Origin of the sequence: Micropruina sp. (genome assembly GCF_047602085.1) — a bacterium.
In the GTDB taxonomy this organism is placed as follows: Bacteria; Actinomycetota; Actinomycetes; order Propionibacteriales; family Propionibacteriaceae; genus Micropruina.
In genome coordinates, this window is record NZ_JASGID010000004.1 from 173,015 (window position 1) to 288,357 (window position 115,343).

At 66.6% G+C, this 115,343-nt stretch carries 108 protein-coding genes, 1 tRNA gene and 1 pseudogene (2 of these 110 running past the window's edge); 56 read left to right on the forward strand and 54 right to left on the reverse strand.

The features are described from left to right. The 3 genes in view from QM721_RS07175 to QM721_RS07185 are tightly spaced (at most 60 nt apart) and all read right to left on the reverse strand, a layout consistent with a single transcriptional unit that may run on beyond the window. Positions 1–367, reverse strand: the start of a protein-coding gene (locus QM721_RS07175) for an ABC transporter substrate-binding protein (RefSeq protein ID WP_415120440.1). The gene continues 998 nt to the left of window position 1, outside the view; the window shows 367 of its 1,365 coding nt (coding positions 1–367); it begins with the start codon at positions 365–367; the stop codon falls past the left edge of the window. 60 nt (positions 368–427) lie between these two features. After that, a complete protein-coding gene (locus QM721_RS07180; protein ID WP_415120442.1) occupies positions 428–1,333 on the reverse strand; it encodes a carbohydrate ABC transporter permease in 906 nt (301 codons plus the stop codon). After that, positions 1,320–2,222 (reverse strand): carbohydrate ABC transporter permease, encoded by a 903-nt coding sequence (locus tag QM721_RS07185; RefSeq protein WP_415120444.1) that lies wholly within the window; start codon positions 2,220–2,222, stop codon positions 1,320–1,322. The genes QM721_RS07180 and QM721_RS07185 overlap by 14 nt, the downstream gene beginning before the upstream one ends. 161 nt (positions 2,223–2,383) lie before the next feature. Between QM721_RS07185 and QM721_RS07190 the strand changes: the two genes are divergently transcribed. The 3 genes from QM721_RS07190 to QM721_RS07200 all read left to right on the forward strand — a co-directional run bounded on the left by QM721_RS07190 (position 2,384) and on the right by QM721_RS07200 (position 4,518). Then, on the forward strand, positions 2,384–2,785 hold the full coding sequence (locus QM721_RS07190) for a cytochrome b5 domain-containing protein (protein WP_415120446.1): 402 nt from the start codon (positions 2,384–2,386) through the stop codon (positions 2,783–2,785). Between the two features lie 379 nt (positions 2,786–3,164). Then, complete coding sequence (locus tag QM721_RS07195) at positions 3,165–3,698, forward strand: rhomboid family intramembrane serine protease (protein WP_415121033.1); 534 nt, start codon at positions 3,165–3,167, stop codon at positions 3,696–3,698. 82 nt (positions 3,699–3,780) lie between these two features. Beyond that, on the forward strand, positions 3,781–4,518 hold the full coding sequence (locus QM721_RS07200; protein WP_415120448.1) for a cytochrome b5 domain-containing protein: 738 nt from the start codon (positions 3,781–3,783) through the stop codon (positions 4,516–4,518). Between the two features lie 85 nt (positions 4,519–4,603). Here the strand turns inward: QM721_RS07200 and lepA are convergent, their stop codons facing one another. Next, a complete protein-coding gene (gene lepA, locus QM721_RS07205) occupies positions 4,604–6,436 on the reverse strand; it encodes a translation elongation factor 4 (protein WP_415120450.1) in 1,833 nt (610 codons plus the stop codon). Between the two features lie 226 nt (positions 6,437–6,662). On the opposite strand from lepA, the gene rpsT reads away from it, so the two are divergent. From rpsT to QM721_RS07225, 4 genes are all read left to right on the forward strand, one after another. After that, positions 6,663–6,923, forward strand: coding sequence for a 30S ribosomal protein S20 (gene rpsT, locus QM721_RS07210; protein WP_415120452.1), 261 nt, complete (start codon positions 6,663–6,665; stop codon positions 6,921–6,923). A 426-nt stretch (positions 6,924–7,349) separates the two neighbouring features. Further along, the gene (locus tag QM721_RS07215) at positions 7,350–7,640 is read left to right on the forward strand and encodes a helix-turn-helix domain-containing protein (protein ID WP_415117914.1); all 291 of its coding nucleotides are present in this window, start codon (positions 7,350–7,352) and stop codon (positions 7,638–7,640) included. Between the two features lie 41 nt (positions 7,641–7,681). Next, positions 7,682–8,311 carry an IS630 family transposase gene (locus tag QM721_RS07220; RefSeq protein WP_415117916.1) on the forward strand — a complete coding sequence of 210 codons (630 nt, stop codon included), beginning with the start codon at positions 7,682–7,684 and terminating at the stop codon, positions 8,309–8,311. A 312-nt stretch (positions 8,312–8,623) separates the two neighbouring features. Next, on the forward strand, positions 8,624–9,247 hold the full coding sequence (locus tag QM721_RS07225) for a hypothetical protein (RefSeq protein ID WP_415120454.1): 624 nt from the start codon (positions 8,624–8,626) through the stop codon (positions 9,245–9,247). Positions 9,248–9,359: 112 nt separating this feature from the next. Here QM721_RS07225 and holA read toward each other — a convergent pair whose 3' ends face one another. From holA to QM721_RS07240, 3 genes are all read right to left on the reverse strand, one after another. Further along, entirely contained in the window at positions 9,360–10,352 is a 993-nt protein-coding gene (gene holA / locus QM721_RS07230) for a DNA polymerase III subunit delta (RefSeq protein ID WP_415120456.1), read from the reverse strand. Between the two features lie 100 nt (positions 10,353–10,452). After that, on the reverse strand, positions 10,453–12,906 hold the full coding sequence (locus tag QM721_RS07235) for a ComEC/Rec2 family competence protein (protein ID WP_415120458.1): 2,454 nt from the start codon (positions 12,904–12,906) through the stop codon (positions 10,453–10,455). Beyond that, the gene (locus tag QM721_RS07240; RefSeq protein ID WP_415120460.1) at positions 12,893–13,906 is read right to left on the reverse strand and encodes a helix-hairpin-helix domain-containing protein; all 1,014 of its coding nucleotides are present in this window, start codon (positions 13,904–13,906) and stop codon (positions 12,893–12,895) included. The genes QM721_RS07235 and QM721_RS07240 overlap by 14 nt, the downstream gene beginning before the upstream one ends. 268 nt (positions 13,907–14,174) lie before the next feature. Between QM721_RS07240 and QM721_RS07245 the strand changes: the two genes are divergently transcribed. Beyond that, positions 14,175–14,720, forward strand: coding sequence for a VIT1/CCC1 transporter family protein (locus QM721_RS07245; protein WP_415120462.1), 546 nt, complete (start codon positions 14,175–14,177; stop codon positions 14,718–14,720). On the opposite strand, the gene QM721_RS07250 is transcribed toward QM721_RS07245, so the two are convergent. Continuing rightward, the gene (locus tag QM721_RS07250) at positions 14,640–15,680 is read right to left on the reverse strand and encodes a DUF4192 domain-containing protein (protein WP_415120464.1); all 1,041 of its coding nucleotides are present in this window, start codon (positions 15,678–15,680) and stop codon (positions 14,640–14,642) included. The genes QM721_RS07245 and QM721_RS07250 overlap by 81 nt on opposite strands. Positions 15,681–15,918: 238 nt before the next feature. Between QM721_RS07250 and QM721_RS07255 the strand changes: the two genes are divergently transcribed. Then, positions 15,919–16,638 (forward strand): hypothetical protein, encoded by a 720-nt coding sequence (locus QM721_RS07255; protein ID WP_415120466.1) that lies wholly within the window; start codon positions 15,919–15,921, stop codon positions 16,636–16,638. Between the two features lie 117 nt (positions 16,639–16,755). Here QM721_RS07255 and QM721_RS07260 read toward each other — a convergent pair whose 3' ends face one another. Both QM721_RS07260 and QM721_RS07265 read right to left on the reverse strand, forming a co-directional pair. Beyond that, positions 16,756–17,712, reverse strand: a complete 957-nt coding sequence (locus QM721_RS07260; RefSeq protein WP_415120468.1) for a hypothetical protein — start codon at positions 17,710–17,712, stop codon at positions 16,756–16,758. Between the two features lie 471 nt (positions 17,713–18,183). Further along, positions 18,184–18,636 (reverse strand): DUF1707 SHOCT-like domain-containing protein, encoded by a 453-nt coding sequence (locus QM721_RS07265; RefSeq protein ID WP_415120470.1) that lies wholly within the window; start codon positions 18,634–18,636, stop codon positions 18,184–18,186. 146 nt (positions 18,637–18,782) lie between these two features. Between QM721_RS07265 and QM721_RS07270 the strand changes: the two genes are divergently transcribed. Then, positions 18,783–19,328 (forward strand): hypothetical protein, encoded by a 546-nt coding sequence (locus tag QM721_RS07270; RefSeq protein ID WP_415120472.1) that lies wholly within the window; start codon positions 18,783–18,785, stop codon positions 19,326–19,328. Positions 19,329–19,556: 228 nt separating this feature from the next. Here the strand turns inward: QM721_RS07270 and QM721_RS07275 are convergent, their stop codons facing one another. Beyond that, entirely contained in the window at positions 19,557–20,522 is a 966-nt protein-coding gene (locus QM721_RS07275; protein ID WP_415120474.1) for an L-lactate dehydrogenase, read from the reverse strand. Positions 20,523–21,119: 597 nt separating this feature from the next. Here QM721_RS07275 and QM721_RS07280 point away from each other — a divergent pair. The 5 genes from QM721_RS07280 to QM721_RS07300 all read left to right on the forward strand — a co-directional run bounded on the left by QM721_RS07280 (position 21,120) and on the right by QM721_RS07300 (position 28,195). Continuing rightward, positions 21,120–21,914: an IclR family transcriptional regulator gene (locus tag QM721_RS07280; RefSeq protein WP_415120476.1), complete on the forward strand. Its 795-nt coding sequence runs from the start codon at positions 21,120–21,122 to the stop codon at positions 21,912–21,914. 378 nt (positions 21,915–22,292) lie between these two features. After that, positions 22,293–23,663, forward strand: coding sequence for an MFS transporter (locus tag QM721_RS07285; protein ID WP_415120478.1), 1,371 nt, complete (start codon positions 22,293–22,295; stop codon positions 23,661–23,663). Continuing rightward, entirely contained in the window at positions 23,656–24,714 is a 1,059-nt protein-coding gene (locus QM721_RS07290) for a D-2-hydroxyacid dehydrogenase (RefSeq protein ID WP_415120480.1), read from the forward strand. Before QM721_RS07285 ends, QM721_RS07290 begins: the two co-directional genes overlap by 8 nt. Before the next feature lies 1 nt (position 24,715). Continuing rightward, complete coding sequence (locus tag QM721_RS07295) at positions 24,716–25,810, forward strand: hypothetical protein (protein WP_415120482.1); 1,095 nt, start codon at positions 24,716–24,718, stop codon at positions 25,808–25,810. Positions 25,811–26,164: 354 nt separating this feature from the next. Continuing rightward, entirely contained in the window at positions 26,165–28,195 is a 2,031-nt protein-coding gene (locus QM721_RS07300; RefSeq protein ID WP_415120484.1) for a glucose PTS transporter subunit IIA, read from the forward strand. A gap of 149 nt (positions 28,196–28,344) precedes the next feature. Here QM721_RS07300 and QM721_RS07305 read toward each other — a convergent pair. The 3 genes from QM721_RS07305 to QM721_RS07315 form a co-directional block, all read right to left on the reverse strand. Then, positions 28,345–29,558, reverse strand: a protein-coding gene (locus tag QM721_RS07305; RefSeq protein ID WP_415119878.1) for an IS3 family transposase whose coding sequence is annotated in 2 segments (ribosomal slippage) — positions 28,345–29,283 and positions 29,286–29,558 — 1,212 coding nt in all. Because the reading frame shifts where the segments join, the coding sequence is not laid out codon by codon here. 723 nt (positions 29,559–30,281) lie between these two features. Continuing rightward, positions 30,282–31,355, reverse strand: coding sequence for an adenosine deaminase (locus tag QM721_RS07310; RefSeq protein ID WP_415120486.1), 1,074 nt, complete (start codon positions 31,353–31,355; stop codon positions 30,282–30,284). A gap of 332 nt (positions 31,356–31,687) precedes the next feature. After that, complete coding sequence (locus QM721_RS07315; RefSeq protein ID WP_415120488.1) at positions 31,688–32,206, reverse strand: VOC family protein; 519 nt, start codon at positions 32,204–32,206, stop codon at positions 31,688–31,690. Positions 32,207–32,439: 233 nt separating this feature from the next. Between QM721_RS07315 and QM721_RS07320 the strand changes: the two genes are divergently transcribed. Both QM721_RS07320 and QM721_RS07325 read left to right on the forward strand, forming a co-directional pair. Further along, positions 32,440–32,847: a hypothetical protein gene (locus QM721_RS07320; RefSeq protein ID WP_415120490.1), complete on the forward strand. Its 408-nt coding sequence runs from the start codon at positions 32,440–32,442 to the stop codon at positions 32,845–32,847. A gap of 699 nt (positions 32,848–33,546) precedes the next feature. After that, positions 33,547–34,614, forward strand: a complete 1,068-nt coding sequence (locus QM721_RS07325) for a DUF4241 domain-containing protein (protein ID WP_415120492.1) — start codon at positions 33,547–33,549, stop codon at positions 34,612–34,614. Positions 34,615–34,792: 178 nt separating this feature from the next. Here QM721_RS07325 and QM721_RS07330 read toward each other — a convergent pair. Further along, a protein-coding gene (locus tag QM721_RS07330; RefSeq protein ID WP_415119878.1) for an IS3 family transposase occupies positions 34,793–36,006 on the reverse strand; the annotation gives its coding sequence in 2 pieces (ribosomal slippage) (positions 34,793–35,731 and positions 35,734–36,006; 1,212 coding nt in all). A gap of 78 nt (positions 36,007–36,084) precedes the next feature. Between QM721_RS07330 and QM721_RS07335 the strand changes: the two genes are divergently transcribed. Together QM721_RS07335 and QM721_RS07340 are read left to right on the forward strand one after the other, a co-directional pair. Continuing rightward, positions 36,085–37,281, forward strand: a complete 1,197-nt coding sequence (locus QM721_RS07335) for an ATP-binding protein (protein ID WP_415120494.1) — start codon at positions 36,085–36,087, stop codon at positions 37,279–37,281. Continuing rightward, a complete protein-coding gene (locus QM721_RS07340; RefSeq protein WP_415120496.1) occupies positions 37,278–38,552 on the forward strand; it encodes a tetratricopeptide repeat protein in 1,275 nt (424 codons plus the stop codon). The genes QM721_RS07335 and QM721_RS07340 overlap by 4 nt, the downstream gene beginning before the upstream one ends. A gap of 398 nt (positions 38,553–38,950) precedes the next feature. Here the strand turns inward: QM721_RS07340 and QM721_RS07345 are convergent, their stop codons facing one another. Further along, the gene (locus tag QM721_RS07345) at positions 38,951–40,162 is read right to left on the reverse strand and encodes an MFS transporter (RefSeq protein ID WP_415120498.1); all 1,212 of its coding nucleotides are present in this window, start codon (positions 40,160–40,162) and stop codon (positions 38,951–38,953) included. A 116-nt stretch (positions 40,163–40,278) separates the two neighbouring features. Here QM721_RS07345 and QM721_RS07350 point away from each other — a divergent pair, with 116 nt between their 5' ends. Further along, positions 40,279–41,151 (forward strand): helix-turn-helix domain-containing protein, encoded by an 873-nt coding sequence (locus QM721_RS07350; protein WP_415120500.1) that lies wholly within the window; start codon positions 40,279–40,281, stop codon positions 41,149–41,151. A gap of 283 nt (positions 41,152–41,434) precedes the next feature. Here the strand turns inward: QM721_RS07350 and QM721_RS07355 are convergent, their stop codons facing one another. The 3 genes from QM721_RS07355 to QM721_RS07365 form a co-directional block, all read right to left on the reverse strand. Further along, a complete protein-coding gene (locus tag QM721_RS07355) occupies positions 41,435–42,982 on the reverse strand; it encodes a hypothetical protein (protein WP_415120502.1) in 1,548 nt (515 codons plus the stop codon). Continuing rightward, positions 42,969–43,835 (reverse strand): hypothetical protein, encoded by an 867-nt coding sequence (locus QM721_RS07360; protein ID WP_415120503.1) that lies wholly within the window; start codon positions 43,833–43,835, stop codon positions 42,969–42,971. Before QM721_RS07360 ends, QM721_RS07355 begins: the two co-directional genes overlap by 14 nt. 99 nt (positions 43,836–43,934) lie before the next feature. Then, positions 43,935–44,930, reverse strand: a complete 996-nt coding sequence (locus tag QM721_RS07365; protein WP_415120505.1) for an NADP-dependent oxidoreductase — start codon at positions 44,928–44,930, stop codon at positions 43,935–43,937. A 154-nt stretch (positions 44,931–45,084) separates the two neighbouring features. Between QM721_RS07365 and QM721_RS07370 the strand changes: the two genes are divergently transcribed. After that, positions 45,085–45,528: a MarR family winged helix-turn-helix transcriptional regulator gene (locus QM721_RS07370; protein ID WP_415120507.1), complete on the forward strand. Its 444-nt coding sequence runs from the start codon at positions 45,085–45,087 to the stop codon at positions 45,526–45,528. Further along, a complete protein-coding gene (locus QM721_RS07375; protein ID WP_415120509.1) occupies positions 45,525–46,160 on the forward strand; it encodes an NAD(P)-dependent oxidoreductase in 636 nt (211 codons plus the stop codon). Before QM721_RS07370 ends, QM721_RS07375 begins: the two co-directional genes overlap by 4 nt. A gap of 619 nt (positions 46,161–46,779) precedes the next feature. Here the strand turns inward: QM721_RS07375 and QM721_RS07380 are convergent. Then, entirely contained in the window at positions 46,780–48,129 is a 1,350-nt protein-coding gene (locus QM721_RS07380; RefSeq protein ID WP_415120511.1) for an MFS transporter, read from the reverse strand. A gap of 248 nt (positions 48,130–48,377) precedes the next feature. Here QM721_RS07380 and QM721_RS07385 point away from each other — a divergent pair, with 248 nt between their 5' ends. From QM721_RS07385 to QM721_RS07415, 7 genes and pseudogenes are all read left to right on the forward strand, one after another. Further along, positions 48,378–48,911, forward strand: a complete 534-nt coding sequence (locus QM721_RS07385; RefSeq protein ID WP_415120513.1) for a TetR/AcrR family transcriptional regulator — start codon at positions 48,378–48,380, stop codon at positions 48,909–48,911. Between the two features lie 168 nt (positions 48,912–49,079). Continuing rightward, on the forward strand, positions 49,080–49,544 hold the full coding sequence (locus tag QM721_RS07390; protein WP_415120515.1) for a bifunctional DNA primase/polymerase: 465 nt from the start codon (positions 49,080–49,082) through the stop codon (positions 49,542–49,544). Then, positions 49,541–50,030: pseudogene (locus tag QM721_RS07395) on the forward strand (ISL3 family transposase); the annotation flags it as partial. The gene QM721_RS07390 and the pseudogene QM721_RS07395, both read left to right, overlap by 4 nt. Positions 50,031–50,733: 703 nt before the next feature. After that, positions 50,734–51,153 (forward strand): type IV toxin-antitoxin system AbiEi family antitoxin domain-containing protein, encoded by a 420-nt coding sequence (locus QM721_RS07400; protein ID WP_415120517.1) that lies wholly within the window; start codon positions 50,734–50,736, stop codon positions 51,151–51,153. A gap of 134 nt (positions 51,154–51,287) precedes the next feature. Further along, a complete protein-coding gene (locus QM721_RS07405) occupies positions 51,288–51,863 on the forward strand; it encodes a nucleotidyl transferase AbiEii/AbiGii toxin family protein (protein WP_415120519.1) in 576 nt (191 codons plus the stop codon). A gap of 150 nt (positions 51,864–52,013) precedes the next feature. Continuing rightward, entirely contained in the window at positions 52,014–52,466 is a 453-nt protein-coding gene (locus QM721_RS07410; RefSeq protein ID WP_415120521.1) for a GNAT family N-acetyltransferase, read from the forward strand. Positions 52,467–52,483: 17 nt separating this feature from the next. Beyond that, on the forward strand, positions 52,484–52,804 hold the full coding sequence (locus tag QM721_RS07415; protein WP_415120523.1) for a dienelactone hydrolase family protein: 321 nt from the start codon (positions 52,484–52,486) through the stop codon (positions 52,802–52,804). Positions 52,805–52,831: 27 nt separating this feature from the next. Here QM721_RS07415 and QM721_RS07420 read toward each other — a convergent pair whose 3' ends face one another. From QM721_RS07420 to QM721_RS07435, 4 genes are all read right to left on the reverse strand, one after another. Then, on the reverse strand, positions 52,832–53,377 hold the full coding sequence (locus tag QM721_RS07420; protein ID WP_415120525.1) for a hypothetical protein: 546 nt from the start codon (positions 53,375–53,377) through the stop codon (positions 52,832–52,834). A gap of 557 nt (positions 53,378–53,934) precedes the next feature. Further along, the gene (locus tag QM721_RS07425) at positions 53,935–54,309 is read right to left on the reverse strand and encodes a hypothetical protein (protein WP_415120527.1); all 375 of its coding nucleotides are present in this window, start codon (positions 54,307–54,309) and stop codon (positions 53,935–53,937) included. Continuing rightward, complete coding sequence (locus tag QM721_RS07430) at positions 54,309–54,500, reverse strand: hypothetical protein (protein ID WP_415120529.1); 192 nt, start codon at positions 54,498–54,500, stop codon at positions 54,309–54,311. Before QM721_RS07430 ends, QM721_RS07425 begins: the two co-directional genes overlap by 1 nt. Continuing rightward, positions 54,500–54,940 (reverse strand): helix-turn-helix domain-containing protein, encoded by a 441-nt coding sequence (locus QM721_RS07435; protein ID WP_415120531.1) that lies wholly within the window; start codon positions 54,938–54,940, stop codon positions 54,500–54,502. Before QM721_RS07435 ends, QM721_RS07430 begins: the two co-directional genes overlap by 1 nt. Before the next feature lie 302 nt (positions 54,941–55,242). On the opposite strand from QM721_RS07435, the gene QM721_RS07440 reads away from it, so the two are divergent. After that, positions 55,243–55,902, forward strand: coding sequence for a hypothetical protein (locus tag QM721_RS07440; RefSeq protein ID WP_415120533.1), 660 nt, complete (start codon positions 55,243–55,245; stop codon positions 55,900–55,902). 101 nt (positions 55,903–56,003) lie between these two features. Here QM721_RS07440 and QM721_RS07445 read toward each other — a convergent pair whose 3' ends face one another. Then, positions 56,004–56,465 (reverse strand): helix-turn-helix domain-containing protein, encoded by a 462-nt coding sequence (locus QM721_RS07445; RefSeq protein ID WP_415120535.1) that lies wholly within the window; start codon positions 56,463–56,465, stop codon positions 56,004–56,006. Next, positions 56,432–56,827 (reverse strand): hypothetical protein, encoded by a 396-nt coding sequence (locus QM721_RS07450; protein ID WP_415120537.1) that lies wholly within the window; start codon positions 56,825–56,827, stop codon positions 56,432–56,434. The genes QM721_RS07445 and QM721_RS07450 overlap by 34 nt, the downstream gene beginning before the upstream one ends. 384 nt (positions 56,828–57,211) lie before the next feature. Between QM721_RS07450 and QM721_RS07455 the strand changes: the two genes are divergently transcribed. The 4 genes from QM721_RS07455 to QM721_RS07470 are packed head-to-tail and all read left to right on the forward strand — an operon-like array spanning position 57,212 to position 60,546. After that, complete coding sequence (locus tag QM721_RS07455; RefSeq protein ID WP_415120539.1) at positions 57,212–57,928, forward strand: chromosome partitioning protein ParB; 717 nt, start codon at positions 57,212–57,214, stop codon at positions 57,926–57,928. 33 nt (positions 57,929–57,961) lie between these two features. Continuing rightward, positions 57,962–58,654 carry a hypothetical protein gene (locus tag QM721_RS07460; protein WP_415120541.1) on the forward strand — a complete coding sequence of 231 codons (693 nt, stop codon included), beginning with the start codon at positions 57,962–57,964 and terminating at the stop codon, positions 58,652–58,654. Between the two features lie 9 nt (positions 58,655–58,663). Further along, entirely contained in the window at positions 58,664–60,280 is a 1,617-nt protein-coding gene (locus tag QM721_RS07465; RefSeq protein ID WP_415120543.1) for a M23 family metallopeptidase, read from the forward strand. Next, positions 60,280–60,546 carry a DUF6112 family protein gene (locus QM721_RS07470; protein WP_415120545.1) on the forward strand — a complete coding sequence of 89 codons (267 nt, stop codon included), beginning with the start codon at positions 60,280–60,282 and terminating at the stop codon, positions 60,544–60,546. The genes QM721_RS07465 and QM721_RS07470 overlap by 1 nt, the downstream gene beginning before the upstream one ends. Before the next feature lie 55 nt (positions 60,547–60,601). Here QM721_RS07470 and QM721_RS07475 read toward each other — a convergent pair whose 3' ends face one another. Then, positions 60,602–61,681, reverse strand: a complete 1,080-nt coding sequence (locus QM721_RS07475) for a PDDEXK nuclease domain-containing protein (RefSeq protein WP_415120547.1) — start codon at positions 61,679–61,681, stop codon at positions 60,602–60,604. 126 nt (positions 61,682–61,807) lie between these two features. Here QM721_RS07475 and QM721_RS07480 point away from each other — a divergent pair, with 126 nt between their 5' ends. The 12 genes from QM721_RS07480 to QM721_RS07535 all read left to right on the forward strand — a co-directional run bounded on the left by QM721_RS07480 (position 61,808) and on the right by QM721_RS07535 (position 73,462). Then, the gene (locus tag QM721_RS07480) at positions 61,808–62,131 is read left to right on the forward strand and encodes a DUF6112 family protein (protein WP_128773218.1); all 324 of its coding nucleotides are present in this window, start codon (positions 61,808–61,810) and stop codon (positions 62,129–62,131) included. Positions 62,132–62,165: 34 nt separating this feature from the next. Next, entirely contained in the window at positions 62,166–63,581 is a 1,416-nt protein-coding gene (locus QM721_RS07485; RefSeq protein WP_415120549.1) for a conjugal transfer protein TrbL, read from the forward strand. A gap of 6 nt (positions 63,582–63,587) precedes the next feature. Beyond that, positions 63,588–65,000 carry an SCO6880 family protein gene (locus QM721_RS07490; RefSeq protein ID WP_415120551.1) on the forward strand — a complete coding sequence of 471 codons (1,413 nt, stop codon included), beginning with the start codon at positions 63,588–63,590 and terminating at the stop codon, positions 64,998–65,000. Between the two features lie 370 nt (positions 65,001–65,370). Further along, positions 65,371–65,715, forward strand: coding sequence for a hypothetical protein (locus QM721_RS07495; protein ID WP_415120553.1), 345 nt, complete (start codon positions 65,371–65,373; stop codon positions 65,713–65,715). Positions 65,716–65,901: 186 nt separating this feature from the next. After that, positions 65,902–66,627, forward strand: coding sequence for a hypothetical protein (locus QM721_RS07500; RefSeq protein WP_415121035.1), 726 nt, complete (start codon positions 65,902–65,904; stop codon positions 66,625–66,627). 29 nt (positions 66,628–66,656) lie between these two features. Further along, positions 66,657–68,108 (forward strand): ATP-binding protein, encoded by a 1,452-nt coding sequence (locus QM721_RS07505; protein ID WP_415120555.1) that lies wholly within the window; start codon positions 66,657–66,659, stop codon positions 68,106–68,108. A 62-nt stretch (positions 68,109–68,170) separates the two neighbouring features. Further along, positions 68,171–68,659, forward strand: coding sequence for a hypothetical protein (locus QM721_RS07510; protein ID WP_415120557.1), 489 nt, complete (start codon positions 68,171–68,173; stop codon positions 68,657–68,659). Continuing rightward, positions 68,656–70,431 carry a type IV secretory system conjugative DNA transfer family protein gene (locus tag QM721_RS07515; RefSeq protein WP_415120559.1) on the forward strand — a complete coding sequence of 592 codons (1,776 nt, stop codon included), beginning with the start codon at positions 68,656–68,658 and terminating at the stop codon, positions 70,429–70,431. Before QM721_RS07510 ends, QM721_RS07515 begins: the two co-directional genes overlap by 4 nt. An 88-nt stretch (positions 70,432–70,519) precedes the next feature. Then, entirely contained in the window at positions 70,520–70,963 is a 444-nt protein-coding gene (locus tag QM721_RS07520) for a single-stranded DNA-binding protein (RefSeq protein WP_415120561.1), read from the forward strand. A gap of 10 nt (positions 70,964–70,973) precedes the next feature. After that, positions 70,974–71,561: a hypothetical protein gene (locus QM721_RS07525; RefSeq protein ID WP_415120563.1), complete on the forward strand. Its 588-nt coding sequence runs from the start codon at positions 70,974–70,976 to the stop codon at positions 71,559–71,561. Between the two features lie 4 nt (positions 71,562–71,565). After that, complete coding sequence (locus QM721_RS07530; RefSeq protein WP_415120565.1) at positions 71,566–71,790, forward strand: hypothetical protein; 225 nt, start codon at positions 71,566–71,568, stop codon at positions 71,788–71,790. Positions 71,791–71,974: 184 nt separating this feature from the next. Then, on the forward strand, positions 71,975–73,462 hold the full coding sequence (locus tag QM721_RS07535; protein WP_415120567.1) for a recombinase family protein: 1,488 nt from the start codon (positions 71,975–71,977) through the stop codon (positions 73,460–73,462). Positions 73,463–73,625: 163 nt separating this feature from the next. Here the strand turns inward: QM721_RS07535 and QM721_RS07540 are convergent. The 13 genes from QM721_RS07540 to eda all read right to left on the reverse strand — a co-directional run bounded on the left by QM721_RS07540 (position 73,626) and on the right by eda (position 84,809). After that, positions 73,626–73,698 (reverse strand) — tRNA-Ala (locus QM721_RS07540). Positions 73,699–73,763: 65 nt separating this feature from the next. Then, positions 73,764–74,120, reverse strand: a complete 357-nt coding sequence (locus QM721_RS07545) for a hypothetical protein (protein WP_415120569.1) — start codon at positions 74,118–74,120, stop codon at positions 73,764–73,766. A 166-nt stretch (positions 74,121–74,286) separates the two neighbouring features. After that, positions 74,287–74,904, reverse strand: a complete 618-nt coding sequence (locus tag QM721_RS07550; RefSeq protein ID WP_415120571.1) for a histidine phosphatase family protein — start codon at positions 74,902–74,904, stop codon at positions 74,287–74,289. Next, positions 74,901–75,296: a ribosome silencing factor gene (gene rsfS, locus QM721_RS07555; RefSeq protein WP_415120573.1), complete on the reverse strand. Its 396-nt coding sequence runs from the start codon at positions 75,294–75,296 to the stop codon at positions 74,901–74,903. Before rsfS ends, QM721_RS07550 begins: the two co-directional genes overlap by 4 nt. A 14-nt stretch (positions 75,297–75,310) precedes the next feature. Continuing rightward, complete coding sequence (gene nadD / locus QM721_RS07560) at positions 75,311–75,943, reverse strand: nicotinate-nucleotide adenylyltransferase (protein WP_415120575.1); 633 nt, start codon at positions 75,941–75,943, stop codon at positions 75,311–75,313. Further along, positions 75,943–76,077 (reverse strand): hypothetical protein, encoded by a 135-nt coding sequence (locus QM721_RS07565; RefSeq protein ID WP_415120577.1) that lies wholly within the window; start codon positions 76,075–76,077, stop codon positions 75,943–75,945. Before QM721_RS07565 ends, nadD begins: the two co-directional genes overlap by 1 nt. Positions 76,078–76,261: 184 nt before the next feature. After that, positions 76,262–77,503 (reverse strand): glutamate-5-semialdehyde dehydrogenase, encoded by a 1,242-nt coding sequence (locus QM721_RS07570; protein WP_415120579.1) that lies wholly within the window; start codon positions 77,501–77,503, stop codon positions 76,262–76,264. Between the two features lie 231 nt (positions 77,504–77,734). Next, on the reverse strand, positions 77,735–79,210 hold the full coding sequence (locus tag QM721_RS07575) for an MFS transporter (protein WP_415120581.1): 1,476 nt from the start codon (positions 79,208–79,210) through the stop codon (positions 77,735–77,737). Between the two features lie 36 nt (positions 79,211–79,246). Then, the gene (locus QM721_RS07580) at positions 79,247–80,269 is read right to left on the reverse strand and encodes an L-idonate 5-dehydrogenase (RefSeq protein ID WP_415120583.1); all 1,023 of its coding nucleotides are present in this window, start codon (positions 80,267–80,269) and stop codon (positions 79,247–79,249) included. An 89-nt stretch (positions 80,270–80,358) separates the two neighbouring features. Then, entirely contained in the window at positions 80,359–81,831 is a 1,473-nt protein-coding gene (locus QM721_RS07585) for a mannitol dehydrogenase family protein (RefSeq protein ID WP_415120585.1), read from the reverse strand. Between the two features lie 6 nt (positions 81,832–81,837). Beyond that, the gene (manD, locus tag QM721_RS07590) at positions 81,838–83,049 is read right to left on the reverse strand and encodes a D-mannonate dehydratase ManD (protein WP_415120587.1); all 1,212 of its coding nucleotides are present in this window, start codon (positions 83,047–83,049) and stop codon (positions 81,838–81,840) included. 8 nt (positions 83,050–83,057) lie between these two features. Continuing rightward, entirely contained in the window at positions 83,058–84,164 is a 1,107-nt protein-coding gene (locus QM721_RS07595) for a sugar kinase (RefSeq protein WP_415120589.1), read from the reverse strand. Between the two features lie 18 nt (positions 84,165–84,182). Next, entirely contained in the window at positions 84,183–84,809 is a 627-nt protein-coding gene (eda, locus tag QM721_RS07600; protein WP_415120591.1) for a bifunctional 4-hydroxy-2-oxoglutarate aldolase/2-dehydro-3-deoxy-phosphogluconate aldolase, read from the reverse strand. A 143-nt stretch (positions 84,810–84,952) separates the two neighbouring features. Between eda and QM721_RS07605 the strand changes: the two genes are divergently transcribed. Then, positions 84,953–85,702: an IclR family transcriptional regulator gene (locus tag QM721_RS07605; RefSeq protein WP_415120593.1), complete on the forward strand. Its 750-nt coding sequence runs from the start codon at positions 84,953–84,955 to the stop codon at positions 85,700–85,702. Positions 85,703–85,933: 231 nt separating this feature from the next. On the opposite strand, the gene proB is transcribed toward QM721_RS07605, so the two are convergent. The 6 genes from proB to QM721_RS07635 form a co-directional block, all read right to left on the reverse strand. After that, on the reverse strand, positions 85,934–87,055 hold the full coding sequence (gene proB / locus QM721_RS07610) for a glutamate 5-kinase (RefSeq protein WP_415120595.1): 1,122 nt from the start codon (positions 87,053–87,055) through the stop codon (positions 85,934–85,936). Then, on the reverse strand, positions 87,048–88,577 hold the full coding sequence (gene obgE, locus QM721_RS07615) for a GTPase ObgE (protein WP_415120597.1): 1,530 nt from the start codon (positions 88,575–88,577) through the stop codon (positions 87,048–87,050). The genes proB and obgE overlap by 8 nt, the downstream gene beginning before the upstream one ends. Before the next feature lie 271 nt (positions 88,578–88,848). Further along, positions 88,849–89,121, reverse strand: a complete 273-nt coding sequence (rpmA, locus tag QM721_RS07620; protein ID WP_415120599.1) for a 50S ribosomal protein L27 — start codon at positions 89,119–89,121, stop codon at positions 88,849–88,851. A 9-nt stretch (positions 89,122–89,130) separates the two neighbouring features. Beyond that, on the reverse strand, positions 89,131–89,442 hold the full coding sequence (gene rplU / locus QM721_RS07625) for a 50S ribosomal protein L21 (protein ID WP_415121037.1): 312 nt from the start codon (positions 89,440–89,442) through the stop codon (positions 89,131–89,133). A gap of 146 nt (positions 89,443–89,588) precedes the next feature. Then, positions 89,589–89,774, reverse strand: a complete 186-nt coding sequence (locus QM721_RS07630; protein WP_415120601.1) for a YegP family protein — start codon at positions 89,772–89,774, stop codon at positions 89,589–89,591. Between the two features lie 215 nt (positions 89,775–89,989). Beyond that, positions 89,990–90,118 (reverse strand): hypothetical protein, encoded by a 129-nt coding sequence (locus QM721_RS07635; protein ID WP_415120603.1) that lies wholly within the window; start codon positions 90,116–90,118, stop codon positions 89,990–89,992. Between the two features lie 141 nt (positions 90,119–90,259). On the opposite strand from QM721_RS07635, the gene QM721_RS07640 reads away from it, so the two are divergent. The 4 genes from QM721_RS07640 (at position 90,260) to QM721_RS07655 (ending at position 95,465) form a co-directional block, all read left to right on the forward strand. Further along, positions 90,260–90,859, forward strand: a complete 600-nt coding sequence (locus QM721_RS07640) for an RNA polymerase sigma factor (protein WP_415120605.1) — start codon at positions 90,260–90,262, stop codon at positions 90,857–90,859. Next, a complete protein-coding gene (locus QM721_RS07645) occupies positions 90,856–91,335 on the forward strand; it encodes a hypothetical protein (protein WP_415120607.1) in 480 nt (159 codons plus the stop codon). The genes QM721_RS07640 and QM721_RS07645 overlap by 4 nt, the downstream gene beginning before the upstream one ends. A 180-nt stretch (positions 91,336–91,515) precedes the next feature. Continuing rightward, positions 91,516–93,009, forward strand: coding sequence for a S8 family peptidase (locus QM721_RS07650; protein ID WP_415120609.1), 1,494 nt, complete (start codon positions 91,516–91,518; stop codon positions 93,007–93,009). Between the two features lie 272 nt (positions 93,010–93,281). Then, positions 93,282–95,465, forward strand: coding sequence for a CHAT domain-containing protein (locus tag QM721_RS07655; protein WP_415120611.1), 2,184 nt, complete (start codon positions 93,282–93,284; stop codon positions 95,463–95,465). A gap of 213 nt (positions 95,466–95,678) precedes the next feature. Here the strand turns inward: QM721_RS07655 and QM721_RS07660 are convergent, their stop codons facing one another. Continuing rightward, complete coding sequence (locus QM721_RS07660) at positions 95,679–96,302, reverse strand: alpha/beta family hydrolase (RefSeq protein ID WP_415120613.1); 624 nt, start codon at positions 96,300–96,302, stop codon at positions 95,679–95,681. 52 nt (positions 96,303–96,354) lie between these two features. Between QM721_RS07660 and QM721_RS07665 the strand changes: the two genes are divergently transcribed. Next, positions 96,355–97,629: a DUF2207 domain-containing protein gene (locus tag QM721_RS07665; RefSeq protein WP_415120615.1), complete on the forward strand. Its 1,275-nt coding sequence runs from the start codon at positions 96,355–96,357 to the stop codon at positions 97,627–97,629. Between the two features lie 177 nt (positions 97,630–97,806). After that, the gene (locus QM721_RS07670; protein ID WP_415120618.1) at positions 97,807–99,843 is read left to right on the forward strand and encodes an NAD(+) synthase; all 2,037 of its coding nucleotides are present in this window, start codon (positions 97,807–97,809) and stop codon (positions 99,841–99,843) included. A gap of 362 nt (positions 99,844–100,205) precedes the next feature. Here the strand turns inward: QM721_RS07670 and QM721_RS07675 are convergent, their stop codons facing one another. After that, positions 100,206–100,691, reverse strand: a complete 486-nt coding sequence (locus QM721_RS07675; protein ID WP_415120620.1) for a TM2 domain-containing protein — start codon at positions 100,689–100,691, stop codon at positions 100,206–100,208. A 158-nt stretch (positions 100,692–100,849) separates the two neighbouring features. Between QM721_RS07675 and QM721_RS07680 the strand changes: the two genes are divergently transcribed. Beyond that, positions 100,850–102,106 carry a DUF445 domain-containing protein gene (locus QM721_RS07680; RefSeq protein ID WP_415120622.1) on the forward strand — a complete coding sequence of 419 codons (1,257 nt, stop codon included), beginning with the start codon at positions 100,850–100,852 and terminating at the stop codon, positions 102,104–102,106. Between the two features lie 196 nt (positions 102,107–102,302). On the opposite strand, the gene QM721_RS07685 is transcribed toward QM721_RS07680, so the two are convergent. After that, complete coding sequence (locus QM721_RS07685; protein WP_415120624.1) at positions 102,303–103,718, reverse strand: MFS transporter; 1,416 nt, start codon at positions 103,716–103,718, stop codon at positions 102,303–102,305. A gap of 419 nt (positions 103,719–104,137) precedes the next feature. Further along, positions 104,138–106,801 (reverse strand): Rne/Rng family ribonuclease, encoded by a 2,664-nt coding sequence (locus tag QM721_RS07690; RefSeq protein ID WP_415120626.1) that lies wholly within the window; start codon positions 106,799–106,801, stop codon positions 104,138–104,140. 743 nt (positions 106,802–107,544) lie between these two features. Here QM721_RS07690 and QM721_RS07695 point away from each other — a divergent pair. Beyond that, entirely contained in the window at positions 107,545–108,000 is a 456-nt protein-coding gene (locus QM721_RS07695) for an NINE protein (protein ID WP_415120628.1), read from the forward strand. 317 nt (positions 108,001–108,317) lie between these two features. Here QM721_RS07695 and trpS read toward each other — a convergent pair whose 3' ends face one another. Further along, positions 108,318–109,433 (reverse strand): tryptophan--tRNA ligase, encoded by a 1,116-nt coding sequence (trpS, locus tag QM721_RS07700; protein WP_415120630.1) that lies wholly within the window; start codon positions 109,431–109,433, stop codon positions 108,318–108,320. Positions 109,434–109,755: 322 nt separating this feature from the next. Between trpS and QM721_RS07705 the strand changes: the two genes are divergently transcribed. Continuing rightward, a complete protein-coding gene (locus QM721_RS07705; protein WP_415120632.1) occupies positions 109,756–110,088 on the forward strand; it encodes an excalibur calcium-binding domain-containing protein in 333 nt (110 codons plus the stop codon). Positions 110,089–110,182: 94 nt separating this feature from the next. On the opposite strand, the gene QM721_RS07710 is transcribed toward QM721_RS07705, so the two are convergent. From QM721_RS07710 to QM721_RS07720, 3 genes are all read right to left on the reverse strand, one after another. Next, positions 110,183–111,034 carry a PHP domain-containing protein gene (locus QM721_RS07710; protein WP_415121039.1) on the reverse strand — a complete coding sequence of 284 codons (852 nt, stop codon included), beginning with the start codon at positions 111,032–111,034 and terminating at the stop codon, positions 110,183–110,185. Between the two features lie 196 nt (positions 111,035–111,230). Further along, a protein-coding gene (locus QM721_RS07715) for an IS3 family transposase (RefSeq protein ID WP_415120634.1) occupies positions 111,231–112,444 on the reverse strand; the annotation gives its coding sequence in 2 pieces (ribosomal slippage) (positions 111,231–112,169 and positions 112,172–112,444; 1,212 coding nt in all). Between the two features lie 316 nt (positions 112,445–112,760). Further along, positions 112,761–115,343, reverse strand: the 3' portion of a protein-coding gene (locus QM721_RS07720) for an NAD-glutamate dehydrogenase (protein ID WP_415120636.1). The gene runs 2,184 nt beyond the window's last position; 2,583 of the gene's 4,767 nt are visible here — the last part of the coding sequence; its start codon lies beyond the right edge, outside the window — the gene reads right to left on this strand; it ends in the stop codon at positions 112,761–112,763.

Genomic DNA, 115,343 nt, shown 5'->3' on the forward strand with positions numbered 1-115,343 from the left:
TCTCGATGACCGAGCCCGAGGTGTAGGGCTGAAGGTAGGAACCGTTCATCATGAAGATGTCGTCGGCGGTGTCTCCACCCACATCGGTGCGCAGCTTGGTGAAGTAGTCGGCCCACGGCACCAGCGACGTCTTCACGGTGATGCCGGGGTTCGCCTTGCTGAACTCGGCGAATGACGCGTCGTAGGCCTTCTGCACCTGCTCGTCCCACAACCGGACGGTGATGGTTGCGGTGATTGCCGATGCCGACGCGGTGGCGCTCTGCTGAGACTGCTGCTGCGCCGGTGAACAGCCGGCCGCGCCGATCAAGGCAGCTCCGGCCAGGCCGGTCATCAAGGTGCGCCGGCTCAGGGTGTTGACCGTTGTCACTGTTCTCCTCCTCGAATTCTGGGTTGCACAAATCATCACACCATTGACGCCTGCCGTGGCTCACTTGAAGCCAGTGAGTGAGATCGAGCTCACGATCGAACGCTGGAAGATGGCGAACAGTGCCAGCAACGGCGCCATCGCAACCGTGGTGGCGGCCATCACCAGGGTCCAGTTGCCGTTGTACTGGCTCTGCAGGTTGGCCGTCGCGACGGTGATCACCTGCCAGTCGCGGCCGGTGGTGATGATCAACGGCCACATGAAGTTATTCCAGTGGCTGACCACGGTGATGATCGCGAGCGTCGAGATGATGCCGCGCGAGAGCGGCGCCACGATCTGCCACAGAATGCGCCAGTCACCGGCGCCATCGATGCGGGCGGCGTCGATCAGATCGTCGGGAATGCCCCGAAAGTGCTCGCGCAGCAAGAACACCGCGTAGGGCGACCCGAACATGAACGGCAGCACCAGCGACCAGAAGGTGTTACGCAACCCCATCTGGGTCATCATCACGAACAGCGGAATGACGATCACCACCTGCGGAATCATCAGCGTGGCCAGGTACACCCAGAACAAGGTGTCGCGGCCACGGAAGCGCAACTTGGCGAAGGCGTAGGCGGCCATGATCGAGAACGCCAACTGCCCGACCAGAATCACCCCCACTACCTGGGCCGTCACCACGATCGGGCTGACGAAGCCGTAGTCACCCCCGAACAAGCGGCTGAAGTTCTCAGTCGTCCATGGGTTCGGCAGGTTGAGCGCAGGATCGGACGCGAACTGCTGTGGCGACTTGAACGCCGTCATGAAGCTGAGCGCGAACGGCGCCAGGGTGAGCACGGCCGCTGCGAGCAAGACCAGATAGGTGAGCACGTCGGCGGTCAGGTTGCGGCGCAGGTGCTGCGGTTTGTTCCGGGCGCCCGGAGCGTCGCGCGCCACGATCGTTGCTGGCTCGGAGTGGTCAACTGAGGTCATAGGTGATCCTCTCGGCGAAGAATCGCTGCTGAACCACGGTGACGACCACCAGGATCACGAACAACACCAGAGCCATCACCGAGGCTTGGCCCAGGTTGAACCCGCCTTTGAAGGCCTCGAAGTAGATCCGGCCGGCGATCACGTCGGTGGTGCCCTGGGGGCCGCCGTTGGGAGTCAGCGCATAGATCTGGTCGAATGCTTGAAAGGCTGAGATCACACCGGTGACCAGCACGAAGAACATTGTCGGGCCGAGCAGCGGCAGCTTGATCTGCCAGAAGACCTGCCAGCCGTCGGCACCGTCGAGTTGGGCCGCCTCGACAACCGGTTCGGGTATCGCACCCAAACCGGCCATGAAGAACAACGTGGTGTAGCCCACCTGTGACCAGATGGTCACACCGGCCACCGCGGGCATCGCCCAGGCAGGGTCAGACAGCCATTCGACGCTCAGGCCGAGGAGATTGTTCAGGGCGCCGTCGTAGGGAGCCAGAATCCACTTCCACACCACGCCGAGCGCCAGCGGTGCACAGATCCACGGAATCACGTAGATCACCCGGAACAGTCCCGAGCCGGGCAGGCCACGCGTGAGCAGTACGGCCAGAAACAGCCCGAGGGCGGTCTGCAACGGAATCACCGACAGCACGAACAGCACCGTGCGCCACATCGAATTGCCGAAGGTCGGGTCGGTCAGCACGTCGGCGTAGTTGGCCAGCCCAACGAACCGCATCGGTGTCAGCAGGTCCCACCGGTTCAGCGAGAGCCAGATCACCACCAGGATCGGGAAGAGCAGAAAGGCCGTGAGCCCGAACAAGCTGGGTGCCAGCAGAAATGCCGCCAGGCGTCCATGACGCAGGCGGCCGGATGAGCGCTGGCGCGCGCGAACCTTCGGCACCTCAGCGAGCCTAGCGCTGCATGAGCCTGATTGAGGGTTCAACAGCAGGCGCGGACGCAGCGCGGGGCGATGCCGTCCGACGGTAGCGGTCCCCGGTGGGGTGCTCGATCGTGCCGCCCGGGCCCCTTGGATGATTGGTGACACATCATTACTCTCGGCCCATGACGTTGCGCACCGGAATCGTTGTGGCCACCCTGGCGCTCGCGCCTCTCACCGCCTGCGCGGCAGGTGGAACTGCCTCCACGACACCATCGCCTGCGTCCAGCGCCGTGTCGCCGGCCACGAGCGCCTCGGGATCATCTGCCGCCTCGGCGAGCGCTGGCGCCGCGACCTACACCCTGGCCGAGGTGGCCAGGCACAACAGCCAGAGCGACTGCTGGGCAGTGATCGACAAGGGCGTGTACAACCTCACCGAGTGGATCAACCAGCATCCGGGCGGCCCTGACAAGATCATTCCGCTGTGCGGCACCGACGCCACGGACGCCTTTCACAACAAGCACGACGACGAGTCAAAACCGAACGAACAACTGGCCACCCTCAAGGTAGGTGATCTGGCCGGCTGAACAAGCGCCGACCCTCGCTGGTCGAGCCTGTCGAGACCCCGGTCACCAGACTGCGGTAAGGGGTTTCGACAAGCTCAACCAACACACGACCCTCGCTGGTCGAGCCTGTCGAGACCCCGGTCACCAGACTGCGGTAAGCGGTTTCGACAAGCTCAACCAACACACGACCCTCGCTGGTCGAGCCTGTCGAGACCCTCCGCAATACCGCCGTGCCCAGGCGTTTCGACGAGCTCAGCCGATAGTGGTTGCGTTGCTCGGCGCTCCCCTGGCACTTTCTGCCCAACGACTCGTTTGTCGCATCCGGCAGACTGGTGGCATGACCAGCCAGACGGTGTCGCGGCGTCACGCGCCGGTGCCGGCCCGAACCGCCGGCATCGTGATCGGCGCGTGGACGGCCATGCTGTGGCTGATCGAGATGATCGACCAGCTCACTCGCAGTGCACTGGAGAGCTTCGGCATTCATGCCTGGAATACCTCATCGCTGCCCGCGGTGTTCGTCGCGCCGCTGCTGCACGACGACTGGGCGCACCTGGCCGCCAACACGCTGCCCTTCGCGGTGCTCGGTTTTCTAGTGCTGCTGGGCGGTTACGCCGCGGCCTTCTGGGCCACCCTGGTGTCGGTGGTGGTCAGCGGTCTGTTCGCCTGGCTGCTCAGCCCTCCCGGCACCGTCACGATCGGCGCCAGCGGTCTGATTTTCGGCTGGCTCACGTACCTGTTGCTCCGCGGGGCGTTCACCCGCAACGGGGCGCAGATCGCGATCGCCGCCGGCGTGCTCCTGGTCTACGGCGGGGTGCTGTGGGGCGTCCTGCCGACCCAGCCGGGGGTTTCGTGGCAGGCCCATCTGGGCGGTGCCGTGGGCGGCGGACTGGCCGCCTGGCTGCTGCACGGACGCAGCCGATCAACCCGATCCTGACGTTGACCCGAACGTTTGCCCGGTGGGTATTGTTGACGTATCAACGACCCAGCCGGAATCGCCCATCGAGGAGCCCCCGCCCATGTTCGATGTCTTTGGTCTACCGCTGCACCCGCTTGTGGTGCACGCCGTCGTCGTACTGCTGCCGCTGTCGGCCATCGGCCTGATCGCCTGCGTGTTCGTCGCCCGCTGGCGGCGCAGCTTCGCCGGGCTGAGCGTGCTCGGCCTGGTGGCCGGTGCAATCTCGGCCTTCGTGGCGGCAGCCTCAGGCAATGCGCTGGCCGAACAGGTTGGCGTTCCCGCCACCCATCAGGCACTCGGGCAGGTGCTGCCCTGGCTGGCCGCAGCCACCGTGGTGCTGGCGGCGGTGTGGTACTTCATGCAGCGTGGTCAGCAGCAGCAGGCGCCGCTCACCCGCGGTATCGGGGTGCTGGCCGCGGTGGTGGCAGCGGCGTCCGTCACGCTCACGGTGCTGGTCGGTCACAGCGGCGCGAGCGCGGTCTGGGGCGGGACGTCCGCGGCGGCGACGACACCAGCGGCGGCGACGACATCGGCGACAGCATCCGGCAGCACCAGTGCCGAGGCGAGCTACACCCTCGATCAGGTCAAGCAGCACAACCAGGCGACCGACTGTTGGGCGGCCATCGACGACAGCGTCTACAACCTCACCGACTGGGTGAATCAGCACCCGGGCGGCGCCGATCACATCGTCGCGATCTGCGGCACCGACGCCACACAGGCTTTCGAAGCCCAGCATTCGGGCGATCAGCGGCCACAGACCCTGCTCGCCGGGTTCCGCATTGGCGAGTTGGCGAGCTGAGCAGAAGCCACGTCGGTGGCCCGAGTGTTGCGGGGGCCGAAGCGGTATCGACGCGCTGGGGAGCGCTGACCAACGTGTCCGGAGCCTACTTCTTCGAGCTCGTCTCGCCGGTGGAGAGCGCGGCCACGAACGCCTCCTGCGGCACTTCGACGCGGCCGACCATCTTCATTCGCTTCTTGCCCTCTTTCTGCTTCTCGAGCAGCTTGCGCTTGCGGGTGATGTCGCCGCCGTAGCATTTGGCCAGCACGTCCTTGCGCATGGCCCGGACGGTCTCGCGCGCGATCACCCGCGACCCGATCGCGGCCTGGATCGGCACCTCGAACTGCTGCCGCGGGATGAGTTCCTTCAACTTCTTCGCCATCGCCACGCCGTAGGCGTAGGCGGCATCGGTGTGCACGATCGCGCTGAACGCGTCCACCGGCTCGCCGTGCAGCAGAATGTCGACCTTGACCAGCTTGGCCTGTTGCTCGCCGGCCTCGTCGTAGTCGAGCGAGGCATAACCCTTGGTGCGCGACTTCAGCGCGTCGAAGAAGTCGAAGACGATCTCTGCCAGGGGCAACTGGTAGCGAATCTCGACCCTGTCCTCGCTGAGGTAGTCCATGCCGGTCTGAGTGCCGCGGCGGGCCTGGCACAGCTCCAGAATGGTGCCGATGTAGTCGGTCGGGGTCAGGATCGTGGCCTTCACCACCGGCTCCCACACCTCGGCCACCTTGCCCTCGGGGTATTCCGACGGGTTGGTCACCAGATGCTCGCTGCGGTCCTCCATCACCACCCGGTAAACCACGTTGGGCGCGGTCGAGATCAGGTCGAGGCCGAACTCGCGCTCCAGTCGCTCTCGCACGATCTCCATGTGCAGCAGGCCGAGAAAACCGACCCGGAAGCCGAAGCCCAGCGCCCCTGACGTCTCGGGCTCATAAGTGAGCGCGGCGTCGTTGAGCTGTAGCTTGTCCAGAGCCTCGCGCAGTTCGGGAAAGTCGGCCCCGTCGATCGGGTAAAGACCGGCGTACACCATCGGGTTGGGCTGCCGGTAGCCGCCCAGGTTCTCCGCTGCCGGGCGCGATGTCAGGGTGACGGTGTCGCCGACCCGGGACTGCCGCACGTCCTTCACCCCGGTGATCAGGTAGCCCACCTCACCGACGCCCAGCCCCTTGGACGGCAGCGGCTCGGGGCTGATCACGCCCACCTCGAGCACCTCGTGGGTAGCCTTGGTCGACATCATCAGAATGCGGTCGCGGTGTGCCAGCGCCCCATCGACCACGCGCACGTAGGTGACCACGCCGCGGTAGGTGTCGTAGACCGAGTCGAAGATCAACGCCCGGGCGGGGGCGTCGGCGATACCGACCGGGGCGGGAATCTGCTCCACGATGGCGTCCAGCAGTTCGGTCACCCCCGCACCGGTCTTGGCCGACACCCGGAACACCTCATCGGGGTCGCAGCCGACCAGGTGGGCGATTTCGGCGGCGAATTTGTCGGGCTGCGCACTGGGCAGGTCGATCTTGTTCAGCACCGGAATGATGTGCAGGTCGGCGTCCAAGGCCAGGTAGAGGTTGGCCAGCGTCTGCGCCTCGATGCCCTGGGCGGCGTCGATCAGCAAAATCGCACCCTCGCAGGCGGCGAGCGATCGCGAGACCTCATAGGTGAAGTCGACATGGCCAGGGGTGTCGATCATGTTCAGCACATGGTCGCGGCCCGCGCTGCGCCAAGGCATACGCACTGCCTGGCTCTTGATCGTGATGCCGCGTTCGCGCTCGATGTCCATCCGGTCGAGATACTGCGCCCGCATCGACCGCGCATCGACGACGCCGGTCGACTGCAGCATGCGATCGGCCAGGGTGGACTTGCCATGGTCGATGTGGGCGATGATGCAGAAGTTGCGGAGCAGCTCCGGTGGCGTGGCGCCGGGACGTGGTGCAGACATGCAGCTTCCTGATTGACGGACGGCCCCTCACGATACCGTGCCACCTCGACGGCTCCGCACACCCGGCGCCGTCCGGCGTAGGAGGAGGTTGTGGCCTCGCGGGCGTGGCCGTCGCCTGGGTGGCAACGGCAGCGTTTTGGTTCCCGGTGGCGGCCTTTGGTAGGGTTAGTGGTCGCGTCCGCGTCTGGACGCTCACTCAGCATCAAACATCGAAGAGGCAAGCCCTGTGGCGAACATCAAGTCCCAGATGAAGCGCATCAAGACGAACGAGAAGGCTCGTCAGCGCAACAAGGCCGTGAAGTCTGCGCTGCGCACCCACGTGCGCCGCTTCCGTGAAGCTGCCGCCGCCGGCGAGGCCGAGAAGGCGCAGACCCTGGCCCAGACCGCGTGCCGGGCGCTCGACAAGGCCGCGTCCAAGGGCGTCATTCACAGCAATCAGGCCGCCAACCGCAAGTCGGCGATCGCGGCCAAGGCCGCCGCGCTCTGAACTGAGCACCCTCAGCGCCGTCCGACCGGGTCGGACGGCGTTTTGGCGTCCCCAGTCTCACGATCAGGTGCCCGGACGGGCAACGTTTCGCCTGATCAGGCCTATGGAACTACTGGTCAAAGCGCCCACCGTTGGTTAAACCTGTCTAAACCTGTCTAAACCTCTAGTGGAGTGTCGCTCCTAATAGTTTGGTAATGGGTGGGATTGGCTTGTCCTGATTGATGCTTGATCGGGAGGAGTCGTATCGTGCCCAGGCTGAAGGATCATGTCGTCGCGTTGACGGCTGAGGATCGTGTGAAGCTGACGAGGGTCGTGTCGCGGGGGACGCATCCGGCGCGGATGATTGCGCGGGCGAGGGTTCTGCTTGAGCTGGATGAGAACGCGAGGGTCGTGCCGGGTCGGCGGGTTGTCGCGGAGCGTGTCGGGGTGTCCGAACAGACGGTGTATCTGATCGCGAAGCGGTTCGTCGAGTCCGGTGGGGATGCCGATGAGGTGATTCGCCGCCGCAAACGGGTCACGCCGCCGGTGCCACCGAAGGTGACCGGGGATGTCGAGGCGCGGGTGATCGCGCTGGCGTGCACGAGACCGCCGGAGGGGTTCGACCGGTGGTCGTTGCGGCTGCTGGAGAAACACGTGGCCCTTACCGACGGGCTGCCGCCTCTGGATCACTCCACGATTGGGCGGGCCCTGAAAAAGGGGGGCTTCGTCCTCACTTAAAGAAGTGCTGGACGATCCCGCCGAAAGCCAACGCCGAGTTCGTGGCGCGGATGGAGGATGTTCTGGAGGTCTACCACCGGCCCTTCGACCCGGCAGTGCCGGTGGTGTGCATGGACGAGAAGCCGTACCAGCTGCTCGGCCACGCTCGTGACCCGATCCCGGCGCGCCCCGGCCACGATCTCAAAGAGGACTCGGAGTACGTCCGTCACGGCACCTGCTCGATCTTCGTCTGGGTCGAGCCGCTCGCCGGACACCGCCACGTCGACGCGAAGCCGCGGCGGACCCGGATCGACTGGGCCGCGGGCGTGGACCGGCTACTGACCATGGACTACCCCGACGCCAAACGCGTCGTCCTCGTCATGGACAACCTCAACACCCATACCCTCGGCTCGCTCTACGAGGCGTTCGAGCCCGCGAAGGCCCGCGCTCTCGCCGAACGGCTCGAGATCCACTACACACCCAAGCACGGCTCCTGGCTCAACATCGCCGAGATCGAGCTGTCCGCCCTCAGCCGGCAATGCCTCACCCGCCGCATCGACGACCTCGACGTCCTCAACGCCGAACTCGCCGCCTGGCAGAAAGCGACCAACGACGACCAACGGCAAGTCGACTGGCAGTTCACGACAAACGACGCCCGCATCAAACTCCGACACCTATACCCAAATATTTAGACACGACACACTACTAGTGAGAGCGCCCCGTTTGAAGTCTCGACAAGCTCGACCAGCGAAAATCGATGTTTCACTGGCTGTGGGACGACAGTCGTCCGGGGCTGGCTGGAGACCCCCGAAGACTCGAATCTACTGCGGGTCGCCAGCCGCAACCCGGCACAGGCGCCGGCGAACACTTCCTTGGGGAAAGCTGAGCACATTGCGCCATTCCTCAGACTGTGGTTAGGTTTCTCAGCAGCTTGTGATCGGGCGACGGCGCCAGAGTTCAAGCGGATCGCGGGTGTTCCGCGGCAGACAGCAACGGGGCCTTTGATGACTATTTCCACGCGGTTGGGCGTTATCGCCGTCTCGACGGCCGTCGCTCTGGCGCTCGGAATCGGGGCTTTCGCCGTGGCCACGCCAGCGAACGCCGACCCGGTGAGCGCCGAACCGACTCCCTCGGTCAGCACCTCCATCGAGCCGACCGTCGCCGCAACGGCTGAGCCGAGCACCACGACCACCGCCTCGCCCACCCCGACAGCCTCGCCGACCACGGCTGCCCCCAAGCCTGCCAAGAAAGCGAAGAAGAAGGGCAAGGCGAAGATCTCGAACGCCAAGCGGCTGACCAAGCGGGCCCAGAAGGTCGCTTTCAAAGTGCGCCGCGACTGGTACCAGATCAAGCGCATCGGTGGTTGGCGGGCAGGCAGCCGCTACTCCGGTGACCACCCGGCCGGGCGCGCCATCGACGTAATGATTCCCTCGTGGAAGAAGAACGCGACGCTCGGCAGGTCGATCGCGAAGTACTTCACCAAGCATGCCAAGAAGTACACGATTCACTACGTGATCTTCCGCCAGAAGATCTGGACGGTACAGAACCCGCACTGGCGCACAATGGCGAGCCGTGGTGGCGCCACTGCAAACCACTTCGACCACGTGCACATCTCGGTCAAGCGCTGAATTGCCAGACCGGGGTGCCAACCCCCCACGCGAAACCCGCCCCGCGGCATTCCCCCCGCCGCAGGGGCGGGTTTCGCCTTGCTGCGCTGGTTTCGGCCGAGTGACCAAGGGCTCAGTATCTGCCGGCTCCGGCGTGCCGGTCACGGTTGCGACAATCGATCACCGATAAGACCAGCGACTCCAGGGCGTAGTCGGCGCCGCCCGAAGCGCCTTTGACGGCCGCATCAGCCGTTGCCGCATGCTGAACGGCCCGGGCGACACCCGGGTTCGACCAGCCGCGGGACTGGCGTGCGAGGTCCTTGAGCTTCCACGGTGGCACGCCGACCCTCCGGGCAAGGTCGACATCGCGCAGTCGCTCGTCACGAGCACCCAGATATTTGCCCAGGTTTCGCAGGGCGGACGCGACCGCGCTGGTCAGCAGCACCGGAGCCACCCCGGTCTCAAGCGCCCAGCGCAGGCTGCTGAGTGCCGCCTCACGGTTGCCGTCCAGGCAGTGATCGGCGATGGCGAAACCGCTTACCTCGGCCCGTCCGGCAAAATAGCGGCGCACGTCGTCGGTGGTGATCACCGGCTGTTCGCTGTCGGCCAGCAACTGGGTGACGGCAGCCGCGACGCTACGCAGATCGCTGCCGACGGCACCCACCAGCGCCTCGGCCGACTGCCGATCAATGCGAGCGCCGCGCTTGCGCGCCTCGGCCACCACGAACTGCGGCAGTTCCCAAACCTTGACCGCGGGAGCCTCGACCGATTCGACGCCCGCCTTGCGTAGTCGATCGACCAGCGCCCTGCCTTTGGCTCCCCCCTCGTGCACCAGCAGCAACACCAGGTCGTCGCCGGGCTGCTGGGCCAGCGCCACCACCTCGTCGGCAAGTTCGGCGGGCAACTCCGCCAACTGCTCGATCACGGCCACCGTGGCAGCGCTGAACAGTGACCCCGCGGTGGCCTCTGCCAACGAGCCGCGATCGAGCTGAGCCGCCCGCAGCCGGTTCACCGCGGCGTCCGGACGCTGTTCCAGAGCACTGCCGATCAGGCCCTGCACGGCACGCTCGGCCAGCAGGCTCTCGGGGCCCTGCACGAGGGTGGCGGTTCCAAACGGCGCGGTCACAGGGTCAGCATGCCAGGCTGCGCCGACAACCCGGCGGTCGCCGTGTCATCCGATGAACAGCGGCACCAGATGGCTTCACTGCCCACCGCCGGGCTACCCGCTACCGCTGCGTGGTGACCTGGATGCCCTGCTCGGTCTTGCCGATGCCGATGGATCCCTGCTGATCGGTGCGCAGCACCCGCATGCCCAACTGCTCCACGGCCCGCCGGGTGCGCGCTGCGGGGTGTCCGTAGTCGTTGTCGGCCCCAACGCTGAACACCGCGATCGCGGCGTGAGTCGCGGCCAGAAACTCGGGCAGTTGATGGCCCGAGCCGTGGTGCGGTACCAGCAGTACGTCCGCCGACAGGTCCGGGCCGGCAGCCAGCGCGTTGCGCTGACCGTCCTCTTGGACGTCTCCGGCCAACAACAACCGCACCCCCGAAACGGTCAGCCGCATCACCAGTGAGCCGTCGTTCTCGGCGGCAGACTCGCCCTCTTCAGAACTCGTCGTACCCCCGGTGGTTCGCACCGCCAGCACCTCAAGCCGCAACGCACCGACCTGCAACACCGTGCCAGGGGTCACTTGCGTCAGCCCCACCTCTGCCGCCGCCAACTCGACCAACCGACGTCCCGCAGCCGGACTCGTGGCGCCCGAGACCACCACTCGCTCGGTGCGATGGCCCTGCACCGCCACCTGAACACCGGTGACATGGTCGGCGTGAAAATGGGTCAGTACCGCCAACGGCACCCGCTGCACCCCCAACTGACGCAGACACGTCGCCAGTTTCGCCGGATCAGGCCCAGCATCGACGATCGCCACCGCATCGGAGGCGACTCGAACCACCGTCGCATCACCCTGACCGACGTCGCAGAACACCACCACCCAGTCGCGGGGCGGCCACCCAGGCGGAGCCGGCGGGCGCAGCAAGGCCAACACCACCAGCAGTGCAGCCGCCGCGGCCAGCCACGGGTTGCGCAACATCTGTGGCATCACCAGCACCAGCCCGACGCATCCAGCCAGCACGATCGACAACGCCGCGGGACCTGCCGGCCAACTGAATGCCGCCCCCGGCAACAACTCCCCCAACCGTGCGATCCAACACAAGCCCTGGGCGCACCAACCAGCCCCGGTGGCGAAGCCCATGGCAACCCAGGGCAACGGAATCGCCGTTGCGGCGGCCAGAAAGCCGAGCACCGTCGCTGGCCCGACCAACGGCCCCGCAACCAGGTTCGCCACCAACCCGGCAACACTCACCTGCCCCGAGATCGCCGTGACCAGCGGCTGCGTGGCCAACTGCGCCGCCAACGGCGTGCAGATGCCCTCGGCCAACACCCGCGGCATCCGAGAAGCCAACACATCGGTCCACGCTCTCGACCAGGCCACGATGCCTGCGCTGGCCAGCACCGACAAGGCGAAGCCGAGCGAGCGGGCCATCAACGGCTCGACGAACCCGATCACCACCACAGCTACGCACAACGCCCGCACTGCCTGGCCGCCCCGGCCGCCGGCACCCAAGGCGACCAGCCCCACCAGCCCCATGCCCGCGGCCCGCACCACGCTCGGCTCCGCATGGCACAGCACCACGAAACCGATCACACCCAGCCCGAGCAGGCCGCGCAGCCACCAGCCCTGCACCCCGCACGCCCGGGCCAAAGTGCTCAGAAACGCCAAGAGCAACGTCAGATTCGCGCCGCTGACTGCGGTCAGGTGGGTCAGGCCGTTCACTCTGAACCGTTCGACCAGGTCGGACGGCATGGCCGAGGTGTCGCCCACAACGAGTGCGGGCACCAACGCCCGCGGCTCGGTCTCCAGGTGCGCGACGCTTCGGCGAAGCCCTGCCCGCACCTGTTCGACGGCCGAGTCGATCGGCCCCGGCGCGGTCACCAGAACCGGGGGTTCGCGCGCTCGCAATTCAATCGCCGATTGCTCGCCGGGTTCGGCCGCTGACAGCCGAACCGCCGCCCGCACCGTGGTGCCGGGCACAACCGCCGCCCAACTCGCCATCGACTCCCCGCTCGCGCTGATTTGCACCACCGCACCGCTGAGGTAGCGCTGCCCGCGCGCATCGACGCTGACCAGCCTCGCCGCGCTGAGCCACCATGGCGGCTTGACTCCTTTGCGTTCCCCGGTGCGCGGCGTGCCCACCACGACCAGCTCGACGGTGCCGACCGCCTGGTCGGCCGCCAAACCCGTGAGCGGGTCGTGGTGCTGCTGCCACCAGCGAGCCCACCCGGTGGCCATGCAGCCGGCCAGCACCAGCGCGACCGCGGCCATCGGCCACGAGCGACGCCGGACGGCCACCAGGGCCAGAACAGCGACAACGCCGCTGCCCACGCTGAGCCAGGCGACCTGCCCCGCCGTGGCCACCCACATGCCGGCCCACGCCGCCAGGGCCGCGGGCACCAAGCGCAGGTCGGGTGCGCGCTTGTCGGACTGGGCGGAGTCTTTAGGCAAGTCGGTGCCCACCGGTCCGGCAGCGCCCGGCCGCGCACCCCTGCCCGAGAGCCGATCGGGGGCCTCCTGCCCGGCGTTGGACGATCGCCCCGAGCCGGCCGCCCATTCAGACCCGGACATGCGGCGCTATCTCGGCGTAGCTTTTCGGGCCGATGCCGTCGACCTCTTGCAGTTCGGCCACCGCACGAAACCGTCCATGCTGTTCTCGCCAGGACAGAATCTTCTGGGCGGTCACCGGGCCGACACCGGGAAGGGTGTCGAGTTGTTCGGACGTTGCCGTGTTCAAGTCGATGGTGGCGTCGGACGCCGAGGTGGAGCCTGGAGCAGTGGCGGCGTTCACCTGGCTGCCCTTGCGGCCGATCACCAACTGGGCGCCGTCACTGACCCGAGCGGCCAGGTTGAGTTGCCCCGGAACCGCGCGATCGGTGAAGCCACCCGCCGCAGTGATCGCGTCTTGTACCCGGGCGTCCTCGGGCAGGCTGACCACCCCGGGACGGCGCACCTCGCCGAGCACGTGCACCAGCAGGGTGGCTGACGCGCTCGGCGCGGGGGCAGCAACGCTGACCTGCACAGAGGGCTCCGTGGCGGCCATCGCCACCGGTGTGGTCTTGGCCTGCAGCAGCGAGTACCCACCCCACAGGCACCCGGTCAGCACGACAATGCCGACCACGACCAGATGCTCGCGCACGAACTGGCGGGCCCGCAGCCCCAGCCCCGGCGGCAGAGCAGACACCCGACCTTTCCCCTTGGCAACACGCGCCGCTGTACCCGTCCCGAGCAGTTCGTGCCGAGGCACGGCCCGATCATTGCCCGCGTCGCCCGCTGAACTTGGGGAAACCGTGCTGTCGGTGCCGTATCGACCCGTGCGTCCGGCGCTGATCGGCTCATCCTGGGGCAACCAGCCTGCCCAGCCGTCATCGCCGCCCAGGCCATCAGCCAGATCTTCGCCGACAGCCCGATCAGGCTCTGCCCCGTCGTGGCTCGGCACATTCGAGCGCTCGAACTCCACCACCGGCTCGGTCGCCCGCCGAGGTGGGATCTCGGCCAACAATGATTGCAGCCGGCGGCGGACGATCTGCGAAAGTTCGTCGTCGGCGGCCAGACGTGCTCGACGTTCCATACCTTCACCTTGGACACCTCGGGACGCTGATCGTCCAAACTCGTTGTGAGCTGTTGAACAGCCGCCGTTTGACCCCTCGACGCGCCCCCTGACATACCCGGGACTCGGCGCACCTCCGGGGCTGCCAGCCAGCCATTTCGGCAGCTCGGCAAACCGGAGTCTGATGCCAGATTGCCTTGTCACACGGCACACCTCACGTGTCTGTGCGGCTTTGAAGGACAGCCTTTCCTTGCTTGTGCGCTGCCCGGGATCGGTTCACAGTGGGCACATGAACCCGGCCACCACCGAACGGTCCGACGCCGCATTGGTGTCGCGGCTCAACTGGTTGCGGGCGGGCGTGCTGGGCGCCAACGACGGCATCGTCTCGACCGCCGGCCTGGTGTTCGGCGTCGCCGGCGCGACCAGTGACGCAGTTGCGTTGTTCATCGCCGGCGTAGCGGGCATGGTCGCCGGATCCCTGTCGATGGCCGGCGGTGAGTACGTGTCAGTCAGCACCCAGCGCGACACCGAGAGCGCTGCGGGCATCGCAGCGGACGCTCAGACCAGCCCGTTGCAGGCCGCCGGAGCCTCAATGCTGTCCTTCGTGCTCGGGGCCCTGATACCCCTGCTCGCGATCGTGTTCACACCGGTGCCGCTGCGATTGCCGGTGACTCTCGCAGCTGTACTGCTCGCCCTAGCGGTGACCGGCTTGACCAGTGCCCAGTTGAGTGGCACCCGAGCCACCAGGCCGGTGCTACGCAACCTGACCGTGGGCGCCTTCGCCATGGGCATCACGTATGTGGCTGGCTGGCTCATCGGGGCCCGCCTGCAGTGACCCCGGCTGGACGGCATCGAGCAGTTCGGCCCGCAGATCGTTCCAGAAGCTGGGCGGCACCATCGCATGGTTGAGCCGATCGAGCAGGCGCTGCAGTGGCAGTGACTCACCGAGCCGCTCGAGTTCTTCGAGGCAGATCGATTGCATTGCGCCGTCGCCGCTTACCCACGCCGACCAGCCCAGCAGCGCGAGTGGTTGCCCCTGCAAGCCGTGCGGGCAGGCCCGGACCACCTGCGACCACAGGGCGACACAGGCCTCGGAACTGTCGCTGGTGATGGCTAGCAGGGCTCGGTCGCGCGCCTGCGGATCGGTACTCAGTAGCGCCAGCCACACCAGATCGTCGGGAGCCTGGTTGGCCGGTGCGGCCAGGCCCGCCGCCACCGCGGCGTCCATCTCGGCAGGCAGCGCCGCCGAATCGAGCACCGCTACCCGTTGCAGAGCCCTGGCCAGCGAGCACTCGGCCCCCAACGATGGCACCGAGTCGTCGCAGATGCTGCGCCGCACTGCCGCCCGGTTGGGCCGGGCCTGCAGCCCGTGTACGGTCGCCGCCGCGGCACTCGGGGCGGTGGCCGGATCATAGCCGTAGCGCGGCCCATCGGCACTGCCCACCCGATAGCGACCCCGAGACACGCAGAGCGGTTCACCGGCCAGCGCATCGCCCAGATGCAGCCTCCCCCGCCGCAACATTCGCCAGCCCTGCCGCTCGGAGGCGCTGTAGCCGACCAACCACACCCGTGCGGCGGGCCAGCGCAACATCATGCGGTCGAGGAGAACTTCGAGATGGCCTTCCGGTTCGAGATCGACCAGATCGGCCCGCGCAGTCAGTTCAACCTGCCCGTCGACGACCACCAACACCACCAATGACTCCTCGGGGTGGAAGCCGAGCAGGTGCGGGATCACTCCCAGAAGGTCGTGCAGGTCACGGACCCGCGCCACGGGTGAGGTGCAGTTGTTCGTCATGCCCTCATCTACCGCCCCTGGCTGCGCTCAGTGTTCGAAATTCGCTGCCGTGCATCTCGATGTTGTGGACGTGCCTGGCCCTGTACGCCACGTAACGGAGCCGGCGTGGTCGATCGGGTGTTCGCGGGGTTGCCCGGCTCGGTGACCGTCGGCCCCACCGGCTGCCGCGTCGGTTCACCGATCGCCCAGCGGCGTTGAATGACGGTGGACAATCCCCAGACAGGTAGCCTGGCTGTTGATGACGAACCAACCTGGCAGCGGATGGCCCCAAGGCCCGCCCCCGCAGGGGCCGGGCCCGACGCCGCCCGCCTGGGGTGCGCAACAGTTGCCGCCCGGAGTGCCGTACCCCGGCCAAGGCCCGCAGTACCCAAACCAGTCCCAGCAGCCCCGCCCGAGTGCCATGGTGCCGTCCGGCTTCGATCCGAGGCGGGCGCTCGGCGAGGCACCGCCCGCCTCGGTGTCGATCAACCAGTTCGCCCCGCCACCCAACCGCACCCCGCTGCTGGTCACGATCGTCGCCATGGTCACGCTGGTGCTGGTGATCGGGGGCGGCATCTACCTGCGTTCCCAACCAGCAGCCCAGCCCAGCCCGTCGCCTTCGGCCTCCCCGACCGCATCGACCGGCCCCGGCCATCCGTTCGACACCCCGACCGGTCAGCAGCGCGGCCGGTGGGAGATTCTCGACCAGACCTGGACCGACGAGGGCCTGCAGTTGCAGTTGCGCATCTATTCGGACAACGGCCCGATATCGTTCAGCTTTGTGGCGTTCGCCAATGCGTCCACGCAGGTGATCGCACCGACGTCCAGCCCCAGGTCACCCGATATTCGCACCGGAACGGCAACCCCGTCGAAGCCGATCACCGGTTATGTGTTCTTTCCGATGCCGCACGAAGACGGCACGATCATTCTGGCCACCGGCGCCGGCCTTCAGATGTCGGCCCTGCCCGTGAAGGCCTGAGCTGAGGGAATCGCTGATTCTTCGCCGGTCGAGCTTGTCGAGACCTCGGTCATCACGCTGGCAAGGGGTTTCAAGCTCAGCCAGCGGTAGGCGCGTTGATCCGCGCGGCCCGGAGCGTCACAACGTTCTCACCGGGTCAGGCTGCACCGCCGGCACATCGACCGGACGCGCGGCGTCTGGGTGATGCTTCGACAACAACACCACACCCCACACCGCCAGCACCCCCGCCAGAGCCATGCCGACGCCGGCAAGCGGGCTAATCAGCGCGCCCTCGCCCAGCACGACCAGGCCGAAGCTGACCGCCACGATCGGATCGGTGGTGGTCATCGAGCCCACGGTAATCTCAGCCGGTCCGTTAGCCAGGGCCTGCTGCACCATGAAGCCGCCGATGCCGTAGGAGAGCACCAGAAAGGGCGCGGCGATCCAGAACACCGGACGATCGTGAAAGCCCTCGTGCTTCATCACCTCGGAGGTGGCTTTCACCATCCCCGCGGACAGGCCGTAGAAAAACGAGCCGCCCGAGGCCCACATCAGGCAGCGCAGGTGCACCGGGCCCTTCCAGCCCAGCAGGCCCAGAGCGGTGCCGAGCACCACGATCACCCCCACCCCGATGGCGATCGCCAGTGGGTCGAGCACCGTATGCCGGGCGGCGGCGGTGGCCGAGAGCCCGGTGAACAGCACAATGCCCGCTACGGTCATCGCCACCGCACCCCACATGGGACGAGTCACCGTGTGCCGGTGAATGCGTGCTGCCATCAGAACCGCCCAGGGCACGGCCAGGATGCCGACCGGCTGCACCACGGTGACCGGTGCGATCATCAGCGCGAAGATGTGCGCCGAGGCACCGATGACGATCGTGAACAGCCCCAGCAGCCATAGCGGCGTGCGAATCAGCCGCCACAGTTGACGCAGGTTCATGGCCCGGTTGTCGGCGTGCTTGTCGACCAGCCGGCTGACGGCCAGATGCTGCAAGGTCGATCCGCCCGCGTAGGCGACGGAAGAACCCACAACGATGGCGATCGCCAGCGGAATGTTCTGGTCGAGCAGAATTCCAGGTGCGATGAGCGGCTGCATCGGCGTCCAATCTCGTGGGGCGTCGGCCACAGACTATCGGCAGCACGACGGGGAGGTTCCTGATGCTGGGTTGTCGAGTCACCATCGTTCCAGTGCGTGCATGAATGCCGCCGACGAGCGAAGGCGTTGCGAGCCACGTCGAGTGAGGAGTCGGTGCTCACCTGCGAACTGGGGGACGGCCAGCCGCCTTCGGCTGCCTGCGGACCTTCTCAGCCTCGGTCCACCGACTTGCGGCTACCCCGCGACGCCAGCCGGGCGCTTTGGCTGCACCAGGCACGCTCGCCGTACGACCCGGTACGCCTTCGCGCACCCGGCTCGCCACTGCACCCCTCTGACGCCACTCACTACGCCGCCCACCGGTGGGAAGCACTGATCAATGCGCCTACCGCTGGTTGAGCCTGTCGAAACCCCTCGCCCCAGCGTGATGACCAAGGTCTCGACACGCTCGACCAGCGAAAGCTCAGTGTTTCCTTAGCGGGGAAGACTCAGCGCTCGGTGAATGAAGTGGGTGACCACGGCAGCAACGGTTCCGGCGCCCAAGCAGGCGAAGAAGCCAAACCCGGCGTACTGCGTTCCGGCAACCAGGAACAGCAGCAGCAGGCATAGGCCCGCAGCCAACCCCAGGAGCCCCACCAGCATGTCGACGCCTGTCACGCTCTCACGACGCACAGCGGACTCGGGAGCCGGAGCGGAGGGCCCTTCAGCAGTCGGCAGGTCGGCCAGAAGCTCCCGGAGGTCTCTCTCGGTGCGCGCCGCCAGCGCCGCCTCAACCCGCTCGTCGAACTCGTCACCGCTCAGCCGGCCGGCCGTGAAATGACCGGAGAGAACCTGGCACGCCCCGTCACGCTCGGCGTCACCGATGCGTAGGCTCGGACGCCCACCACGTGGGGTCGGCGGGCTGGCTGGGTTCGGCTGCAGGCTCATAGGGTCAGTATTCACAGCCGGCACTTAGCCAGTCACCGGCCGCGGCATTGCTGACGACCCGAGTCGTCCGCCCCCGCGCCGTCAAAGACCAGGGGGGCACCCTGCGGTCGGCCCGCGGTGGTAGCGACCCGGGTAGGGTCGTCCCCATGCCTTGGTTGTTCGGGTCACTGCACGCCCGCCGCGTTGCCGTGCTCGCACCTTCGCTGGTGGTGGTTGCCGCACTGCTGACCGTTGCCGGTTGCGTCGCTGAGGATCCCGACCCGGAGCCGTCCACGATCGGCAGCCAGGCACAGCTATGCAGCGACCGCGTGGACGCCGGCCAGGCTGCCGCAGTGATCGCTCAACCGCTCACCGCCTTGCACGAACTCAACACCTTCACCAACACCCACCGCGCCGGCGAGTGCGCGCTGGTCGGCGTGGACGGCGGCGCGATGTTGTCGGTGGTCGTGGTTCACGACCCCAAAGGAACCGCGCTCTCCTCCGAACTCGAGGAACTGAGCCAGCAGGAGAACTACTCCGGAACCGACCGGTCCGGGGTCACTGGCGAAGGCACCATCACCACTGCGCTGGTCGCGATCGATGACACCTACTACGTGCGGGTGATGGGGCTCGGCGGCAGCTCCACAGAGCAGCGGACGGCCGCACTCACCCTCGCCGAGAGCGTCGCCTCGCGAACCGAGCCGATCAAGTAGCCGGGTTTGGCCCTGAGAGACACGTCGATCTTGGCCGGCCGAGCGTGTCGAACCCCGAGGCAAGCGCTCCCTTTCGCTGGCCGAGCGTGTCGAGACCTCGACTATGCCGATCCGGTAAGGGGTTTCGACAAGCTCAACCAGCGGTGGGCGCATTGATCAGCACTTCCCTGGTGAGTGCACGCCGTTTGAGGTCTCGACACGCTCGACCAGCGAATGATCAGCGTTCCCCTAGAATCCCAGCGAACTGAGCGTCTTGCGCAGTGCCTCGGCGGAACTCTTGAGCTTGGCCAGCTCAGAGTCGTCCAGGGCGACGTCCAGCACGCGTTCGATGCCATTGCGCGACACCATGGTCGGCACCGACAGCGCGACGTCATGCAGGCCGTGCCAGCCGTTCAGCACGCTGGAGAGCGGGAACACCGACCGATGCGGGCTCATCAGTGCCTCAGTGAGCCGGGCGCCGGTCAGGCCGATCGCGTAGTTGGTCGCACCCTTGCCCTCGATCACCTTGTAAGCGGCGTGCATGGCTTCGTCGCCGAGTTGCTCGAGCAGGGTTTCGTCGAACATCCGCCGGCCGGTGGAGTCGGCCCACTCGCGAATGGGAATGCTGGTGATCTTGGCGCTCGACCAGACCGGAAACTCGGTGTCGCCGTGCTCCCCCAGAATGTTGGCGTGCACGTGAGCGGTCGAGATGCGCGCCACCTCGGCAATGGCGAACCGCAGCCGCGAGGTGTCGAGCATCGTGCCGGTAGAGAACACTCGGGTGCTGGGTAGGCCGCTGACCTTCTGCGCGACCACCGTCAGCACGTCACAAGGGTTGGTGACCAGCACGTACAGCGCGTTGGGCGCCTGCTCGAGCAGTTGGGGCATCAGCGACTTGAGAATGTTGGTGTTGACGCCGGCCAACTCGAGCCGGGTCTGACCTGGCCTTTGTGCGGCACCGGCGGTGATGATCACGACGTCTGAGTCTTTGACCACCTCAATGTTGCCGCCCCCCTCGACGCCCGACGAGGGGGTGAACTGAGTGCCGTGATTGAGGTCGCGAACCTCTGCGTCGGCCTTCTTCTCGTTGATGTCGTAGAGCGCGATCTTCTGCGCCGACCCGCGGATCAGAGCCGCGTAGGCCAGGGACGAGCCGACTGCGCCGGCACCGATGACGGAGAGCTTGGTCGGGGTGTTGGTCAGGGTATTCGCCATGCATCAAAGCTAGCGCTCGCTGAACGACCCCGCAGGGTTCGCGAAAGATTCGTGGTGACGAACCTGTGCGCGCCTCAGGGTTCGGACGTACCCGCCACCCCGGGTGCATCGCCCCGCGGTAAGCGCCCTTTGTCAAACGGCTGGGGAAGTACTGATCAATACGCCCACCGCTGGTTGAACTACGTCGAAACCCCTCGTGAGAGCACTCCGCCTGAGGTCTCGACACGCTCGACCAACGAAAAATCAGCGGTTCCCGCACTCGACCGCCTCGAGGGCAGAGGTGCACCGATCCCCGGCCAACTCGTCCGGGATCCTCTACTTCCCCACCCGATCAGACCCCCGCTAGACCAAAGCCTCCTTCCTCGTCACAGCCTTGAGCTGGCTCACCGTCAACCCCACACCCGATCGCGCCCAAGCGGAGATCACGATCCGCGGCAACGACATGCGCAGCCGAAGACTCACCGCTGCGGCAACACCCCCACCCAGGCGGAGGAGCTAGCGGAGTCAACTCCAGCTCTGGTGTGGGAACGGTACGCGCGCTACCATCTCGGTTCACCATACGGAACGTTGTTCTCTAGAATGAATGGAGCCGGTGCAATGTCGCCCGTCCGCGGTGGAACCGATGTCACTCCCCCTGGGGCCGCGCCCGCGGTCAGCCGGGGTGTCGCCGTGCTGGATGCCCTCGCAGCCAGCGAGAACGGCACCATGACCCTGTCGGACCTGAGCCGCGCGCTGGGGGTGCCCAAATCGTCGACGAGCGCGATCTGCACCGCACTGGAGTTGGGCGGCATGATCCGCCGCGACGATCTGGGCTACTCGTTGGGACGCAAGCTGGTCGAACTCGGCGGCGCCTACCTGGCGCGCCTCGATCAGGTGAGCGAGTTTCACCTGGCCTGTCTGGAATCGCCGGTCTTTCGTGACCAGACCCTGCGACTGTCCACCTCCGCCGGAATCGACACCCTGTGCCTGGCCCGCTACGAGGGTCACCCCGCGATCAGGCTGACCACCAACATCGGCGACCGATTGCCGGCGTCGTCCTGCGCCCAGGGCAAGGCGCTGCTGGCTCGGCTCGACGATTCCGAAATCGAGCGGCTCTACTACGGCATCGACCAACTACCGCGGCTGACCGGTCTGTCGCGCCGTACCGTGCCAGGCCTACTCAAGGACATTCGCCTGGCCCGGGCCCGAGGCTACGCCGTCGACGAGGAGGAGTCCGCCGACAGCGTGATGGGCCTGGCCGTCGTGGTGCCGACCCGCGGGGTACGGGCGCCGATTCTGGCGATCAGCGTGACCAAGCTCAAGTCGGACTGGAACGACACCGAACGCGATCGGCTGGTTGCCGAGCTACAGCGAGTCGCGCGGCTGTTGGGAAACCCGATGGCAACCGGCTAAGGAAACACTGATCTTTCGCTGGTCGAGCTTGTCGAAACCTTGGTCATCACGCCGTGGCTAGGGGTTTCGACGAGCTCGACCGGCGGCGGGCGCGTTAGTCAATACTCCCGAGCATCTGCGCTCGAACGTGTCGCGTTGACCGACCGGCTACGACGCTCCGGCAGCTTCGGCAAGCTACCCAACAGCGGACGCGCCATCAGGCACCTCTGCGCCCCCGATCATCACCGCATTGTCGGCGCGCTGGCCGGTCAAGGCACCCACCGCGGGTGCGGACCTGGTTGGGCGCAGTGCAACCAACGACCTTGTTCATTCTATTGCCTTGCGTTCTCTCTATGGTGCATGCTTGCTCCAGACGCCTCGAGAACAAAGGAGCTCTCAATGTCAGACCGTCGCACGGTACCCGCCGACACCCACGATGTGGTCGACCCCGTACAACTGCGTCGCGCCACCCTCGCCTCATCGGTGGGTTCGGCCCTGGAATACTACGATTTCTACATCTACGGTCTGGCCAGCGCCCTGATCTTCGGCGAGCTCTTCTTCAAGCCGCTCGGTGAGGCCGGTGCGTTGATCGCCTCGTTCGGAACGTACGCCGTTGGCTTTGCCGCGCGTCCGATCGGCGGACTGGTGTTCGGCCATCTCGGCGACAAGCTGGGTCGCAAGCTGATCTTGATCATCACGATCGCGCTGATGGGAGGCTCGTCGATGCTCATCGGCATGCTGCCCACCTACGACATGGTCGGCATGTGGGGCGCCATCCTGCTGGTTCTGCTGCGCGTCGCGCAGGGTCTGGGTGCCGGTGCAGAACAGGCCGGGGCCACCGTGCTGATCTCGGAGTTCGCGCCCCCGAAGCGGCGAGGCTTCTTCGCCGCTCTGCCCTTCGTAGGCATTCAAATCGGCACGCTGCTCGGCGCGGGCACCTTCGCACTGCTGGGCCTGGCCAACCGTGAGGTTTTGTTCGGCTGGCTGTGGCGGGTGCCCTTCCTGCTCGGTGCCGTGCTGATCATCGTGGCGGTCGTGATTCGCATGCGGCTCAAGGAGTCGCCTGCGTTCGAAGCTCTCGAAGAGGCAGAAGCGCACCACGAGGCACCGGTTCGACAAAGTGTCGGCCAGGCGATCAGCACCTCACGACGCAACATCCTGGTCGGCATCGGCCTGCGAATGGGTGAGAACGGCAACTCGTCGATCTACTCAGCACTGCTTCTTGCGTACGTGGCCAGCCTGCCCGCATACAAGGGCCAGCAACTGATCGGCACCTGGGGTGCCGTCGTCGCCGCCTTGGTGGCGATATTCACAGTCGTCGCCTTCGGCGCCCTGTCTGACCGGGTCGGACGCGTCACCGTCTACCGCTGGGGTGCCCTGTTCACCGCATTGTTCGCCTTTCCCGGGTTCTACCTACTCACCCTCGGGCAGGTCTGGCTGGTCCTGCTGGTCATGGGTGTCGGCGTCGGCATCGGCGTGCAGTCGATGCTTGGTCCCCAGTGCGCGCTGCTGCCTGAGCTGTTCGGCAACGCCCACCGTTTCACCGGTGTGGCAACGGCCCGCGAATTCTCGGCCGTCCTGGCCGGTGGTATCGCTCCACTTGTCGGCGCCGCACTGTTGGCAGCAACGGGCAACGGCTGGTGGGTCATCGCCAGCTATTCGGCGGTGCTGGCCCTCATCTCGTTCGGCACCACCTTCGTCGCCCCCGAGACCCGCGGTCGCAACCTGACCGATCTGAACGACGCCGGACAGGAGACCGTGCATGCCTGATGCCAACGACAAGGTGCGGGTGGCTATCGCCGCGCCCCTTGCTCCCGAGCTGTGCGACCGAATCGCCGCCGTCGACCCCCGGGTCGAGGTGGTGGTCGACCAGGAGCTGCTGCCCCCGATGCGGCACGCCGCTGACTTCGCCGGCGACCCCGCCTGGTCACGCACGGCCGACCAGCAGGCCCGCTACGACGCCCTGCTCGACACCGCCGAGGTGCTCTACGGCATTCCCGACCTGAAGCCGGCCGCCCTGGCCCGCACCGTGGCCGCGAACCCCGAGTTGCGCTGGGTGATGACGATGGCCGCCGGCGGTGGCAGCCAGGTGCTGGCAGCCGGGCTGCCAGCCGACGCCTTCGAGCGCATCGTGTTCACCACCTCGGCCGGCGCGCACGGCGTGCCGCTGGCCGAGTGGGCGCTGTTCGGCCTGTTCTGCGGCTGCAAGGAACTCCCCCGCCTGCAGCGCCAGCAGCGCGCCCACGACTGGCCGAGCCGCATCGTGGGCCGTCCGATCGAAGGCAGCACGGTACTGATCGCCGGCCTGGGCGGCATCGGGCAGCAGGTGGCCCGGCGGTGCAAGGCGCTCGGCATGACGGTGCTCGGCGTGAAGCGGCAGGTGAGCGAGGTCGCCAACGTCGACGAGGTGCACGCCCTGGCCGACCTCGCCGACATCATCGGACGGGCCGACCACATCGTGCTCACCCTGCCCGGCACCCCGCAGACCGAGAAGCTGATCGACGCCCGGATGCTCGGGCTGGCCAAGCCCGGCGTCACGGTGGTCAACGTCGGCCGCGGCACCGTGATCGACCAGGACGCGCTGATCGAGGCGCTGCGTTCAGGTCAGGTCGGTTTCGCGGCGTTGGACGTCTTCGAACGCGAACCGCTCGAACCCGACTCGCCGCTGTGGGATCTCGACAACGTGCTGATCAGCCCGCATTCGGGTGGCCTCGACAACGCCGAGGACGAACGCATCTGCGAGATCTTCTGCGACAACCTGCGGCTCTACCTGGCGGGGCGTGGGCTGAACAACGTGGTCGATCCGGGCCTGGGCTATTGAGATGGAGTTGTTCGTCAGCGCGAACGACGCCAAGCTGGTTCGGCAGGGCGGCGGCGACGTCTTTCCCGCTGACGCCGGCCCCGACACGCTGAGCCTGGTCGACATCGACGATGCCCACATGCTGGCCACCGTTGTAGTGCAGAACTCGATCGTCGGCCCGCCGCAGGCGGTCGCCCTGTCGCCCGACGGTGGGCTGGCCGTGGTCGCAGCGCCGTCCAGCTACGACCGTGATGCCGAGACGCTGCGGTTCGCCACGGTACTCCAGGTGGTCCACCTCGATGCCCAGCCAACCACCGTCGACAGGATCGAGATCGGCGCACACCCCCAATCGGTCGCCTTCACCCCCGACGGCACCCGACTGCTGGCCACCACCGTGACCGGTGAACTGCTGCTCTTCTCGGTCGCGGGCAGTGACGTGACGCTGCGGCAACGACTCAGGCTCAGCGACGGATCGTTGTCGGGCCTCGGCGTGCTTGCCGACGGCAGCGCGGCGATCGTTTCACTGCGCAACGAGCAGGGTGCCGCGGTGATCGACCTGACCGGGCCCGAGGCCGTCGCGTTGCCCGACCGGCTGACCACCGGGGTCAGCCCCTACGCGGTTGACACCGACGCGTCCGGACGGTGGGCGGTGATCGGCAGCGTCGGCTGGGCCGGCAAGGCGCACGAGGGTGGCCGCAGCGTGGCGGACGTCGATCTGGTCACCCTGGTCGACACCGCGAGCCGCCCGTTCCGCTCGGTCGATCATGCTGCGGTGGCGTCGATACCCGAGGGCGTCGCAATCTCACCGGACGGCGCCTGGGTGGTCGCCCTGTGCATGGCAGGCACCCAGTTGCCCCCGGACTCCCCCGGCAGTAGCCCGTCCGGGCGCCTGGTGCTGTTCGCCAACGACCGAGGCAGCCTGCGGCGAGTGGACGCATTGCCCACCGGTGCTGCCGCCCAGGGCGTGGTGTTCAGCCGTGACTCGCGCCGGATCGTCGCCCAGCTCTATGCCGACCGCTGCCTGGGCATCTATCAGATCGCTTCCGGCCGGCTCACCGACACCGGCGTGCGCATTCCGGTGCCCGGCGGTCCAGCCTCACTGCGCCGCGGGTTCTGAGCGACCCGGTCGAACCTGTTGAGCGCTCACCGGCAACCGGTTTCGACGGGCTCGACCAACGGCCACAAGAGCGCTGGGCGCTCCCCCGACCAGTGAACTGCGCCAGCAACGCCCGCGGAGCCCACGCGCACCGGACGGACGCCCCAAGAAGCCCGGGCCAAAACCGGCGTGTCGCTTCGGCAAAAGCTGGTGCACGGCCCCAGTGCTGGTGCTAGTGTCAAGCGTGAGCACACGCTCAATGAATGGGTTGTTACCCGACAGTGGCAGGGCCTGAGGTGCACGAGGGTGCAACTCGGGTCGTTTTTTCTGTCCTGCCACGTGTTTTTCCATATTGCTAGTAGATAGGAACCGACAATGGCGTCCACTACTGCCGAGCAGATCGTCGAAAAGGTAGGCGGTCCCGGCAATATTTCGAGTCTCACTCACTGCGCCACACGGCTTCGCTTCGAATTGAAGGATGCCGGACTGGTCGACCAGTCCGCCCTGGAGAAAATTCCGGGCGTCCTGGGTGCGGTGCCGCAGAGCGGCGACCGTTACCAGGTGGTCATCGGCGGCGCAGTCGCCTCCGTGTACGCAGACATCACCAACCTGCCGTCGGTGAAGGGCGCGAAGCCCGCCGCCAGCGACGCCGACATCAAGGCTGCCGAGCGGGCCAAGGCTCGCGGCAAGGTGGCCTGGCTCGACGCATTCTTCGAGTACCTCTCCAACTCGTTCCGCCCGCTGCTCGGCGTGCTGCTCGGCTCCTCGCTGATCATCGCGATCGCCGCGGTGTTGGACGCCCTGCACATCGTCCCGTTCCAGGGCGTGGACCGGCTGACGGCCGCGGGAGCCACCTGGGTGTTCTGGGATTCCATGTGGCGCTCGGTGCTGTACTTCCTGCCGATCATGGTCGCCTACAACGCCTCCAAGGCGCTGAAGGTCGATCCGTGGATCGGTGCCTCCATCATGGCCGCGCTGTTCACCCCCGAATTCCTGTCGCTGTCTGAGGCGGCTGACACCGTCTGCACCACGAACGCTACTTTGGGCACCGACCAGTGTGTGGCGCAGATCTTCGGCCTGCCCATGCAGCTCAACGGCTACGGCGGCCAGGTGTTCGTGCCGCTGATCATGGTCGCGGTGCTGGCCCAGCTCTACAAGCTGCTGCAGAAGATCTTTCCCGACAACCTGCAGATGGTCTTCGTGCCCTTCTTCTGCCTGTTGATCATGGTTCCGGTCACCGGCTTCATCATCGGCCCGATCAGCATGTGGCTGGGCACCGGGCTCGGTGCCGGGTTGGCCTGGCTGAACAACACGGTGCCGTTGCTGTTCGCGGTTCTGATCCCGATGATCTACCCGTTCCTGGTGCCGCTGGGCCTGCACTGGCCGCTCAACGCCCTGATGCTGGCCAACATCAGCAGCGCAGCCACCGGGCATCAGGACTTCATTCAGGGTCCGATGGGCACGTGGAACTTCGCCTGCTTCGGTGCCACCGCGGGCGTTCTCGTGGTCGCCAGCAGGGTCAAGGACAACGAGGTGCGGCAGACCGCCATCGGCGCCCTGGCAGCCGGCTTGTTGGGCGGCATCTCCGAACCGTCCCTCTACGGCATTCACCTGCGCTACAAGCGGATCTACCCGCGCATGCTGATCGGCTGTGCAGTGGGCGGTTTGACGATCGGCATTCTGGGCTGGCTGTTCGGCACCGTCAAGACCGGCGCTTTCGCGTTCACCTCGCTGCTCACCATCCCGGTCTTCAGCCCGATGTGGGTGTACGCCATCTCGATCGCGGCAGCCTTCGTCACCGCGATGCTGCTGGTCATCGCCAGCGACTACCGGACTGCTGAGCAGAAGGCCGAGTTCGAGCAGGCCCAGGCCGATCTGGCCCTGGCCGAGGCTCCGGCCGCCGCTGCCCCGGCTGCCGCTCCGGCTGCCGGTGGGGTCGCCACCCTGGTCGCCACCCGCACCGTCGGTGCTCCGGTGGCGGGCACGGTCGTTCCGCTGGCCGAGGTCAACGACAAGGTGTTCGCGTCGAAGGCCCTGGGCGACGGGGTCGGCATCGTGCCGTCCGACGGGCATGTGACGGCTCCCGTGGCCGGCACTCTGGTGACCGTCGCCGACACCGGCCACGCGTTCGGCATCAAGACCGACGACGGCGTCGAGGTGCTGGTGCACGTCGGCATCGACACGGTGCAGATGGAAGGCAAGGGCTTCCAGCTCGATGTCGCCAAAGACCAGCGCGTCGAGGCCGGTGACTTGCTGGCCAAGGTCGATCTGGAGGCGGTCAAGGAAGCCGGCTTCGACACCACCACCATCGTCGTGGTGATCAACACCCTGTCACTGAAGTCAGTGCAGCCGGTGGCGGCTGGGGACGTGTCGCTGGGCGACACCGTCATCGACGTCGAGGTCTAGCAACCACCGCTGGTTGAGCTTGTCGAAACCCCCTACCGCAATGGCGCACCCGAGGTCTCGACAAGCTCGACCAACGACAAATCAACAACCCACCGCCGGTTGAGCTCGTCGTGAGGTTGACCCCAAAATCCGGACAGGTGGTTGTTTGGTCAGGCGGCCTGGAGGGCCGGCTGGTCGGTCTGTCGGGCCAGGTGGTGTTCGTACTGTAGTGGGCTGAGGTAGCCGGTCTTGGAGTGGCGCCGGCGGGCGTTGTAGAACCCGTCGATCCAGGCATAGACGCCGCGGCGGGCCTCGACGATCGTGGCGAACACGTGCCGGTGGTAGTACTCGTTCTTCAGCGTCGACCAGAACGACTCGGCTGCTGCGTTGTCCCAGCACACCCCGGTGCGTCCCATCGAGCGCAGCAGGTCGAGCTGGCCGGCCACCTCGGCGATCTGCTGGCTGGTGTACTGACAGCCCCTATCGGCGTGGAAGATCACCTTCCCGGGCAGCTCACCGCGCAGAGCGACGGCCTGACGCAGCGCGTCCTCGACGAGATCGGCCCGCAGGTGGTCGGCGATGACACGGCCCAGGACCCGGCGGGTGTGGCCGTCACGGACCGCGCACAGGTAGGCCCAGCCCTCGCCAGTGGACAGGTAGGTGATATCGGAGAACCAGGCGACATCGCGGTGTCCCTTGTCGAAGTGGCGCTTGACCAGGTCCGGTGCCGGGTCGGGGTTCGGGCCGGGCACCGTGGTCGGCGGATGCCAGGTCCGGGGACTGATCCCGGCTATCTTGGCTTGCCGCATGAGCTTCGCGACCGTCTTGCGCGACACCGTCTCCCCAGCCTCCTGCAAGTCGGCGCGGATCCTCGGCGCCCCATACGTGTGATCGGAAGCCTTGTGGAACTCGACGATCTTGCCGGTCAGCTCGGCCCGCCGCTGCTCGGCGCGAGTCGGGCCGCCGCGACGACGCTTGCACCACTCGTAGTAGCGGCGCCGGTCAACCCCGATCAGCCGGCACATCCGGCTGATCGTGTAGTTCGCCTTCTCCGCGTCGATCACCTCGAAGCACTCCTGCCGGGAGTGTTCTTCGCCGCGAAGAAGGCTGCGGCTTTTCCCAGGAACTCGTTGTCCATCCGCAGTTCGGTGTTCTCGTGCCGCAGCCGTTCCAGCTCGGCCCGCTCCGACACGTCCAACGGCGCCTCCGGCGGCGCACCGATCCGGTCCCGCTCGGCCTGGACCCAACGGCCCAACAGCTGCGCACCCACGTTGATCTCGGCCGCGACCGCCGCGATCGTGCGGCCGGTGTCGATCACCAGATGCGCAGCCTCACGCCGATACTCCGGGGTGTAACTCTTCCGCTTCTTCGAAGTTCCCATCAAGGACATCCTCTCCGGCGGTCTCCGACAAGGGAACCCGCCAAGACGGTGTCCGGGTTACGGGGTCAACCTCAACCCGCCAAGACGGTGTCCGGGTTACGGGGTCAACCTCACTCGTCGAAACCCCCTACCGCAATGGCATACCCGAGGTCTCGACAAGCTCGACCAACGACAAATCAACAACCCACCGCCGGTTGAGCTCGTCGAAACCCCCTACCGCAATGGCATACCCGAGGCCTCGACAAGCTCGACCAACGGCAAATCAACCCACCAGCGAGATCAGAGCTTCCCTACAGGGAACAAGAATCCGGCGCGGCTCAGTGCGCTGAGCCGCCCCGGATTCTGCTTCTACAGATGCTGCAGGGGCCCTGCACCAGCATGGTGGTTCGTGTCAGCCGAGCACGGTCGCGGGTGCGCATGACCCTCGCCGGGCTCCGTCGCGTATCTACGTGCTGTGCCGCTCGGCCTCGCCGAGCCGCAGAACCGCAACCACCCGAACCAGCTTCTCCACCCCCGAACTCGTCCGGATTCATGGTGAGCAGCGTCAGCCCCTCAACGGCGGCGGGCGCCGCGATCATCAAGCCTGCATTCCTGCGCCTGGGCGTTCGCCTCGAGGGCAGCACTGCGGCACTCAATCCCGCCCGAACATGCGGGCAGCATCACGACCGGGTGCTCCAGGGCAACTGGTGCAGGAGCCGATCCACTCGACCGTCACTGACCACCCACCTACGACCCCAGTGCGTCGAACGCGGACTCGACCCGCTCGATCAGTTCGGCACGCTGCTCGGCCGAGGCGAACACCCCTGCCGCCGCGTTCAGGGTGAGCCGCCGCACGTCGGGCAGCGTGTAGTCGAAGGCGTTGGCGAGCAGCTCGAACTCGTGGGTAAGCGTGGTGCGGCTCATCAGCCGGTTGTCGCAGTTCACGGTGACCCGAAACCCCAGCCCGTCGAGCAGCCGCAGGGGGTGCTCCGCCAGCGATCCGACCGCGGCGGTCTGCACGTTCGACGACGGGCACATCTCGAGCACGACACCGCGGTCGAGAATCGTGCTGGCCAGCTCGCCGAGGCTGGCCGCCCCGTCGGCTGCGATCTCGATGTCGTCGATGATCCGGACGCCGTGACCCAAGCGGTGCGCGCCGCAGTCCAGCGCGTCGCGCATCGAGTCGGGGCCGGCGGCCTCGCCAGCATGAATGGTGAACGGCACCCCGGCCTCGCCGAGCAACTCGAAGGAGTCCCGGAACAGCGAGGGCGGAAAGCCGTTCTCGGCACCGGCCAGGTCGAATCCGGCCACGCCTGCGTGCCGATTCGCCAAGGTGAGTTGCGCCGTAGCCGTCGAGGGCGACGAGGTGCGCAGCGAGGTGAGCAACTGTCGCACCGTGATCTGGTGACCGGACGCCTCGGCGTCAGCCATGCCGTCGGCCAACCCCTGCCGCACCGCGTCGACCGCCGCCTGAACGGTGAGCCCCTCGCGGAGGTGCTGCTCGGGCGCCCAGCGCGTCTCGCCGTACACCACGCCGTCCGCAGCCAAATCGGCGACGTACTCCCGGGCGATGCGGTGCAGGCCCGCAGCGGTCTGCATCACCGCGAGGGTGTGCTCGAAGGTGGTCAGGTACCGCACCAGCGAGCCCGAACTGGCGGCCTCGTGAAACCAGTCGGCCAGCGCTTCGGCAGTCGACGCCGGCAGCGGGTGTCCTATCGCCGCGGACAGCTCCAGCACGGTCCCTGGGCGCACGCCACCGTCGAGATGGTCGTGCAGCGACACCTTGGGCGCGGTGCGCAGCAGTTCGGAATCGATGGTCATCGGGCTACCTCCTGACGGCTCGCCGTCCGCTGGTCACGCGGGTCGCGAGTGTGATGAGGCAGCAACCCTACCCATGGCCGCCGGCTCGGTCTCACCGCAGGTTACGAAACTCCGTGGTTCCGCGCCGCGCCGGAACATCCGTGGCGCGCTGCAGATCCTGCTCACCGGCCGCGACAACCGGCTGGCGGATTTCAGGCGGTCACAGCGCGCGCCGATCGTCGCGGTGTTCGTTCAGCAAGGCGATGACATCAGGCTGCCGCGGGCACTCGGCGGCGATACGCACCGTCGATGCGTACGACGGCTGCTTCAGCCTGGACGTTCAGCCAGCAATGTCACGGCTCGCCGTAGCGCTCCCGCGGATTGATCAGCGGGTAGCCGGGGGCCACCGGCACGGCGGTGCCCTCGTCGTAGATCTGTTGCCGGCGACGGCGTCCGCTGGCCTCGTCGTGCTGTTGCAGCAACTCGATGATGTTGCCGTCCGGGTCAGCGATGTAGACCTGCTCGACGAAGTCGTCGCGGACCCGGAACCCGCCCACCCGATCCATTCCACGGGCCTGGACGGCGGCCAGCAATGGGCGCCAGTCGTCCACCATGATCGCGATGTGATGGACCAGGCCGGTCTGGAGTTCGTCGGTCTCCCAGTTCGGGGAATTGCCCTGGAGGCGTCCGGGGGTCTTCTCCTTCACGACATGGATCTCGGCATCGCCTAGCCGGAAGTAGGCGCCGTGGAAGACAAAGTCGGTGGGCCGGTGGATCTCTTCGAAGCCCAGCACGTCGACGTAGAACTCTCGCGTCTTGTCCAGGTCTGAGACGACGAACGCAGCGTGATGCAGGTAGGCGTTGAAAGCCATCTGTTCCTCTCCTCGAACCGAGCTGCTCCTCGTTGAGCCAGCCTGCCCGCTCCGGTCGGTCCCCATCGTGTCCGAGCCGGACGACCCAGCGCCGATCACCGCCGAAGTCACGCCGAAGCTGTGCAGATTGCCCGATTTCGACGGGATTTCGGGCACTCTCGCGTCGGTCGTGCACCAGAGGCCGTTGACTGTCCAGCGCCCGGCCGCCGGGAAGAGGCAAAGGAGCCGTTTCCATGCAATTCGCGTTCGCAATCATCTCGATCCTGATCAGCATCGCAGCACTGCTGTTGCTGATCGTTCGGTTCAAGGTGCACCCCTTCATCGCGATGGTGTCGGTCGCGGTGGCGCTCGGGCTCATCTTCGGAATCCCGCTGGTCGGCGACAAGGGCATGCTGCACGTGCTCGCTGCCGCACTCGGACCATCGCTGGCGCACGTGCTGCCACTGGTCGGCCTGGGCTGCATCGTCGGCGAGATCATCTCGCACTCGGGCGGTTCGGAACTGCTGGGTCTTCGAATGCTGAAGATGGTTGGCCCGACGCGGGGTGCGTTGGCCCTGTCGCTGGCCGGCCTGCTGGTCGGCAGCACCATCTTCTTCCACACCGCGGTGATCCTGCTAGCTCCGGTGGCGATAACGTCGTAACCGGCGCCGGTCGCCGCGACCAACTGCTCCCCCACCGGCGCGGACGTGCTCCGGCTGGACACCCCGAGCAGTTCACTCACCCGCTGCAGCGGTCGCAGGCTGTCGGCGAACGGCAACACCGGAGCCATCGTCCGGCTGGACGCCACCGCGACGGTGCGCCGGTCAGCAGCGGCCAGTTCGCCGGCGAGTGCGCGGGCGGCGAGGCGTCCGATCACGTACTCGTCTTCTGCGACGTTGCGGTTGAATTGCTGAGCGACCCGGACCTCCACCGGCCACCCGGCCGAGCCCCAACGGATGCTGAGCTCCTGCTCTAACTCAGGACGCCTGTCGTGCGCCTCGGTCAGCCGGAACCGGACGATCCCACGCTGGCGGGCCTCTTCGAGCATCCGTGAGACGGCGGCCCGACTCAGCGTTCGCAGCGCGGCGATCTCGGACTGGGAACGGCGTTCGCCCCAGTAGAGCTGGGCGATCTCGCGCAGGCGCCGCTCATGCTGCAGCATCTCTTGAACCGCGGTGGACTCCATCGTCCTCCTCCCATCGGGTGGCAACATCGTGCCCGGCGCCTGTGCCGCGACGCCAGTGATCGACGCGCTTTTGCCAATAACCCCAACCGTCGTGAGTGGGTGGGCCGCCGGGGCTCGGACTCCTCTTCGGACGTGGAAATCCCGCCCCAGCGAGCCGGTCAAATATCATGCCGCGATGAGCACACTGTGGAGCAATGGCCCCCAGGCCAGGGTGCTGCGGTTCTGCAGCGATTTTGAGGCGGCGTGGCGCATCGTCTGGCCCATGTTCGAAACGTCCACCTTTTTGAGTCCGGAAGAAGAGGCCGCGCGGGCATCATGGCGGGCATCGATCGCTCGGCTCAGGGAAGATCACTGCACCGAATCGTCCGGGTTCAACCCCACGGGGATCGGGCGGATCCCCAATCACAGCTCCGAGATGGAAGAGGTCGTGAACTCGACGGTTCGCGGTAACACCGCCTGCGTCATCACCAAGCACGCCCGGTTCACCACTCTGAACGAGTACCGACTGCGGATGGAAGGTGCCGACTGGAAGATCGAGAAGATCGTGAAAATCGACCCGGCAGACTCCAAACCGTTCACCTCCAAACAGAAGATCAACACGCTCACCCGAGGGTGCTCCCCCCATGCCGAGCTCGGGGCCCTGCCCGCCGCGCAGGCCCAGATGGATGAGTTGTTCAACTTCACCGAGCGCTCGGTGACCCGCCACGGCGAGACGACCCGTACCGAGATCTCTCGAATCGGAACCCTAACCACGAGCAGCGGTGTGCTGGCTGTGCTGGACTTCGGAAGCGACAACAGCGATGCCCGACCGCTGGCTCGCAGCGTGGCTCAAGGGGCGTACCCGGTGGAGCGGGTCACCGGTTTCGGCCGCAACGCCGCGGTGCGCGTCCTCTTCAGCGACGAGAGACCGACCTCATGGCATCCGGCACGCCTGCCCGACAGCGGCCATGTTTTCAGCGTGGACGCCGGATGCGCCTGCGTCGCCGACTATGCCGCTTACGCGTCGATGACCCCTCGCGACAAAGCCGCGCTACACGGCGACTTCATCGCCGATCAGCGTCCCGCTGCGCGCGAGTTCCCTCTGGGCAAATCCGACGTCGGGGTCGTTTTTGATTCGGGTTTCGGCGACGGCGGTTACCCGGCATATTGGGGAATGGACACGCAAAGGAGGGTTACGCAACTCGTGATCGACTTTCTTGTTTTGACGGCTCACGACGATGACGGAGTCATCAGACACCTGTAGGCGACCACACATCGGCTCGGCTGGGGCATCGCTCCACGGGCCGGAACGAGACTCTTCCGTGACGGCAAGAAGCAACTGCCCGCTGCTACAGTCGGGAACTCGGCGTTGCTGGGCGGTCGACTCCGTTATCGAAAGGAACATGAGGTTGACCCCAAAATCCGGACAGGTGGTTGTTTGGTCAGGCGGCCTGGAGGGCCGGCTGGTCGGTCTGTCGGGCCAGGTGGTGTTCGTACTGTAGTGGGCTGAGGTAGCCGGTCTTGGAGTGGCGCCGGCGGGCGTTGTAGAACCCGTCGATCCAGGCATAGACGCCGCGGCGGGCCTCGACGATCGTGGCGAACACGTGCCGGTGGTAGTACTCGTTCTTCAGCGTCGACCAGAACGACTCGGCTGCCGCGTTGTCCCAGCACACCCCGGTGCGTCCCATCGAGCGCAGCAGGTCGAGCTGGCCGGCCACCTCGGCGATCTGCTGGCTGGTGTACTGACAGCCCCTATCGGCGTGGAAGATCACCTTCCCGGGCAGCTCACCGCGCAGAGCGACGGCCTGACGCAGCGCGTCCTCGACGAGATCGGCCCGCAGGTGGTCGGCGATGACACGGCCCAGGACCCGGCGGGTGTGGCCGTCACGGACCGCGCACAGGTAGGCCCAGCCCTCACCAGTGGACAGGTAGGTGATATCGGAGAACCAGGCGACATCGCGGTGTCCCTTGTCGAAGTGGCGCTTGACCAGGTCCGGTGCCGGGTCGGGGTTCGGGCCGGGCACCGTGGTCGGCGGATGCCAGGTCCGGGGACTGATCCCGGCTATCTTGGCTTGCCGCATGAGCTTCGCGACCGTCTTGCGCGACACCGTCTCCCCAGCCTCCTGCAAGTCGGCGCGGATCCTCGGCGCCCCATACGTGTGATCGGAAGCCTTGTGGAACTCGACGATCTTGCCGGTCAGCTCGGCCCGCCGCTGCTCGGCGCGAGTCGGGCCGCCGCGACGACGCTTGCACCACTCGTAGTAGCGGCGCCGGTCAACCCCGATCAGCCGGCACATCCGGCTGATCGTGTAGTTCGCCTTCTCCGCGTCGATCACCTCGAAGCACTCCTGCCGGGAGTGTTCTTCGCCGCGAAGAAGGCTGCGGCTTTTCCCAGGAACTCGTTGTCCATCCGCAGTTCGGTGTTCTCGTGCCGCAGCCGTTCCAGCTCGGCCCGCTCCGACACGTCCAACGGCGCCTCCGGCGGCGCACCGATCCGGTCCCGCTCGGCCTGGACCCAACGGCCCAACAGCTGCGCACCCACGTTGATCTCGGCCGCGACCGCCGCGATCGTGCGGCCGGTGTCGATCACCAGATGCGCAGCCTCACGCCGATACTCCGGGGTGTAACTCTTCCGCTTCTTCGAAGTTCCCATCAAGGACATCCTCTCCGGCGGTCTCCGACAAGGGAACCCGCCAAGACGGTGTCCGGGTTACGGGGTCAACCTCAAACACGCATGGCGGACGCTGGTTTTCTGGCCCTGATCGAAGCGGAGGTCGCGAGAGAGCCCCATAACCTCGCGTTGCGTGAAGACTTCATCGTCTTGCTGCTGCAAACAGATCCCGATCGCGCTGCAGCGGAGCTCGCCACCTTTGAAGCCAACGGTGGCGACGCCTCCCGCGCACAGGTACTGCGAGTGCGCATCATGGCTGCGCGCCTGCGCGGCAACGATCAAGCCGCCACCCCGGAACCGGCCCCATCATCACCGCTGGTCGGCAGCCTCTACGAAGACTCCGTCGTTGACGACGATGCTGCACGCGATGCCAGCCTGTGGCCGGCTGAACGCCCCGTCGTCACGCTGAGCGACGTTGCCGGGCTGCACGAAGTCAAGCAACACCTCGATTCGACCTTTCTCGCCCCGCTGCGTAACCCCGAGCTGGCTGCGGCTTTTGGGCAGAAGCCCGGCGGCTCGCTGCTGATGTACGGTCCACCCGGCTGCGGCAAGACGTTCATCGCACGCGCGATCGCCGGAGACCTCGGTGCATCGTTCCTCCACGTCACGCTTGCCGACCTGCTGAGCAAATGGCTCGGGGACAGCGAAAAGGTCGTACAAGGCGTGTTCCGCAACGCACGAGCCGCCTCGCCGTGCGTCATCTTCTTCGACGAGTTCGACGCCATCGGCGCCCGCCGCACCTCGGGCGGCGGCGGGTCGCAGGCGATGCGGATGATCCTTACCCAGTTGCTCGAGGAACTTGACGGCGTCAAGAGCGCAAACGACGGGGTGTATTTTCTGGCCGCGACGAACCGCCCCTGGGACATCGATCCCGCGCTCCGGCGTCCTGGGCGTATCGACAAGACGGTTCTGGTTCTCCCACCTGATCGCGTAGCGCGCCAGGCCATCCTCGACAATGAACTCGCAGGAAAGCCGGCCGCTGAGGTCAGCACAGAGCGGATCGCCGCCGCGACCCAGGGTTTCTCCGGTGCCGATCTGTCGCACGTGGTGCGATCTGCCCTACAGCGGGCGCTCACAGCGTCGATGGCGGCAGGAAGCGTGGTTCCCGTGACGACCCAAGACCTCGTCAGTGTGGTCGAATCCATCACCCCGTCGACCGCATCGTGGTTCGATCAGATCGCGCCGGTGCTCGATTACGGCATCGACGACGGGACCTTCGAGCAATTACGGGCCTACCGGGTGAAGAATGGCTACCGATGAGCGCGAACGACGAAACCGACCTACTCGATCAGGATGTCGATCTCGCCCTAGCGCTCTATAAGGCTCAACCTGAGCATCCTCAGATCGCCGCGCTCGCCTCACGGGTGCTCGCGTCCAAACCGGATCACACCGGCATGAAGTTGCTGCTGGGAAACCACTTGCGGGCCTGCAAGAGATACGATGAGGCGCGCACGATTTTTCAGGGCATCGCGGGCCAGAACGACACCTTTCTTATAAACGCCGCACAATATCTACGCGAACTCGAAACACTCGTGTGCAATTACGAAGCGGCGTTGACCTGGGCTGACCTTGCCCGACAACTCGACCCCGAAGGATGGCACAATCAATTGCACTACGGAGGGATCCTGGCGCACACTGAACGCGCCGATGAGGGCTGGAGACTCATGGAGGAGGCGGTGGCGCTGTGCGCCCATACCGATCCAGACAATCTTGGCAATGCCCGGATAGTAGAGAGCTACTATTTGATCATGACCTACGCGCCGCCCGAGAGATTCGTCCCGAGCGCCGAGGAAGCGATCCGTCTCGACCCAAGCAACTCTTACATCAGCGACGTATTGCTCTATGCCTATCTCCTCCAAGGCAGATTCGAGGACTGCCGAAAACTCGCATTGCGACTGCTGCGCGAAGACCCCACCAATAGCGCGGCAGGAAGCCTCATGAGAATGTTTCGAACATGGGACATGGCACTCGAAACCAACCCGCAGCTTTCTTACGCGCAGATTCATGAATCTGGAATCCTGGCAAGGTACTGGACGCAGATTGGCGATGAGCGTGTCGGAGTGGGCCCCAGCGCCGCTCTCGCGGCACTCGACGCTGTCTTGCCCGCTGCGGTGAGCGACACGCTCTTGCCCGGGCTGTCTGCCGAGGAGGCACGCGACACGTTGGGCGAGGCGGCACTGGTCGCCTGGCACGACGGCCAGCGTCCCGGGGCAGGCGACGCGTGGGGCCTGGGTGGCGCCTTCCGTCTTCTCTCGTCGGCGGAGATCGCGCAGCTCGAGGACAGCTTCCGGGCCGACGCGGAAGCCCACCCGCAATGGCAAGAGACCACCGCATTCGACGCGTTCTGGTTGCTGATGACCGACGATGCCGACGCCTACGTGGTGTGCCTGGCCGACGGCAGTATCGCGATCAGACGCCCCGCCATGCCCGACGAAAAGATCAGTCCGTGCCTTTCCGACTTGCTGTGGGGACTCGTTGTTGCCTTCGGCGGCACCGACACGAGACCACCCGGACGCAGAGGGGCGCACTGACCGCGCGAATGAACGTGGAACCCGTCATCTCGTTCACGCTAAGGAGACGCTGGTTTTTCGCCGGTCGAGCCTGTCGAGACCTCAAGCTGGCTTTCCACCGGTCGAGCCTGTCGAGACCTCAAGCTGGCTTTCCACCGGTCGAGCCTGTCGAGACCTCAAGCTGGCTTTCCACCGGTCGAGCCTGTCGAGACCTCAAGCTGGCTTTTCACCGGTCGAGCCTGTCGAGACCTCAAGCTGGTTTTTCGCCGGTCGAGCTTGTCGAGACCTCACACGGAGTGCTCTCACTAGGCGTTTCGACAAGCTCAACCAACGGTGGACGCATTGCTCAGCACTTTCCAGGGAAAGCGACTGAGCCCCCGTCCCGCGGGGCAGCTAGAACGATGGTCCGGTGCGGCGACCTATGGCCTCGATCCACTGAGCGCCAGGAACACAAGGGTGAGGGCAAGAGCAAGCATCGTCGAAGACGTCAGTGCGTACGCTCCGATCCCGGTGTCGCCGGCTCCAACGAGAGAGATGACGAACTCGGCGAGTGGTGCGCCCATGCTTGCTCCGCCGAAGATTGCGGTTGAGTAGAGGGCGTTCGCAGCTCCCCCGGCTCCGGGCGCGGCGGCCATCACTTCGGTGACGGTAGCGGGCGCGGCGATGGCGATCGCTCCAGCGGTCACCAGCATCCCGAGGCCGAAGACAGGAATGGACAGTAGCCCCGCGGTCGCGAGCAGCCCCACGACAAGGGTGGATGTCCCCGCCACGGCCATACTGGCGAGCAAGCGAGTGCGAACCGCAACCCTTGCGAGGAGGGGACTAAGGAGCGGTACCGCTGCGATCGCTGGAAGCGCGCTGATCCGCAAGACGAGCAACTCGCCGGGGTCGTCGGTGCGCCCAGAGAGTTGGAGTGCGGCGTAGAGGCCGACGAAGACGGTGAGGTAGCTCAGCGCGGCCACGAAGAGCAGGACCAACCGAGGTTGGCTGAGCAAGCGCGGGATCGTGCGGTAGACATCCGCGATGGACGCACTGGTGCGCCGCGTCGGCGAGAGCGGCGATGCACGGGGAATCAAGACCATCACCAGAACCATGCACATGGCGATCACGGTGGCGAACAGGCCGAAGACTCCGGTGACCCCCATGGTCGGTAGCGCGAGCTGGGCCGAAACCTGCGCGACGACTGCTGACGCCATTCCTGCGGAGATGATCGCCGAGGTGGTCACAAGGCGATGTGCCGGCGCCACTCGTGTTTGCGTGAGGACGAGGATCGCTGGGGTAAACGGTGCCGCAGCGAACCCTTGCACGACACGTCCGACGAGGAACACCGGCCAGTTGGGGGCAAAACAGACGACGAGCGTGCCCGTGAGCACCACCCCCACGCTCACGATCATGACCATTCGCGGTCCGAAACGGTCGCTCAACGGTCCGAACAGAAGAAATCCGGCGGCGTAGGGCAGCGCGAAAGCCGTGACCGCGAGCGTCGCTGTGCTTGCCCCGGAGAATCGTGCGAGTTCGTCCAGCATCGGCAGGACGACGTAGAGCTGCCCCAACACAAGCGTGAGCGCCAGCACTCCGACAACGATCACGCGCCACGCGGCCAGCGCATTCCCCTCGGCGTCAATACTCATGACTTCACCGTGCCGCTGCGCCACCAGATGAGGAAGGCCCGCTCTCAGCGGGTCATCTCATACCTGGCCACGCCATGCCCACCCTCCCACGCGGGTCCCGCCGTAAGCTTCGGAAGGTGAGCAAGCAGATGGGCATCCGAGAGTTGGGCGAGTTCCTGCGCAGTCGGCGCGCGCTACTCACCCCCGCAGATGTCGGCTTGCCCACGGGAGGGAACCGGCGCGTGCCAGGGCTCCGCCGAGAAGAACTCGCGATCATCGCAGGCATCAGCCCAGACCACTACCAGCGGATCGAGCAGGGCCGGTCTGCCCCATCGGTCGCAGCGATCCGAGCCATCGCCGACGCGCTCCGGCTCACCGCCGACGAGGAGCACTACCTGCGCCGCCTGGCCTCAACCGACAGCACAGTGGGGACGTCAGGGGTCGAGCACCGCGTCGGTATCCCCGACCACATCCTGAAGCTCGTTGAGTACAGCGAATCGCCGATTTATCTTCTCAACCACCGGCGCGACATCCTCGCTTGGAACCCCGCCGCCAGGACCCTGCTCTGCGACTTCGATGACATCGAGCCAGAGAACCGCAACATCGCTTGGCTGATCTTCACCGACAGCCACTTCCGCAGCCTTTACCGCGAATGGGATGAAACCGCCCGCACGATCGTCGGCGTGCTGCGCTACGCCGAAGGCGACCACCCTGAAGATCAAGAACTGAAGCACCTCATTGCCAGGCTCACCACAGCATCATCGGTGTTCCGCAGCCTGCGTGAACGTCGCGAGGTCGCGCAGAAATGCGGCGGTTTCAAGACCCTGTGCCACCCATTGATCGGCGACATCACCCTCGTTCATCAGAGCCTCAGCGTCAACGGCAACCCGGACCTCGAACTCAGCATGTACACAGCCCACGACGAGACGTCCAAGACCGCGCTTCAGTTTCTGAGCGCCTGGGACACCACGCGCGCCGCCGCCGAATCCCGGCCAACGCCAGCAGTCTGACGGCGCCCTCCATGTGCCGCTGGAAGACCGGGTCGCCGTTGGCTAGGGAAGCGCTCATTTTCGCTGGTCGAGCTTGTCGAGACTCCGAACAGAGTGCTCTCGCTAGGGGTCTACACCATCGCCGCTTGCTGCTGGGTCGCCCGCGTTCAAATCTGAAGCGCAAGGATGACATCAGGCCTGCTGCCTCCTAGAACCCGGCCGCAGCACGCGCGATCAGCGTGGTGCGACCGCACTGCGCCTGTAGATGTGGACTCCGCGAGGAAACCCCTTACCAACGCCCCGGCTACTCCGGAACACTATCCGCCGGTGTCGGCGATCCCACTTTCGACGGGGCGACACCGAGGAAGTAGGCATCCGCTTCAGCAATGGTGTGGAGAATCTGCTCCTCAGCCACGCCAAGAGATCGAGCGAGTTCAATCGAGCCTAGGAGTTGGAGTTCGACATTCGCGGTGATGTCGAAGGAGCGTCTCTGAAGGTCGCGGTAGTAGTCGTGCTCCGCGAGGATACGGACGTATTCCGCCTGGAGTTCCGCATCAAGCCCGTCCACGTAGGCCTGGATCTCACCTTCGCGCGCTCTGATTGCGTCGTTCTCGGCCTCGCTCAGGAAGTTCTTACCCTGACCGACGATCATGCTTGCCGCGATAGAACCTACGACCGCGCCAAGGATCGGGATAGGGATGAGAACCTGACCGATCCCTGCTCCTACCGCAGCGCCCGTCGCCTCGATCGCGTTGAAGAACACGAGGTCGGCGAACTCATCGTCATCGAGCTTCCCGGCCCTCCGGTTTGCCGTAGCGGTTGCGAGCCCGATCGTTCCCGACGCGACGGCGGCGGCCGCGGGCGCACCCATTCGACAGATCTGTGTGAGTCCGTAGATCGCAAGACCCGACACCCCACCCTTGAGGCCACCCTTGGCGGTCTCAATGCCTCCCGCGCGCCAATCGTCCTTGCCGAACTCCCAGATGCTGGTGCCTTCACGGTGCCTGCAGTAGACGTACATCCCAAACGACAGCACGCCCTGGACTGCTGCCGCTGTGCCGGCAACCTTTGCCGCCTCGCCCCAGGACGGCGCAGCCTGCTGAGCCGCGCTGGCCCGCTTCGTATCAGAGTCGTCCCTGACCTGCTGTCGCTGCTCTTTCGCTCGTTGACGCATGGCGGCGGTCTTCTCATCCAACGTGTCGCTGATCGCATCCCGTTGAACCTCGGCGTACTCCAACGTGGAGGGCCTCATCCAGTTGGTGTACGGCTCTCCGCGCGCAGTGCTCTCCTGCTCGATGAAGTCGCGGATTGCGTTGACCTTCTTGGCGGACAGGACTGAGCCATCAACTTCGAGGTATGTCTCGCCTCGCATGATTCGGTCGAATACCTCGAAGTGGTTCTGGGGGAACATCATCTTCATGTCCCGGTAGTGCACCGACTGAAGAACCTCGTTGTATGGGTTGGCGTAGAATTTCATCTGCACCGGGACGCCCCACGAGGTGAGGTCTGCTGGGCCATTGTCGGCGAGTACGCGGGTCAGAGGTCGGATGCCGTTGATCGCGCGCTCTGCATTTGTGACTCCTGCTTCGGCGTACTCGGCGGTGAACCCGTGTACCCCTGTCGAGCCACCGCGGTTGGCATCGATGATTCCCTGCGCGTTGATTCGTGCCAGGTCGAGGTGGAGCACTGCGCGCGCCTCGCGCGATGCCACCGTAGCGAGTTCGTCAGTCTCGCTGACGAGAATCCGTTCCAGGGTCGATACGAACTCCGCGAGTCGCGTTGATTCGAGGTATCTGACCTGCGCCGCGATGCCCTGCGCCACCGCGTTGTCGGCAACGCTACGCTGCGGCATCGACTGCGATCTCCTTGTTGATCAACTGTGCGAGCGTGAGGTTCGCATTCACGAGCGCCGCCGCCAGCCGCTTCTCATCGTCAGAGAAGGACTGATAATCGGCAGTGGGAATTCGGCTACTCAACCCGGCGACTTGCTCCATCTGGGTCACGGTCAGCTCCAGCAGCGCATCGACCTCGGCGCTCGTTTGATCGAAGCGCCGGATTGCGGCCTCAACTTCGAGCCGCTCCTGGTTCAAGTCCTCTGCCGCCTTCTTGTTCTTCACAGCGGCGGCGGCCGCGACGCCGACCGAGACCAGCGCCGCCCCACCCGCGATGGTCCAGCCGACCGGCCCAGCCAAAGCGAGGAGTGCGGTACCCGCCGCCATCCCTCCGCCGCCTGCCACGAGCGTGCCACCACCAAGCCAAGCGAGGGCCGCGCTCGTCGCGGCTGCGCCGGACAGGCTCGCGATGGCCGTGCCGGTGGACGCAACCCCAAAGGTCGTCGCGACACCCATCGCCACAGTCGGACCCATGGTCGCGACCGCGACACCGAGCGCACCAAGCGACGCACCTGCCGCAGAGCCCTTGGCGTTCCGCTTCGCCTGCGCTTCGGCCTTCGTGATCTCACTCTGCTTGCCCTGGAAGGAGCGGATCTCCGCGGTAGTCCGCGCCAACGAGACCTTGAACTCGCGGGGCACGTTCGCGAGGGCGTTGATGTGATCGAAGACGGCCCGGACCTGCTGCACCGCCCCCACGCGGAGGCTGTACAGCGCCGCTACAGCAGTCTCGAACTTGCCAGTCGACGCGACATACCGCTCGACCGCTTCGTTGAAGCTCTCAACGGCACGCTTCCGCAACTTCGCGTTGAACAATACGCATTCCATCCCCACGTTGGGTTGACCCTATTCGTCACCGATCACGTCGTGACAATGACTTTGCCGTGAATCTCCGACAGGTCACAGTGACGGCGGTCAGGAAAGGGAAACAACGAGCTTACCGCGTACGTGACCGCTGTTTAGTTCGGCGTACGCGACGCGCACCGACTCGAGGGCGAAAGGGTAGACGTGGGCGAGTGTGACCTTGATGGTGCCGTTCGCCACAAGGCCCACCACCTCTGGGAGGTCTTCGGGTTGGGCGTGGCGGGAACCGGTGAACTGGGCACCCCGGGTGATCGCGCCGGGCGAGGGAACGAGCGTGCCGATCGCACGCCCGGGCAGCCCAAGAGCGAAGCCGAGCTTGACGTACTCTCCGCCGTAGCAGTCGAGAAGCTTCGTGACCGGTCGTGGCGCAGCGGCGAGTATGCGGTCTTTGATGCCCTCGCCGTGGGCGACGGGGATCGCTCCGAGCGAGCGGAGATAGTCGGCGTTGCGTTCACCGGCGATGCCGATGACCGTCGCGCCACGCTGCACCGCGAGCTGCACAGCGAGAGAGCCCACTCCCCCTGATGCTGCGCTGATGACGAGCACGTCGGATGCGGTGAGCGCGATCTGACGGAAAGCCCCACACGCGGTCTGCGCGGCCACTCCCAGGGAAGCGGCGATATCGAAACTCAGGCCCGCAGGCTTGAGGACCACATCACTGACGGGCGCAACGAGCTGCTCAGCCAGCGCTCCCCTCGTGTCGACACCGGGTGCGCCTCGGAGCGTTCCGAGAACCTCATCGCCCACCGCGAAGCCAGTTACATCTGAGCCGAGGGCCTCGATCACGCCGGCGAAGTCTCGTGCGACACCGCGCGGAAACCGGGATGCGGCAGGCTCGAACCAGCGCTGCGGATGAATGAGTCTCTGAACGAACGCGACGAGCCTGAGCCGCCGGTCACCAGCGAATGTCTTCGCTTCTAACGGGTTGAGCCCTACCGCCTTGACGGCAAGGCAGACCTGATCATGTTCCGGGGTCTGCTCGGCCACGTAATCCATCTCCAGGACGTCAGTGCCGCCGAACCTCCGATACTGGATGACTCGATTCATCAGGTGCTCCTCCCTGCCGTGGTCGCACGACACCGAGGTGTGTCGTCAGCCTCTGCACATTTACTATGATAGTCATATTCTATGAGATGCGTAATAAGCGGGTATCGTGTGAGCTGTGAACACAGCGAACCAGCCGACGGCGGCAGCCGCGATCATGGCTCTGCGCCGACTGAACAGCGCCTTAACGATCAGCAACCGCGTGGTGAGCGCACAACTCGGCCTGAAAGACAGTGACCTTGCCGTCCTCGACTGTCTCGACCAGGAGGGGCCGCAGACTCCGACCGCGCTGGCGCGAAGAACCCATACTCATGTCGCGACAATGACCGGGATCCTGACCAGACTCGAACGAGACGGCTGGATCGAACGGCGCCCCGTGGGCACCGACCGGCGCTCGGTCGAGATTCACGCGACGGGTGTGCAACGTCTAACCGAGACCTACGCGCAGACCAACGAACAGCTCACAGCCCTCCTGGCTTCGTGGTCACCTGAGCAGATGGAAGCACTTCTGATCTTCCTCACCCGTGCCAGTGAGATCGGCTCAGAGTTCTCTGCGCGGCTTGGCGGCGTCCCGGCACCGGGCCTGGAGTCGGGCACGTGAGACTACTGGTCGCGGGCGCTACCGGAACAGTCGGCCGAAACGTCGTCGCGCAGGCACTCGAACGCGGCCACGATGTCACAGCGATCGCCCGCCGACCGGATGCGTTACGCATCAAGCATCCACGGCTTCGCACCGTCGCGGCCGACATCCTCGACCCCGACGCGGTCGAGCCACTGCTTGACGGCGTTAATGCGGTCATCAGCACAGTAGGTATAGGTACCTCGAAACAGCCCACGAGGCTGTACTCCGAAGGAACCCGCAACCTCGTGAACGGGATGGCCCGCCACGGAGTCTCACGAATCGTGACCATCTCATCCGAGGTCGCAGACCACTGGGCTCACCAGTCGCCACTCAAGCTCTGGGTCGTGCTGCCCCTGTTGCAACGCTTCCTCGGTGCAACGTACGACGACATGCGGAGGATGGACATCGTGCTGTGGGAAAGCGCAGCCCAATGGACCACAGTGCGTGCTCCATACATTCGCGACCGCTCCGGAACGATCCGCTACCGGATCGCCACCGACAAGCCGCTACGCAGAGGGTTCAGCATCACCGCACCCGACATGGCGACGGCACTGTTGGATATCGCCGACCGGGGCGACCTCGACAGGAGTTTCGTGTTCGTCGCGAACTAGGGAAGCACTGATCAGCTCAACCACCGCTGGTTGAGCTGTCGAAGTAGCTAGGGCTGGTTGAGCTTGTCGAAACCCCTTGCCGGAGCATTCATATTCGAGGTCTCGACAAGCTCGACCAGCGGTTCTCGGGCTCCGTATGACTCCCAACGCCGAGCCCGACGTGGGCCAGCGCTGACTGCGCGGCGCGATACTCGGCTGCTTGGTCTGCGGTCGTGATGGCCTTGGCATCGCCCAGCGGTGCCGGGCCGGTGATCTCGCAGCGGCAGCGGTACAACGCCACCGTCGCCGCGTGCGCTTCCCAGCGCTCTCGCGCCTCGGGATGTGGCCCCGGCTGTCCGAGCCGAGCGACCCATGCGGCTCCCGCGTCTTGGGCAGCGTGCAGGAGTCGGCGCGCTGCGATCTCGATGAGCGCCGGGACACGAGCCGCCGTGCTGCGCGCTGAGGCTGACGAACTCCGCAGCCTTGCCGTCAACGATGCCGCCCGACTGATCGGGGCCAACCATGAAGAGCAGGAGCTGCGGTGACGGCAGGCGGCGGAGCGGGAGCGGCAGCTCAGCGACCCGTTCGAGCAAAGACCCCACCGCAGCGCCCCGCGCCGCGATGGGCCGACGCGAGGTTTCTAGTCCGGCTCGGAGTGTCGGCGCATGGCGTGGATCGAAATGATCGCGAGCAGCAGGGCGAGGATGGTGCTGGCGAGCGTGATCGCGCTGAACGCAGATGCCGGGCTGTCGGTGGTGAGTGCGGGGATGAAGATCGCGCCGAACAGGGCGACGGCGATGGCTTCGGTGCCAACTCGTATGGTGTTGATCCATCCCGCCGCCATGCCCGCGTCCTCGTCCGGGGCAGCGGCGAGACCCTCGTTGTCGACCAGGCCCGCGTGCATGCCGAACCCGGCTCCGAGCAGCATCATCGCGGGCGCGAGCAGCCACACCGACACGACGGCTCCCGCCGCGACGAGCCCGGCACCCGCGGCCATGAGGATCACAGAGACAGTCAGCACGTTCCTGGCCGGGATCTTCCGTACGACGAGTGCACCGGCGATGAGCGGCATCGCCAGGGTCGGGAGTGTCATGAACATCACGAACATGCCCGACCCCGCTGGGGTGAGGCCGTAGATCGCCTGCACGAGCGCTGGCGTGTAGGTGACGATCGCGGCGAACGTGAAACTCGCGACCGCGACGACGAGCGTCACCCCGAGGAAGCGGGGGTGGCGGATCAGGGCGAAGTCGAGCAGCGGATGCTCCGTGCGGCGCTCCCACCACATCAGCGCGGCGAACGCGAACACCGTGACGGCGACGAGCGCAATGACCGGCGCGGACACCCACCCGGTGTCGGAGCCGGTGACCAGTGCGGCGACGAGGGATGCGGTCGCGATGAAGAACAGGATCGCGGCGGGCCAGTCGAACGGTGCCGTGGAGCGTGGCTCCCCGTGCAGCAGGCCACGGGTGCCGAGCATGAGCACAAGCGAGATGCTGAGCAGTCCGCCTTGGATCGCGAAGATCGCCTGCCAGGACAGGGCTCCAGTGAGGAACCCGCAGATCGTCGGTCCGAACGCGAGTGCCAGGCCCGCCATCGCACCCAGCAGTGAGAACACGCGAGCACGGCCCGTGCCCGTGTAGACGACCGAGAGCAGTGCGGAGCCGACGGAGAACACTGCGCCTGCGCCGAGTCCCGCGAGGATGCGGGCGGCATCGAGAATGAGGTAGTTCGGGGCGAGCACACTCACGACCGATCCCGCGATGAAAACGACCACCCCGAGCTGGAACGACACCCATCTGCCGATCCGATCAGCCAGCGACCCCCACGCCAGCGTGGAGGCAGCGAAGGTGATGTTGAACCCGTTGAGCGCCCATTGCTGACCAACCGCCGACTCACCCAGCGACGCGGCAATATCAGCCAAGGCGACGGCGGTTCCCGATACCGATAGCGGCACCACGAACACTGCGATGAGCACCGCGACCAGCAGCACTCCACGACCCTTCACAGGCTCCTCGACCTCAGCGGTTCCGGCTTCGCTCATCAGTCCTCGTTCCCCTCGCCTCCTGCGATACGTCAGCGCCCATCCTATCCGTAAGTGAAACATATACGTTTCACTTACGGCGGTCTGTGGGATGTTCGCTGCGTAGGATTGAGGGCATGGGAGCAATTGACGGGAGACGTGCGCAGCAGGTCTTCGGCGTGCGGCTACGGGCCGATGCCTACGCCAAAGCGGTCGAAGTGCTCGAAGCCGCCGACCGTCTGCTCCGGGCGAACCCGGCAGCCACGCTCGAAGAGATCGCGCAGGAATCGGGAGCGTCGCGGGCCACGATCTACCGTCGGTTCCCCACCCGAAACGACCTGCTCATTGCTCTGTCGCGGTGGGCGGTCGGTCGCATCGTGACCGCATTGGAAGGCGCGCAGATCGGCGCGGCACCCGCCGAGGACGCACTGTTCCGGGCGACGCGGAACGTCATCGAAGTCAAGGTCGGCCTAGAGTTCGCTCGCACACTCGCCCCTGCCGATGATCCGATCGTCTCCGAACTACAGACCCGGATGCGCGACCTCGCGACCGCTCTGCTCACCGAATGCCAGACCACAGGAATCATCAACAGCGACGCCGACCTCGACTGGGCCCTGACAGTGTTCTACGCCCTCGTCCACGAAGCCGCCATGAACGGCACCACAAGCGACGAGACAACAGCCGACCAAATGGCCACCCGCGTCGTCGACACACTGCTACACGGCCTCGGAACACCCACCAGCGCAGACTGAGAACCGCAGAAACAAGCCGATCATTATGGGTCACTCCGCTGCGGGGTGACCTCCGGTGGAAAGCAGGTCGGCGATGAACGAGGTGCACGACGCCCGCGCGGCGCATGACGTGAGCAGCGTGTCGCGTCGGTCGCAGCGGCCTTCGCGCGGCGCGACTCTGGTGTGCCGTTGCCGCTGGTCGCGTCCGAGTTGGCTCGGCTGGGTGTGCCGGTGTTCCCGTGCGCGCCGGGCGAGAAGCGTCCTATCCCTGAGCGCAGCTTCCACGACGCCACCGCCGACACCGAACGGGTGGAAGCGTGGTGGCGGCAGCAACCTGACGCGAATCTCGCGATCCCGACCGGCGCAGCCTCGGGTGTCGTCGTCGATGTCGACGTACACGGCGTGAACGGCTATGCCGCGCTCGAACGCGCGTCGGTCTCTGGGTTGCTCTGTCTGCGCCGTTGGCGGTTATGGCCACGCCGACACCATCAATTGATGTGGCTCATCGCAATCGAGGGTGTAAGCGGTGGTGCGATGTGGGCGGCGCGTCGGTGCCGGCGTGAGGGTCGAGGTCTTCCGATGATGGGAGTTCTCACGCTGCCCATCGGGAAGGCTTCGACGCGTTTTACGCTACCTTCGCCAGCCCCGACCTGACTATGTTTCTGCCGTGTCGACGAGCTTGGCCTGGAGGTGGTTGGGCAACGGCTCGAGCCAGGCCGGGCGGTGCGGGCCTGCCGGGTCGTCGAACCGGACGACTGGTGTCAGCGGTGCGGCCAGCAAGGTGTGCTGCGGGACACCATCGTGCGTCGCCTCGCGTACGAGCCGCTGGGGTGGCGACTGACCGTGCTGGAGGCGCTGGTGAGGCGGTACCGCTGTTCGGATTGTTGGGATGTATGGCGCCAAGACACCAACCGGGCCGCCGAGCCGAAGGCAAGGCTGTCACGGCGTGCGTTGCGGTGGGCGCTGGAAGGGATCGTCGTCCAGCACCTCACCGTCGCCGGGATCGCCGAGGGGCTCGCCGTGGCGTGGAACACCGCCAACGATGCTGTTCTGGTCGAGGGCAAGCGGGTCCTGATCAACGACCCTCAGCGGTTCGACGGTGTCACCACGATCTGGGTCGATGAGCACTTGGTGCGCCACGAGGTGCTGATGTTTCTGATGCAGGTGGGAGACCTGCGTGGCCTGGCCGTCGTAGCGGTCGGGTGAAGCTGGCAGCAGCCTGGCCCTGGGGAACGCGGGCGTGGGGTGGGAGCAGCCGCGACGAAGTCAGGACGGTCCAGTACTGCCGGATGGGCTGGGTCTGGCGAGCAAGACGGGAAGGTGTACGCGAGGAACCAGTGCCGTAAAGCGGTTCAGACATCTCGGAACCCTGTCCTGCAATCGCACTGTCGTCTGTGTGGCATACGGCCAAGGATATGAATCGCGGTCTTCCGACGCTTTCTGTCTCGCGTAAGAAGCGCAACTGCGATGACACCGGCTCGGATGAGTGCATTGAGCAAGATCACCACTGCCGAAAGAACGCACGCTGAAAGCAGCAGAGTCAGTGGGTCAAGGCATTGATGGCTCCAGCTGGAGCCCGGCATGTCCGCTATATGCTGCCAAGTTCAGCAGGCTCCGATCGGAAGTAATTTGTGCTGCTTGGAGCGGGCCAACTAAATTAACGCCCCCCCCTGGGAGCACGGGACTCAGCATCCGTTTGGACGCCCTCCCCTTCCAGCTTCGACCTACCGCCTGCACCTCACTATTGCTGACGAGCTCTTTTCCGCCTTCTGTCCCGATGACACGATTCGCCGTCAGAAACACTTACCTGTGTCCATTTTGTGTCGGATGGAAGGTGGCGGCGATGTCGACGTTGAGGCCGGGCACGGCCGAGCAGGCGGGCCTGTCGCGCAGTGGACTGTATCGCACGGCGCGTGAGGGGCGGCTGGAGCGGATCGCTCGTGGCATCTATCTGTCGACTGACGCCGCAGCAGCGGACTGGGACTGGATCGAGGCTGCGACTCGTCGCCCGGATGCGACGATCTGCTTGGCGTCGGCGCTCGCGCACCATGAGTTGACTGATGCGATCCCCGCAGCGCTGGATGTCGCGATCCCGCGCGGTTCGCGCACGCCGACGAGCACGGGCGCGATCGCGTGGCATCAGTTCGACCGGTCAACATTCGAGATCGGCCCGGAGGCAATCCCGATTCCGGGTCCTGATCAGACGATCGGGATCTACTCGCCCGAGTGGTCGATCACCGATGCGTTCCGGCTGCGGGGCTAGGTCGGGTACGATCTGGCGCGCGAGTAGTTTGAGGAGTGGCTGCGCCGCGACGGGAAACCGGCCCGGCTCATCGAGATCGCCTCTCAGCTTCCTGGGGCGAAGTCTCCGACCCTTCAGGAACTGGAGGCGCTGGCATGAGCGTGGGAGATGAAGTGTTCCGTCGCCTCCAATCCGCAGCCCGCTCCGCCGCGGCGAAGGCTGGGACGGGTGCGCCGACGCAGGAGTATCTGATCCGACACACCCTGGAGTCATTCCTGGACCGGCTCGCCCGCACCGCCCATGCCGAGGACTTCCTGCTCAAGGGCGGGATACTGCTGGCCACCTATGGCGTGCGGCGCCCGACCAAGGATGGCGACGCGAGCGCCGTCGGAGCGGACGTCACCGCCAATCACCTCATCGTAGTGGTTCATGACATCGCCTCCGTCGAGGTCGATGACGGGGTGGTGTTCAATCTCGACTCGATCAGCGTGCAGGAGATCCGCGAGCACGCCGACCACGACGTGGAAACTCTCGTAGGCGAAAATGTGGATGCGCATCTGTCAATAGTCGAGCGCCACTCGCAGCTCCCGGAGATACGACTGCAATCCATCTTTGAAGACCATGCCCTGGATGTCGACGAGGGGCAAGCCTGCCTCGTCGATATTGAGGTGCTCCTGGGACCTGAGAGCGCAGCCATCAGAATCGCCTCATGCCCACACATGTTCGTATGAACCGCCAGCGGAGCGCAGCCGCACAGGGATTCTCCACCCCCGACGGGGATGGCCTCCGGCCGGCCCGACTAGAAACGGAAGAAGATGATTGGAAAAGGCACCACCAGCCAGGGCCGCGAGGATCGGAGCCCTAGGTTCTCCTATTCGAGAATGACCACAGGCGTGGCCCGTGAGATTGCTGACAACTGGAAGTATCCGCCTCCCTACGACTTTTACGACATGACGGCCGACCCAGAAGACTATGCCGAGTTCGTGATGCCAGAGTCGTGGCACAAGGTGTGCTTGCAGGTCCGCGTCGATGGGCAGTTGTTCGGCTTCCTCTCTGGCCGGTTCCTCGCGGACGGGCGTGGTCTGGAAATCGGACTGGGCATGCACCCCAATCTGACGGGAAAAGGGCTGGGCCGCGCGTTCATGGAGGCAAATCTAGCTTGGTTGCGGGAAGACAGTCCCGGTACACCCATCCGCCTCAACGTTGCAGCGTTCAATGCCCGGGCTATCAGAACATACGAGGGCGTCGGATTCTGCCGTGTGCGTACCTTCACGCAGGCTACTAACGGCGGTACGTTTGATTTCATCGAAATGGAACACGAAGGACACCCCTAGCCTCGAACGGTGGCGGGATGGCTACCTTTGTCGCCTGCAACAGGAATGTCGAGCGCGTCGTCCTCTGCTCCGGTGCTCTCCCGCTTCACAGGATCGGCGTGGAGCATTGGCCGGCGGGCATGCCTGCGCAACTGCATTACACGCTCGATGACCCTTTCAAAACAGATGGGTCTGTCGAGTCGGTCTTGCGATCAGTGAACGGGGCCGGTGCGATCGCCGAATACATCCAGTACCCCGGCTCAGGACACCTCTTCACCAACCCTTCGCTTCCAGGCGAGTATGACGCTCAATCAGCGGCCGCGCTCTGGGCACACGTCACCACTTTCCTCGACGTCTGACGTCGTCTGTGGAACGTGGCTCGTCCGTTACGGGCGTGCTGTCAAGGTTGCTGTGAGGGTCGTGGTGTCGCGGATGTACTCGGCCAGCTCCGGCGATAGCAGTTCGGAGAGGCGCAGCACTTCTGCGTGAGCAGCGATCAGGTCACGCCCCGGCTTGGCCCCGAAGAGCGGTTCGTGATGCGATGCCCGGTTACGGGCCGTATTGATCGTCGTCATCGACCGTTCCACAACAGCGCGGCTCGTCTTCTTCGGCCAGGCATGATGCAAGTACGGCACCCACAGCGCCTTCTCGTGCGCGGCGTCGGTGCAATGCCGCCAGAACCCGAACGACAACTCAGCGATCACCTGCCCCGGCTTCGCAGATGGGCCACCGCAATGGAACCGTGCGTCCGCGACTGTGCTCCGGTTCCGAGCGTTCATATCCGCTCGTCGTCCGTGTCGGGTCCGCCACAGCGGGGCGAGCACCGGCGAGGCCGGGTCGAGCAGCCAATGGTCCGCGGCGTGCCAGTGCTGTCGCATCGCACGGTCGTAGGCGTTGCGGACAGCGACCTCGACATGCGCGATGTCGCGCATGAGCGCCGCCCCGAGTCGCAGGTTCCACTCGTACAGATCAAGCGCCCGTCCACGATCCCCACCGGCTTCGGTCAGATACCGAGCGAACCTCGGCTCGGATAGCCAGGTCTCGACCCATGCGCCCGTGTTACGGCGTCCTGGGTCGGTCACGTCACTCCCTCGGGCAAGTCGGTTGCAGGAATGTCAAAGCCCCGGCGAGATATAGCCCTGTCACCAAGGCCAGCGCTCCACCGGGGCGTCGCCAACAAGAATACCAGCTAACCCGCCCCGGCAAGCATCCACCAGGAACCGTCGCAGCACCCCTCCCGTGCCAGCCCACTGCCGCGCCCGCCCACGGACCGCATCCGCTGCTCCGGCCTCGGCCCCAGACCTGGCCAGGCCGCCAACAACTCGAATCCACGAATGCACGTATTTTGGGCCAAGCGCGTCGAGCAGGAACAGCAGCGGCAGCGGACAGTAGCGAGAAGGCGACAGCTCCCTGAGCCGTTCGATCACGGCGCACGCCGCAGCGGCCCACGCCACGATGAGCCAGCACGCGGCTTGTAGACGTCTCGCGCCTATGCGGTGGGGTTTCCGAGTGTCTGGCGGATCAGGTCTGCCGTGTGGGGTGTATCGACCGCGAGGCGATCCAACACATCCGACGCGACGGTATTCCGGCCCCAGGCGCGGGCGATCCCGGTCGTAATCCTGCCCAGCGTGTCCGGGTGCGCTTCGTGGAGCCCGGCGAGAAAGGCATCCGGGTGCTGGGCTTCGATACCCCACGGGCCGAGAGCGTCGCTGGGAAAGTCACGCAGGTTCCGGGTGACGATGACCTGCGCCCCGGCGTGGATCGCAGCGGCCACAACGTGCCTATCGTCGGGGTCGGGGAGTTCGAGCTTGTCGATCAGGGGCTCATAGCCGGTGACCGCCACATCGCGGATGGCGTCGTTCATCAGCCGCCGGGTGCGATCCAGCCTGGCCGGGTCAAGGTCTGGACGATTCGCCGGAGGTTGCCGAACACTTCATCAAGAATCTGATCTGTCCACTTCGGCTGCACCAGCCGCGCCAAACCGACCCGGATCAGCACATCCCTGAGCGTGGACGGGTAGAGAACATTCGCGTCATAGACGACCACCCGCGACATCAAGACAACCCGAGCGCGTGCGCCTCCGCCGCCAGTTCATCCGACGCTGCCGTCCGGCGGGCGTCGTCCTCTCGCAGGTAACGCACCAGTGACGCGGCCATGACGCGACGATGGGTGCCGACCGTGCGGTAGGCGATGTGCCCGGCATCGAGCAGACCGATCAGGAACGGGCGCGACACGTTCAGCGCATCTGCTGCCTGCTGCGTGGTCAACTCCGCGTGGGCGGGTACGAGAGTCACACCCTCACCATGGGCGAAGCTATCGAGCACACGGGCGAGCGCGACCAGCGCCGAGCCCGGCACCTCCAACTCTCCGCCCGATCCGCCCAGGCTCAGCCGCACCGGAATGTTCGCATCTCGTGCGGCATCAAGACCGCGCAACGCCGAGGCCGCCAGCTCCGCGTCCGTAGGTTCGGGCACCAATGTCGCGATGGAGCTCATCATCTCACCCCTCTCAATCGAAACTATCGAAGCAATCGCAACAAGTGTAACGCCAATGCATCGATTTCAGCAGGTACTCGCACCCCTTGCCGGACGACATGACCCGGATCGTCATCACCACGACAGCCCCTCCCCGAGACACGCTCGAAAGGACTGTCTCAGGGGTCAGGTGGGCGCTCCGCGCCCGAGCGCTACTGGCGCAGGGACCGTATTCGAGTGGCGTGAATAGGTCTTCTGGTGACGTCAGCCAGCGCGTTCGTGGTCGGGTCATCCCGAGGGCCGGCCGCCGATATCCTGGGGCGATGACGACGCTGATCTCGGTGGCGACTCCGCGCTTCTGGTGGCGGGCGACGGCGAAGCAGGTTCGGGGTTGGGTTCCGCAGGACCCTGACGCCGAGGATGGTGGGCAGCGTCACTCTGATCGTGACGATCAGCGCTGGCCTCTCATCGCCGCTGTCGTGGCGCGGGTAGGTGATGCGTTGGCGGAGGGCGAGTGGACGGTCGATCCGGACCTCGAGGATCGGGGGCTGGTCGAGGTCGATGGCTACCCGGGCGGGCTCACGCGAACGGAGCAGAACATCGTTTCGGCCTGGTTCAGGTCGTCAGAGGCGGTGCGGTTTGATCCGTGGTTCGAGCCGCTGACCAACGGGCGTCATCGGATATGGGCGACGATGCCGCATTTTGGCGCCGCGTTGATCCCGATCCTTGGTGACGCGCTTGGCTATGCCAATCCTGTAGATGCTGAGGTGCTCGGCGAGGGCTGGCCGAGCCTGTACGCGGCGAACGTCGAGGAGCTTGACGCTCTGGAGTGGTTCGATACCGGAGACCCGCTGAATGCGTCGTTCAAGTCATCTCTGGTCACTGCGGCGTCCGGCGAGTTTCCCTCACCGGTCGATCCTCTGCCTCCTGCCTCTCGTCTGGCGCCGCCAAGCAGTCGCCCGTGGTGGCGTTTCTGGGCGTGACCGGCTGATCATTGCGCCGCGTCGTCTCGATCACGAGACGGTTCGGCGTGCATCGGATGACGGTGTGGACGCACACGAGAGACCTGATCGCCTGAGAAACCTCAGTCGCCGAGGGCGCGCCGCATCTGCCGGTAGTAACCGGAGGTGACCCCCACATGCTCGCGGAACAACCGGGTTGCGTGGCTCCGGGAAGACCAGTCCACCCGCTGCATCGCCGCTGTAACAGTGAGGTCGGTGTCTCGCAGATGTCTTGCCATCCGCTCGGCGCGGATCATGGTCAAGAAGGCGAGGGGTGTCTTGCCGTATGCCTCGATGAACACGCTGCTTAACCGTGACGGCGACAGGTGAACCTCAGCGGCGAGATCATCGAGCGACCACCGGTGTTCTGGGTTCTCGCGCAGCAACTGCGCGACATGGCGAACCTCTGCGCGTAACGGTGCGAACCGGCGGTCACGCGGGAGCGTGGGCCGGATGTGCGCGCGCTGCGAGGGCGAAAGGCGCACCGGTGAGACCTTGATGTAGGGGGCGATCACATAGGTGATCTGAAACCAGAGCGCCTGCATCCGCAGATAGTGCCGCACCGGGTCCCGTCGAGGCTCAGCGCGACCATCTCGTCGAGCCACGGCATTAACATCCCCGCCCGGTCCTCCCCGAGATGCAGGATCTGGGCTGGCTCGGTGTAGGCGGTTTCGGCGAAGCCTTGGGCGTCGAGGCGGTCTTCGAGGAATGCCGCATACTGCCACCGCAACTGGTCGAGCAGGAAGTCGGTGTCCGCGTAGATCGTCGTGACCGTGATGTGGCTCTCGGGTTCTGACCCGCAGAGCACGTTCGCGCCAAGCATCACGACATCGCCGGGTTTGACGACCTGCTGCCCGAACTCGCTGAACAGGAACGCGGAGCCGTCGCGGACGATGATGAACTTCACGCAGTCATACGCGACCGGTTCAACCGTGCGATGCACTGTATGTGTCCGTGCCACCAGCGGAGCGAACTCGCCAGGTAAGGGCGATACCCGGGTGTCCAGATCTGGTTGTGGGCTCTGTTGATGACTTGACAGCGACGTGCGATCCGCCGTGTGCGACGTCCTCGTCATGATCGGGCCTCGACTAAGGAGCGGAACCGATTTGTCTCTACAACGCGAGTCGGTGGGCAGCGGCGATTGCGGCCCGCGCTGCCCACCGTGGCCGTCTGTCAGGCGTTGAACTCGCCGACGACGGTGTAGAGGCCGGGCGCGGCCTTCGCAATCGCGGCGGTACGCGGCGGACTCTCGGATCGGCTCGGGAAACTCCTGGCCGAGCAGGACGACAACATGCTCCACAAGCCCTACAACCAGCTCGAAGCCGCAGGCCTCTACCGCGAGATCAAGGAAGTCATGGCCGAAGACGCCGCCCGCCGGAAGTCCGCCACCCAGTTCAGCAAGGAGAATCAGCCGGGAAATGACGGTGGTGCAAATTTTGCACCACCGTCGAACGGCGCGCTCGGCAAGACCCGGCAACAGGCGGCTGCCATGATCCCCGGCGGCGCTTCACACACCACGCTGGAGAAGATTGGCTACATCGAGGACATCGCCGCCAACCCCGCCCAACCCGGGACGCTCCGGGCAGAGGCTGCGGCGGCGTTGGAGCGGATCGAAGCCGGAGACGCGGTGCATCCGCTCTACCTGGCGATCCGTGAGAGCGCCGATGCCGCGCGTGAGGTGCGGGAGGCGACGATGCACGCCCTCGCCGAGGATGCCGTCGCCCGTGCCAAGGCGATGAAGCAGGGCAAGAAGCCCAAGCCGCGACCGAAGCCGCTCGTGCCCGGCGATGCACCGCCGGTGCGGTATCCGGTGCGGGCGTTCGTCCAGACGTGGGGGGAACTCGCCAGTTGGTGGACCCACTACGACATCGACGTGCTCGCCGTCGAACTGACCGACGACCAGTACGAAAACTTCCTCACCGTCGCCGAAGCCACCGCCCGCTTCGCCGACGACCTCCACACCACACGCGAGACCCACGAAGCACATCCGATCCTGCGCGCACTCTGACACCGACGGGGCGCGGGCGTGCACCTGCCAGGCATGAGCCCTGCACCCACCGATCCCAAGACCCGCCGCCGACTCGTCGCCCTCATCGCCGCTGGCATCGTCCTGCTGCTCCTGGCCGGGGTCGGCGTCTACGGACTCCTCACCGGCCCCCGCACCACGAGCACCACCGATCCGCGCCCCGAGCCGCCGCCGACCGTGACCACGCCGCCGTCGGCGGGGCCATCCACGCCGCGGCTACCGAAGGTTCCAGGAGTGCCGCGCTCTGCCGATCCGGTCGCCTTCGCCGAAGGTGTCGCGAGCACGTTGTTCGCGTGGGATACCGGACTGGGGTTGTGGCCGCTGGACTACGTCTCGGCGATCCTCGCCGTCGGTGACCCCTCCGGGGACGAGCAAGCAGGCCTCGCGTCCGACATCTCGACCTATCTGCCGAACCGGGACGCCTGGATCGAACTACGCCAGTACGCCACGACGCAGCACCTTGTCCTCGATACCTCGTTCGTCCCTGAGGCGTGGGCCGACGCGGTGGCGCAGGCGCAGCCTGGGCAGATCGCACCCGGCGCGACCGCGGTCACGATCGAGGGCACCCGGCAGCGCGCCGGTGTCTGGAACGGCCAGCCCGTCACCTCGGAGCATCCCGTCTCGTTCACCGTGTTCGTGGTCTGCGCCCCGACCTATCCGACCTGTCACCTGTTGCGGCTGTCTCAGCTCGACAACCCCCTGCGCTGAGGTGCCGTCGTGTTCCGCAAGACAGCTATCGCAGCCCTCGCGCTCCTGTTCTTCGCCCCGTCCGTCATCCTGCTCGGGATCGGGGCACTGATGAACCCCGCCGCCGCCAACTGCGCCACTTCGACGGGCACCGTTCATCTCGGACCGATCCCAGACTCGCTGATCGTCATGACGGCAAACGGTGAGACGTTCACTCTGAACCGGCAGCAGCTCACCCACGCCGCCACGATCATCGCCATCGGCAACAGCACCGACGGCGTGGGACGGCCGGGAATCAAGATCGCGCTCATGGCCGCGCTCACCGAGTCCACACTGCGGATGCTGTCGAATACCGGCACCTACCCCGAGAGCGCGAACTACCCCAACGACGGCAACGGCTCCGACCACGACTCCCTGGGCCTGTTCCAGATGCGGCCACAGTCCGGTTGGGGCACTGTCGCCGAGCTCATGGACCCCGTCTATCAAGCCCGCGCGTTCTTCGGCGGGCCGACCGGCCCGAACTACCCCTCACCGCGCGGTCTGCTCGACATTCCCGGCTGGCAGCAGATGGACCCCGGCGAAGCCGCCCAAGCCGTCGAGGTCTCCGCCTATCCCGACCGCTACCGCAACTACGCGCCCGTGGCCGAGGCCATCCTCACCACCCTCACCACAGGCAGCTCCAGTGCGACCCCAGCGGGCGGGCCGGTGGTGTCGTCGTCAAGGGTGGTGTTCCCGCTCCCGGCGGGGGCGTGGGTGGCGACCTCGCCGTTCGGGATGCGCGTGCACCCGATCACCGGCGAATACAAGCTGCACACCGGAGCGGACTTCGCAGCCCCCGACGGCACCCCGATCCTCGCGGCCGCCGACGGCACCGTCACCGTCGCCGAGTTCACCAGCGGCTACGGCGGTCTCATCGTCATCGAGCACACCATCGACGGCCAGAAAATCGCGACCGCCTATGCGCACATGTGGCAGCACGGCATCCACGTCAAGACCGGCGACCAGGTCCGGGCAGGGCAGCACATCGGCGATGTCGGCTCCTCGGGCTACTCAACCGGAGCGCACCTGCACTTCGAGGTCCGCCAAGGCGGCACCAGCGGTGACTTCATCGACCCCGCAGCCTGGCTCAACCAGCACGGCGCCGCGAACCTCCCCGAAGCAACCGCTGGATCGCCAGCCGCCTGCCGCGGAGCGGGAACCGCAGGCCCGCCCACTGGCGTCGATGGCGACCCTGACCGGCTCGTCGACGATCCCACCACTGGCGGGAAGATCACCGCGCGGCTGCTGCACCTCTACCAGCAGACCCTCGCCGCGTTCCCAGACACCGGTTGGGGTTGCTATTCGCCCCGCCCTGGCACCAAGTCCGAGCACCCCCTCGGGCGGGCGTGCGACATCACCTTCGGCAACCGGATCGGCCAACGCCCCAACCCCGCCCAGCTCGACGCCGGATGGGCCGTGACGAACTGGATGAAAGACAACGCAGGCGTCCTCGGCGTCGAATACCTCATCTGGCAAGGCCAAATCTGGTCCGTAGCTCGTGACGCCGACGGCTGGCGACCCTACAACGGCGGCGGCATGCACGACCCCAACGACGTGACCGGAGGCCACTACGACCACCTCCACGTCACAGTGAAAGTGGGTCAGTGATGGGCGTCTTCCCCGACTTCGACGGACTCGGCGGCATCGGAGACCTCCGCGCCGTCGTCGGCGCCCTACTCACGATCGTGCTGATCGTCGCCGTGCTCATGCTGATCGTCTCCGCGATCGTGTGGGCCATCGCCTCCGCCCACGGCAACTACTCCACCGCAAGCAAAGGCCGTGTCGGCGTCCTCGTCTCGATCGGAGCCGCAGCCCTCGCCGGAGCCGGGGTCGCGTGGATGAACTGGCTCATCAACGTCGGCCAACAACTCTGACGGCAAGGGCCTGGTCGTGTCGCCCGGCCCGGCCCGCTTGGCCGTGCCACCGAGGTCAGTCGTCGCCTGCTGAGGGGAGTTCTCGTCGTGCGAGCCGCTCACGTGCCTCTCGGAGCATGAGTTGGAGTCGCTGTTCGAGTTCGTGCTTGGGTGGCAGCGCTGTCCAGTACTCGGCGACGACGATGCCGTCCTTGTGCATCTCCAGCAGTTCAATCTGTTCACGGCTGGCCTCCGCGCACAGGATGAGACCGACGGGCGCTTCCTCACCTTCCTGGCGCTCATGCCGGTTGAGCCACTTCAGGTAGAGCTTCATCTGACCCTCGTAGCGGGCGTCAAAGTCACCGATCTTGAGCTCGACCGCAACGAGCCGCTTCAAGGGCCGGTGATAGAGGAGCAAGTCGAGGTGGAAATCCTTGCCGTCGATCACCATCCGCTTCTGCCGCTCCACAAACGTGAAGCCCGTGCCTACCTCCAGCAGGAACGCCTCCAGGTCACGCAGGATCGCCGCTTCCAAGTCCGCTTCGAGGTAGCCGTCGTGGAGGCCGAGGAAGTCGAGCAGGTACGGGTCGCTGAACGTGTCTGCGGGAACCAGTGACCCCGGCCCGAGCTGTGAGTCTGCGAGTTCGCGACGTTCGTAGGCTTTGCGGCTGATCGCGCGACGCAGCTCTCGCACTGTCCACCGCCCCGCGACCGCTTCCTCGGCGTAGAAGGCCCGCGCATCCTCGCTGCGCAACGGCAGGAGGGCGAGGAAGTGAGACCAGCTCAATTTCTGTGACAGCGTCACCAGAATCTCACGGTCAGGGAACAGGCGGGACAACTTGACCATCCGGTTCAGGTTCGGCTCGTCGAAGCCCCGCCCGAAGCGGCCCGTCAATTCCTGTGACAGCGTCACCAGAATCTGCGCACCGTACTCGGCGCGCCCGGCCCCGAGCACCTCGGCGTCAATGATCGAGCCGACCTGCCAATACGTCATCGTCAAGGTCGCGTTGGCGTAGGAAGCGATCGACTCACGAGCACCTTCGATGAGAGCCGACACCTGTGCGACCAGATCCTGCTCGGACGACGGCACTGCAGCAACCGAACGACGCGCGAGACCGTCACCTGACTCTCGGCTGCGCGCGGCGGGCTCGTTCATGTTTCAAGTCTCCCAGAAGCCACCGACAAACGCCGGGCGGCTCGGGCAGGCGGGCGCACCTGTGGCGTGTACCCCGTCTGTGCATCCGCGCTGGCGGGCCGACCGCCCGCGTCAAGGAGACCCACCGTGTTCGATCTGCTCACCACTACCGTTCTGCCCGCCGTCGGCCTGGTGCCGATGGACATCAACATCGACCCCAACACCAACGGCCTGCCGGGGATCAACCAGCTGCGCACCATCGTCGGCGCGGTGATGACTATCGGCCTGATCCTCTCCGTCCTCGCGCTGATCGTCTCCGCGATCGTGTGGGGCTTCGGCGCGAACTCCAGCAACCCGCACCTCGCCAGCAGGGGGAAGATCGGCGTCCTCGTCTCCTGCGGCGCAGCGGTGATCTGCGGCGCGTCGGTGACGCTCATCAACTTCTTCTGGAACGTCGGCCAGCAAGTCTGACCCGGCGTCGTCGAGAAGGGCTTGGTGGTTCGTGATGAGCGTGTGCGACATCCCGGTGATCTCCTCGGTCTGCGATGCCGTCGGCGAAGGGGCCGCCACGCTGGTCGCGGCACCGTTCGACTGGCTCGCCCAAGCGATGGGAGCCGCGGCGGGCTGGCTGTTCGAGGCTGTCTGGTCGGTGTTCGACACCACCACCCTCGTCGATGTCACCCGGCCGGGATACGTCAGCGTCTACAACCTGCTGTTCGGTGTCGCGGTGTTCGTGATGCTGATCTTCTTCTGCCTCCAACTCATCACCGGACTCATCCGACGCGACCCCACCGCCCTGACTCGCGCCGCCCTCGGCCTCGCCAAGTCTGTTCTCGGGTCGTTCGTCGTCATCACCCTGACGGCACTGCTGCTGGAGGTGGTGGATCAGCTGTGCATCGGGATCGTCCAAGCCGCAGGGGAGACCACCGAGTCGATGGGCGACAAGATCGCCCTCCTCGCCACCGGCCTGGTCGGGATCAACATTGCCGCCCCCGGTGTCGGGGCGATCATCACGATCTTCATGGCCGGCCTCGCGATCACCGCCGCCGCGATTGTCTGGCTCTCCCTCCTCGTGCGGAAGGCGCTGCTGCTGGTGGCGATCGTGTTCGCCCCGCTCGCGTTCAGCGGTGCGTCGTGGGATGCCTCGCGGGGGTGGATTGGGAAGTGGGCGATGTTCGTCGTCGCGCTGATCTGCTCCAAGCTCGTCCTCGTCGTGATGTTCCTGGTCGCGATCACTCAGGTCTCGGCACCTATCGACGCCGACCTGGCCTCGATCAGCGATCCCATCGCGGGGATCGTGCTGATGGCGATGGCCGCGTTCGCCCCGTACCTGACGTACAAGTTCATCGCGTTCGTCGCGTTCGACATGTACCACGCCATCGGCTCCGAACAAGACGCCAAACACGCACTCAACCGCCCCATCCCCGTCCCCGGACGCGGCGCAGGCGGCGGAGCGGAGGCAAAGAAGGTACTCGACGGCGCAAGCAACACCGGAAGCGGTGGTGGCGGAGGCGCTGGCCGAGGAGGCGGTGACAGCGCACCACCCGCCCCGAAACCAACCCCCGCGTCGCCGGCGGGCGCCGGGGCCTCTGGTGGCGGTGCGGCTGCGTCAGGTGGCGGGGCCGCCGCAGGCGGTAGTGCCGCTGCTGCTGGACCTGCCGCTGCCGTGATCGTCGGAGCGCAGGTCGCCAAGGGAGCCGCCACCGCCGGACCGAAAGCAGGGGCCGCGCTCGGTGCTCACGGTGAACGTGCAGCGGATGCTGCCGCCCAGACACCACCGCCAGCGTCTGCCGCTCAGCCCCCGGCTGCGCCACAGGTTGCGCCGCCGTCGTCGAGTCCGGCACCGCCAGCGCCGAGGAGCGATCCCGCGCCCCCGCCGAAGCCCAGCACACCGCCTGCGCCGCGAGCGCCGAAGGAGTAGTAGATCGTGTCCTCGAATCAGAACCAGCGGCGTACGGGCGATCTCGTGCCGGTGAAGTTCTCCCGCCTCACCCGCCGAGGCATCCTCCTCGGCCTCTCCCTGACCCAGCTCATTACCCTCGCCATCGGCGGCGCCACCCTGATCGTCGCGTTCTACGCAGGCGGCGGGATGCTCCTCGCCTACACCGCCCCAGTCTGGGTGCTCTCGGCCGCGCTGACCTGGATACCGATCGCAGGCAGACCCATCGTCGAATGGCTGCCGGTGACGTGCTGGTGGCTGTGGCGCACCACCGGCGGCCAACTCCTCTACCGGCGCAGGATCGTCGCGCCCCGCCCCGTCGGGACGCTGGCGCTGCCCGGCGACATGGCGAGACTGCGGGAGTTCGATGACCCCGACACCGAGGCCGGGATGATCCACGACCCCCACGCCGCCACCCTGACAGTCGTGTGCGAGGTCACCCACCCGGCGTTCGTGCTCCTCGACCCGGGCGAACAAGAACGCCGCGTCACCTCGTGGGGTCGAGTGCTCGCCACCGTCTGCCGCTCCGGCCGAGTCGCCACCCTCCAAGTCCTGGAACGCACCCTGCCGGACTCCGGCACCGGCCTGGCCGAATGGTGGGCCGCGCACGGCACCCCGGACGGGTCATGGGCCGCCGACACCTACCAAGAGTTGATCGAACGCGCCGGACCCGCTGGTGAACGCCACGCCACCACCCTGTCCCTCAGTCTGGATATGAAGGCGGCGGCCCGGCAGATCAGAACCGCAGGCGGCGGCATCCGTGGCGCGGCGAATGTGCTGCGCCAGGAGATGAACACGCTGGTCGCTGCGCTCCGCTCCGCCGACCTCTCACCCTCCGGCTGGCTCACCCACGGCCAGATCGCCGTCATGCTGCGCTCCGCCTACGACCCCGCCATCGCCGCCACCCTCGAACGCCACGGCCAACTCGGCCAATCCCTCGCCACCGCCGGGCCGGTCGCGGTCACCGAAACCTGGGGCCGGCTGCGCACCGACTCCGCCCACCACGCCGTGCTGTGGGTGAGCGAATGGCCCAGGTCGCTGGTGTATCCAGGGTTCTTGTCGCCGGTGCTCTCGACCGGTATTCAGCGGTCGTTCTCGCTGATCTGCACCCCGATGCGCTCCGACCAAGCCGCCCGCGACATCCGCAAGAAGAAGGTCGAGCACATCTCCGACCAGGCCCAACGGGCGAAGATCGGCCAAATCGAAGACGCCTCCCAAACCGCCGAATACCACGACGTACTCCAACAAGAAGCCGACCTCACCGCAGGCCACGGCATCCTCCGCTACACCGGACTCATCGCCATCTCCGCACCCACCATCGAGGAACTCGACGCCGGCGTCGCCGCGATCGAGCAAGCAGCGATTCAAGCCTCCTGCGAGACCCGCCTCCTCGTCGGCTAGCAAGCCGCCGCATTCACCGCCGCCGCACTGCCCCTGTGCCGACGGGTGTAACGAGTTCCCTCACTCGCTGTCGGTCTGCCGAACGCAAATGTCGTAGGTCGCCGCTATGAATGGGCTACACCGGTCGTCACGAGGAAGGGGATGCATCCGGATGAGTGAATGGGATGCTCACGTCTACTGCACATGCTTCCGAGACGGACTGACCAGCGAGGCTCCCTACCCTCGCTCCGACCTGACGGTGAACCGGTTCGGTGTCGTCACGCTTGTCGGAAGCAACGACCACGCCGAGGACCCAGAAGACCTCTGGTGTTGGCGTGTGGGCATCACAGCGGACGGCGGAGAGGCTCCACCGCCCTGCGCACACAGCGACATGAAGATCGTGGACGCAATCTTCTACTGGCCGGGGAGCCGCTCCTACACAGCCCGGTATCCCGTCTTCGAGGACTCGCTGGCCAAGACCAAACTTCCCGTACTCACTCAGTTGATCTACCGGCAGCAAGCCGACGACTACCCCTCCGGTGGCATCTGGGCCACGACAAGTGAGGCCGTCGAAGCACTCGCTGAACTTCGCGTCCTGGCCAAGGAGCTGCCAGCCGAGATGCCCGCCGCTGACGCATACTTCGCGCGCACGCTCACCGACTTGCTGACCGCATCGGCCACGACGGGAAACCCGGTCATCCTCCACTACAACGGCCTCATCGACGGCGCTTGGTGACTCCCCGGCGACCAAGAACGTAGTGCTTGGAGGAGCCGAGAGCGCACCTGGCTGGTGAACATCCACCGCGTTGCCAGGAGGTCCATGATGCCCACGTTCTTCGATTCCACCGCCGACGCGGCTGAGGCGTCTGAGGCTTTGCGGGGGCTCGCGCATGCGAGCCGCACGTTCGATCAGCCCGCTCAGATGTACGGGGTGATCGGTGACCTGTCTTCGGGGATGCGGTCGCTGCACCAGGTGCTGGAACAGCTCGCTGACGTGCACGAGCGGAAGGCCGCGCACGCGTTCAACGACGACGGCGACCACGCCGCCGGAGTACGGGACGCTCTCGCGGCGGCGGAGGATCTGCGCCGGTCTGCTCGTCTGGTGGATCAGGCTTACGACCGGCTCGCGGAAGGGTTCGTTGCTGCGGGGCGGATCGCGTGGCATCCCGAACCCGCCGTCGAGGAGGCTGTGCCGTCGCGGTGGATCACCGTGGTGTTCTGCCAAGGCGACGAGGCCGATCGTCCGTTGCGCATCCTCGGCGAGCTGGGGCACGTCGATGCGGTGGACTACCTTGCGCAGTGGGACTACGGCGAGGAGACCACCCAGGCGGCGTTGGAGAACGGGGACCTCTACGACGAACCCGGCGAAGGCACCAACGACCGGGTGATGATCTCCGGCGACTACGCCCTGGTCGTCAACCCTGACGTCGGGTACGTCTCCCTGCTGCGCCGCCACGTAGAACCCGACGCGAGCGCCGAAACGATCGACGAGCCGTCCCCGGCGAAGGATGGGCCGGAGCTGCTGGTGTCGTACTCGTCGCCGGGTGCTCCGCGGCGACGTGACGTGCCGACGTCGAGGCTGGGGCGGTCGTGGTTTGAGCCCGCGAAGATCACCGCGGTCCGGGAGTCGCGAGGGCTTGGATTGTGAACCAGGATCGAGAGCGGCTGCACACTGCCGTGCTGGTTGCGCCGTCGAAGGAACGCCGCAAGCTCCGCAAACAGCGCCGCCGCGCCGAAGCCCGCCTCCACGCCGAACAGCGCAAGACCGAACTCGCCGCCGCGAAAGCAAAGGCTGAGGCGGAGCGGGCGGAGCGGCGCGCCACGATCTACCTGCCGAAGAGCGGCGAGCCGGGTGCGGCGCAGCTCAGGACGCCGGGACGGTTCCGGCTCCCGCGCCACCAGGACACCTCCGCCACGTTGGCGGGGGCGTATCCGTTCGTCGCCGAAGGCGGCCTCGGTGCCGATGGGGTGTTCGTCGGGCAAGACCTCTACTCCGGTGGTTCGTTCGTGTACGACCCGTGGGTGCTGTACGCGCGCGGCATCATCACCGCACCGAACGTGGTCCTGGCCGGGATCGTCGGCTCCGGCAAATCCTCCCTCGCCAAGTCCCTCTACACGCGCTCGTTGCCGTTCGGGCGCAGGGTCTACGTGCCCGGTGATCCGAAGGGTGAACACACCGCCGTCGCCAACGCCGTCGGCGGCCGGGCCATCGTCCTCGGCCACGGCCTCAACACCCGCCTGAACCCGCTTGATGAAGGCCACCGCCCGTCCGGGTTGTCGGATGAGCAGTGGGCCTCCACCGTCGCCGCCCGCAGGCGCGACCTGATCGGCGCACTCGCCGAAACCGTGCTCGCGCGGGGGTTGTCACCGTTGGAGCACACCGCGATCGACCTGGCGTTGACGCAGACGGTGCGGGAGAACTCGGTGCCGATCCTGCCGATGATGGTTGACCGCATCCTCAACCCCAGCACCGACACCGACGGCCGCCTCGCCGAAGACGGCCGCCTCGTCGGCCACGCCCTGCGACGTCTCGTGGCCGGCGATCTTGCGGGACTGTTCGACGGCCCCTCCACCGTGACGTTCGACCCGAGCCTGCCGATGATCTCCCTCGACCTCTCGCGAGTCACGGAGAACAGCACCCTCATCTCGGTGTTGATGACGTGTTCGTCGGCGTGGATGGAGTCCGCGTTGCTTGATCCGAATGGTGGGCAGCGGTGGGTGATCTACGACGAGGCATGGCGGCTCATGTCCCACCCAGCGCTACTACGGCGGATGGACGCGCACTGGCGGCTCGCCCGGCACTACGGGATTGCGAACATGCTGATCTTCCACAAGCTCACCGACCTCGACAACGTCGGCGACCAAGGCTCCGCCATGCGCTCACTCGCCAACTCATTGCTGGCGAATGCGGAGACGCGGATCGTGTACCGGCAGGAGTCCGACCAACTCGGACCCACCGCCCAAGCTCTCGGCCTGACCGGCACCGAGCAGCAACTCTTGCCGAACCTCGGCGTCGGTCAAGGGCTGTGGCGGATCAAAGCCAGGAGCTTCGTGACCCAGCACCAGCTCCACCCCGCCGAGCTCGCCCTGTTTGATACGAGCTCTCGGGCGGCTGGGGGTCACCGATGAACCTCTCACGCCCACACCACTCCGGCGACCGGGAACCTGAGGTGCCTGTCGATCTGCCGCATGTGGTCGTCACCGTCGCTGCCGACGGCACGCTGACCGCAGCCGTCGATGGCATCGCCCATCCGCAACCTGCTTCGGGTGCGTGGACTCGGGCGACGTTCGGGCCGCCGATGGACGAGATCACCAACGACCGCACCATCTCGGTGCGGGTCGAGGTCCGCGAATGCGACGGCGGGGTGTTCACGGACATCATCCATGCCCGCAAACGAACCCCACCCGCCCGAGCCGCTGAGCAGGAACCTGTTCCAGGGACGCGGCGAGGTCGCCGAGCCGCGACGCCGCGAACGCTGCGGCTCGTGGAAGTGGAGGGCGACGGGTTTGTGCCGGGTGAGGATGTTGCTGTCGCGGTCATCGTGAGCCACACCGACGCCACCGGAACCGGCAACGCTCGGGCGCTGGTCGATCTCGACGACCTCCCGCCCAACGCAACGGGCGAGGTCATCCTGTTCGGGCGCATCTCGGGCACGACCGCGATTCGGCGGCTGCAATGAACCCGAGACAGGGCGGGAGCATGGGCGACGAACTCACCAACGCCGCACTCATCGCCCTGATTGGAGCTTTCGGCCCCGCCGTTGCTCTGCGCGGTGCCGGATCGGTCGCCGCCTTTCTCTCCGGCACACCCCAACCGACGGCAGGTCCCGCGTCGGGGCTCGGGGTGCTGTTCGACCCTGGCAATCCTGCTGCCGCGCTCGGCGCGGACGGTCTCAGTCCGGTCGTCTACTGGATCGTCACGACCCTGCTGCTCGCGACGCTCGTCGCCGGTGCCTCGTGGGTGTGGATGTGGGTTCGCCGCCACAACCGCAAAGTGGAGACTGACCCGCATCGCCTTGCCGGTATCGCGACTGCGCACGAGGTGAAGACAACTGCATCGGCGAAAGCACTCCTGCATCGTGCCGGAACGCTGCGACCGTCGCTGGAAACACCGACACCTGCGGAGGTCGGCTACCTGCTCGGGGCCAGTCGTGGGACCGGGGTGTGGGCGCCGGTGGAGGACTCGATCCTGCTGATCGGCCCGCCCCGCTCGGGCAAGGGTCTGCACGTTGTCATCAACGCGATCCTCGACGCACCCGGCCCGGTCGTCACCACGAGCACCAGGCCAGACAACCTGACCGCCACGCTCCGTGCCCGGCGACGCGCGGGTGGGCCGGTTGCGGTGTTCGACCCGCAACATCTGGCCGAGGGCATCCCGGCTGGGTTGCGTTGGTCTCCCGTGCGCGGGTGTGAGGACCCGCTGACCGCGATGATCCGCGCCAACGGACTCGCCGCCGCCACCGGCCTCTCCTCCGGGGGCGTGGAGTCTGGCGGGTTCTGGGAAGGCAAGACCCGTACCGCGCTTCAAGCCTTGTTGCACGCCGCCGCTCTTGACGGTCGTCCGCCTGCTGAGTTGTTCCGGTGGACCCTCGACCCCAGCGCCGCCGCCGAAACAGTCGCGATCCTGAACTCGCACCCGAACGCAGCGATGGGGTGGGGCGACTCGCTCGGCGCGATGATCGACGCCGACCCCAAGACCCGCGACAGCATCTGGCAAGGAGTCTCCCTCGCACTCGCAGCCCTCGCCGACCCCCGAGTGCTCGATGCCGTCACACCCGGCCCGCACGAACAGTTCGACCCCGAAACCTTCCTCACCCAACAAGGCACGCTCTATCTGCTCGCCACCGGAGCTGGGGCCGGCGCGTCAGCCGCGCTCGTCGCGGCGTTCGTTGAAGACCTCATCGAAACCGCCCGCCGTCTCGCCGCCCGCTCACCCGGAGCCCGACTCGACCCGCGGCTACTGCTGGCCCTGGACGAGATCGGCAACCTCGCACCCCTCCCGTCCTTGCCGACGCTGATGGCTGAAGGTGGTGGCACAGGGATCACGACCATGCCGGTGTTGCAGTCCCTTGCTCAAGCCCGCGACCGGTGGAGCGAGCACCAAGCCGGGGCGATCTGGGACGCCAGCATCGTCAAGATCATCCTCGGCGGCGCATCCAACAGCCGAGACCTCCAAGACCTCTCCACCCTCATCGGCGAACGCGACGAATACACCGACAGCATCACCCTCGGAGATCGCGGCACCCGCTCCAACCAGCGCTCCATCCGGCGCGTGCCGATCCTGCCACCCGACCGCATCCGCACCCTGCCCTTCGGCACCGGCATCACCTTGCTGCGCTCCGCACCACCCATCGTCACCGACCTGCGCACATGGCCCGCCCGCCCCGACGCCGCCCAGCTCCGTGAGGATCGCGCCGAACTCGAAGCGCTCCTACGCCGCCCCGCACCCTGACCGTCTCGGCGCTCTGGGTATGGGGGCGCACCTGCCTGATACAGCGGCCACAAAACGGCTGGCCGCCTGACATCAGAAGGAGCCAATCATGGCCATTCACACGCAGGAGTCGCTCTCGGGATTCATCGCTTCCGACCCGCAGCTTACGGAAACCGCGAAGGGTGACGCGAGGCTCTTCGCCCGCATCGGCAAAGAGCATTTCCGTCGAGAGGAGGATGGCTCGTTCACGCAAACAGAGACGACCTACCACCACCTGGTGATGTTCGGTCGTTCTGCCGAGCACGCGCACGCGAATTTCGTCGCAGGCGACAGTTTCATCGCCGAGGGCTATACGCGCGAAGTCAGCTACGAACGCAACGGCCAGGCCATCGAGTCTGAGGAGTTCGTCGCCAAGAAGATCGGTCACGACGCCGCTCGGACCCGCTACACGGTGGATCGCTCGCCGCGCAACGGGGTCGCTCGTGACGCTGCTGCCTACGACTCGCCACAACGCTCAACGCCGAAGGCGCACACCACCTTAGTGAGCATGTGAGGTACCAGCGATGAGTGAACAAGACCCAAATCAGCCGGTCCCTGACCAGCCAGAAGTAGACGAGCCCGATGTGTTCGACGGACCCCCAAGAGTCACTAACTCTGACATTCCCGAACCACCGCATCCGGTGAACTGGAACCTCCTGACGGCGCACGACCTAGAGCAGGAATGGCTCGCGCTCAACCGGTGGGTGGACTGGCTGCGCCACACCTACGGCCTTCCCGTATCGGTGATCCCTCCGTTCTGGCACCACCACCCAGAACTCGTCTGGGAACTCTCCGCGTTGCACCTGCACTGGCTCGCCGCGTACGACCCCCAGCAGGACGCATCCGCACCGCTCGGATGGCACCGCGACTTCGCCGACGCACGAGAACGACTGAAGTACTGGGTGTCGACCTGCGGCACGCGCGGCGATTTCGACCGCCCCACACGCCAAGCGGCCTGGCCCGGTGAGGACCAAGCACAGTCGATCCAGGACGTGAAGTTCGATGACCGTGACGCCGAGTTCGTCGAGTTCGTGATCGCCCAGGTGCGCAAGCGCCAAGAAGCCGAAGACGAGTTCTATGCGAATCTCGATCCCGATGACGAAGCGCTATAGAACGATGAGCCGCTACACGAAGAAGACCGACCGGCGCTCCTACGAGGAGCGGGCGTTCTCCATCCGAGCCGTGCACAGAGACCGGGCCGACCTGCACAAACTCGCCGAGGTCCTCATCCGCCTGACGTTGCAGGAGACCGGAGACAGTAGGGCCGCCCGCGAAGCTGTCCGAGTGCCCGACACCTACCGGACCGAACCAACCCTGGTCGCGTCGGACGCAGCCCGGTAGAATCAATGTACAAGCCTCGCAACGCGGGGTGTTGTGCCTCTAAACCTCGTCATCTGGCGAGCAACACGCACCGAGACCCGATCTGGGCCTCGCCCTACAGCCTTCACCGGCTGCTCTCACGATCAACACCCCTCCCACGGCAACGGGGAGCGCGAGGGTCGGACCGTGTGAGAGTGAGCCCCAGATGACAACAGTCGCTACTGACCCAACAGCCAGCCTGATCGAACCACCCAAAGGTGGCGCTGCTGCCGTCTCCTATCTGCGAGTTTCCACCCGCGAACAAGCAGAAAAGGGCGGCACCGACGAAGGCTTTTCCATCCCGGCCCAGCGAGAAGCAACCCGCCGCAAAGCCGAACAACTCGGCGCCGGGATCGTCGAAGAGTTCATCGACGCCGGAGCCTCAGCAAAATCCGCCGACCGGCCAGAGCTGATGCGGATGATCCAGTACGTCAAGGCCAACAAGGTCTCCTACTGCATCGTCCACAAGGTCGACCGGCTCGCCCGCAATCGCGCCGACGATGTGAGCATCCACCTGGCCCTCCAACAGTGCGGGGTCATGCTGGTCTCCGCGACGGAGAACATCGACGAGACGCCCTCAGGGATGCTGCTACACGGCATCATGTCCACGATCGCGGAGTTCTACAGCCGCAACCTGGCCACCGAGGTCGCCAAAGGCATGAACCAGAAAGCCATCGGCGGCGGCACCAACGGCAAAGCACCCATCGGCTACCTCAACATCCGCACGCGCGACGAGCTGGGCCGCGAGCTGCGCACGATCGAACTCGACCCCGAGCGGGCACCCATGATCGAGTGGGCATTCAAGGCCTACGCCTCCGGGGACTGGAGCGTCCGCCAACTCCACGACGAACTCACCTCGCGGGGGCTGCGGAGCCTGCCGACCCCAAAGCGCCCAGCCAAGCCGCTGGCAGTGTCCAGCGTCCACCGCATGCTTACCAACCCGTACAAGGGCGATGTCATCTACCGAGGCACCCGCTACAAGGGCAACCACCCAGCGCTGGTTGCTACCGAGGTTTGGTATCAGGTCCAGTCCGTGCTCACCGCGCACCAGTGCGCTGTCGAAGCGACCCAAGTCCACGGGCATTACCTCAAAGGCACGGTCCATTGCGGACAGTGTGGCTCGCGGCTCATCGTCTCCAACGCGAAGAACCGCCACGGCAACGTCTACTGCTACTTCGTCTGCCCCGGTCGGCACTCCAAGCGCACAGACTGCACCCGCCAGGCCATGCTCATCGACGATGTCGAGAAGCTCGTCGAGGACTACTACAAGCGAGTCCAGATCACACCAGCCCAACAGGATGCACTCGCCGGGATGCTGCACCACGAGTTCGACCGGCTCATGGCGGCCGAAACCGACGAACTCGAACGACTTACCGCGAACCGCGACCGGCTGGAAGGCGAACAGGATCGGCTCATGCAAGCCCATTACGCCGACGCGATCCCGCTCACCGTCCTCAAGCGCGAGCAGGACCGCATCACTGCCGAACTCGACAAGGTAACCCGGCGCATCAACGCCCACTACGGCGACTATGCCGACGCCCGCGCCCACCTCGATGACGCGCTCGGCCTGCTCGCCAACTGCTCCGACATCTACGCCCGCTGCGACGACACGAACCGACGCCTATGCAACCAGGCGTTCTTCACGAAGGTCTAAATCGACGAAGATGGTGAGCTGCGCGCCGAGCACAACCGGCCCTTCGAAATGCTGCTTGACCCGCAAGTGAACGCGAACGCGCTGACCTGGGCCGCAGATACCAACAAGGCCCGAACCTCCACCAACATTGACGTTGGCAAGGGTTCGAGCCTTGTGCGTGGGGTGGAGCTAAGGGGATTCGAACCCCTGACCTCTTCCATGCCATGGAAGCGCGCTACCAACTGCGCCATAGCCCCGAGCGGGCGGCTCGGTAACCCGAGCACGATCAAAAACTCTAGCCGATCGTCGTCCGTCACGCGAATCAGCGACCACTAACCGGGTTCAGCCGTTGCTCGGCGCACCAGGGGATAAGACCGTGGTCGATCGCGTAGCAGACCGCACCGAACCGGCGATAGGCGTCGACCAGCCAACCATCCACGTCGAGGCGTCCGATCATCTTGTGCTGCAGGCAGGCCGCGTCCGCACCGTTGCCCGGGTAGGGATTCACGACCGCCCCAACCTGATCCAGGATGAGGTCCACGGCGCGCGCGTGCACGCTGAAGTCCAGAACCGCTGTGACCCGTCCGTCGGCGTCAATCATCACATTGGCCGGCGTGACACCGGGCCGGCGTGACCACCCTTGCGCTGAGCGGGTCGAGTAGTCGGGCGATCCGGCCACCCAGGTCGGATACCGTCTGGGCGAGCCGTCCGTCGCCGTCCACTTCGGGCAATGCGGGTTCGATCCGGACCACGTCGAAGCGATCGACCGCAACTTCTCCGAGGTGTTGGCACTGCCGGCCTGAGCCGGTCCGGCGGTCCTTCGGTTGGCAGTTGACAGGAAGCCGTCAGGCACCGCCGGCGACGTTGTTCCACGACAACAGCCGCCACCTCTCCCCCGCCGGCTGCAGCACCGACCACGAGGCGTTCCGCAGCCCACCCAGAGTGAGGTTGTGCACGTAGTCCAGCCCGAGCAGAAACACGGTGGCCACCCGCAGCGCGAAACCATGGCCCACCGCCACCACCGTCTGGCCATCGGGCGTGCTCTCGGCGATATCAAGCAGCGCTTCGGCCACCCGGGCACCCGCCTGCGCGCCGGTCTCGCCGGTGGCAGAACGGCGCGCGTCCCGTCCGGCGAACAACGCCTCGGCGAAGTCCGGATGCGCCGCGAACACCTCCGCGTTGGTAAGACCGACCCATTCGCCGACATTGATCTCTTGCAACCGCGGTTCAAGCTCCACCGGCAACCCCACTCGTTCGGCCAGGGCACCCGCGGTGGCCCTGGCCCGGCCCAGGTCGGACGACACGATACGGCTGGGCTGCAGGGCCGCGATGAACGGTGCGGACGCCTGGGCCTGCTGAACGCCGCGCGCGTTCAATGCCACCTCCGCCTGGCCCTGGTAGCGGCCTTCGACGTTCCAGGACGTCTCACCGTGCCGCCAGACCACGAGCCGCGCGGCCGTCACGAGTCTGCGCGTGGAGCGCCGGGCATCGCCTCGGCCAGATCACCCAGGTCGATTCGCGGGCAATCCCGCCAGAGCCGCTCCAGGGTGTAAACGGCGCGCTCCTCGCTGTGCATCACATGCACCACCAGGTCGATGAAGTCGAGCAGTACCCAGCGGTTCTCGCCGTGTCCCTCGCGCCGGGCCGGTTTCTCGCCGTGCGCCAGCAGTGCCTCTTCGACGGCGTCGACGATGGCACCCACCTGCCGCTCGTTACCGGCGCTCACGATCAGAAAGACATCGGTGATGGCCAGCGGCTCGGACACGTCGAAGGCCACCAGATCATTGCCCAGCTTGTCGGACGCCGCCTGCGCGGCGATACGGGTCAGGCTGATCGCGTGGTCCGTTGCAGTCATCAAGCTCCCTGGGTCTAGCGGTAAAGGCCGCGTTTGGCGATGTACTGGACGATACCGTCCGGCACCAGGTACCAGATCGGCAGGCGCTGCTTCACCCGCGTGCGACAGTCGGTGGACGAGATGGCCAGGGCCGGCACCTCGAGCAGGGTGACCTTATCGGGCGGCAGGTGCTCGATGTCGCTCGCATCGAGCGTGGTGCCCGGTCGGCTCACCCCGACGAAATGCGCGAGCTCGAACAACTCCAGCACGCCATGCCAGGTGAGGATTTGGCTCAGCGCGTCGGCACCGGTGATGAAGAACAGATCGACCTCCTCGCCGTAGTGCTTACGCACGTCGCGCAGAGTGTCGAGGGTGTAGGTCGAGCCTGGCCGGTCGATGTCGACCCGGCTCACCGAGAATCTCGGGTTCGACGCGGTCGCGATAGTCGTCATCAGGTAGCGGTCCTCGGCTACCGAGACGCTGCGATCGGCCTTCTGCCAGGGCTGGCCGGTGGGAACGAACACCACCTCGTCCAGCGTGAATTTGGCAGCAACCTCACTGGCGGCCACCAGGTGACCGTGATGAATCGGGTCGAAAGTGCCGCCCATCACGCCCAGCCGTCGCCGCCTGGAGCCGTCGTCGGTCCAGGCGAGCCCGGTATTGGTCATCAGCAGTGCGGACGGCTCTTACCGACGCCCCACACCACCCGCAGACACACCAACAGCAGAAAGAAGATCGTCCCGCCGATGATCCACGGCAGGTTCGCGTCGTGCGCCGCCGCAGTTTCCATGAGAACACCCATGCGCGGGATCCTAACGGTGCCGGGCCGCGCACGGCCACCGTCCGCGCGGCGCGTGGAAGCGCGGGTCAGAAAACCTCGCCCGGACAGAACTGGTACCCAGCACGGCCAGCGCCCGGCAATGGTCGTCCGGCGCGGGTGACAGCCGACAGGCTCAAGCAGCGGCGCTGTGCTGCTCGGCGTCACCTCACCGACGAATCTGGCCGTCCCCGTTGACGATGTATTTCGAGGAGGTCATCTCGGCCAGGCCCATCGGCCCGCGGGCATGCAGCTTCTGGGTCGAGATGCCGATCTCGGCGCCGAAGCCGAACTCGCCGCCGTCGATGAACCGCGACGACGCGTTCACCAGCACGGCCGCGGCGTCCACCTCGGCCACGAACCGGTCAGCCGAGGCCCGGTCGTTGGTCACGATCGTCTCGGAGTGCCCTGTGGTGTGGGCCCTGACGTGCTCGATCGCCGATCCGAGCGAGTCGACCACGTCGGCGGCGATGTCGAGCGAGAGGTACTCGGCATCGAACTCGCCCGGCCCGGCCGGCACCACCTGGCCGGAGTACTCCTGCACCGCCTCGGTGCCGTGCACGGTGACGTCGGCCGCTGCCAGCGCGCTGAGCGCCTTGGGCAGGAACTCCTCAGCGATCGCGGCGTGCACCAGCAGCGTCTCGACCGCGTTGCAGACGCTCGGCCGCTGCGCCTTGGCGTTGAGCAGTATCTCAAGCGCCATCTCCTGGTCGGCGCTGGCGTCGACGAACAGGTGGCAGTTGCCGGTGCCAGTCTCGATCACCGGAACCTTCGAGCCCTCGACGACGGCGTTGATCAGGCCCGCTCCCCCGCGCGGAATCAACACGTCGACGAGCCCTCGGGCCGCCATCAGCTCGTGCGTCACCTCGCGCCCGCCCTCAACCAACTGGACGGCGTCGGCCGGCAGCCCGGCCGTCTCGAGCCCCGCCCGCAGGGCCGTCACGACAGCCCGGTTCGACTCCAGCGCCGAGGACGATCCGCGCAGCAGGGCGGCGTTGCCTGACTTGACGCAGATGCCGGCGGCGTCGGCGGTGACGTTCGGCCGGGCCTCGTAGATGATGCCGACCACCCCGAACGGCACCCGCACCTGCCGCACCTGGACGCCGTTGGCATTGGTCCAGCCGCGCACCACATCGCCCACCGGGTCGGCCAGCCGGGCCAGGTCGCGCAGGCCGCCCACCATGCCGTCGACCCGTTGCGGGTTGAGCCGCAACCGGTCGATCAGGGCATCGGACGTACCGGCGCGACGGGCCCGCTCGACGTCGCGCTGGTTGGCTTTGAGCACGTCGCCTTCGGCGCCGGCCAGCGCGTCGGCCATGGCATTCAGCGCCACGTCCTTTGCCGCCCGGTTGAGGGTGGCGAGGGCCACCGCGGCCCGCTTGGCCGCCTGCGCCTGATCGATGAAGGTCACCGCGGCAGAATACCGCCGACCCACCATGATCGAACCATCCGAGTTCGGGGCCAAGCCACACCGACCGATGCACCGGGCCGTCCGAACGGCTCCGGACGGCCCCGTGCTGAAGGCACGGCGAGAGGATGCCCTGACCAGCTCGACCAGCGCTGGTTGAGCCCGTCGAAACCCCTGGCCACAGGGCCATAGCCGAGGTCTCGACCAGCTCGACCAGCAACAATCAGCACGTCGTCAGCCCAGCTTGGCGAGCTCCTCCTCGCAGGTGGGCAGGCCGAGCTGCTTGCGCTCCTTGCGAGCAAACGGGCCAATGATCGCCTCGCCTTTGCGGGCGTCGTTCAGCACCGTGAGATCGCGCCCGGCGGTCTCGGGCATCACGATGGCCGCGCCGAGCGAGCAGATCGAGAAGAACCCGATCATGATCGCGATCGGCCAGGCCGACCCGCCCGTCCCCTGCACCAGCGCCGCGGCGACCACGGGGCCGATGCCCGTGGCGACGATGGCCGCCAGCTCTTTGGCCAGCGCGAGCTGGGTGAGCCTGGCCCGGGCGCCGAACAGCTCCGACATGGTGTTGTTCTCCAACGAGGCCAACGCCAGCACCGAGGTCTGGTGAATGATGATGTAGCCGGCGAACACACTGCTCACGTTCTTGGTGGCGATCATCCAGATCATCGGCCCGGCCAGCACCAGCGCGATCGACGACATCACGATGTACATCAGCTTGCGGCCGACCTGGTCGCTCAGCCAGCCGATCAGCGGAACGACGGCGAAACCGACCAGCGACGAGGTGATCACCACGCCGGTGCCGATGGACGGAGCCAGCAGCAGCACGCTGGTGATGTAGCTGATCAGGTAGGTCTGGATCATGCCCGAGTTACCGGCCTGGCCGAAGCGCAGGAAGAAGCCCTCGAAGAATGCCTTGCCCTTGCGCTCGTGCAGGGCATCGGCCAGCACGTTGTCGTGCGCTGCGGCCTTGTCGAGTTCCTCCCGGCTCAGCGCCTGGCCCTCGACGATGTCGGCACGGCCCTCGAAGACCGGGGACTCCCGCAGGTTGCGGCGCAGCCACACGGCGAACAGCATGATCAGCGACGATGCGATGAAAGGAATCCGCCAGCCCCATTCGACCACGGCCTCGGTCGACAACGTGGCGACCAGGACGCCCCAGATGGCCGAGGCGCCGAGCGTCCCGGAATTGGTGCCCAGAGCCACCAGCGAACCGACCAGGCCGCGGCTCTTGCGCGGCGCGTACTCGGTGAGCATGACCGACGAGCCCGCGATCTCGGCGCCGGCCCCGAAACCCTGCGCCAGCCGCAGCACGACCAGCAGCACCGGGGCCATGATGCCGATCTGGCCGTAGGTGGGCAGAAAGCCGATCAGCGTGGTCGCGACACCCATCAAGGCGATCGTGTAGAAGAGCACCCGGGTACGACCGACCCGGTCGCCCAGGCGTCCGAAGTACCAGGCGCCGAGCGGGCGGCTCAGGTAGCCGGTGGCGTAGGTGGCCATGGACGCGATGATCGCGACACCGGGTGCTTCGCCGGGGAAGAAGACCTTGCTGAACACCAGAGCCGCGGCCAGGGAGTAGAGCTGAAAATCCATGAATTCCAGGGCCGTTCCGAGCCAGCCCGAGACGGCCGCCCTGGCAAGATCTTTGGTGGAGCGCTCGGCAACGGTGCCGGACGTTCCACCGGCCGCGCTATCTGCGGTCATCGGAATGCTCCTTCGGTTGTAGGGGGGTACAGCGGGTCAGACCTCGTCGTCGAGCCACAGCGAGACGACGACCTTGCCGCTCTCCTGGCTGTTGCGGGCGGTCTCGAATGCTTCGACGATGCGATCGGCGTCGATCACGTGCGTAATCACCTTCGCGATCTGCGGGTAGTCGGCCAACATGGCGATGGCCTGGTCGATCTCGTTGTCGAACCGGAACGTGCCCAGGTAGCGCACTTCGCGGCTGACCAGGGGTTCGAGGTTCACCGCGATCTTGTCGGCCGGCAGAATGCCGACCTGCACCACGGTGCCGGCCCGGCGTACGGCGCCCAGGGCCTGGTTGACGGCGGGCGCCACCCCCGAGCATTCGAACACCACGTCGTAGGCCAGCGGCGGCACCTCGTCGACGCCGGCTTTCAAGGTGGTCGTGGCACCCACCGCCCGAGCACGCTCCAGCGGCCCCTCCAGCATGTCGGTCGCGGTCACCTCGGCGGCATTCAGGGCCGCCGCTGCCGCGACGACGCACAGCCCGATCGGCCCCGATCCGGTGACCAGCACCTTCTGCCCCTCGACACCGCCTGCGATCGAGATGGCATGCAACGCGACGGCCAGTGGCTCGGCCAGCGCGGCGTCGCGGGTCGAGAGGCCCTCGGGCAGTTCACGAACCATGAAGGCGGGCACCAGGCGGTACTGGCTCATGCCGCCCTGGGTGTGCGGCGTGGTGGACGCGCTGCCGAAGTAGCTGCCGCCGGGCCACAGGTACTTGCGGTTCTCGATACCCGGCTGCGGGGTTCCGTAGGTCGCCGGGGCGATGGTCACCCGGGTGCCGGCAGCCCAGCGTCCGGACGGGTCGAGGTCGATCACCCCCGACATCTCGTGGCCAGGCGTGAACGGCTCGGTGACCACGAAGGCCCCGTTGCGGCCGTGAAAGTAGTAGTGCAGGTCAGAACCGCAGATGCCGCCGTACTGCATGCGCACCCGCACCTCGCCATCGCCGGGCTCGGGAACGGGGGCGTCCTCGATGGTGATGTTTTCGGCGCCGTGAATCTTGAGGGTCTTCATTGACTGTCCTTCGCAGGTTGGAGTTGCGGGCTGTAGGCCTGGTGGTTGAGCTTGTCGAAACCCCTTGGTCGTACAAGCGAGTCGTGGGGTCAGGCGTCGAGAGCAGCCTGGGCCGCGGCCCGGACGCCATGGCTGACGATGATCTGGACGAGCTCGGCGACGCGCTCCACGAACACGTCGGAGTCGGCCAGAGCATCGGGGAAGAAGCCACCACGCACGATGGCCTCCACATGGGACTGCACCGAACCGGCACCGACGGTTGTCTCGACCAGCTTGTCCCGGGCCGGCTCGACCATGGCGTCGGCGACCGGGCCGGGGGCGAAGCCGGCCGGGGGCGCGACGCAGGCGATCCAGCCGGCCACCATCAAGGCCAGTTGCTGCGGCACCTCACCCAGGTTCAGCATGCGCAACGCCGGGTCGGGCACCCGCTGCAGCAGTTTGAGCGACCCGTCCGAACCCACCCGCGCAGTGGCGTCGCCCAGGGCGTGGTTACTCCACCGATCGAACAGTTCGGCGATGTAGGCCTGCGGATCGAAGCCGGAGGGCAACTCGATGCTGGGCAGATATTCGTTGTTGAGTAACTCGGTGACGCAGGCGCGCACGAAGTCCTGGCCGAAGCTGGCCGGAATCGTCTCGGTACCCGAGAGTCCACCCAGGTACGCAATCAGCGAGTGCGAGCCGTTCAGCAGCCGCAGCTTCACCAGCTCGTATGCCTCCACCTCGTCGCTGAAGATCGCGCCCGCCTGCTCCCAGGCCGGACGCCCGGCGGCGAACCGGTCTTCGATCACCCACATGCTGAACCGCTCCGCCGGTACTGGAACAGCGTCGGTCAGGCCGAGCAGCTCAGCCGCCCGGGCACGGGTGACATCGGTGGTGCCGGGCACGATTCGATCGACCATCGCGTTCGGAAAGGTGACCGAGGCACCAAACCAGTCGTGAAAACCGGCCGGGGTGACAGTTGCCTGCAGGTACTGGCCGACCATCGCTTGCGCGGTGTGCCCGGCCGATACCAGGTTGTCGCACGACAAGATGGTGATCGGTTCGGCGCTGGCCTGGTAGCGCCGGATCAGCGCTCCGGCGAGCTGGCCGATGCTGGTGCGCGGGGCAGCCGGAGTGGCCAGATCGGCACTGATCGCCGGCCCGTCGACGTCAAGGGCCCCGGTGACTGCGTTGCGGCAGTAGCCGTTCTCACTGATCGTCATCGTGACGATGCGAATCGCCGGGTCGGCGATCCGAGCCATGAGTTCGGCGGTCTGCTCGGCGGCCACCATGGTTTCGCGATGCACGTCCACCACGTCGACCCGTTCGCCCGCGCTCGACAATTCGAGAATCGAGTACCTGTGGTGCTGGGCGGCCAGCGCGTCCACCACGCGGCGCGACCGGTTCGCCACCGCGACGATTCCCCAGTCGCCGCCGGCTGCGGCCATGGCCTTCGCGGTGTAGACCGCGGCATGTGCCCGATGGAAATTGCCGATGCCGAGGTGCAGCATGCCCGGGGTCGGCGGAGCACTCGCACCGAGCACCGCGCCACGATAGCTGGCCAGAGATAGGTCGTGGATCATCGTTGATCACCAATCTGTAAGAGTGCCGTCCCGTCGGCGGACGACGGGCAAATATGCGGGTTCGTAGTCGTCGGGGCTGTGCAGGTCGTCGTTGAGGCTAACACCAAGGCCAGGCTCGTCGCCGGGTTGCAAGTGACCCTCTTCGACATGCCAGGAATGCGGAAACGCCTGGTGCACCAGATCGGGGTAGCCCATGTACTCCTGAATGGCGACATTGTGCGTGGCCACCCCCAGGTGAATGGACGCCGCCATCGAGACCGGCGAGACGTCCGAGGGCCCGTGCGGGGCGGCCTGCACGCCGAAAATCTCGGCAAGGGCGAAGATCTTGCGAATGTGACTGATGCCGCCGGCGTGCACCACCGCGGTGCGGATGTAGTCGATCAGCCGCTGCGTGATCAACTGCTGGCAGTCCCAGACCGTGTTGAACACCTCACCGATCGCCAGCGGTGTCGTGGTGTGCTGGCGCACCAGCCGCAGCGCTTCCTGATCTTCGGCCGCAGTGACGTCTTCCAGCCAGAACAGGCCGAACTCCTCCACCGCCTTGCCCAGCCGGGCCGCCTGAATCGGGGTTAGCCGATGGTGCACGTCGTGCAGCAGTCCCACCCCGTCGCCGACATGTTCGCGGACGGCGGCGAGCACCCCGGGCATGTGGCGCAGGTAGGCCTCGGTGTCCCAGGTCTCTTCGACGGGCGCGGCGCGTCCGGCCGGTTCGTAGACCGAACCGTTCCCGATTCCGTACACGATGTCGAGCCCCGGTACCCCGGCCTGCACCCGAATGTTGTCGAACCCGGCTGCGCGGTGGGCATCCACCTGCTCCAGCAGGGCCGCAATGTCCCAGCCTTGGGCGTGCCGATAGGTGGCCAGCCGGTCGCGGACCCGTCCGCCGAACAGGGCGTAGAGCGGCTGGCCGGTGCGCTTGCCCAGCACGTCCCACAGTGCCACGTCCACGGCACCGATGGCGGCCATGCCGATCGGCCCACGACGCCAGTAAGCGCCTCGGTATAGATACTGCCAGGTGTCTTCGATGAGGCCCGGATCGCGTCCGATCAACAACGGTGCGACGTGGTCACGCAGGTACGACGCCACAGCCAGCTCGCGGCCGTTGACCGTGGCGTCGCCGAGCCCGACGATGCCATCGCGGGTAACGATGCGCAGGGTCACGTAGTTGCGTGAGGGGCTGCTGACCAGCACCTCAGCCTGCTCGATGACGTCAGCCACGGTGCTGCTCAGCGATCCACTCGGGCGCTGCCGCCACCAGCCAGCTTCAGCACCTCGGCCTTGGTGGCCATGGTGGTGTCGCCCGGGGTGGTCATCGCCAGGGCGCCATGCGCCGCGCCGTAGTCGACGGCGGTCTGGAGGTCTTCGCCGGTGATCAGGCCGTAGACGAGGCCTGAGGCGAACGAGTCGCCACCACCCACCCGGTCGAGAATCTCCAGGTGCTTGCGGTCGGCGGCCCGCTTCAGGCCGTCGTCGGGCGACCAGGCCAGGGCGCTCCAGTCGTTGTCGGACGCCGAATGCACCGCCCGCAAAGTGGTGGCGATCGCCTGGAAGTTCGGGAACGCGGCGGCCGCGGTCTCGATCATCCGGGCGAACCCGTCAATCGGCAACTCGGTCAGGTGCTCGTCGACGCCTTCGATCTCGAAACCCAGCGCGGCGGTGAAGTCCTCCTCGTTGCCGATCATCACATCGACGTAGCGGGCCAGTTCGCGGTTGACCTGCTGGGCCCGGGATTGGCCCCCGATGCTCTGCCACAGGCTGGGCCGGTAGTTGAGGTCGTAGCTGACGATCGTGCCGTGCTTCTTGGCGGCCCGCATCGCGGCCAGCGCGGTGGCTGCGCTGGTCTCGGACAGCGCGGCGTAAATGCCGCCGGTGTGCAGCCAGCGCACGCCCAGGGTGCCGAAGATGTGGTCGAAGTCGACGTCGTCCGGCCCGAGCTGGGCGATCGCGGTGTGGCCCCGGTCGCTCACCCCCTTGGCGCCGCGGACGCCGAACCCACGCTCGGTGAAATTCAGCCCGTTGCGCACGGCGCGACCCACCCCGTCGGTGGGCACCCAGCGGATCAGCGAGGTGTCCACTCCCCCGGCCAGGATCAACGACTCGACCAAGTGGCCGACCTCGTCGTCCACCAACGCGGTGATCACACCGGCTCGCTGCCCGAACACTCGGCTGAGACCGCGGACCACGTTGTACTCGCCGCCGCCCTCCCAGGCGGTGAAACCACGTGCGGTGCGAATCCGGAACTCGCCCGGATCGAGCCGCAGCATCACCTCGCCGAGAGCAAGCGCGTCGTAACGGCACTCCGCGGCCGGCCGCAGGGTGAGTTGGTTGGTCATTGCTGGCACCTTTCGCATTCAGACTGCGGCCGCGACGGCGACCGCCTCGGCGCTGAGTCGCTCGATGCTGGCAAAGTCGCCGGCGTCCACAAGATCGACCGGAACCATCCAGGAGCCACCCACCGCGGGCACGTTCGGCATCGAGAGGTAGTCACCCAGGTTGCTGGCCGAGACGCCGCCGGTCGGGATGAACCGGACGTTCGCAAAGACCGACGAGAACGCCTTCAGGGTGCCGGTGCCGCCGTAGTTCGAGGCGGGAAAGAATTTGAGCAGCTCCAGGCCGGCAGCCATCGCGGTCATCACCTCGCTGGGGGTGACGGCCCCCGGCACGATCGGGACGCCTCGCTCGACGGCACGTGCCACGGTGGCCGCGCTGAAGCCGGGGCTCACCAGAAACCGCGCTCCGGCAGCCACCGCCAGGTCGACCTGGGCGGGGGTGAGCACGGTGCCGGCACCGACCAGCAGGTCGCGGTTTTGAGCCATCACGGCAATCGCTTCGAGTGCGGCCGGCGTACGCAGCGTGACCTCGGCCACCGGCAGGCTTCCGGCCTGCAGCGCTTCACCCAGCCCAACGGCCCGTTCGGCGTCGTTGACGATCACCACCGGAACGATGCGGTGAGCCAGAATCTCGTCGATGAGAGGCACTGGAGCTCCTAAGTTTCATTCATTGAAACGTATGAGTTCATTGTTTGAAATAGAGTGCCACACCGCAGGAGGGTGTGGCAACGCGCTTTCGTTGAATGAATCGGTCCATTGCGCTCAATGAAACCACCAGGCATCATCGGCTCATGCCCACAACGCCCCGCGTCGAAGCGATCGATCGTGCACTGAGCCTGTTGACGGCTCTCGCCGAGGCCGGGCCCGCGGGCTTGCCGCTCAACGAACTGGCTGCGGCCACCGGAGTCAACAAGTCCACCGCCTATCGCGCCTTGTTGACGATGCGGGCTCGGGGTTTCGCCAGCCAGGCTGAGACCACCGGCGACTACCGCCTGGGCACTGCCGCCATGGCGCTGGGCGAGCGTTTCCTGACCCCGCAGAGCCTCGCCCAGGCGCTGCATCCGGCGCTGGTCGCGCTGTCGCGCGAAGCCGACGAGCTCGTGCACCTCGGGGTGCTGGTCGGTGACCAGATCCTGTACCTCGACAAGGTCGAGCCCGAGCGTGCGATCCGGGTGTGGTCGCAGATTGGGCAACGGACGTCCGTGGCGGCCTCGGCGATGGGCCGGGCCCTGTTGGCCGCCCGCGAGGTGCCGGACGACCAACTGGCCGCCTACCTGCATCACAGCGAGGTCTCGTTGGAGCAGTTGATCGCCGCCGTCCACGCTGCCCGCGAGCACGGTTTCTCGACCGAGCTCGAAGAGAATGAGCCGGGAGTGGCCTGCCTGGGCACAGCGGTGCTGCAGCGGGGCAACCCGATGGCGGCGCTGTCGATCACGATGCCGGCCGAACGGCTCACCCAGGAGCGCGAGCAGCAACTATCGAAGCTGATCCGTTCGGTGCTGCCCCCCCTGCTGCCACAGGGTTTCTCACTACCGGGCTGAGCGCCCCCTGGTCGACCCCGTCGAAACCCGCCCATCGAACCCGTCCACACCCGCCGGTCGAGCCCGTCGAGACCCGCCCATCGAACCCGACCGCACCCGCCGGTCGAGCCTGTCGAGACCTCGGACATGCAACTTCGATCTCGACAAGCTCGATCACCGGCAACTTCGATCTCGACAAGCTCGATCAGCGGCAAACCCGATCTCGACAAGCTCGATCACCGGCAAGCCCGCTCAGCGGCGCTTGCGCAGCTTCACGATCAGCGCGTCGCGGTGCACCACCTCGCGGTCGAACTCGGGGCCGCGTTCCTCGACCAGTTCATGCGTGCTCCGGCCCAGCAGTGCGGGCAGGTCGACGGCGTCGTAGTTCACGATGCCGCGCGCGATCACCGCGCCCGCAGCGTCGACCAGGCGCACCGGCTCACCGGCCAGAAAGTCACCCCGCACGGCGGTGATGCCGGCCGGCAGCAGCGACGCTTTACGCTCCAGCACTGCCCGCACGGCGCCGTCGTCGAGCACCAGATCACCCTTGGCCTGCGACGCGTAGGCCAGCCACATCAGCCGCCGCGACCGCTTCTTGCCGGTGGGGTGGAACAACGTGCCGACCGCTGCCCCGCTGACCGCCGCGGCATTGTCGTCGAACGAGGCCAGCACCACGGTGATGCCGGCCGCGGTGGCGATGCTGGCCGCCTGCAATTTGGTGGTCATGCCGCCGGTGCCCACCCGCGAGCCGATCTTCGACGTGTCGATATCAAGTTCGTCGACGTCGCGCACCTCGGTCAGCTTCACCGCCTCGGGGTCGGACGGGTGCCGGGTGTAGAGAGCGTCCACGTCAGACAACAACACCAGGGCGTCGGCCTGCACCAGATGGGCCACCAGTGCGGCCAGCCGGTCGTTGTCGCCGAACCTGATCTCGTGTGTGGCCACGGTGTCGTTCTCGTTGACCACCGGAATCGCGCCCAGTTGCAGCAGCCGGGTGAAGGTGCGCAGCGCGTTGCGGTAGCCCGCCTGACGGGTCAGGTCGTCGACGGTCAGCAGCACCTGCCCGACCACCAGGCCGTGCCTGGCGAACAGCGCGTCATAGCGCTCGATCAACAGCCCCTGACCCACCGAGGCGGCCGCCTGCTGGCCGGCCAGGTCGCGAGGCCGGTGCTTCATACCCAGCGCCGGCATGCCCGCGGCCACCGCGCCGGACGACACCAGCACAACATCCTTGCCGGCCGAGCGCAGTGCGGCCAGCGTGCCGACCAGGCTCTGCAGCCGCTCGACGTCGAGGCCACGGCGTCCGGTCAGCGACGACGAGCCGACCTTGACCACGATGCGCTGGGCATCGGCGATCTGCGGGCGGTCAGTCATCGTCACCTTCGGCCGGTTCTGGGCCGTCGTCCAGGTCGGGGGCATCGCCGGCGTAGCCGTCGGCCGCCATCCGGGTGAGTCGCTCGGCCTGCTTGGCCGCGTGGTACTCGGCATCGAGCTTGCGCCGGCGCTTCACCGACTCGCGCTCCTCGAACAGCCGCTGGTCTTCGCCGCGCCGCGACAGCAGTTCGGCACCAATCTCGACCTGTGGCGCGAAGTCGAACACCACCGGGTGCTCCCCCTCGCCGATCGCCACGGCGTCGCCGGCCCGGGCGCCCTGGGCCAGCAGCTCGTCCTCGATGCCCAGCCGGGCGAACCGGTCGGCCAGGTAGCCGACCGCCTCGCCGTTGCCGAAGTCGGTCTGCCGCACCCAGCGTTCGGGCTTGTCACCGCGCACCCGCCAGACGAAGCCGCCCTCGCCGTCACCCTGCTTGCGAATGGTGAACTCGGGGCCACCGGCCACCGGGGCGGGGCGGATCACGATCCGCTTCGGTTGGGGTGTGGGGGCCGCGGCCCGCCGCGTCGCAACCAGGTCGGCCATCGCGAAGGTGAGCGCCCGCAGCCCTTCGTCGGTCTTGGTCGAGACGGCGAAGACGGGCAGTCCCCGGGCCTCGACATCGGGCCGGACGATCTCGGCCAGCTCGGCCGCGTCGATGACGTCCACCTTGTTCAGCGCCACCATGCGCGGCCGGTCCTCCAGGCCACCGTGCGCGGCGAGTTCGCCCTCGATCACGTCTAGATCGGTGAGCGGGTCACGGCCGGGTTCGTAGGTGGCGCAGTCGATCACGTGCACGATCGCCTGGCAGCGTTCGATGTGCCGCAGAAAGTCGTGCCCCAGGCCCCGACCCTCGGAGGCACCCTCGATCAGCCCTGGCACGTCGGCAACCGTGAAGGTGACCTCGCCGGCCACCACCACGCCCAGGTTGGGCACCAGCGTGGTGAACGGGTAGTCGGCGATCTTCGGCCGGGCCCGGCTGATCGCGGCGATCAGCGACGACTTGCCGGCGCTCGGAAAGCCGACCAGCCCGATGTCGGCCAGCACCTTGAGTTCAAGGGTCACCCGGCGGCTCTCGCCCTCTTCGCCGAGCAGTGCGAAACCGGGTGCCTTACGGCTCGCGGACGCCAGGGCCGCGTTGCCGAGCCCGCCGCGACCGCCGGCCGCGACCACCACCTCAGCCTCAGCACCGACCAGGTCGGCCAGGGTCTCACCGGTGTCGGCGTCGCGCACCACAGTGCCCTCGGGCACGGCCAGCACGACGTCGTCACCGTTGCCGCCGTTGGCGTGATCGCCCTTGCCCGGTTGACCGTTGCCGGCGCGGCGCTGCGACTGCCGGTGATATTCGACCAATGTGGTCAGGCCCGGATCGACGCGCAAGATCACCGAGCCGCCGTTGCCGCCGTTGCCGCCGTCCGGGCCGCCGAGCGGCTTGAACTTCTCACGGTGAATGGACGCGCAGCCGTGCCCGCCGTTGCCTCCGGCGACCGTCAGGGTCGCGGCATCGACGAACGAGGGAATGGCCATGCTGGGAGCTTTCCGGTGCAAGGGGTGTTGGCGGGCGTGCCGACGTTCATCGTCCCACAGGCCCCGGCCGACGCTCACCGAGGTCCGCCCAGCTAGGCACCCAAGTGGTGTGCGCCGGCGGTGACGTGCTGGCACTCCAGCGGCGGTGCGTCCGTTCCGCAGGCTCGCGCCCAGCGGGCTGTCGACCGCGAGCCTCAATCGGGGTGCGCCTAGCCTGAGCAGCACATCAGGGCGGCTCCCGTTGCGGAAGCCGCCCTGATGGGTTGGAGTTCTACTCGGCGGTTGCGGTGGCTGCGACCAGCGCCACGTTCACAACCTTGCGGCCACGACGGGTGCCGAACTCGACCACACCGGCGCGCAACGCGAACAGCGTATCGTCGCCGCCGCGTCCCACACCCTCACCAGGGTGGAAGTGCGTGCCGCGCTGCCGGACGAGGATCTCGCCCGCGTTGACCTGCTGACCGCCGAAGCGCTTGACGCCGAGCCGCTGCGAGTTGGAGTCGCGACCGTTGCGAGAGCTGGATGCGCCCTTCTTATGTGCCATCGTGCTACCTCAGCCTTCGATTCCGGTGACCTTGACCCGGGTGTACTTCTGCCGGTGGCCCTGGCGCTTCTTGTACCCGGTCTTGTTCTTGTACTTCAGAATGTGGATCTTCTTGCCCTTGATCTCGCCCAGCACCTCGGCGCTGACAGTCACCTTGGCGAGCTGGGCCGCCTCGGTGGTCACCGCCTCGCCGTCGACCACCAGCAGCGGGGTCAGCGACACGCTCGAACCCACCTCGGCATCAACGACCCGATCGATCTCGACGACATCGCCGACGGCAACCTTGTGCTGGCGTCCGCCACTGCGCACGATCGCGTACACGCCTGACCCACTCTCTTCGAACTTCATGAATGCAGCACCGGGACGGGCGATCCGGATCGAACCAGGTCAGCCGACGACAAACCCATAGGCACCGAGGATCAAGAATACGTGCCCAGCGCGAAGAGGGTCAAACCGACGGGCCGGAGCTACTCCTTCTCGAGCTCTACGACCGCCGCACCATCGGCCGCACGTTGAACGGCGGAGACCCCCGCCTTGGCCCCGGCCAGCGTGGTGTAGGCCTGCCCGGTAGCGACCACCTCACCGTTGCCGGATTTGAGCCGGAAGCGGAACTTGCCGGCCGCGTCCTCGTAGACCTCGAACTTGCCTGCCATCTGAGTCTCCTTCGTGAGCGGGTGGACGACATCGTCCGGCTGTCATCGTAGAACCCGCCCCCGACGAGCACCAGAGGATATTCCGCCGGGCTCACCGATGCGGCAGTGGCCACGGGCGCGATCTGGCGCCTGCGCAAGCTAGGGAGGCGCTGATTTCGCTGGTCGAGCTTGTCGAGACCTCGTATAAGCGGCTCCGGCAAGGGGTTTCGACAAGCTCAACCAGCGGTGAGCGTGTTGCTCGGCGCTTGCGGCAGGATCATCTCGATCAGCGCGCCCCGGTCGGCCGGGTGCTCCCAGGCCCGAGAGCTGATCGAGGTGAGGCAGATGCGTGAGGTGTCAGCCATCCCCTCAGAGTCCCCTCCCAGCGGGACTCCCCAAACGGTAGGTTGCTCCTACACCGAAATGGGGTGAGCAGCATCTCAGCGCTGCGCAGGTATCAGGAGCACCGGGAGGGTCTCCTGACGTGTGTGGGAACAGGGACACCGATGGCTGCATCTGATGTGGCAGGACGATCGGGCGCGGCGGAAACCTCCGTCTGGGTTCGGGCCGCTGCCTGCTTCGGACGTTGGCAGGGCGGCGACACAGCCGCACTGGACGAACTCGTCAAACTGATGACCCCCGTGCTGTGGCACACCGTGCGGGCCTACGGGCTCAGCCAAGCGGCGGCCGAGGACGCCGTGCAGAACACCTGGCTGGCGCTCGTCCGCAATAGTCATCAGGTGCTCGAGGCCGTGGCCATCGGGGGCTGGTTGCTGACCACCGCCCGGCGCACCGCCTGGCGGGCCAAGTCGACCGATGCCAAGGCATTTGCGGTCGAAGACACCCAGTTGGCCGCCGCCTTGCCGCACACGGCGCCGGCCGAGGCCAGCGCCATGGAGCAGTTGGCGAGTTCGGCGCTGTGGCAGCACGTGCAGACCCTCGACGAGCGATGCCAGCGGTTGCTGCGCATCGTGGCCTTCGACGACCGCCCCGATTACGCGGGTCTGGCCCAGTCCCTGGGCATGCCGATCGGCAGCATCGGGCCCACCCGTCGCCGCTGCCTCGACAAACTGCGCAGCTCGCTCGAGAAAGGTGGCCAGCTATGAATGGCTCTGACCGTGACCCCATGTTGGCCGCCCTGAAGCGGACGTTCGAAGAACTCGATCCGGTACCCACCGGACTGACCGAAAAGATTCTCGTCGCCGTCGCCCTGGACGATCTGGAGCTTGAGTATGAGCTGCTCACCATGGTGCATCGCTCGCAGCAGCTCGCCGGGGTGCGCAGCGGCGAGGACCAGAAGCTGACCATCGAGTTCACCGGCCCCGGCCTCACCGTGATGCTGCGGGTCTCGCCGGTGGACGGCACTCATCGCCGCATCGACGGCTGGGTGACCCGAACCGCTGACGTCAAGGGCGAACTCGCAGAACTGACCGCATCGCTGTGGCAGGAGCCCGGCACCGCCACCTCGCCGATCGGCAACCACGGCCGCTTCGAGTTCGCCAAGGTGCCGGCCGGGCTGAGTCGGCTCGACCTGTCGGCCGGTAGCGATTCTGAGTTCCGCACCACCCTGTTCGAGATCTGAGCCCCTGTCCGCCGACCTCCGAGGATCTGACCGATGAGCGATTGCACCCCGAAGGCACATGAAGAGAAGGCCGTAGCGGCGCCCAAACCCCGTCGAGATCCGATGGATCGTGACCCGGTGGCACCCCCACGCGACCTTGTCGATCTCTTATCGGGTCGCGTCCTGGATCCGAGCACCGCCATGAAGATTAAGGGCGTCACGCCGCGCGCGACCGTGTACGTAAGCGACCGGCTTCTGGTGCCCGCGGCGAAGCTCGAGGAGTCGCTGCACCTTCTGAGAAAGGTGGGCGAGGGCAAGGGCTGGGACGTTGTAGTCGACGACGACTTCAAGCCGTGGGAACTGACGATCGTCAACCCTCGTGATCCTTCCCAGCAGATCACCCTGGGACGTGCTCGCGTGCTGATCGAGGTATTCGAGGGAAGGGCCGCGTCTGCGCCGGACGCCTGGGTTCTGCTGCAACTTGCCCGGGCCGTCGACCGCGACGCCGCCCAAGGTGTGGGCTTGGACCACGGTGTGTTCACCTCTGCTCCCGGCTTCGACCCCAACCCGCACTTCGACCCCAACCCGCACTTCGACCCCAACCCCCACTTCGACCCCAACCCGCACTTCGACCCCAACCCCCACTTCGACCCGAACACCGTCCCGCTGCGCTCCGACGGCCGTAACCCCGTCAACTATGTCGGGCCGCGACCTTGCCGCCGCTCGGACGACGAACTCCCCGGGCTTCGCCCGGTCGTCGCCATCTTGGACTCCGGCTGTGACACCACTCACCCTTGGCTGAACGGCGTGGTGGACGAGTCGGTTCAGATGGAGGGACCGATTGGCTGGACCGACCCGAACACGGATCCAGAGGTTCACGGCGACATCGCCGGGCCCCTGGACGGAATGCTGGACACCTACTCGGGCCACGGCACCTTCATCGCCGGACTCATTCACCAAGCCTGCCCCGACGCCGACATCCTTAGTTGGCGGTTGGTCAGCGCTGAGGGCCCAGTGGCCGAGTCCGACTGGGAACGAGCGATAGCCCAGGTGGTGAAACTGGTACAGGCCTACCGCGCGGGCGACCCGTCGGGACACCGCATCGACGTGCTCTCGCTATCCATGGGCTATTACCACGAGACCGCCGAGGACACCGACGCCGTGGAAACCGCCCGCCTCATGCTCGGCGCCCTCGGCGCGATGGGCGTGACGGTCGTCGTGTCAGCCGGCAATGACGCGACGGCACGGCCCCAGTTCCCTGCCGCGCTGGCGCCTTGGCAAGTGGACCCGGTGCCGCCTCTCGCTCTTCCGGTTCGGTCCGATGTTCTGCCCTTGGTGAGCGTCGGCGCTCTCAACCCCAACGGCACCGACGCGATCTTCTCGAACACGGGTCCGTGGGTGCGAGCGTGGGCTCCCGGGGTCGCTCTGCTCAGCACCTTGCCGACCTGGAACGGCGGATACCTACCGGTCGCACGCGTGACATATCAAGGCCGCACCCGCGAAGCACTCGACCCTGACAACTTCTCGGCCGGATTCGGTGTGTGGAGTGGAACTTCCTTCGCCGCCCCATTGCTCGCGGGACGGATCGCCCGGGCTCTGCTCCAGTCGATGCCCGCAACGGAGGCCGAGGTCCGGCGGACCGCCGTCCAGCGCGGCTGGAGCGCGATCGAGGCCAACAGCGAGTTGCGCGCGTGACGATCATCTGAGGACCGTGCCAACATGACGCTGTGCCAAGCGCCAAAGACTTCCATGCGTTGGCCGTCAAGGCCAACGGCCGCGGTCGATTTCGCGAGGCAAGACGGCTGTTCCACAAGGCGTTACAGCTAAACCCGGACGCCTCACTGGCCGCAGCAATCAATCGCGGCCTTGGGTACGCTGAAGCCGAACTGGGCGATGCGGCAGGTGGTGTCCGCTTGCTCACCACGACAATCAGGGAGTCGCACGACCTACCGCCTGGCGAGCGAGGGATGTTGTACTCACAACGTGGCCTGATCCGCATTCGCCGCGGCGACGTCAAGGGTGCCCTAGCCGACTATGCGACGGCCGAGCCGCTGCTGGCTGACGAACCGGAGGAGCTGGCCCGGATCGGGATCAACCGCGGGAACATCTACCTCGACCAGGGCCAGATCGAAGCGGCCATCGCAGACTTTGCCATGGCAGTGCAGCAGTTCCGCCTCCTCGGCTTGGTTGTGGGTGAAGGTAAAGCCAAAGGCAACCTCGGCTACGCGCACATGCTGGCCGGAGATCTGGTTCATGCTCTGCGCCTGATGTCGGAGTCGTACGACATCCTGGCGCGAGAGTCACCCGATCTCCTGCCCGTGTCGGACCAGGACCACGCGGAGGCGCTGATTGCGGCGGGTCTGCATGACGAGGCCGAGCAACTGTTGCGTCGGGCGGCTGCGCAGTTCGGTGCCAGGCGTCAGCTTCTGCGCCAAGCCGGCGCGGAACTGACCCTTGCCCAGTTGTTGGCTCGGGACGACCCGGCTGAGGCTGCCCGAGTCGCGGGGCGGGCGGCCAACCGCTTCGAAAAGGCGGGCGCGCCCCAACAGGCACTGCGGTCGCGAGCGATCAAGGCCGCCTGCGATCTGGCCCGTGGCGTCGCAGACCAGGGCCAGGCCGAGGCGCTGGCGGACCACCTTCGCCGGCTCGACATGCGTCGCGACGCCCAGTTGATTCAACTCTTGCTCGCCGCCGCCGGCCACCGCGCCACCACCCTGCGACTCTCAGCCGGAACTCCCGTGCCGCTTCGCTTGATCGCCGCCAACCTGCGCGCCCGAAAGGCAGAGCAGTCCGGGACTACCGGAAGGGCGCTGCGGATCGTCCGCGATGCGCTCGACGAACTCTCCGGTTGGCAAGCCACCTTCGGCAGCCTCGATCTGCAGACTTCGGCAGCCAGCCATGCCCAGCCGCTGCTCGAACGGGGTCTGCGTCTGGCGGTAAGCACCGGACGGCCCGGCGTGATCCACCAGTGGGTGGAACGCACCGGTGCGCTCACCGGTCGGCTCAACCCGCTCCGTCCGCCGGCGAATCCGGAACTCGCCGCCCAGCTGACCCGACTGCGCGCGTTGAGCCAGCAGGATGACCCCACCCCGGAGGACATCCACGAGCGAGACCAGTTGTTGCGAGCCGTGCGTGAGCGGTCATGGATGGGTGAGGGTACGGCGGAACTGCACGAGTTGGTCACCCTGGGCCGGCTCCAGGCCGAGTTGGCGGCCTGCGAGGCCACCTTCGTGGCGCTCTTCAACGTCGAACCGGATGCCTTTGCCCTGGTGGTGACACCCACCAGAAGCCGGCTGGTGAGGCTGTGCCCCACCGCCGAACTGCGTGCGTTGGTGGCTGGGCTGCCCGCCGATCTTGATGTAGCCGCGTCCGAACTGCCGCCGATGATCGCGAAAGCGGTGAGCGAGTCACTGCGGGAGCGACTGAGCGGACTCGACAATGCGATCCTCCAGCCTCTCGGCTCGTACCTGCGCGGCAGTCGTGTGGTGATCAACCCGCTCGGGGTGTTCTCCGGCCTGCCGTGGACGCTGATACCGTCGCTGGCCGGCCGTTCGGTGACAATTCCACGCAGCGCGTCCGCCTGGGTGACAGCGAGGAGCAGACCTCACGAGTACGCGACGGCCGGCTTCGCGGCTGGCCCGCGGCTGCCGCGCGCCGGTGAGGAGGTCACCCAAGCGGCCAGATGCTGGCCACATGCCCGGGTGCTCGTCGGAGCGCAGGCAACGGCCGACGCCGTGGGCGCAATGGCCGGGTCCGTTGACCTGCTTCATCTCGCCGCCCACGGCCATCACGTGGCCGACAACCCGCTCTTCAGCACGCTTGAATTGGTGGACGGCCCTTGGTTCGGCTACGACCTCGACCAGTTGCCGCAGGTCCCCGAGACGGTGATCCTGTCGGCGTGTGAACTGGGCGCCACCACCATTCGCCGCGGCGACGAACTGCTGGGGCTCACCACCGCCTGGCTGCACGCCGGAGCCCGGTGCGTGATCGCCTCGCCGGCGTCAGTGTCCGACGAGGTGGCGGCTGTGATCCTGCCCGAGATGCACGTCGAACTCGCCAAGGGTTCACCGCCTGCGGACGCGCTGGCCGCGGCGACTGCGAAACATCCCGAGTTGCTCTCGACGTTCCAGTGCTACGGCGCCGGTTGGTAGGCACCCAGGCAAGGACGCATGGGGCCCGGAGGGAAACCGTCATCAACGTGACCACCGCTGGTTGAGCTTGTCGAAACCCCGCCGCCCCACTCGGACCATCTCGACGAACTGGGCCAACGGTGCCGCCCAGCAAAAGCGGTCTCGACAAGCTCGACCAGCGGGTTGGTCACCCGCAAGCTCGACCAGCGGGTTGGTCACAGCGCATCGGCTTGGTCACCCGCCGACGAACTTCGCGACCGCCGCCACGATCGCCTCGGCCACGTCGGCCCGCTTGCTGAACGAGTGGGTGCCGGGCACACCGACCACCACCGGCTGCGCTCCCCCGGCCGCCCGCGCCGCCTCCCGCACGCTCTGCGGCGATCCGAACGGGTCGCGCTCGCCCTGCACCACCAGCACCGGGCCGGTGACGCCGGCGAGTTCGCCGATTCGCGAGACGTCCGGACGCCCCGGCGGGTGCAGCGGAAACGACAGGCACACCACGCCGGCCTGTCGTTTGTCGAAACCTCGGCAGGCTCCGCGGGCACCGGCGGAGCGTCCGCCGACCCAGAGCGGCAGTGTGGGAAAGTCGGCCAGCACGGCATCGAGCGCCCCACCCCACCCCTGATCGACCAGGTTCGGACGGGCCACGGTCGTGCGGCCGGCCACCCGCCACGGCTGCTCGTGCCGGATCACCGTCACCCCCAGCGGCGGCAACCCCCGTGCCAGCGCGGCCAGGTCGAATGCCTCAATGCCGCCCCCGGCGCCATGGCCGAGCAGCAGCACGGCCCGCGGTCGGTCGGCTGCCGAGATCGTCAACCGGCAAGGTCCGAGCGGCGTGTCGAGGGTGAGCTGGGTCATGGCGGCATTCTCGCAACCGGGCCGGTTACCCCGCACCTGCCACTATGGAGCCATGACGTGGATGTGGGTCGTGGCCGGTGTCGCGGTGGTGCTGCTTCTGGTGTGGGCGTGGCGCGCCCAGCAACGGAAATTCGCCGACGAACTGTTCGCCGGGCTCACCCCCGGCCTGGCCCCCGCACCGGGCCAGGCCGACCAGCGCGTGCCGGTGCCCGGCGGCGGCGAGTACACCGGCGAGGTCGCGGTGGCGTTCAGCCCGCCCCGGGGCGTCCGGCCCGGTCTGGCCGGCACCGTGGTCGACGGCAAGCCGGAGAGCCGTGACGTGATGGCCACCATCGTCGACCTGGCCGCGCGCGGGCACCTGACCATCACCGTGGTCGAAGACCCTTCTGCCCGTGGCGGCAAGGACTGGGAGTTGCACGTCGCCGACGCCGCGCCGGTGAACGACGTCCCCGACCCGATCGAGCAGGAGCTACTGCACGCGCTGTTCACCGGCGGCCCCGACATGCGGCTGTCGAGCCTGCCTCGCCAGGGCAACCACGCCTTCAACGACCACCAGTACGCACTGGCCAACCAGTCGTACGAACAGGGCTACTTCAGACTGGTCACCGGGATGCAGCCGGTACGCATCGTCTGGATCGCGGCCGGCCTGCTCTTGCTGCTGAGCTTCGTTACCGGGGCCGGCTGGCTGACCGGGGCCGGCGTGCTGGCGGCGCTCGGCGCGGCCGTGATCGGCTCACGCAGCAACCAGCGTCCGGTACGCACGGCCGAGGGCACCGCACTGCGCATTCAGACACTGGGCTTCAAGCGCTACCTCGAAACGGCCGAGAAGGAACAGTTCGCCTACGAAGAGGCCGCTGAAATCTTCTCCAAGTATCTGCCCTGGGCGATCGTGCTCGGTGTGGCCGCGCACTGGACCAAGGTGTTCGGCGACCTGGCCGCCCAGGCCCGCGCCGATGGTTACGACGACGACCTCGACGTGCTCTGGCTGGGCGTGGTCGGCTGGGGTGTGCACGACGCCATGTTCACCCTGGCCATGTTCTCGGCGATGGACGGTTTCGACGGTGCCGGCCTGGCCGGGGCCGGGCTGGAGGGGGCTGGGCTGGACGGGGCCTTCGACGGGGCCGGGTTCGGCGATGCGTTCGGTGACGGCGGCATGTTCGACTCCGGCACCATCGACGGACTGGGCGCCGATGCCGGCGGTGCTTTCGGCGACCTGGGCGGCAGCGACTTCTCAGCAGTCGACTCGGGCGGCAGTTGGGGCGGCGACTTCGGCGGTGGCGACTGGGGCGGCTTCGGGGGCGGCGACTTCGGGGGCGGCGGCGACTGAGTGCCCGATGGGCAGCGTTCAGCGGTGAGGCACGGGCGTGTTGTCTTGGCCCTGCGTCCGCGGGCCAGGGTGAGCCCTGGGATCATGACCGCACCGCACGGACGAGCGCACGATCGGCCGATGATCGACTTCTGACATGCTGGCCTCACGCACCGGCGCATACCGCATGGAGGGTCGATGGAGTTCAGCAACCTGTATGACCACGGGTTCGTTCGGGTGGCTGCCGCGACCCTGCCGGTCGCCATGGCGCAGCCCGAAGCAAACGCCGCCGCGATTCTCGCCCAGGCCCGTGAGCTGGCCGCCGACGGCGTGGCGCTAGCGGTGTTCCCGGAGCTCTGCCTGACCGGATATTCGATCGAAGACCTACTGCTGCAGGATGCCGTGTTGCAGGCTGCCGACGCCGCCGTAGGCACCGTGGCCGACGGCTCGTCCGACCTCGACATCGTGCTGGTGATCGGTGCGCCGCTGCGCAGCCTGCACCGCATCTACAACTGTGCGGTGGTGATTCACCGGGGCGAGATTCTCGGCGTGGTGCCCAAGTCGTATCTGCCCACGTACCGCGAGTTCTACGAGCGCCGGCAGATCGCGCCCGGCGACGACGTGACCGGCGAGATCCGGGTGGCCGGCGTCGACGTGCCGTTCGGCCCCGACCTGCTGTTCGCCGCCGACGACCTGCCGCACTTCGTGCTGCACGTCGAGATCTGCGAAGACATGTGGGTACCGATTCCGCCCAGCGCCGAGGCCGCGCTGGCCGGGGCCACGGTGCTGGCCAATCTGTCGGGCTCGCCGATCACGGTGGCCAAATCGGTGGAGCGGCACCAGTTGTGCGCCGCGAATTCCTCGCGCTGCCTGGCCGCCTACGTGTACGCGGCGGCCGGCGAGGGCGAATCGTCCACCGACCTTTCGTGGGACGGCCAGACCATGATCTATGAGACCGGCACGCTGCTGGCCGAGTCGGAGCGTTTTCCGAAGGGCCCGCGGGCATCCGTGGCCGACGTGTTCACGGCCCGGCTGCAGCAGGAACGCTTTCGCATGGGCACCTTCGACGACAACCGGCGGGCCCACGCCGAGCGGGTGAACGGCTTTCGCTGGGTCGGCTTCACTCTCAACCCGCCCTCCGGTGACCTCGGGCTGCGGCGCGACGTCGCCCGGTTTCCGTTCGTGCCGGCCGACCCGGACCGGCTGGCCCTGGACTGCTTCGAGGCCTACAACATTCAGGTCAGCGGCCTGGAGCAACGGCTTCGGGCCACCGGCCAGCCCAAGGTGGTCATCGGGGTGTCCGGCGGCCTGGACTCCACCCACGCCCTGCTGGTGGCCGCCCAGGCGATGGATCGGCTGGGCCGGCCGCGCAGCGACATTCTGGCGTTCACCATGCCGGGGTTCGCCACCTCGGACCACACCAAGAACAACGCCACCCTGTTGTCGCAAGCCCTGGGGGTGACGTTCGCGACGCTCGACATCACCGGTACCGCGCGCACCATGCTGGCTGAGCTCGACCATCCCTTTGCCGATGGGGAGCCGGTCTACGACGTCACCTTTGAGAACGTGCAGGCCGGCTTGCGCACCGACTACCTGTTCCGGCTGGCGAACCAGCGCGGCGGCATCGTGCTCGGCACGGGGGATCTGTCCGAGTTGGCGCTGGGCTGGTGCACCTACGGGGTCGGTGACCAGATGAGTCACTACAACGTCAACGCAGGGGTGCCCAAGACGCTGATGCAACACCTGATTCGCTGGGTGACCGGCTCCGGGCAGTTCAGCGCAGAGGTCGGCACCGTCCTGCGGGCCATTCTCGACACCGAGATCACCCCCGAGCTGGTTCCCACCACGCCGGGCGAGAAGCCGCAGTCGACCGAGGCCTCCATCGGCCCGTACAACCTGCAGGACTTCACGCTTTACCACGTGCTGCGGCACGGCACTCTGCCCTCGACCATCGCGTTCCTAGCCCTGCACGCCTGGTCGGACGCCGCCCGGGGCGACTGGCCCGAAGGCTTCCCCGGCGACAAACGGGTGGCCTACGACCTGCCCACGATCAAGAAGTGGCTGGAGGTATTCCTGCGCCGCTTCTTCGGCTTCGCTCAGTTCAAGCGCTCGGCGCTGCCGAACGGGCCCAAGGTGGTGCGCGGCGGCTCGCTGTCCCCGCGCGGCGACTGGCGGATGCCGTCCGATGTCTCGGCGACGCTGTGGCTGGACGACCTGCGGCGCAACGTGCCGTGACAGCGCGCCGACGATCTCGATGCAGATTCGGCCCGATCCGCCTCGATCCCCTTCACTGATCGAGCCTGTCGCGCCCGATCACCGGAAGGGAAACACTGATTATTCGCAGGTCGAGCGTGTCGAGACCTCAAACGGAGTGCGCCTGGGGACGTACTGATCAAAGCGTCCACCGCTGGTTGAGCTTAGGGACGTACTGGTCAAAGCGTCCACCGCTGGTTGAGCTTGTCGAAACCCCTAGCCACAGCCTATTGACCGAGGTCTCGACAAGATCGACCAGCCCGCTCCGCGCAGACAACACGTCGCTGACAAAGCGTGCTGCTGGTCGAGCCTCGCCGGTGCACAGGCCGCGATCAGTGTGTCGATCAGGGTCGCAGCGGGCGTCCTGCCCTGTCCCGCGGCTGGCCGGCCAGCAGCACGATGCCGTCGATCAGCGGCCAAAGAGCGCCGAAGCCGAACGTAACGAAAGTGACCACGATCTGGGCGATTGCAACGCCTGCGTTGCCCAGGTAGAACCGGCCGATGCCCAGGCCACCCAAAAAGATCTGTAAAAGCCCGGCCACCAGCTTGCTCTTGTCTGAGTACGGCAGCCCGGTCAGCGGGTCGACTCCGTACGGTGCGAGCGCCTGGGGTGCGTACGGGTTACCCTGCGGAACCATGGCCATGCCATAGCCCGGCGACGGCACCTGATAAGGCTGGCCCGGGCGGTCGTGGAACTGCTGCGACCCGCTCGGTTGCCCATAACCGTCCTGTTGGGGGTATGGCTGCTGCGGGTACTGCGAGAACGTGTGGCCGCCGGCCGGCGGCTGCGAAGGTTCGGGTTGGGTGGGTGGGTACGGGGTCTGGCTCATGGCGCGCTCCTGAATTCTGTCGGCCCAGGATAGACGGCAGCCACCCCTGCTGCTCGGCAAACCGCCGTGAGTGGAACTCGCCGGTGGCCACAGGCATGCGCACGCGTAGGCCGTGTGTCTTGCTAGCCGGGCACGCGGACTGCTGAAATCCTGGGCGAGTGTCGATCGCACGCATGTCGCCCCCCGACCAGCAGCGGGCCGAGCGGCTGCGACGCATGAAGACCCTCGCGCTGGCGTTACTGGGGCTGGCCGCAGTCGTCTATCTGGCAACGTTGCACGTGCCGCACGACGGGGTGTGGGGCTTCGTGAACGCCGGCGCCGAGGCGGCCATGGTGGGCGCGCTGGCCGATTGGTTCGCGGTCACCGCCCTGTTCCGCCACCCCCTGGGGCTACCCATTCCACACACGGCAATCATTCCGAGGCGCAAGAACGACATCGCCCGCAACCTGCAGGACTTCGTCACCGAGAACTTCCTCACCCAGGCGATCATCCGCGAACGGGTGGCGTCGGCCCAGGTCGGCACCACGGTCGGCGAATGGCTGCGAGACGACGCGCACGCGGCCAGAATCGTGGCCGAGGGGTCGCGACTGGCACGAGCGACTCTGGCACGCGTGTCAGATGACGACGTTGCGCGGCTGATCGGCGAGGTGGTGGTCCCCCACTTGGCCGACGAACCTCTGGCCGGCGTCGTCGGCGACCTGCTCGACGCCGTGGTACGCGACGGCGCCCATCACGGCCTTGTTGATCTGGTGGTGGGCGAACTGCACGACTGGCTACGCCGTCACCCCGAGACCTTCAGCCAGGTCGTCGGTGAGCGGGCACCACGCTGGGCGCCCGGCTTCGTGAACCGACGGGTGACCCGGTGGACTTTCGACCAGGCCTCGGAGTGGCTGTGGGACGTGCGCTCCGACCGCAACCACAAGGCACGGGCCGCGTTGGACGATCTGCTCGGCCAGGTGGCGCACGACCTGCAGCACGACCCGATGCTCGCCACAAGGGCCGAGCAGCTCAAGCGACGCCTGCTGGAGCATCCGCAGACCGCCCAGACCATCGTCAGCCTGTGGGCCACGGTGTGCGGCTCACTTGATGCTGCCCTGGCCGACGAAACCTCTGGGGTTAGGCTGCGCGCCGTGCAGATGGTGCAGCGCTTCGGCGCCTCGCTGCTGGCCGACGATGCCCTGCGTGCCCGCCTGGAGGCAAGGCTGGAGGACGCCGCCGCCTTCGTGGTACGCACCTACGGCGCCGAGCTGTCCACCGTGATCAGCCACACCATCGAACGCTGGGACGGCAAGGATGCGGCCCGCAAGATCGAGTTACACATCGGCCGCGACCTGCAGTTCATCAGGATCAACGGCACTGTGGTCGGCTGCCTGGCCGGCCTGGCGATCCACTCCGTCAGCCTGCTGGTGGCGTGACCAGCGACAGACCGCCGAGCAGCCCATGCACCGCAACCACCGCTGGTCGAGCTTGTGGAAGCCTTGCCGGAGCGATGTATCCGACATCTCGACAAGCTCGACCAACGCAAATCTGCGCTTCGCGTGGTGAAACACCCCGTGCACTGCGACCGCGGCAAGCGAGAACCCACCGTCTTCACCCGACGATTCAGATCGTTCAGAGCGAGGCGCCGTCGTTCTCGACCCGAACAGCGACCTCGTCGTCGATCGAGGCCGCCGAGTAGTCGACATCCTTGGTCTCGCGGCTGAGCAGCAGCGCGATCAGGGTGAGCACGCTGGCACCGGCCAAGTAAACTCCGACCATCCAGGTGCTACCGCCGGCGGAGGCCCACAACGCCACCGCGATGATCGGTGCCAGCGCGGCACCCAGAATGCTCGACAAGTTGTAGGCGATGGCCGAGCCCGTGTAACGCACGTTGGTCGGGAACAGCTCGGGCAGCAGTGCACCCATCGGACCGAACGTGGTGCCCATCAGCAGGAACCCGAAGATCAGGAACGCCTGCACCATCGCACCGGCGAAGGCGGCGTCGGCATGCGGTCGCAACCACAGCGGAAAGCTGAGCCCGAACACGATGATGGCCCCCGTCGTCCAGATCAACAGCTTGCGGCGGCCGATCACGTCGGCGAACGGGCCAGACAGCAGGGTGAAGATGCCGAAGAACACGACTCCGATGATCTGCATCAACACGAAACTGGTGTAGCTGAAGCCGAGCCCGCCGGGGGTGGCGTCGGTCTTGGCGGTGCCGTAGGTCAGGGTGAAGCTGGTCATCAGGTAGAAGAGCACGTAGGTGGCCAGCATGATGAAGGTGCCCAGCACTACCTCACGCCAGTGGTGCCGAAGCGTGTCGCCCAGCGGCAGCTTGCGAAGCTTGCCGCGCTTTCCGGCCTTCACGAACGCCTCGGACTCGACCAATTTGAGCCGAACCCACAAGCCGATGATCACCATGACGGCCGAGAACAGAAACGGCACCCGCCAGCCCCAGTTGAGAAATGCTTCCGACTTCAGCAGCGGATTATCGGGGTGCGGCAGCGAGAAGTTGATGATCAAGAACAGGCCGTTGGCGATGATGAACCCCAACGGTGCACCGAGTTGCGGAAAGGTTCCGTACCAGGCCCGCTTGCCGTCCGGCGCGTTCTCGGTGGCAACCAGCGCCGCGCCCGACCATTCGCCGCCGAGCGCGAAACCCTGGGTCAGGCGCAGCACCAGCAGCATGATCGGTGCCAGCAGGCCGGCGGTGGCGAACGTCGGCAACATCCCGATCAGAAACGTGGCGATGCCCATGGTGATCAGGCTGATCACCAGAGTGGTCTTGCGTCCGCGCTTGTCGCCCAGATGGCCGAAGACGATCGCGCCGATCGGACGGGCCACCATGGCGGCGCCGAACACCCCGAACGATGCGATCAGGGCGGTGGTGGGGTTGCCGGTGGGAAAGAACAGCGCCGGGAACACCAGCACCGCGGCGGTGGCGTAGACGTAGAAGTCGTAGAACTCGATCGTGGTGCCGACCAGGCTGGCCGTGATCACTCGAGCGGGGCTGTTCAGCGGTGGGGCGGACGCCCTTGTCATAGTCATATTGGAGGGTCTCCTTTCCTTCCGACCCTACGACCGGAAGCGCAATTGGTGGGCGGCCGTCTCACCTGCGTCTTGCCCGTGCGGCACGGCGCTCGCCGGTCGGCACAATCGCTCGCCCAACCATGTGCCGCTCCCCCACCCGTACGAGCGGCAAGAAGTTCGAGAGACGCAGATTTTCGTCGGTCGAGCGTGTCGAGACCCCGACGCAACGCCGCCACGACGGGTTTCGACAAGCTCAACCAGCGGTCGCTGCGTCGGTCGAGCGTGTCGAGACCCCGGACGCAACGCCGCGGCGATGGGTTTCGACAAGCTCAACCAGCGGTCGCTGCTTTTCGTTGGTCGAGCGTGTCGAGACCCCGGACGCAACGCCGCGGCGATGGGTTTCGACAAGCTCAACCAGCGAAAGGTCAGCGTTTTCCCTAGCGGCGCCGGCGTCCGGACTCGCGCTCTCCCCCGTCCGACGGCGCTTGGGTGTCGACCGGGGTGTCGTGCCGGTGATACCCACGGCCGTGGCAGGTTTCGCAGGTCACGGTGAACGCCTCGGCCAACCCGGTGCCGATGCGCTTGCGGGTCATCTGCACCAGGCCCAGCGACGTCACCTCGGCCACCTGGTGGCGGGTGCGGTCACGGCCCAGGCATTCCACCAGCCGGCGCAGCAGCAGATCGCGGTTCGCGGGCAGCACCATGTCGATGAAGTCGATCACGATGATGCCGCCGATGTCGCGCAGCCGCAATTGGCGCACCACCTCTTCGGCCGCCTCCAAATTATTGGACGTGACCGTCGCCTCGAGGTTGCCCGAGGTGCCGGTGAATTTGCCGGTATTCACGTCGATCACCGTCATGGCCTCGGTGCGATCGATGATCAGCGAGCCGCCGGACGGCAGAAACACCTTGCGCTCCAACGCCTTGGCAATCTGCTCATTGATCCGGTGGGTTTCGAACAGGTCACCCTGCTCGTCGCGGTTCCAGTGCTGCAGCCGTTCCTTCAAGTGAGGGGCCACGTGAGTGACATAGGCATCGACGGTGTCCCAGGCGTCCTCGCCCTTGCCATTGCCATCGACGATCAGAGTGCCGAAGTCTTCGGTGAACAGGTCACGGACGATCCGCACGGTCAGGTCGGGCTCGGCGTACAACTGCTCGGGCGACTTGCCGGCCTTGACCTTCTTCTCGATAGCCTCCCACTGCGCCTTCAGCCGGTTGACATCGCGCACCAACTCTTCTTCGGACGCCCCCTCGGCAGCGGTACGCACGATCACCGAGGCGGTGTCGCCGACCAGCTCTTCGAGAATGCCTTTCAACCGGTTCCGCTCCGGTTCGGGCAGCTTGCGCGAAATTCCGGAAAGCTGGCCGCTCGGCGAGTACACCACGTAGCGCCCGGGAACCGACACGTGAGCGGTGAGCCGGGCACCCTTGGCGCCGACCGGGTCTTTGGTCACCTGCACCAGCACGCTCTGGCCAGACTTGAAGACCTTCTCCATCTTGCGGTCGCCGCCGGTGACGCCGAACCCTTCCCAGTCGACCTCGCCCGCGTACAGCACGGCATTACGGCCGCGGCCGATGTCGATGAAGGCGGCCTCCATCGAGGGCAGCACGTTCTGCACCTTGCCCAGGTACACGTTGCCGATCATCGAGGCGGCGGACGCCCGGTCGACGTAGTGCTCGACCAGAATGCCGTCCTCGAGCACGGCAATCTGGGTGTAATCGTCAGCCTGGCGAATCAGCATGCTGCGATCAACGGACTCGCGGCGAGCCAAGAACTCGGCCTCAGACAAGATCGGCGTCCGGCGGCGTCCGGCGGCCCGGCCTTCACGCCGTCGCTGCCGCTTCGCCTCCATGCGGGTGGAACCGTCGATGCCGGTGACCTCGTCGCTGCTGCTCTTCTGCCGGCGCGGCTCACGCACCCGAACCACCACGTCGGACGGGTCGTCGTCGGCTCCTGTGGTGTCTTCGCCGCGGCGCCGGCGGCGGCGACGCCGCCGGGTCGATCCAGACGTCTCGACGGGCTCGGCGCCTTCGGCGTCACCGTCGGCGCCTTCAGCGTCGGCGCCTTCAGCGTCGGACGACTCGTCGTCGGAATCTTCGGAGTCGGCTTCGGTGGCCTCGGCACTGTCACCGCTACCGCCCCGGCGGCGTCGGCGTCCGCCGCGGCGCCGGCGACGCCGGCGCGGGCTGCCCTCGTCCACGATGTCGTCATCGCCGGTCTGGTCCGCCTCGTCGATGTCGTCCGCTTCATCGATGCCGTCCGCCTCGTCGGCCGATTCGTTCTCGGCAGGCTCCTCGTCGGTGCTCTGGCCGGCGTCAGCGAGTTCAGCATCGTCAGCGACGACGATCGCGCCTGGGTCGTTCCCCTCGTCGCGGTGGTCCCCTGCATCGAGTTGCTCCAGGGCGCCAGCCTGGCCGCTGATCGCAGCGGCCAGTTCGTCCAGCATCCGCGCGGCCTCAATCTCGTCGACCTTGCTGCGTCGGGTGCGTCGACCGGTGCGGGTCAGCTCGCCCAGCGTCTCTTCGATCGGATCGCCCGGTGTCACAGCCGGCGTCGACTCGGACGTTGGGTCGGCCTTGGCCCGGCGGCGACGACTGCGCGGTTCGGCCGGTGTGGGCGCAAGGTCATCCAAGGTCGGCAGCTCATCGAGGCTCAGCGGCTCCGGCTGGTCGGCGGGCACCGCGACAGCGGTCTCGACCACCTCGATAAGTGGTGCGGCAGCCTTCGGGGCGCGGGTGCTACGGCGACGCTTGGCAGCGGGGGGCGACTCCGGCTGCGACTCGCCGGCGGGCATGACTTCGGACAGGTCGCCTTCGCCGGCAGCGGTAAGCACCGGCGCTTCGTCGAGGGCCGAAACAGCGGGCAAATCAGCGGCGGCGGCAACCACCGGCGCTTCGTCGGCGTCGGCAACGGCGTGCGGTTCGGCATCGGGAACGCTGGGCAGTTCGTCGGCGGCCGGCGCGGGTTCGACAGTCGGCTCCTGGTTCGCGCCTGCGGGCGGGCCGGCTGGACGACTGGCAGAGCGCCGCCGACGGGGCGTGACGGTCGGGGTCGCCGCAGAGTCGTCGGCTGCAGGTGTGGGAGTTTGTTCGTCGAGCATGTGCTCTCCTCTTTGCGGCGTGGGGTGTGCCGCCGATGTGGCCACCGAAGTGGCAAAGCCTGTGGACTGGATTCGTCACCGCACCCACCCCCGCGGTCGTCGCCGTCGCGGTCGAGTGAGCCGGTGTATCGAGCTGTCACCTCGACACCGAATCGGGTGAACCCACTGGTGCAGGCTCGTCCTGAGGGTCATTATGCCACACCGTGCGCCAACGGCCGGTAGTTCCACCCATCGGGGATGGTGTCGCCGCGGGCCGAACACCTGCTCAGCGACCAGGCGCGAGCCTGACGAACACCTCGGACGCGCCCCTATAAAGAGGCTTCGACCAGCGCTGGGGAAACGCTGATTCTTCGCTGGTCGAGCGTGTCGAAACCTCAAACGGAGTGCCCTCACTAGGGGTTTCGACAGGCTCAACCAGCGGCGGGCGCATTGCGGAGCTCTTCCCCAACAAACGGTGGCTGCCTCACTCGGCGCTTCCTGAACCGGACGCCCCCGCGCTTCGATGAAGAGTCCCACGTCGGCGTTGAGCGGGTTCGGAGGCTCGGTGCGGTCCCCGCGCATCAGCCCGGTCGGCGTTCGCGCCGCTCGGCGCCTTGTAGACCGTCTCAAGCGGTCCCCGCGCATCAGCCCGATCGGCGACCCGTGCATCCCGGTACCATCGAGACGCGACCGAGCAGTACCCCGCGACACGGCCGGAGCCCGCCCAGCCAGCGCCTGGCTGGGCCGCCGATGCGACTCCGACGGTGCAGTTTCCGCTCTACCAACCGGAGCCGTCCGCTCGTCCGACGCCCTACGGGCGGCCCGCGGCCTACGATCAGCCGCACTTCACCCCTCCCCCGAGTTCGCCAGCGCCGCTGCGGGCATACCCGCCACCGCCGCAGTTCGACCCGCGCACCGCCCAGCACCTGCAGCCTGGGCCGGGGTGGCACGTCGTGTACCAACCGATCATTCAACCCGTGGTGGCGGCCAAATCGGCAGGCATCGCGTATGTGCTCTGGTTCTTTCTCGGCTTCTTCGGGGTCCACCACTTCTACCTCGGCCGCGTGGGCCAGGGCATCACCTATCTGCTGCTCACGGTGCTGCTCGGCTGGTTGGGGCTGGGTGTGATCGTCGTGGGTGTCGCACTGCTGGTCGATCTGTTTCTGATCCCCACCTACACCCGCGACGCCAATCAACGGATCATCGGGTACCGGTTCTGACCGGCGCCCGAACCACGGATTGTCGCTGATCGAGCCTGTCAACACCTCGGATCTGCCGCTTGCCGTAAGCGGCTCTCGACCAACTCAGCCAGCGGTGGTTGCTGGCGAACGAACCACTGATTCTCAATGATCGAGCCTGTCAAGACCTCGCATATGGCGCTCTCACGCGGGGATTCGCTGAATCACCCCATGCCGATCCGTGGACGAAGCCGCGGCCCGTCGCTGGCAAGGGTTTCGACAGGCTCAACCAGCGGTGCATGAGTTGTTCAGCGCTTCCGCCGTGAACGCGCGCAATCACCGAAGGAGTCGATCGGGCGTCAGTACACCATGCCCATGGCCTGGCGCACCTCGGCGAGCGTGGCCTCGGCGATCTCGTTCGCGCGGGCATTCCCTTCGCGCAACACTCCGACCAGATACCCCGGGTCGGCGACCAGTTCGGCGCGCTTGGCCCTGATCGGCGCGAAGAAGTCGTTGACCGCCGCGGTGAGCACCTTCTTCAACCCGCCGCCGCCACCGTCGCCGATCTCATCGGCAATCGCAACCGGGTCGCCGTTGCGGCACAGCGCGGCCAGCATCAGCAGGTTCGATACCTCGGGCCGGTTCACCGGGTCGTAGGTGATATGCCGATCAGAGTCGGTCACCGCCTTCTTGATCAGCCGTGCCGTGGTGTCGGCGTCCATGCCCAGTTCGATCACGTTGCCTTTGGACTTGCTCATCTTGGTGCCGTCCATGCCCAGCACTGTGGGCGCCTTGCTGAGCAGCGCCTCAGCCTGCGGAAACACCGGCTCGGAAGGGTTCGCCCGCCCGTAGCGCTCGTCAAAACGCCTGGCCACCACCCGGGTCTGCTCCAGATGCGGCAGTTGATCCTTGCCCACCGGCACCAGGTTCGCCTTGCAGAACAAAATGTCGGCGGCCTGGTGCACCGGGTAGGTAAGCAGCAGACCCGACATCGGACGCTCGCCGGTCGCCTCGAGCTCGGCTTTCACTGTGGGGTTGCGACGCAACTCGGCGTCGGTGACCAGCGACAAGAAGGGCAACAACAACTGATTCAGCGCCGGAACCGCCGAGTGTGCATAGATCGTACTGCGGACCGGATCGATGCCGATGGCCAGATAGTCGGCCACCATGTTGATGGCCCGCTCGCGAATCGGGCCGGTGCCGTCACGGTCGGTGATCACCTGATAGTCGGCAATCAACACGATGGTCTCGACCCCGGCGTTCTGCAACCGCACCCGGTTGGCGAGCGACCCGAAATAGTGCCCGACGTGCAGAGCACCGGTCGGACGGTCACCGGTCATGATCCGGAACCTCGACGGGTCGATGGCGATCTGGGCCTCGATCTCGACGCTGCGGGCCTCGGTGCGTCGCAACGACGCGTCGGAGGTCGATGCGGCGAGTTCGTCGCCAGCGTCGCCCACTGGTGCTTGGGTCATGGTTGATCACTCGTTCGTTCGTGGTACGGGCATGCGAAAGGGCCGTCGAACTCGACGGCCCAGGGGTCACTGCAGCGAGCCGTCAGCGGCTGCGCCAGCCGGTCGATCGCTGCATGAGCCGATGCTAGCACCGACCGTCCTGCGCCTGGGGCGACCGCCTCCCGTCCCGGGTCGACTTCACCAACCTGAGGCCGCGCTACGGTGTTGCGATTCGCGGCCCGGGTCACCCACGGGGGCGACATTCTGCGTTCGCTTCGTGACTGCGCGAAACACTATTCTTGGAAAGCACCGGATCACTATTGACAATCGGGGGAACTAAATCGTGCGCACCATTATATTCGGCATTGCCGCCGCTGGAATCGGCCTGACGATTCTGCCCGTCGCCGCTCCGGCAGCACAGGCTGCGACGCCGCAGGTGACGGAGGGATTGTCTGCCATCGTGCTGCCGCAGTCGGCGTCCAAGTACAAATTTCAGAACTGCACCGCCCTCAACAAGGTGTACAAGCACGGCGTCGGCAAGAACGGTGCCAAAGACCACACCAGCGGAAGGCGCGTGACCAACTTCAAGCACTCGACGTCGCTGTACAAGAAGATCATCGGCCACCGCCAAAGTCTCGACCGTGACAAGGACGGCATCGCCTGCGAGAAGGGCTGATCGCGGCTCGCTGAACCAAGAAGAACCGTCCCCTGAACCGTTCGGGGGACGGTTCTTCTTGGTTCACGGGCCTGTCCCCGGCAGTTCTCGACGATTACAGTTGACCGCCGCGCGAGCGGATGCGTCGGGCCAGCTCGGCATACATCTCAGGCGCGGTGCTGTCACACCCGAGCTCGTTGTTCACCTTGCCCAGGCCATGGTGGTCGGACGACCCCAACTGCAGCAGACCCAGCCGAGACGCCAGCGCGCTGAGTCGCTCACGGGTGGCGGCGTCGTGGTCGGGATGGTTCACCTCGACGCCCTCGAGCCGATACTCCATGGTCAACTCCGACAGCACCGCCGGGGTCAGTTCGCGATCGCGACCACGACCCCACGGGTGCGCAATGACCGGCACCCCGCTCGCCCGCCTGATCAGCTCGATGCCGCGCCGCAGGTCGCACGAGTAGCGGTGCACATACGCCGGGCAGCCCTCGCCCAGAAACCGGTCGAAAGCCTCCTGACGGTCTTTCACATACCCCTTCGCGACCATGGCGTCCGCCACGTGCGGCCGGCCCAGCGACGGGCTGGCGCCCACCTGCCGCGCAATCTCGGCCTCGGTCAACGGCATCTGCAGCTCGGCCAGTTTGGCAAGCATGTCGGGGAGCCGTCCGCTACGACCCACCCGCACCCGGGCCAGCTCGTCGAGCAGGGGTTCGAAGTGCGGGTCGCAACCGTAGCCGAGCAGGTGCACACTGACACCGTCAAGCTTGCACGACATCTCCAGCCCCGGCACGAGCACGACCCCGACCGCGTCCGCAGCCAGCCGCGCCTCGCGCAGGCCGTCGAAAGTGTCATGATCGGTCAGGCCGATCACGTCCAGGCCCGCTTCGACAGCCTTGCGCATTAGCTGGGTGGGCGTGTCGGTTCCGTCGGAGACACTGGAATGGGTGTGCAGGTCGATCCGCATGTGTCCATCCTGCCGCAGTTCGTTCGACGGCCCGGACGGCGCGCCACCCACGAGCACGGCAGCCCGCCCCGCGCGACGCACGCCGCGATACATGCGTTATGACCATGGCCGAGACCCACCGCGCAACCCCACGCGCCGAAACGAGCGTTATGCCGCCCTGAGGTTGACCCCAAAATCCGGACAGGTGGTTGTTTGGTCAGGCGGCCTGGAGGGCCGGCTGGTCGGTCTGTCGGGCCAGGTGGTGTTCGTACTGTAGTGGGCTGAGGTAGCCGATCTTGGAGTGGCGCCGGCGGGCGTTGTAGAACCCGTCGATCCAGGCATAGACGCCGCGGCGGGCCTCGACGATCGTGGCGAACACGTGCCGGTGGTAGTACTCGTTCTTCAGCGTCGACCAGAACGACTCGGCTGCCGCGTTGTCCCAGCACACCCCGGTGCGTCCCATCGAGCGCAGCAGGTCGAGCTGGCCGGCCACCTCGGCGATCTGCTGGCTGGTGTACTGACAGCCCCTATCGGCGTGGAAGATCACCTTCCCGGGCAGCTCACCGCGCAGAGCGACGGCCTGACGCAGCGCGTCCTCGACGAGATCGGCCCGCAGGTGGTCGGCGATGACACGGCCCAGGACCCGGCGGGTGTGGCCGTCACGGACCGCGCACAGGTAGGCCCAGCCCTCACCAGTGGACAGGTAGGTGATATCGGAGAACCAGGCGACATCGCGGTGTCCCTTGTCGAAGTGGCGCTTGACCAGGTCCGGTGCCGGGTCGGGGTTCGGGCCGGGCACCGTGGTCGGCGGATGCCAGGTCCGGGGACTGATCCCGGCTATCTTGGCTTGCCGCATGAGCTTCGCGACCGTCTTGCGCGACACCGTCTCCCCAGCCTCCTGCAAGTCGGCGCGGATCCTCGGCGCCCCATACGTGTGATCGGAAGCCTTGTGGAACTCGACGATCTTGCCGGTCAGCTCGGCCCGCCGCTGCTCGGCGCGAGTCGGGCCGCCGCGACGACGCTTGCACCACTCGTAGTAGCGGCGCCGGTCAACCCCGATCAGCCGGCACATCCGGCTGATCGTGTAGTTCGCCTTCTCCGCGTCGATCACCTCGAAGCACTCCTGCCGGGAGTGTTCTTCGCCGCGAAGAAGGCTGCGGCTTTTCCCAGGAACTCGTTGTCCATCCGCAGTTCGGTGTTCTCGTGCCGCAGCCGTTCCAGCTCGGCCCGCTCCGACACGTCCAACGGCGCCTCCGGCGGCGCACCGATCCGGTCCCGCTCGGCCTGGACCCAACGGCCCAACAGCTGCGCACCCACGTTGATCTCGGCCGCGACCGCCGCGATCGTGCGGCCGGTGTCGATCACCAGATGCGCAGCCTCACGCCGATACTCCGGGGTGTAACTCTTCCGCTTCTTCGAAGTTCCCATCAAGGACATCCTCTCCGGCGGTCTCCGACAAGGGAACCCGCCAAGACGGTGTCCGGGTTACGGGGTCAACCTCAGCCCATTGGGGCGGGCCATAACGCTCGTTTCGGCGCGCCCTGACCGAACCACGGCGACGGCACGCCTGAAAACGCACGTTTCTCGGCAGACGCGCCCAGAGAACGCTGAGCCGCACTACCGCCGCCGGTTGAGTTGGTCGAAACACCGATGATCGAGGTCTCGACAAGCGTCTCGCCCCAACGATTGCTCAGCGCTTCCCTGAAACCGAGCTCTCAACCCGCTTGCCCAACGATTCATCACTTCCTCACGCAGGCAGCAGTGACCGCGCCATGCGCACGCCCACGTTCATCCGCGCGACATCCGGCTCGTCGCACACCTGTCGCAGCGTGTTGATCTTCTCCCGCGATCCGGGTACCCCCGCCAGCCATTCCGTGACCAGCAGCCCCGGTGCCACCTTTGACCCGCTGCCCAGCACTGCCGCGGTGAGCTCACCGTGCACCGCGTGGACGTCCTCGCGCAGCGCCGCCCGCGCCAGCGTGCCCCACTTGTCGTCCTGCGGCAGGCCCACGATCGACGCCTCCAGAGCGTCCAGACCCACCTGCTCGGCGAGCGCGAAGTACACCTGCGCCACCCGGTACAGGTCGGTGCCCAACCGGTCCGCGATCTCAACAATGGTGAGCGCAAAGTGCGCGTAGGCGTCCTGGGCGATTTCGGAGGCCAGGTCGTCAGGCACGCCAAGCCCGGCCAGCCGTGCCCTGGTCGCCTCCGCGCGGGCCGCCTGCCGCGGGGTGAGCAGTTCGCTCAGCCGCCCCCTGAGCTGCGCCACTCCGTCGGTGAACTGGCTGGTGGCAGCCACAATGTCGATGCCGGAACGCCGGTTTGACAGCAGCCAGCGGGTGCCCCGCTCGACCATCCGCCGCAGCGCCAGACGCAGTTCGGTGGCCACCGCGGCGGCGAGCCCGGTCATTCGCGCCAATGCGACCTCTGAGCGGCCGACGACGAAGATCGACCGCGCCGCCAACTGGGCCCGGATCACCTCGGTGACCGGGGCGTTCGCCTCGCCCGACAGCCGATGGTAGGCGGTGATGCCCTGGCTGTTGACAAACCGGTTCACCGCAACAGTGGCGATGATTTCGCGCGCCAGCGGGTGCTGCGGCATCTGATCGGCATAGCGGTGCTGCAACTCCTTGGGAAAGTACTGCAGCAGACGGTCGGCCAGGTACGGGTCGTCGGGCAGGTCGCTGGCCAGCACCAAGTCAGACAGGTGGATCTTGGTGTAGGCCAATAGGGTCGCCAGTTCGGGGCGGGTCAGCCCGACCCCGGCGTCCTGGCGCGCCTTCATCGCCCGAGAGCCGGGCAAGAACTCGATCTGCCGGTCGAGCAGGCCCGCGTTCTCGAGGGCACGCATCCACACCTCGTGGCCGTTGGCCATCTCGGCGCTGCGCATCGCGCCGTTGGCGAGGGCGATGTTCTGATCGAAGTTGTGCGCCAACACCAGCGCGGCCACTTCGTCGGTCATGGACGCCAGCAGTTCGTTGCGCTGTTGGGTGGTGAGTTCACCGGCCTCGACCCGGTCGGCCAACAGGATCTTGATGTTCACCTCGTGGTCTGAGGTATCGACGCCAGCGGAGTTGTCGATGAAATCTGTATTGATCCGACCGCCGTTCTGCGCGTATTCGACGCGGCCCAACTGCGTCCAGCCGAGATTGCCGCCCTCAACGGCACACGTGGCGCGCACCTCGGCCCCGTTCACCCGCACGGCGTCGTTGGCTTTGTCACCCACCTCGGCATGGGTTTCGGTGGACGCCTTGACGTAGGTTCCGATCCCGCCGTTCCACAACAGGTCGACGGGCGCCTTGAGAATCGCGGTGATGAGTTCGGCCGGGGTGAGCGCCGTGACGCCGTCGGCGAGCCCCAGCGCCGTGCGCACCTGCGCGCTGATCGGCACCGACTTCATGGTTCGGGCGTACACCCCGCCACCGGCTGAGATCAGCGACGCGTCGTAATCGGCCCAGGTCGAGCGGGGCAGGTTGAATAGCCGCGAGCGCTCGGCGAAGCTGCTTGCCGCGTCGGGATTCGGGTCGAGAAATATGTGCAGGTGGTTGAACGCGGCCACCAGTTGAGTGTGCCGGCTGAGCAGCATGCCGTTGCCGAACACGTCGCCGGCCATGTCGCCGATGCCGACGCATCGGAAGTCTTCGCGCTGGCAGTCGCGGCCGAGTTCGATGAAGTGTCGCTTGACCGACTCCCACGCGCCGCGCGCGGTGATGCCCATCGCCTTGTGGTCGTAACCCGCCGAGCCGCCGGACGCGAACGCGTCGCCCAGCCAGAACCCGCGCTCGAGCGAGATGCGGTTGGCGAGGTCAGAGAAGGTGGCCGTGCCCTTGTCTGCAGCCACCACGAGGTAGGGGTCAGCGTCGTCCCAGCGCACCACCGACGCCGGCGGTACCGCTTCGCCGCCGACCAGGTTGTCGGTAATGCTGAGCAGTGCGCCGATGAATATTTCATAGCAGGCCACGCCTTCAGCCAGCCAGGCCTGCCGGTCGCTCGCCGGGTCGGGCAGGTGCTGTGGCACAAAGCCGCCCTTGGCTCCGGTGGGGACGATCACCGTGTTTTTCACCATCTGCGCCTTCACCAGGCCCAGCACCTCGGTGCGAAAGTCCTCGCGCCGGTCAGACCAGCGCAGCCCGCCGCGAGCCACCATGCCAAAGCGCAGGTGCACGCCCTGCACCCGCGGCGAGTAGACGAAGATCTCGAACAGCGGCCGGGGCTCAGGCAACAGCGACAGTTCGCGGGGCCGCAGCTTGAAGGCGTGTGCCGGGGCATCGGCCTGAAACGCGCTGGTGCGGGTCATCGCTCGCAACACGGCCACGAACTGGCGCAGAAT

Excerpts from the sequence above, each read along its gene's own strand:
- QM721_RS07605 (WP_415120593.1), top strand. The coding sequence starts at position 84,953 with ATGCCCACAACGCCCCGCGTCGAAGCGATCGATCGTGCACTGAGCCTG.
- QM721_RS07400 (WP_415120517.1), top strand. The coding sequence starts at position 50,734 with ATGTCGACGTTGAGGCCGGGCACGGCCGAGCAGGCGGGCCTGTCGCGC.
- QM721_RS07265 (WP_415120470.1), bottom strand. The coding sequence starts at position 18,636 with ATGAGCCTGCAGCCGAACCCAGCCAGCCCGCCGACCCCACGTGGTGGG.
- QM721_RS07320 (WP_415120490.1), top strand. The coding sequence starts at position 32,440 with ATGCAATTCGCGTTCGCAATCATCTCGATCCTGATCAGCATCGCAGCA.
- nadD (WP_415120575.1), bottom strand. The coding sequence starts at position 75,943 with ATGACCAATACCGGGCTCGCCTGGACCGACGACGGCTCCAGGCGGCGA.
- QM721_RS07485 (WP_415120549.1), top strand. The coding sequence starts at position 62,166 with ATGAGCGTGTGCGACATCCCGGTGATCTCCTCGGTCTGCGATGCCGTC.
- QM721_RS07290 (WP_415120480.1), top strand. The coding sequence starts at position 23,656 with ATGCCTGATGCCAACGACAAGGTGCGGGTGGCTATCGCCGCGCCCCTT.
- QM721_RS07690 (WP_415120626.1), bottom strand. The coding sequence starts at position 106,801 with ATGCTCGACGAACAAACTCCCACACCTGCAGCCGACGACTCTGCGGCG.
- QM721_RS07535 (WP_415120567.1), top strand. The coding sequence starts at position 71,975 with ATGACAACAGTCGCTACTGACCCAACAGCCAGCCTGATCGAACCACCC.
- QM721_RS07180 (WP_415120442.1), bottom strand. The coding sequence starts at position 1,333 with ATGACCTCAGTTGACCACTCCGAGCCAGCAACGATCGTGGCGCGCGAC.
- QM721_RS07580 (WP_415120583.1), bottom strand. The coding sequence starts at position 80,269 with ATGAAGACCCTCAAGATTCACGGCGCCGAAAACATCACCATCGAGGAC.
- QM721_RS07565 (WP_415120577.1), bottom strand. The coding sequence starts at position 76,077 with ATGGGTGTTCTCATGGAAACTGCGGCGGCGCACGACGCGAACCTGCCG.
- QM721_RS07430 (WP_415120529.1), bottom strand. The coding sequence starts at position 54,500 with ATGTCGCGGGTGGTCGTCTATGACGCGAATGTTCTCTACCCGTCCACG.
- QM721_RS07630 (WP_415120601.1), bottom strand. The coding sequence starts at position 89,774 with ATGGCAGGCAAGTTCGAGGTCTACGAGGACGCGGCCGGCAAGTTCCGC.
- QM721_RS07335 (WP_415120494.1), top strand. The coding sequence starts at position 36,085 with ATGGCGGACGCTGGTTTTCTGGCCCTGATCGAAGCGGAGGTCGCGAGA.
- QM721_RS07245 (WP_415120462.1), top strand. The coding sequence starts at position 14,175 with ATGAACCCGGCCACCACCGAACGGTCCGACGCCGCATTGGTGTCGCGG.
- QM721_RS07240 (WP_415120460.1), bottom strand. The coding sequence starts at position 13,906 with ATGGAACGTCGAGCACGTCTGGCCGCCGACGACGAACTTTCGCAGATC.
- QM721_RS07340 (WP_415120496.1), top strand. The coding sequence starts at position 37,278 with ATGAGCGCGAACGACGAAACCGACCTACTCGATCAGGATGTCGATCTC.
- QM721_RS07710 (WP_415121039.1), bottom strand. The coding sequence starts at position 111,034 with ATGCGGATCGACCTGCACACCCATTCCAGTGTCTCCGACGGAACCGAC.
- trpS (WP_415120630.1), bottom strand. The coding sequence starts at position 109,433 with ATGACCCAAGCACCAGTGGGCGACGCTGGCGACGAACTCGCCGCATCG.
- QM721_RS07685 (WP_415120624.1), bottom strand. The coding sequence starts at position 103,718 with ATGACTATGACAAGGGCGTCCGCCCCACCGCTGAACAGCCCCGCTCGA.
- QM721_RS07200 (WP_415120448.1), top strand. The coding sequence starts at position 3,781 with ATGTTCGATGTCTTTGGTCTACCGCTGCACCCGCTTGTGGTGCACGCC.
- QM721_RS07445 (WP_415120535.1), bottom strand. The coding sequence starts at position 56,465 with ATGCAGGCGCTCTGGTTTCAGATCACCTATGTGATCGCCCCCTACATC.
- QM721_RS07675 (WP_415120620.1), bottom strand. The coding sequence starts at position 100,691 with ATGAGCCAGACCCCGTACCCACCCACCCAACCCGAACCTTCGCAGCCG.
- QM721_RS07285 (WP_415120478.1), top strand. The coding sequence starts at position 22,293 with ATGTCAGACCGTCGCACGGTACCCGCCGACACCCACGATGTGGTCGAC.
- QM721_RS07425 (WP_415120527.1), bottom strand. The coding sequence starts at position 54,309 with ATGAACGACGCCATCCGCGATGTGGCGGTCACCGGCTATGAGCCCCTG.
- QM721_RS07470 (WP_415120545.1), top strand. The coding sequence starts at position 60,280 with ATGGGCGTCTTCCCCGACTTCGACGGACTCGGCGGCATCGGAGACCTC.
- QM721_RS07500 (WP_415121035.1), top strand. The coding sequence starts at position 65,902 with ATGTACGGGGTGATCGGTGACCTGTCTTCGGGGATGCGGTCGCTGCAC.
- QM721_RS07645 (WP_415120607.1), top strand. The coding sequence starts at position 90,856 with ATGAATGGCTCTGACCGTGACCCCATGTTGGCCGCCCTGAAGCGGACG.
- QM721_RS07665 (WP_415120615.1), top strand. The coding sequence starts at position 96,355 with ATGACGTGGATGTGGGTCGTGGCCGGTGTCGCGGTGGTGCTGCTTCTG.
- QM721_RS07405 (WP_415120519.1), top strand. The coding sequence starts at position 51,288 with ATGAGCGTGGGAGATGAAGTGTTCCGTCGCCTCCAATCCGCAGCCCGC.
- QM721_RS07355 (WP_415120502.1), bottom strand. The coding sequence starts at position 42,982 with ATGCCGCAGCGTAGCGTTGCCGACAACGCGGTGGCGCAGGGCATCGCG.
- QM721_RS07530 (WP_415120565.1), top strand. The coding sequence starts at position 71,566 with ATGAGCCGCTACACGAAGAAGACCGACCGGCGCTCCTACGAGGAGCGG.
- QM721_RS07255 (WP_415120466.1), top strand. The coding sequence starts at position 15,919 with ATGACGAACCAACCTGGCAGCGGATGGCCCCAAGGCCCGCCCCCGCAG.
- QM721_RS07660 (WP_415120613.1), bottom strand. The coding sequence starts at position 96,302 with ATGACCCAGCTCACCCTCGACACGCCGCTCGGACCTTGCCGGTTGACG.
- QM721_RS07365 (WP_415120505.1), bottom strand. The coding sequence starts at position 44,930 with ATGAATCGAGTCATCCAGTATCGGAGGTTCGGCGGCACTGACGTCCTG.
- QM721_RS07455 (WP_415120539.1), top strand. The coding sequence starts at position 57,212 with ATGCTCCACAAGCCCTACAACCAGCTCGAAGCCGCAGGCCTCTACCGC.
- QM721_RS07440 (WP_415120533.1), top strand. The coding sequence starts at position 55,243 with ATGACGACGCTGATCTCGGTGGCGACTCCGCGCTTCTGGTGGCGGGCG.
- QM721_RS07475 (WP_415120547.1), bottom strand. The coding sequence starts at position 61,681 with ATGAACGAGCCCGCCGCGCGCAGCCGAGAGTCAGGTGACGGTCTCGCG.
- QM721_RS07495 (WP_415120553.1), top strand. The coding sequence starts at position 65,371 with ATGAAGATCGTGGACGCAATCTTCTACTGGCCGGGGAGCCGCTCCTAC.
- proB (WP_415120595.1), bottom strand. The coding sequence starts at position 87,055 with ATGACTGACCGCCCGCAGATCGCCGATGCCCAGCGCATCGTGGTCAAG.
- QM721_RS07310 (WP_415120486.1), bottom strand. The coding sequence starts at position 31,355 with ATGACCATCGATTCCGAACTGCTGCGCACCGCGCCCAAGGTGTCGCTG.
- obgE (WP_415120597.1), bottom strand. The coding sequence starts at position 88,577 with ATGGCCATTCCCTCGTTCGTCGATGCCGCGACCCTGACGGTCGCCGGA.
- QM721_RS07225 (WP_415120454.1), top strand. The coding sequence starts at position 8,624 with ATGACTATTTCCACGCGGTTGGGCGTTATCGCCGTCTCGACGGCCGTC.
- QM721_RS07270 (WP_415120472.1), top strand. The coding sequence starts at position 18,783 with ATGCCTTGGTTGTTCGGGTCACTGCACGCCCGCCGCGTTGCCGTGCTC.
- QM721_RS07655 (WP_415120611.1), top strand. The coding sequence starts at position 93,282 with ATGTTGTACTCACAACGTGGCCTGATCCGCATTCGCCGCGGCGACGTC.
- QM721_RS07275 (WP_415120474.1), bottom strand. The coding sequence starts at position 20,522 with ATGGCGAATACCCTGACCAACACCCCGACCAAGCTCTCCGTCATCGGT.
- QM721_RS07190 (WP_415120446.1), top strand. The coding sequence starts at position 2,384 with ATGACGTTGCGCACCGGAATCGTTGTGGCCACCCTGGCGCTCGCGCCT.
- QM721_RS07585 (WP_415120585.1), bottom strand. The coding sequence starts at position 81,831 with ATGATCCACGACCTATCTCTGGCCAGCTATCGTGGCGCGGTGCTCGGT.
- QM721_RS07315 (WP_415120488.1), bottom strand. The coding sequence starts at position 32,206 with ATGGCTTTCAACGCCTACCTGCATCACGCTGCGTTCGTCGTCTCAGAC.
- QM721_RS07525 (WP_415120563.1), top strand. The coding sequence starts at position 70,974 with ATGAGTGAACAAGACCCAAATCAGCCGGTCCCTGACCAGCCAGAAGTA.
- QM721_RS07295 (WP_415120482.1), top strand. The coding sequence starts at position 24,716 with ATGGAGTTGTTCGTCAGCGCGAACGACGCCAAGCTGGTTCGGCAGGGC.
- QM721_RS07410 (WP_415120521.1), top strand. The coding sequence starts at position 52,014 with ATGACCACAGGCGTGGCCCGTGAGATTGCTGACAACTGGAAGTATCCG.
- rsfS (WP_415120573.1), bottom strand. The coding sequence starts at position 75,296 with ATGACTGCAACGGACCACGCGATCAGCCTGACCCGTATCGCCGCGCAG.
- QM721_RS07670 (WP_415120618.1), top strand. The coding sequence starts at position 97,807 with ATGGAGTTCAGCAACCTGTATGACCACGGGTTCGTTCGGGTGGCTGCC.
- QM721_RS07520 (WP_415120561.1), top strand. The coding sequence starts at position 70,520 with ATGGCCATTCACACGCAGGAGTCGCTCTCGGGATTCATCGCTTCCGAC.
- QM721_RS07235 (WP_415120458.1), bottom strand. The coding sequence starts at position 12,906 with ATGTCCGGGTCTGAATGGGCGGCCGGCTCGGGGCGATCGTCCAACGCC.
- QM721_RS07415 (WP_415120523.1), top strand. The coding sequence starts at position 52,484 with ATGGCTACCTTTGTCGCCTGCAACAGGAATGTCGAGCGCGTCGTCCTC.
- QM721_RS07300 (WP_415120484.1), top strand. The coding sequence starts at position 26,165 with ATGGCGTCCACTACTGCCGAGCAGATCGTCGAAAAGGTAGGCGGTCCC.
- QM721_RS07250 (WP_415120464.1), bottom strand. The coding sequence starts at position 15,680 with ATGACGAACAACTGCACCTCACCCGTGGCGCGGGTCCGTGACCTGCAC.
- QM721_RS07435 (WP_415120531.1), bottom strand. The coding sequence starts at position 54,940 with ATGAGCTCCATCGCGACATTGGTGCCCGAACCTACGGACGCGGAGCTG.
- QM721_RS07650 (WP_415120609.1), top strand. The coding sequence starts at position 91,516 with ATGAAGATTAAGGGCGTCACGCCGCGCGCGACCGTGTACGTAAGCGAC.
- lepA (WP_415120450.1), bottom strand. The coding sequence starts at position 6,436 with ATGTCTGCACCACGTCCCGGCGCCACGCCACCGGAGCTGCTCCGCAAC.
- QM721_RS07635 (WP_415120603.1), bottom strand. The coding sequence starts at position 90,118 with ATGGCTGACACCTCACGCATCTGCCTCACCTCGATCAGCTCTCGGGCC.
- QM721_RS07325 (WP_415120492.1), top strand. The coding sequence starts at position 33,547 with ATGAGCACACTGTGGAGCAATGGCCCCCAGGCCAGGGTGCTGCGGTTC.
- QM721_RS07595 (WP_415120589.1), bottom strand. The coding sequence starts at position 84,164 with ATGACCAACCAACTCACCCTGCGGCCGGCCGCGGAGTGCCGTTACGAC.
- QM721_RS07345 (WP_415120498.1), bottom strand. The coding sequence starts at position 40,162 with ATGAGTATTGACGCCGAGGGGAATGCGCTGGCCGCGTGGCGCGTGATC.
- QM721_RS07370 (WP_415120507.1), top strand. The coding sequence starts at position 45,085 with ATGGCTCTGCGCCGACTGAACAGCGCCTTAACGATCAGCAACCGCGTG.
- QM721_RS07280 (WP_415120476.1), top strand. The coding sequence starts at position 21,120 with ATGTCGCCCGTCCGCGGTGGAACCGATGTCACTCCCCCTGGGGCCGCG.
- QM721_RS07460 (WP_415120541.1), top strand. The coding sequence starts at position 57,962 with ATGAGCCCTGCACCCACCGATCCCAAGACCCGCCGCCGACTCGTCGCC.
- QM721_RS07515 (WP_415120559.1), top strand. The coding sequence starts at position 68,656 with ATGAACCCGAGACAGGGCGGGAGCATGGGCGACGAACTCACCAACGCC.
- QM721_RS07640 (WP_415120605.1), top strand. The coding sequence starts at position 90,260 with ATGGCTGCATCTGATGTGGCAGGACGATCGGGCGCGGCGGAAACCTCC.
- QM721_RS07420 (WP_415120525.1), bottom strand. The coding sequence starts at position 53,377 with ATGCGCGACATCGCGCATGTCGAGGTCGCTGTCCGCAACGCCTACGAC.
- QM721_RS07260 (WP_415120468.1), bottom strand. The coding sequence starts at position 17,712 with ATGCAGCCGCTCATCGCACCTGGAATTCTGCTCGACCAGAACATTCCG.
- rpmA (WP_415120599.1), bottom strand. The coding sequence starts at position 89,121 with ATGGCACATAAGAAGGGCGCATCCAGCTCTCGCAACGGTCGCGACTCC.
- QM721_RS07575 (WP_415120581.1), bottom strand. The coding sequence starts at position 79,210 with ATGACCGCAGATAGCGCGGCCGGTGGAACGTCCGGCACCGTTGCCGAG.